Raw genomic sequence first — 110,499 nt, forward strand, 5'->3', positions numbered from 1 at the left:
GCCGGTCGACGCCCTCGCCCTCCTCTTCGGCGATGTCGCGCCCGATGCCGCCGCGGATCACGACGACGACCGGGGCACCCAGGCCGAGGCGGACGACGAGGATGAGGACGACCGCACGCGCGTCCTCCCCGCCGCGGGTCCCGCCGCCGGAGCCGCGGCCGCTGCTGCCACCGCCACCGCCGCGCGATCCGATCGCGACGCGCCGACGGCCGCCGTCCCGGCCGCCGCCCCGCGGCCCGAGCCGACCCCGCGGCCCGAGCCGACCCCGCGTCCCGCGTCGGTCCCGCCGCCGTACGCCGCTCCGCCGGCGCCGCCCGCTCCGCGCGGGCCCGTCTCCGGGATCGCCCGCACCCCCGCCCCTCCGGCCGCCGCATCTCCGCGCCCGCCGCGCGGCCCGCGCCGCACCGGCCTCTGGGTCGGCGGCGCGATCCTGCTGGTCCTGCTCCTCGTCGGCCTCTTCTACCTGGGCCAGCGGCTCGGATCCGGTGCCGCACCCGACGCGGCCCCCGTCGCCACCCCGACCGCCGAGGCGACGCCGACCCCGACGCCGACCCCCACGGATCCCGTGCAGGGCCCGGCCGCCGCAGGCGTCCAGGCGTGGGACGCGTTGCTCGGCGGCGAGTGCATCGAGCCGTACTCGACCCCGTGGGAGGAGGAGTTCACGGTCGTCGACTGCGGCACCGAGCACCGCGCGCAGATGGTCGCGCGCGTCGCCCTGCCGCAGACGGGCGACGAGTTCCCCGGCGAGGACGCCCTGCGCGACTCCGCTGACGAGCTCTGCATCGCCGACACCGTGATCGACTACGCGGCCGCCCGGGCCTACGACGACGTGCAGTACCAGTCGGCGTACCCGATCAGCCAGGACGAGTGGGCCGCGGGCGACCGCGACGCCTACTGCTTCGTCTCGCGCGCCGGCGGCGGCACGTTCACGGGCAGCATCGGCGTGCCGCAGCCGCCCGTGGTCCCCTAGCGCGACGAGCGGGCGGCCGAGGAGACCGCCGACCGGCCCGCCCGCTGATCAGAGCTCGGACTCGACCGGCTCCGGGTCCAGCAGCTCGGTGACGCCCGACAGCACCTCGTCCGGGCGGAACGGGTAGCGCTCGATCTCGGCGCGGTCGCTGATGCCCGTGAGCACGAGCACCGTGTGCAGGCCCGCCTCGATGCCCGCGATGATGTCGGTGTCCATGCGGTCGCCGATCATGCCGGTGCTCTCGGAGTGGGCGCCGATCTTGTTGAGGGCCGAGCGGAACATCATCGGGTTCGGCTTGCCGACGATGTACGGCTCCTTGCCCGTGGCCTTCGAGATGAGCGCGAGCACCGCGCCCGTCGCGGGCAGCACGCCCTCCGCGCTCGGGCCGGTCGCGTCCGGGTTCGTCGCGATGTAGCGCGCGCCGCCGTTGATGAGGCGGATCGCCCGCGTGATCGCCTCGAACGAGTAGTTGCGCGTCTCGCCGATGACCACGAAGTCGGGCTTCGTGTCGGTCATGATGAAGCCCGCCTCGTGCAGCGCCGTCGTGAGGCCGGCCTCGCCGATGACGAACGCGGATCCGCCCGGCATCTGCTGCTCGAGGAACGCGGCGGTCGCGAGCGCGGAGGTCCAGATGGACTCCTCGGGCACGTGCAGGCCGGACGCGCGGAGCCGGGCGGAGAGGTCGCGCGGCGTGAAGATGCTGTTGTTGGTGAGCACGAGGAAGGGCTTGCCCGTGTCCTGCCACTGCTGGATGAGGGCGGCGGCGCCCGGGAGCGCCTGGTTCTCGTGCACCAGCACGCCGTCCATGTCGGTGAGCCAGCAGTCCATCTCGTCGCGCGTCGCCATGGGGTTCCCTCTCGTCGTGGGACGAGGCTACCGCCGGGGGATGCGCGGCCGCCGGGCAGCCGAGCCCGGCTTCACCGGATGTCCGCCGGCAGGCCGCCGCGGTGTCGGTCCGCCGCCGTAGGGTCGGCGCATGCACGCACTGCCTCCCGGATCCCTCCGCCTCGTCCACCTCAGCGACACCCACCTGCTCCGCGACGGCGGACTCCACCAGGACGTCGTCGACACGGGAGCCGCGCTCGACCGCGTCCTCGTCGAGGCCGACCGCGTCCCGCACGTGCGGCTCCTCGTCGGCTCGGGCGACCTCTCGGAGGACGGCACCCCCGAGTCGTACGCGCTCCTGCGCGACCAGCTCGTGCCGTGGACGTCGTCGCGGGGCGCCGCGCTCGTGCTGACGCCCGGCAACCACGACGTGCGCTCCGGCTTCCGGCTCGTGCTCGGCGACGGGCACGGCGGCCCGGGCACGGACGACGGCCGGGATCCCGCGGCCGTGCCGCCCATCGACGGCGTGACGATCGTGGACGGCTGGCGCATCGTCACCCTCGACAGCTCCGTGCCCGGCAAGGGCTACGGCGCGCTCCGCGAGCAGCAGCTCGACGGGCTCCGCGAGCTGCTCGCGACCCCGGCCGAGCACGGGACGGTGCTCGTGCTGCACCACCCGCCGGTCCCCGCGCCCACGGCGCTGCACGAGTCGCTCGCGCTGCAGGGTCCGGAGCGGCTGGCGGAGATCGTCCGCGGCAGCGACGTGCGGGTGATCCTCTCGGGCCACTACCACCACCACATCGTCGGGTCGCTCGCGGGCGTGCCCGTGCTGGTGGCGCCCGGCGTCGCGAACGAGACGGACGTGGCGGCCGAGCCCGGCACGGAGCGCATCGTGCGCGGATCCGGGTTCCTCGTGGTCGACGTGCGGCCGGACGGCGGCGTCACGTCGGTCGTGGTGCGGGCGCACGCGGACGACGACGGCGACGAGGTCGCGGTGCTCGACGCGGAGCTGGTGCAGCGGATCATCCAGGCGTCCGGCGCACCCGACCTGCCGTGACGGCCGGGCCCTGACGCGTCCGGACATGAGGAGAGGCGGCGACCCGTGGGTCGCCGCCTCTCCTGGCGCTGCTGGTCCGGCTCTACTTGAAGACGTCCTTGACGTCCTCGCCGGCCTTCTTGGCGGACGCGGCGGTCTGGTCCTTCTGGCCCTCGGCCTTGAGGCTCTCGTCGCCCTTGTGGTCGCCGAGCGCCTCCTTGGCCTTGCCCGCGATGTCCTGAGCAGCGTTCTTGATCTTGTCGTCGAGACCCATGATCTCCTCCTCACTGAGGCCACCGGGTGCGGCCCTCGACTGGACCTTAGGACGGGCCGCTCCTGAAGACCTGACAGATGCGAGGTGGGTGTCCACTGAGCGAAGCGGAGGGCCGTCGACCCGCCGCGCGGCCCGTGCAAGTGCCTTCCGCGGGGTCCGGCATCGCCCCTATGCTCCGGGACCGTGATCCTCTTCGGGCTGCTCCCCCTCCTCGTGGCCGTGTGCGCGCTCGTCGACCTCATCACCCGCCCGGACGACCGGGTGAAGCACCTGCCGAAGCTCGTCTGGATCCTGCTCGTCGTGTTCCTGCCCCTCATCGGCAGCATCGTGTGGTTCTGCGTCGGCCACGACTGGAACGCCCGGCCCGTGCCCGTCGGCCCGCCGGACCGGAGCGCCGCCTACGAGCGGGCCGCGGTGGCGGTCGACCGGCGCGTGCGCAGCACGGAGCAGCAGCTCGCCGACCTGGAGGAGGAGGAGCGGCACTACGCCCGGATCGCGCGGATGCGGCAGCTCCAGGCCGAGCGCGCGGTGCAGGCGGCGCGTGCCGCGGGACCGGCGCGTGAGCCCCGGGCCATCGAGCCCGGATCCACCCCCGAGCGGTAGTCCCTCCCCAGGACGCGCGCCGCCGTCCCATCCCTCCGCCGCCTCGCCGTGGGCGCCGGGGTCGGAGGCGGATGGGAGCATGGCCGCATGCCCGACACCGCGATGCCGCCCTCCTCCGCCGCGACCTCCGACCTCCGGTCCGCCGCCCGGGAGCACCTCTCGCGGCTCGTCGGCGTCGCGGGCGCCGACTTCCACGACGGCCAGTTCGAGGCCATCGAGGCGCTCGTGCAGGACCGCTCCCGCGCTCTCGTCGTGCAGCGCACCGGATGGGGCAAGTCGGCCGTCTACTTCGTCGCCACCCTGCTCCTCCGCCAGCAGGGCCTCGGCCCCACGCTCCTCGTCTCGCCGCTCCTCGCGCTCATGCGCGACCAGGTCGCCGCGGCCCGCCGGGCCGGGGTCCGCGCCGTCGCCATGAACTCGAGCAACGCGCACGAGTGGGACGACCTCCTGCGCGCGCTCGACGCCGACGAGGTCGACCTCCTCCTCGTCTCGCCCGAGCGGCTCAACAACCCGCGCTTCCGCGACGAGCAGCTGCCCGCGCTCCGGGCCCGGCTCGGCCTCCTCGTGGTCGACGAGGCGCACTGCATCTCCGACTGGGGCCACGACTTCCGGCCCGACTACCGCCGCCTCCGCGACCTCATCTCCTCGGTCGACGAGCGCGTGCCCGTCCTCGCCACCACCGCCACCGCGAACTCGCGCGTGGTGGCCGACGTCGAGGAGCAGCTGAGCGTCGGATCCGCGGGCGCGGGCGTCGTCGAGACCGAGCGCGTGCCCGTGGTCACCATCCGCGGGCCGCTCGCGCGGCGCTCGCTCCGGCTCGGCGTGCTGCGGCTCGAGAACAGCCGCGACCGGCTCGGCTGGCTCCTCAGCCACCTCGACGAGCTGCCCGGCAGCGGCATCATCTACGCGCTCACGGTGTCGGCCGCGCAGGACACGGCGCGGCTGCTGCGCGACGCCGGCCACGCCGTCAAGGCGTACACGGGGCGCGACGACCCGGCCGACCGGGAGCAGGCCGAGGGCGAGCTCCAGCGCAACGAGGTCAAGGCGCTCGTCGCCACGAGCGCGCTCGGCATGGGCTTCGACAAGCCCGACCTCGGGTTCGTCGTGCACCTCGGGGCGCCGTCGTCGCCCGTCTCCTACTACCAGCAGGTCGGGCGCGCGGGGCGCGGATCCGCGGACGCGGACGTGCTGCTCCTGCCCGGACGGGAGGATCCGGACATCTGGCAGTACTTCGCCACCGCCTCCATGCCGGACGAGCAGCAGGCGGCGTCCGTCATCCAGGCGCTCGGCGAGAGCGACCGGCCGCTGTCCGTCCCCGCGCTCGAGTCGCGCGTGCAGCTCTCGCGCAGCCGCCTCGACCTCCTCCTCAAGGTGCTCGACGTCGACGGCGCCGTGCGTCGCGACACCGCGGGGTGGTCCGCCACGGGCGTCCCGTGGGTCTACGACCGCGCCCGCTACGAGCAGGTCGCCGCGGCGCGGGTGCGCGAGCAGCAGGCGATGCTCGACTACGAGACCACGCTCGGCTGCCGGATGGAGTTCCTCCAGCGCCAGCTCGACGACGACACCGCGGCGCCGTGCGGCCGTTGCGACCGGTGCGCGGGTGCGTGGTACCCGACGTCGCTGGATCAGCGGGCGTCGGCCACCGCGTCGCAGGCGCTCGACAAGGTGGGGCTGCCCATCGAGCCGCGGCTGCGCTGGCCCACGGGCGCGTCGAGCGTCGGAGTCCCGCTCAGCGGCGCCATCGTCGCGGACGAGCAGGTCGACGAGGGCCGCGCGCTCGCCCGCCTCACCGACCTCGGCTGGGGCGGGCGCCTCCGCACGGTCTTCGCGGCCGGCGCCGAGGACGCGCCCGTCGACGATGCCCTCGTCGCCGCCTGCGTGCGGGTGCTCGCTGAGTGGGGCTGGGCGGAGCGTCCGCGCGCGGTCGTGCACGTGCCGTCCGCGGGCCGGCCGCAGCTCGTCGGCAGCCTCGCCCAGCGCATCGCCGAGGTGGGGCGCCTGCCGTTCCTCGGGTCGCTCGACCTCGTGGATCCCGGTGCCCCCGGTGCTGCGCGCGGCAACAGCGTCTACCGGCTCGGGCGGGTGCACCCGCGGTTCCAGGTGCCGACGCACCTCGCGGACGACCTCGCCGCGGATCCGCGCACCGTGCTCCTCGTGGACGACCTGGTCGACACCCGCTGGACCCTCACGGTCGCCGGTCGGCTGCTGCGCAAGGCCGGGGCCACCCGCGTGCTGCCGTTCGCGCTCGCGCAGCAGGGGTAGTCGGGCGGCCGGGGCGGGTCAGCCGGCGGTCGGCGGCACGGGGACGCCCGGCTCGGGATCCGGCGACGCGAACACGGTGCCGCCGCCCGCGAGCCGGGCGCGCATCACCTCCAGGGCCTGCGGGTTCTCGTCCACCAATACGAAGCGGCGGCCGAGCTCGCGGGCCGCGGCGCCCGTGGTGCCGGATCCGGCGAAGAAGTCGAGCACCCAGTCGCCCGGCCCGCTCGACGCCTGCACGATGCGACGCAGCACGCCGAGCGGCTTCTGGGTCGCGTAGCCGGTCTTCTCGCGGCCCGTAGGGGAGACGATCGTGTGCCACCAGACGTCCGTCGGCAGCTTGCCGCGCTCGCGCTTCTCCGGGGTCACGAGGCCGGGCGCCATGTACGGCTCGCGGTCGACGCCCTCCGAGTCGAAGCGGTAGCGGAGCGGGTCCTTCACGTAGACGAGGATCGTGTCGTGCTTGGCCGGCCAGCGGCGGCGGGACTTCGCGCCGTAGTCGTACGCCCACACGATCTCGTTGAGGAACGAGCGGCGGCCGAAGAGCGCGTCGAGCACGACCTTCGCGTAGTGCACCTCGCGGTAGTCGAGGTGCAGGTAGAGGGTCCCGGTCGGGTGGAGGAGACGCCACGCCTCGATGAGCCGCGGCTCGAGGAAGTCCCAGTAGTCGGCGAACGAGTCGTCGAAGCCGTAGAGCATGCCCTTCACGGAGTCGTAGCTGCGGCCGTGGAAGCCGAGGCGCGCACCCGGCGGGCGGACCGGCTCGGGCGTCGCGGTGCTCGCGGGGGCGAGGGCGGGGGCAGCGGTCGCGGGGTCGGCGGCGGCGGTGTCGTCGGCGGCGCCGGCTTCGGGATCCGGGTCCGGGTCGGCGCTGCGCCTGACCGTGAGGTTCTGCCGCTCCTGCGTGCGGCCGGTGTTGAACGGCGGATCCAGGTAGATGAGCTGGAAGGCGCCGTCGGGGAGGGCGCGCACGGCCTCGAGGTTCTCCGCGTGGATCACGAGGTCGGGGCCGTCGGGGGTCCACGCGGGCAGGGGCACGCCCCGAGGTTAACGGAAGGCCCGAGGGGCGCCGGTCGCGCCCGGCCGCGGTCGTCGCGCGCTCCGGCTCGTAGGCTGCGGACGTGACACCCGACGCCCACGCCTCCCACCCGATCCCGTCGGCCGCCGAGCTCGACGCCCGCGACCCGCTGGCGCGCTTCCGCGACCTGTTCGTGCAGTCCGACGACGTGGTCGCCTACCTCGACGGCAACTCGCTCGGGCTGCCTACCCTCGCGAGCGTCGAGCGCATGGCATCGTTCGTGCGCGATCAGTGGGGCGGCCGCCTCATCCGCGGCTGGGACGAGGACTGGCTCGAGATGCCGACGCGCATCGGCGACGACCTCGGTCGCGTCGCGTACGGCGCGGCGGCCGGCCAGACGTTCGTCGGCGACTCCACCACCGTGATCCTCTACAAGCTCGTGCGCGCCGCCGTCCGCGCGCGGCCCGGCCGCGACGAGCTCGTGATCGACACCGACAACTTCCCGACCGACCGCTTCGTGCTCGAGGGCGTCGCCGAGGAGTGCGGCATGACGATCCGCTGGATCGAGGTGTCGCCCGACGCCGGGGTCACGCCGGAGCTCGTCGCGGAGGCGGTGGGGGAGCGGACCGCGCTCGTGGTGCTCAGCCAGGTCGCGTACCGGTCGGGGTTCCTGGCGGACGTGCCGGGGATCACGCGCATCGTGCACGACGCCGGCGCGCTCGTGCTGTGGGACACCTGCCACTCGGTCGGCGTGATCCCCACCGAGCTCGACGCGTGGGGTGTCGACCTCGCGGTCGGCTGCAGCTACAAGTACCTCGACGGCGGGCCGGGCGCGCCCGCGCACGGCTACGTGCGGAGCGACCTGCAGGGTGAGCTGCGGCAGCCGATCCAGGGCTGGATGGGCGCGCAGGACGTCTTCGCGATGGGGCCGGAGTACGTGCCGGCCGACGGGATCCGCCGCTTCCTCAGCGGCACTCCGCCCATCGTCGGGATGCTCGCGATGCAGGACATGATCGCGCTCATCGAGGAGGCGGGCATGCCCGCGATCCGCGCCAAGTCGCTCGCGCTCACCGGCTTCGCGCTGGATCTCGTCGACCGCGACCTCGTGCCGCTCGGCGCCCGCGTCGCGAGCCCGCGCGAGGAGGACCGGCGCGGCAGCCACGTGAGCGTCGACCACCCGCGGTTCCGCGACATCGTCGGCGCGCTGTGGGCGGAGGGCGTGATCCCCGACTTCCGCGCGCCGTCCGGCCTCCGCCTCGGGCTCAGCCCGCTGACCACCTCGTTCCGCGAGGTGGAGGTCGGCGTGGAGGCGATCCGGCGGCACCTGGCGGGCTGAGGCGCGCGACCGCCCACCCGGCCCGGCGCCCGCCTCGCCCTACGGCAGGATGGCGTCCACGTACCCGCCGTCGACCCGCAGCGCGCCGCCGGTCGTCGCCGACGCCTGCCGCGACGCCAGGTACACGCACATGTTCGCGATCTCCTCCGGCTCGATCAGCCGCTGGATGAGCGACTGCGGCCGGTGCTCCCGCATGAACTCCCGCTGCGCCTCGTCCCACGGCAGGTCGTCGCCCACGAGCTCGCGCGCGAAGGCCTCGACGCCGCCGGTGTGCGTGGGGCCGGCCATGACGCAGTTGACGGTGACGCCGGATCCGGCCGCCGCCTTGGCGAAGCCGCGCGAGACGCCGAGGAGCGCGGTCTTCGAGACGCCGTAGTGGATCATCTCGGCCGGCGTCGCGACGGCCGAGTCGCTCGCGATGTACTGCACGCGTCCCCAGCCGCGCGCCATCATGCCGGGCAGGTACGCGCGGGTGAGGCGCACGCCCGCGAGCACGTTGACCTCGAAGTAGCGGCGCCACTCGTCGTCGGAGATGTCGAAGGGGTCGGCCGAGGCGAAGATCCCGAGGTTGTTGACGAGCACGTCGACCTCGGGGAAGAGCTCGACCGCCCGGGCGGCGCCCTCCTCGGTCGCGACGTCGGCGGCGAGCACCTCGACGGGCGCGTCCGGATGCGCGGCGAGCAGCCGGTCGCGCGCCGCCGCCGTCCGCTCCTCGTCGCGGCCGTTGACGATCACGCGGGCGCCCGCGGCGAGCAGCCCCTCCGCGATCGCGTACCCGATGCCCTGCGTGGAGCCCGTGACGAGGGCGGTGGATCCCGTGAGGTCGATGCGCATGTCGTGCCTTCCGTGAGAGGAGGAGGGAGTGCGGGTCAGTCGGCCCAGGCGCGCCGCGTGCTCCGGACGGGCTCGCCGGTGGTCGCGGCCTCGTGCATGAGGAGCGCGAGGTGGTGGTCCTGCGACGCCTCCGCGAGCGAGTTGGTGGAGGGTCCGCCGGCCGCGTGCGCGTGCATCTCGACGAGGCACTGGGCGATGGCGATCTCGTCGTCCGCGAGCCGGCCCGGCGCGAACGGGTTCTCGTAGACCCACTCGGATCCGAGCAGCAGGCCGCGCAGGTGGTGGCCCTCGAGGTTCCCGCCCTGCCCGGTCTCGACGCGCGCGATGTCGGCCCACGTCGGCGTCGTCGCGTCGAGCAGCCAGCTCACGTGCTCGTCGACGATCTCGCCGCGCTCGCCGCGGACGAGGAGCCGGTTGCGGCGGATCCAGGAGAAGTACTGCCGGTCGGCGAAGTCGTAGACGCCCAGGCGGTCGCCGAAGTCGAAGCGCGCGGTGGTCTGCACGGCCGTGACGACCTCCTCGCGCACGGGGTCCCCGTCGCGGTCGGGCCCGGCGACGAGCGGCGAGGAGAAGCGCTGCGCGGTGATGGTCGCGTCCTCGAACCCGATGCCCAGCGCCCGGCGCATCACGCGGACGCCGTGGTAGTCGTGGCACTGCGCGACCGTGGCCTGGCTGATCCGCCCCAGCCTGCCGTCGGCGGCGATCGCGAGCTGCGCGGCGAGCAGCGGCGAGAGCGGGTACTGCTCGGCCACCTCGATCCTGGCGCCCTGCCTCACGAGCGCATCGAGCCGCTCGAGGTCCTCGACGGTCTCGCCGGGCGGGGTCTCGGTGAGCACGGCGACGCCGCGGTCGACGAGGTCGGCGATCACGTCGGGCGCGGCCGCCCGCGGCACGGACACGACCACGAACGACGGCGCCTCGGCGGCGAGCAGCTCGGCCGCGGTGCGGAAGGTGCGGATCCCCCACTCCTCCTCGAGCGCACGGCCCGTCTCGGCGCTGCGCGTCACGAGCCCGGTGACCGCGAAGCGCTCGGGGAGGGCGCGCGCGATGCGCAGGAAGAAGGCGCTGCGCCAGCCGCTCCCCACGATGCCGAAGCGGATCTGCGGGGCGGGCGTCGCGGGGCGGGGCATGGTCGCCAGCGTACGCGCGGGGTCGCGCGCGGCCCGGGCCCGCGTCATCTGGCCCGCGCGGCTGTGTTCTCGCAGCCGACTGCGGAATACTCGCGAGGGCTGCGAGGCTGTCCCGGGAGCGAACGCTCCCGCGTGAGGCGCCTCACGGCTCCGTCGCAGGAGCAGGCGACCCGAAGGGGGGCACGAGCATGGGGATCCAGACGAGCCTGGACCAGGTGGCGCAGGCCGCGCGCATCCTCGACGTCATGCAGGAGGCCGACGAGCTCACGGTGGCCGCCAGCCGCGACGGCGGCGGACGCGCGGTGCGCCTCCTCGCCCGCGCCGCCGCCGACCCGGCCGACCAGCTCACCGCCGTCGCCGCCATCCACGCGCTCGCGCAGGTCTTCGACGAGGCCGCCGACATCGCGCTCGTCGCGCTCCTCGACCACGACGTCCGGTGGATCCGCGAGCACGCGGCCTGGGCGTTCGGCACGCGCCTCCCGCGCTTCGACGCGGTCTCGGGCCTCGTCGCCATGGTCGTCGAGGGCGGATTCCCCGGCATGCTCGCGCAGCGCACCCTCCAGCAGTGGGCCGGCTCGACGCCCGACCACGTCGCGCTCGCGCTCGAGAACGCGCTGCTCGGCGTGCGGGGCGACGGCGCCCGGTCGCGCCTCGTCGAGACGATCGGCCTCGTGCCCGGGCGGATCCCCGAGCGCGTGCTCCTCCGCATCGCCCCCGACGGGTCCGAGGGCCCGCTCACCCGCTCCGCCGCCGTGGCCGCGCTCGGCGACCGGCCCGCGGGCGAGGCGATCCTGGCCCTGGTGTCCGACATCGCGCGCGGCGACGACGAGGTGGCCGCGGTCGCGCGCCTCGCCGTGCTCGACATCGCCCGCCAGCACGGCGACCACCCCGCCCCGCCCGCGCGCCCGGGCCTCACGGTGGTCCAGCTCTTCCTGCACGCCGACATCGACGCCGGGCTCACCCACGTGGGCGCGGGCGACAACGGCGGCATCGCGACGCTGCTCGTGCGGCTGGGCGACGCGCTCGTGGATCCGTCGGTCGCGTCGACCGCGTCCCGAGACGCGGAGGCCGCGACGGTCGTCGACCGTCCCGTCGACCGCGTCCTCACGCTGTCCCGCGGCACGCCCGACCAGGCGCTCGGCTCGCTCGCGCGCGTCGCCGCGGGCGACGACGGCCACGTCTTCGCGCACATCCCGATGCTCGGCGGCCCGCGCTCGCTGCCCGAGGCGTGGCCGCACCGCGTCGAGGCCGAGCGGGGGATCCGCCGCGTGCTGCGCGCCGCCGGCCGCGTCGACGCCGTGCACCTCCGCATGGCCGACGTGGGCACGCTCGCCGCCTCCACGGTCGCGCGCGAGCTCGGCATCCCCGTCGTCTTCACGGTCGCGCCGGATCCGCACGGCGTGGTCGACGCGCTCGACCGCTCCGGCGCCCTGACCCGCGACGGCTTCGGCGCCGTGGACGCGCGCGAGCACTACTGGTTCCGCGTGCGCCTCGTGCAGCGCCTGGCCGCCGACGCCGCGCACACCGTCCTCTTCCCCCGGCCCGAGCTCAAGCGCGACATGCGCCGCCTCGTCGGCATCGACGTGGACGCGCACCCCGAGCGCCACAGCGTCGTCGCCGAGGGCATCGACGTGGCCGCCATCGAGCGCTCGCGCGACGACGCCATGCTCGGCGCCGACGCGGACGGCGCGCCCGCCCGCGCGTTCGTCGAGCTCGACGACCTCCTCCGCGGCCTCCCCGAGGAGCGCCGCGACCTCCCGCTCGTGGTCTCCGTCGGCCGCCTCGCCCGCGTCAAGGGCATGGCCCAGCTCGCGCACGTCTGGGCGGCGGATCCCGCGCTCCGGTCCCGCGCCAACCTCCTCATCGTGGGCGGCGACCTCGACGCGCCCAGCGAGGAGGAGCGCGAGCAGCTGGCGCGCATCCTGGACGCGGTGCCCGACGCCGACGGATCCGCGGACGCCGCGCGACACGGCCTCCTCCTCGCCGGCCACCGCGGCAACGACACCGTCACGCGCTGGCTCGCCGCCGTGCGCTACGGCCGCCCGGGTCTCGCGGCGACCGGCGGCGCGTACGCGTGCGCGAGCATCAAGGAGGAGTTCGGCGTCGCGCTCCTCGAGGCGATGTCGATGGGGCTCCCCGTCGTCGCTCCCGCGTCCGGCGGCCCCGCGACCTACGTGGAGGACGGCGTGACGGGCCTCCTCGTCGACACCGCGGATCCCGCGGAGCTCGCCACCGGCATCGCCCGCGCCCTCGACATCGCGGCCGGCCCCGACGCCGACGCCGCCGCCGACCGGGCCCGCGACATGGTCGCGCGCACCTTCACCATCCAGGCCATGGCGGGCACCCTGTCCCGCGTCTACCGCGACGTCGCCGCAGCCGACGACCGAACCCTCTGGGAGCTCAGCGCCTCATGACCCTGCTCGTCATCAGCCCGGACTACGCGTCCCACCTCTTCCCCCTCATCACGCTCGCGTCGGCCTGGCAGCAGGCCGGCGAGCGCGTGGTCGTGGCGACCGGATCCGCCACCGCCGGCATCGTCGAGGCCTCCGGCTTCGAGCGCATCGACCTCCGCCTCGGCCGCGGATCCAACCCCGGCACCATCAAGGCCGAGGACCAGCCGACCGGCGAGGACGACGCCCTCCGCGGCTTCTTCGCCGCCACGCGCCGCGGCATGGTCGAGACGCTCCGCTTCCAGGCGGAGGCCCGGAGCGACGACCTGCTGTGGGAGCCGGTGGAGACCGCGCGCGCCGTGCAGCGGATCCTCGACGAGGTGCGTCCCGACCAGGTGATCGTCGACCACCTCGCCTTCAGCGCCCGCCTCGCGCTCCTCGCCTCGGGCACCCGGCACGCGGACGTCGTGCTCGGCCACCCGAGCGCGCTGCCCGTCGGCGACGAGGTCTACGGCTTCCCGCCCGCGTGGCCCGCCGCCTTCGAGCCCGAGGAGGAGGACCTCGACGAGCTGCACGCGCTCTGCGTCCGCGTGCGCGACCGCTTCACGGCGCAGTGGAACGACGCCCTCGCGATCCTCGCCCCGCACATGCCGCCCAGCCGCGACGCGTTCGCGGAGGCGGGCGACGTGCTCCTCCTCAACTACCCCGAGGAGCTGCACGACCTCGACCGCTCCGAGCTGCTGCCCCCGCACGCCTTCATCGGCTCGGCCGTGCGCCGCGAGGCCCCGGAGACGGAGGTGCAGGACTGGATCGACGCCGGCGGCGACCCGATCGTCTACGTGTCGCTCGGAAGCTTCCTCTCCGTGCGCGGCGACGTGCTGTCCCGCATCGCCGCGGCGCTGCGGGACCTCGACGTGCGCGTGGCGCTCGCGACCGGATCCACCGACAGGCAGGAGCTCGGCGACATCCCCGCCGACTGGCTCGTGCGCCCGTTCCTGCCGCAGGTGACGCTGCTCGGCCACGCCGACCTCGCCGTCACGCACGGCGGCAACAACTCCGTCACCGAGGCGGCGACCGCGGGCGTCCCGATGCTCGTGCTGCCGCTCTCGACCGACCAGTTCGCGGGCGCCGCGGCCCTGGAGGACGCGGGCCTCGGGATCGCGCTCGCGCCGAACGTCGCGACCGTCACCGAGCTGCGGCAGGCGGCCAAGGCCCTGCTCAACCCGTCCGGGATGCAGCGCGCCGGGCTCGACGCCATCGCCGCGTCGCTCAGCCGCTCGCCCGGCCCGCAGCGCGCGTACCAGGCGCTGGCCGGCGGGATCCGCCCGGAGCAGGCCGCGCGCTGATCCGGGCCGCTCCGACCGGCCGCTCCGACCGGGCCGCCGGTCGAGCCGCCCGGGCGACACCCGCCCCGCGATCTCGTAGACTCGTGAATGACCGCGTCACGCGCCCCGGCGCGGCGGTCGCCCCCAGTCTCGTCAACGGATCCAGGTGCCCTCGTGAACATCGTCGCTTTCATCATCGCGTTCGCCCTCTTCATGGCGGGCATGGCGCTGTTCGCGTTCGCGTTCTACATCGAGGGCTTCGAGCTGCTGAGCTTCTTCGCCGGCATCCTGCTCGTCTCGGCGTCGATCGCCATCCCCGCGCACGTCCTCAAGCGCACCGACGCCTGATCCGGAGCCTCCCCGGCGCCGCCCGGCGCCGGTAACACCCCCGACACACGCCCCGGCTACGCTCCGGGACATGGGTGATCTGTTCGAGGGATACGGCACGCTCGCGGCCGCACGCCGCGCCTCCGGGGGCGCGATGCCGTTCGACGAGATGTTCCGGGATCCGCCCGCCGACGGCGAGCCCGCCGTCACCCGGGCGGCCTACCGCGAGATCCACGCGGCCCTGTCGCGCATGACCAAGGACGAGCTGAAGGACCGCACCGACGCGCTCGCCACCAGCTACCTCGCGCAGGGCGTCACCTTCGACTTCGCGGGCGAGGAGCGGCCGTTCCCGCTCGACGCCGTGCCCCGCGTCATCGAGCAGGCCGAGTGGAGCCGGCTCGAGAAGGGCGTCGCGCAGCGGGTCCGCGCCCTCGAGGCGTTCCTCGCCGACGTGTACGGGCCGCAGCGCGCGATCCGCGACGGCGTGATCCCCGCGCGCCTTATCAGCTCGTCCAGCCACTTCCACCGCCAGGCCCAGGGGATCGACCCGGCCAACGGTGTCCGCATCCAGGTCTCCGGCATCGACCTGGTGCGCGACGAGGCCGGCGAGATGCGCGTGCTCGAGGACAACGTGCGCGTGCCCTCGGGGGTCAGCTACGTGATCTCCAACCGCCGCGTCATGGCGCAGACGCTGCCCGAGCTGTTCGTCTCCATGCGCGTGCGCCCGGTGGGGGACTACCCGAACAAGCTCCTGCAGGCCCTCCGCGCGAGCGCGCCCGACGGCGTCGAGGACCCGAACGTCGTCGTCCTCACGCCCGGCGTCTACAACAGCGCCTACTTCGAGCACACGCTGCTCGCGCGCCTCATGGGCGTCGAGCTCGTCGAGGGCCGGGACCTGTTCTGCTCCGGCGGCCGGGTCTGGATGCGCACCACGGGCGGCCCGATGCGCGTCGACGTCATCTACCGCCGCGTCGACGACGAGTTCCTGGATCCGCTGCAGTTCCGCGCCGACTCGATGCTCGGCTCGCCCGGCCTCATGCTCGCGGCCCGCCTCGGCAACGTGACCATCGCGAACGCGGTCGGCAACGGCGTCGCCGACGACAAGCTCGTCTACACGTACCTGCCCGACCTCATCCGCTACTACCTGGCCGAGGACGCGATCATCCCGAACGTCGACACCTGGCGCCTCGAGGAGCCCGACTCGCTCGAGGAGGTGCTCGACCGGCTGCCGGAGCTCGTGGTGAAGCCCGTCGACGGATCCGGCGGCAAGGGCCTCGTCGTCGGGCCCGCCGCCAGCGCGGGCGAGCTCGCCGAGCTGCGCGCGCGGCTCCTGAAGGACCCGCGCGGCTGGATCGCGCAGCCCGTGGTGCAGCTGTCCACCATCCCCACGCTCGTGGAGGACGGCATGCGCCCGCGCCACGCCGACCTCCGCCCGTTCGCCGTCAACGACGGCCGCGACATCTGGGTGCTGCCCGGCGGGCTCACGCGCGTGGCGCTCCCCGAGGGCCAGCTCGTGGTCAATAGCAGCCAGGGCGGCGGATCCAAGGACACCTGGGTCGTCGGCGACTCCGGCTTCCCCGCGGCCACGCGCGAGCGCAGCGTGCAGACGCTCGTCGCCGACCAGGCCGCGGTGACCACCTCGATCCCGATCGTCGCGAACGGCGAGAAGGCGCCCGACCAGTCGCCGCACGATCGGCCGCGCAACCGGGACCAGCACGAGCAGCAGCAGCAGGCCGCCGCCGCGCCCGCCGCCGGAGCCCGCACCACCACCGAGGGGGACCGCTGATGCCCATGCTGTCGCGCATCGCCGAGTCGCTGTTCTGGATCGGCCGCTACATCGAGCGGTCCGACGGCACCGCCCGCATCCTCGACGTGCACCTGCAGCTCCTGCTGGAGGATCCGTGGATCGACGAGGACACCGCCTGCCGGTCGCTGCTCAGCGTGATGGGCAGCGACGTCCCCTCCGACGAGGCGCTCGGCCGCGACGACGTGCTCGCGCTCCTCGCGGTGGACCGCACGCAGCCCGCCTCCATCGCGTACTCGCTCGGCGCCGCGCGGGAGAACGCCCGCCGGGCGCGCGAGATCGTCTCGAGCGAGCTGTGGGAGTGCCTCAACACGACGCGCGCCCGCATGCCGCGCAAGATCGCGAACGACCGCGTGCACGAGTTCTTCGGCTGGGTGCGCGAGCGCTCGGCCCTCGCGGTCGGGCTCGTCGAGTCGGGCACGAGCCGCGACGAGGCCTGGCAGTTCTTCACGCTCGGCCGGTCCATCGAGCGCGCCGACATGACCGCCCGCCTCCTCGCCACGCGCGCCCTCACCGAGGCGAGCGGCCCGTCGTGGACCACGATCCTCCGCTCCTGCGGCGCCTACGAGGCCTACCTGCGCACCTACCGCGGCGTGCCGAGCGCGCGCAACGCGGCCGAGTTCCTGCTGCTCGACCGGCTGTTCCCGCGGTCGATCACGCACTCCATCCGCCGCGCCGAGCAGTGCCTGCACGACATCGAGCCGCGCACCGACCGCCTCGGGGTGTCCGACCAGGCGCAGCGGCTGCTCGGGCAGATCCGCAGCGAGCTGGAGTACCGGCCCATAAGCGAGATCCTCGACGACCTCCCGCGCTTCATGGACGCCGTGCAGGAGGCGACCTCCGCCACCAGCGAGGCCGTCCGCCAGCGCTACTTCCCCACCAACGCGGCACCCAGCTGGGTCGGAGAGAACTCGTGAACCGCCTGCGCATCACCCACCGGACCGGCTTCCACTACGAGGGCGAGGTGACCGCGTCCTACAACGAGGCGCGCATGCTGCCCGTGTCGAGCGAGAACCAGTTCGTCCTGTACTCGAACCTCGACATCCAGCCGAAGCCGGGGCACCACACGTACGTCGACTACTTCGGCACGCGCGTCTCGTCGTTCGAGATCCTCAGCCCGCACCGCTCGCTGGAGCTCACGGCCACGAGCCTCGTCGAGGTGCGTCCGCGCACGCACGAGCCGCACCAGCTCGGCTGGGACGACCTCGCGGTCGACGTGCAGCGCGCCACCGAGCACGTGGAGCAGGTCGCGCAGACCGCGCGCACCGAGCCGCACGAGGAGGTCCGGGCGCTCGCGGAGGGGATCGCGGGCGGCGCCGGCACGCCGTGCGAGGCGGCCGCGGAGATCGCGCGCGCGATCGGCGAGAAGGTCGAGTACATGGCCGGCGTCACGAGCGTGCAGTCGACCGCGCGCGAGGCGTGGGAGCAGGGGCGCGGCGTCTGCCAGGACATCACGCACATCGTCATCGGGGCGCTGCGGCACGTCGGGATCCCCGCGCGCTACGTCAGCGGCTACCTGCACCCGAAGCCGAACGCCGCCGTCGGCGAGACCGTCACGGGCGAGTCGCACGCGTGGGTCGAGTGGTTCTGCGGCGAGTGGCGCGGCTGGGATCCGACGAACCTCATCGACATCGGCGACCGGCACGTGCTCGTCGGCCGCGGCCGCGACTACCGCGACGTGGCGCCGCTGCGCGGCATCTACGCGGGGCCGTTCCGGTCGAAGCTGTTCGTGCGGGTGGAGATCACGCGCGAGTCCTGATCCGGGCGGCGGGGCGGGCCCGCCCTAGTCTGGATCCATGCCCGACGACGAGCGCCCCACCGGCGGAGCCGACCACCGCACCCTCGTGGACGCGGAGGGCGTGACCCTCCACTACTACGTGTGGGAGGCCGAGTCCCCGCGGGCCGTGGTCCACATCGCGCACGGCGTCGGCGAGCACGCGCTCCGCTACGTCCGGCTCGCGCACGAGCTCAACGCTTTCGGGTTCACGGTCGCCGCCGACGACCACCGCGGGCACGGCGCCACCGGCCTCGGCCACCTCGGCATCGGCGTGCTGGGGCCGCGGCGGCACCTGGCGGCGCTCGACGGGATCCAGCTGGTGAGCGAGCAGCTGCGCCGGGAGCACCCCGACCTGCCGCTCGTGCTCCTCGGGCACAGCTGGGGCGCGCTCCTCGCGCAGCGGATCGTGGCGCGCGCGTCGCACCTCTACGCGGGGCTGGTGCTGAGCGGCGCGTCGCTGGCGATGCCCGGCGTGATCAACACGGGCGACCTCAACAGGCGCTGGCGGCACCCCGCGGCGTCCGGCTTCGAGTGGCTGTCGCGGGATCCGGAGGCACAGCGCGCGTTCGGCGCCGACGACCGCAACTTCGACGTCAACGCGCTGAAGCCGTACCGGATGCGCGACTCGGTGCAGATCATGGGCCGCCCGCCGCGGAAGCTCGCGACCGACCTGCCCGTGCTGATCCAGGGCGGCGAGGAGGACTCGCTCGGCGGTCGGCGCGGGATGCAGCTCCTCGCCCGCGACTACAGCAGGCGCTCGCGCCTGAGCGACGTGCTGCTCATCGTCTACCCGGGCGCCCGGCACGAGATCTACAACGAGACGAACCGCGACGAGGTGGTCGCGGATCTGCGGAGCTGGCTGGAGTCGCGCGTGGTCGCGGCGGCCGCGGCCGACGGAGCCGCGGACGGCGCGGCCGACGGAGCCGCGGACGGCGCCGCGGACGGAGCGGCGGGATGACGGGCGCGGGATCCGCCGGCGTGGCGCTCCGCCCGGCGCGCGCCGACGACCTGCCGTTCCTGGAGGACATGCTGCTGGCGTCGATGGACTGGCGCGACGACGGATCCATGACCCGCGAGCGCATGCTCGCCACCCCGGAGCTCGCGCACTACGTGTCCGGCTGGCCGCGCGCCGGCGACGTGGGCGTGGTCGCGGAGGCCGACGGGGATCCGGTCGGCGCCGCCTGGGCCCGCCTCTTCGCGGACGACGACCGCGGCTACGGCTTCGTCGCGTCCGACGTCCCCGAGCTCGGCATGGCGCTCGTCCCGTCGGCGCGCGGCCGGGGCGTCGGGCGGGCGCTGCTCGTCGCGCTCGTCGACGCGGTCCGGGCGTCGGGCGCCCCGGCCGTCAGCCTCAGCGTGGAGGACGGCAACGACCGGGCCCGCGCGCTCTACGCGTCGCTCGGGTTCGTGGCCGTGGGACGCGAGGGCGGATCCGACGTGCTGCTGCTCCGCTGGTGACGCCCGCCGCCCTCCGGGCCGCGGGATGCGGACGGAGGGCGGCGGTGGTGCGGTGCTGCGACCGGTCAGGCGCGCGTCGGCCCGGCCGCCCGCGCGTGTCCGGCCGCGCGACCGGGGAGGGATCAGTCGGCGCAGTGCGACTTCCACGTCTTGGGGAAGTCGAAGCAGTAGCCCTCGCCGCACGGCCCGTCCTTGATGTACTCGGCGCACCCCGCGACCAGGATGCCGAGGGCGACGCAGGACAGCTTCGAGAGGTCGAGCGTGATGCACACCGTGCCGAGGTACACGGCCGCGCCCACGGCGATGAGCGTCTTCATGTACTTGCTCGGGATGTAGTACTCGTGGCCGCTCCAGAACGCCTTCGACTCGGCGATGCCGCCGGGGTCGCCCTGCGCGATCACCTCCGCCTTCGTGACCGGCCGGCCGTCGGGCGAGGCGAGGGTCCGCTGGACCGCCTCGTTCTCCACCGCATGGGCGGTCGACGGGCCGGTGGCCTGGATCTCGGCGCGCACCTCGGCGGCGACCTGCGCGTGGCTCTCGCCCTTCGCGGCCCAGGCGTCGATGTGCTGGCCGCCGCCGACGACGCCCTCGGCGGCGACCGTGGCGACCTGGTCGGCGGTGATCCTCCCCGTCTCCAGGTCCTGCTCGAACGTGCCGCGCAGGAGGGAGGAGGCGAGGGCGGACTGCTCGAGGTGGGCGGGTGCCGCCTGGGCGGCGTCGCCGGCACCCAGGCCGAAGAGCATGACGGCCGAGGCGGTGGCCGTTCCGCGCACGACGACGCCGGCCGGCCCCCGGGGGACCGGCCGGCGTCGCCGCGCGACGTGCCGCGCTACTGCACGCGACCCGCGTACCGGTACCGGAAGCCGTCGGCGGCGGTGACCACCACGTCGTAGTAGCCCCACTCGTCCACCGGCCAGTCCACCGTCGTGCTGCGGCCGGGCTTCACGGTCTCGTGGCGCTCGCGCGTGATGAAGTCCTCGGCCGTCAGCGTGTAGCGCACCGAGGGCGTCCCGTCGTTCGCGAGCGTGAGGCGCAGCACGGGCTTGCGGCCCGGGACCGTCTCGGCCGAGACCCGGGGCACGGGGACGTCGTCCGTCCCCGCCGCGATCACGGTGCCGGCGAAGCGGCGCAGGAACCGGTCGGGCCCGTAGACGCTGAAGTCGTACGCGCCGGCGTGCGCCGAGCTCTCCCACGTGTAGGCCGCCTTCCCGTTGGCCGCCACCGTGAAGGGCGTCGACGCGAACGGCAGCGCGATGTTCGGGAAGACCTGGTGGGAGACGCCCTGCGCGCCGCGGTTGCGCATCGTCAGCGTGATGCGGCCGGATGCCCGGTCCACCTCCACGTCGGCGTCCTGCCGGTAGGGGAGCGGGCGGTGGCGCATCCGGCCCTCCTCCTGCGCGGGCATCCGCTGCGCGCCCACCGCGGGCTCCTGAACGGGCGGCTTCGCCATGTCGGCGTCGGCCGCCGCGACGAGCGCCTGCGTCGCGGTCAGCGGCAGCACCTCGCGGGCGGACGGGATCGAGAAGTCGGGGTGCGCGAAGTCGAAGCACGACGTGAGGTCGCCGGAGATCGTGCGGCGCCAGTCGGAGATGTTCGGCTCGCGGACGCCCGTCCAGGTCTCGAGGAACCGGATCACCGAGGTGTGGTCGAACACCTGCGAGTCGACCCAGCCCCCGCGGCTCCACGGCGACACCACCGTGAGCGGGACGCGCGTGCCGTAGCCGATGGGCAGGCCGTCGACGTACTCGTCGGGCGTGCCCGGCTCGGCCAGCGGCGGCAGCTGGTGGTCGAAGTAGCCGTCGTTCTCGTCGTAGTTGATGAGGAGCACCGTGCTCGCCCAGGTGTCCGGGTTGCTCATGAGCGCCTGGATCACGGCGTTCGTGTAGTGCGCGCCGTAGTCGGGGCTGGCCTTCGGGTGCTCGCTCCAGCCGTACGGCGCCACGACGTACGACACCTGCGGCAGCGTGTTCGCCGCGGCGTCCCTCCCGAACTCCTCGAGCAGGTGGGTGACGTCGAGGCCCTTGCCGGAGTCGGGCTTCCAGCCGTCGTGGAGCCCGCCGTCGAGCGCGAGCTGGCGCGTCGCGGGATCCGACGAGGCGAGCGCCTCGTGGTAGCGGTGGAACAGCCAGAGCGGGTTGTCGCCGTAGTCGCCGACGTAGGGGTGCGTGCCCTCGTCGCCGACCTCGTCGTTCGCGTAGGTCCTCCAGGTGATGCCCGCCTCGCGCAGCCGCTCGGGGTAGGTCGTCCAGCCGAAGACGGGCGCGTAGTCGTCGGGGTTGTCGATGGCGGGGCCGCCGGCCTTCCCTCGGGGGTCGATGGTCCCGGTCCACTGGTAGAGGCGGTTCGGCGTCGTCGGACCGATGAGCGAGCAGTGGTAGTGGTCCGCGATCGTGAACGCGGAGGCGAGGGCGTGGTGGAAGGGGAGGTCGTCCTTCGTGAAGTAGCCCATGGTCTGCTCGCTCTTCGCGACCACCCAGTTGTCCCAGGCCCCCTCGTTCCAGGCCTGGTGCCCGCCCTTCCAGGAGTGGTCGAGGCCGCCGGCGCCCTGCGCGTTGAAGCGCGACGAGTCGAGCGGGAAGGGCAGCATGCGCCCGCCGTCGGGGCGGCTCGCGTCGGGCTGCGCGAAGACGGTGCCGCCGCCCGGGAGCTCCACGGCCTGCTTGTCGCCGAAGCCGCGGACTCCCGGCAGCGTGCCGAAGTAGTGGTCGAACGAGCGGTTCTCCTGCATGAGGATCACGACGTGCTCGACGTCCCGGATGGAGCGGGTCAGGTCCCGGCGGGTGGCCGCGGTCGCCGCGCCGGGTGCGCCGGTCGCGGATCCGGCGGCGACGCCGGCCATGATCGCGGCGGCGCCGCCGAGCAGGACGGCGCGGCGGCTGACGCCCGGGCGGATCCCGGTGCGGTACGGGCGCGAGGGGTCGAGCGGGGGCGCGGCGTCGACGCCCGCTGCCGGGTCGATGCCCGCTGCGGGGTCGTTACCCGCCGCGGGGTCGGCGCCCGCTGTCGGGTCGATGCCCGCTCCGAGGTCGACGTCGGGGGCGTGCTCTTCGGGCTTGGAGGTGCTCACGGTGACGGTCCTTCTTCCTGGATCGTGCCGCACCCGGCGGGCGGGGGATCCCGCGGGGCGGCGACGTGGAGGGCGCGCGCCGTCGCGGGGTCCCGCACCGACGCGTGCTCGGCTCGACGCGGGGGATCCCGGCGGGTCGCGCCCGGGAGCGTCGATGCCAGGCGCGATCCTCCCCGCCCCAGGGGAACAGCGGGTCGCCCGACGCGACATCCGGCGGAATGCCTCCTGAACAGCGGGATCGTTCCCCATCCCGGCGGGCGTCGTCGGCGCGCCCCGCGGCGCCGCGTCGGAGGCTGCCCCTCAGGCGGGCCAGACCGGCCGGAACTGGATGCTGATCCGCGGCCCGACCGCCTTGGCCGTCTTGAGGATGGCGTGCTCGTGCGTGCGCTGCGCGCTGCCGCCCATGACGACGAGGTCGCCGTGCCCGAGCGGGAAGCGCCGCACCTCGCCGCCGCCCTTCGGCCGCAGCGACAGCGTGCGCGCGGCGCCCACAGAGACGATGGCGACCATGGTGTCGCGGTCGATGGCGCGGCCAACCCGGTCGCCGTGCCACGCGACGCTGTCGTCGCCCGTGCGGTAGAAGCACAGCCCCGCGGTCTCGAGCACCTGCCCGGGGGGCCGGCCGTAGTGGTCGTTCAACGCCGTGCGGGCCTCGTCGAGCACGGGTGCGGGCAGGGTCGCGCGGGGCCCGAACCACGACAGGAGCCGCGGCACCTCGACGGTGCGGCCGTGCATGAGCCGCGTGTCCGCCGTCCACTCCACGTCCTCCACGAGGCGCTCGAACAGCGCGTCGGAGTCGCTGACCCACCCGGGCCGGATGTCGAGCCACGCGCCCTGCCCGAGGTCGAGCCGCTCGACCTCCGCGCCGAGCGCGCCGAGGGACGGCTCCGCCTGGAGGTCGTCGAAGAGGGAGGCCTGGAACGCGATGCTCATGCCGCCACCATAGCCCGGATGTTCGAACGCATGTTCGAACGCCCGGGCGCTGGGGAGAGCCCGGTCAGGCTGCGGGGCAGCGGGATCCTCGGCGGCCGGCCCACGTGAGCGCGAGCGTCAGCGCGCAGATCATCGCCGCGATGACGACGACCCAGACCGCGACCGTGCCGTATCCGCCGCCGCCCGTCGCGGGATCCAGGAACGGGTACGGGTAGTAGGTCGCCGCCCCCGTGACCTCGTTGCCGGTGAACGGCCCGCGGGCGAGCGTGACCGCGACCCAGACCAGCGGGAAGATCACGACCCGGCCGACCGCGCCGAACCCCAGCGGCCGGCGGTCGGGCGCGAGCAGCCAGTCGGCGAGCACGAGCAGCGGCACGACCACGTGCAGCACCTCGTTCGACCAGGGGAGGTTGCCGCCGGGGATCGTCGGCAGGCCGCGCAGCAGCAGGTTGTAGACGATGCCGGTGGTGACCATGTACGTGGTCGCGGCCAGCCGGAGCGTCGTCCAGCCGCGTCCCGGCACGGGCGCCCGTCGCAGCAGCCGGACGGCGCCGACGCCCATGACCACGGCCGCGAGCAGGTTCGACTCGATCGTGAAGTACATGAGGAAGTCGATCGTCTTGCCCCAGATCCCCTCCACGCCGATGCTCCGCCAGTACGAGGAGCTGACGACGTACTGGCTCGTGACGGCGACCAGGACGGTCAGGGTGGTGAGGAGGCGGACGACGGCCCAGGTGATGCGCACGTCCCACCGTCGCACACCCGGGTGCCACCGGGGATCCCCCACCCGGGGACGCGTCGCCCCCGGGCCTAGGCTGGCGGGATGCATGGTGAGTACAAGGTCCCCGGCGGCAAGCTCGTCGTGGTCGACCTCGACGTGACCGACGGCCGCATCTCCGACTTCCGCCTGGCGGGCGACTTCTTCCTGGAGCCCGACGACGCGCTCGAGGCCATCGACGGGGCCGTCAACGGCCTCGCCGAGGACAGCGACGCCGCCGCGATCGCCGCCGCGATCCGCCGCGCGCTCCCGCCGCAGGCCGTGCTCCTCGGCTTCTCGCCCGAGGCCGTCGCCGTCGCGATCCGCCGCTCGCTCGCCCGCGCCACGAACTGGGGCGACTACGAGTGGGAGGTCATCCACGACCGCGCCTACCGGCCCGTCGAGCAGATGGCGCTCGACCAGGTGCTCGCCGAGGAGGTCGGCGCCGGTCGCCGCAACCCCACGCTCCGCATCTGGGAGTGGGACCAGCCGGCCGTCGTCATCGGCAGCTTCCAGTCGCTCCGCAACGAGGTCGACGCCGAGCAGGCCGCGGCCCACGGCTTCGACGTCGTGCGCCGGGTCTCCGGCGGCGGCGCCATGTACATGGAGGCGGGCGCCGTCATCACGTACTCGATCTACGCGCCCGTCGACCTCGTGCAGGGCATGACCTTCGCGGACTCCTACGCCTACCTCGACGAGTGGGTGATCACCGCCCTCCGGTCGCTCGGGATCGACGCGTCTTACCAGCCGCTCAACGACATCACGAGCCCCAGCGGCAAGATCGGCGGCGCCGCGCAGAAGCGCCTCGGCGCCGGCGCCGTGCTCCACCACGTCACCATGAGCTACGACATGGACGGCGAGAAGATGGTGCAGGTGCTCCGCATCGGCCGCGAGAAGATCAGCGACAAGGGCATCACGAGCGCCGCCAAGCGCGTGGATCCGCTCCGCAGCCAGACCGGCATGAGCCGCGCCGACATCATCGAGCGCATGAAGGACACGTTCACCGGCCTCTACGGCGGGAAGCCGGGTCAGGTCACGCCCGAGGAGTGGGCCAAGACGCGGCAGCTCGTGGAGGACAAGTTCCAGACGCCGGAGTGGCTCACGCGCGTCCCCTGATCGGAGACTGTCCGCCTGGCGAAGCGCCGCTGTCCGCTCGGCGTCCCGGCTGTCCACGAGGCGACGCGGCCACCGTGAGCGGGCGTCGGCGCGCATAGTGTCGCCACGTCGTCCTTCCGGCCCCGCGGGGCCGAGCGGCGACGGCGGTCCGATCGAACCTCGCGTCGAGGCTCCGTTCGCGACCGCGGGCGACGGGGCGACCCGTCGGGGGGGGAGCGGACTCGCGGGGCGCATGCGTGCGCCTCGCGAGCGGACCCGCTCAGCCCCGCTCGAGCAGCTCCCGGTAGTCGGGGTGCTCGTCGATCCACTCCGCGACGAACGGGCACGCGGCCACGACCGTACGGGATCCGCCGCGCACGTCATCGAGCGCGGCGCGCACCAGCTCGCCGCCCAGGCCGCCGCGCCGCTTCGCGGGGTCGATCTCGGTGTGCGTGAAGACGATGCGGTCGCCCTGGATCAGGTAGTCCGCGAAGCCCGCGCGCTCGCCGTCGAGCCACAGCGTGTAGCGCGAGCCGTCGGGGTCGTGGGTCACGTCGACGCTCATCCCGCCACCCTAGGCGCGGCGTCGCGCGGAGTCGATCCGCAGGGCGTCGGGTTACCCTGGACGAGCCCGGGACCCGGGTCCCCCCTACCTCCCGGAGCAGCACGTGATCGCCGACATCCGCCGCCGCAGCATCCTCGCCGCCGCGCTCGCGGTCCCCGTGACCGCGGTCCTCGCCGCCTGCACGCGCCAGGAGCCGGCGCCGCGCGCGACCGCCGGCGGAGCGGCCGACGGCGAGTCGTCCGCGACCTCGCCCGCCGTCTCCGCGGTCGAGCCCGCGACGCTCTCCGTGTCGGGCGGCCAGACCGTCACGCTCACGGGCGCCGGCCTCTCGTCCGCCACCGCCGTCATGTTCGCGGGCGTCGCGGGCACCGACCTCGAGGTGGACGGCGACGGATCCGTCACGGTCACGGCGCCCCGCTCCGCCGACTACGAGGACCGGTCCGCCGACGTCCAGGTCATGGCCGGGGACGCGCCCCTCACCACCGTGACCGCCGCGTACGCCGCCCAGACGCCGGTGGACGCGCAGCTCCAGTACGCGCTCGCCCACTGGGACGCCTACAACCTCGAGGAGTACGGGAACTTCAACCCGTCCGGCGGCGACTGCGTCAACTTCGTGAGCCAGACCCTCATCCAGCGCGGCTGGGAGATGACGACGGAGTGGCACAACCGCGGCGGCGGATCCGACTGGACCTACGCGTGGATCCACGTGCCCACGTTCGACAGGTGGCTCGCCGCGAACGCGTCTACGCTCGGCGTGACGCGCCTCGAGCTCGCGGACCGCGACCGGCTCAAGGTCGGCGACATCGTCATCTTCGACTGGAACCGCAACGCCTCGCCCGACCACACGCAGATCGTCTCCGCCATCGAGCCGAAGGACGGCGGGAACATCGTGAAGATGGTCGGCCACAACCTCGACAACGACTACCGCGACCTCGACGAGACCATCACCACGGAGCACCCGGGCGCCGAGGTCCACTTCTGGAGCGTCTCCTAGCCCACGTCGTCGAGCCCGCGGCCGACCCGCAGCAGGCGGTCGACGAGGAGCACGAGCAGCACGCCCGCCGCGTAGGCGGCGAGGTCGACGGGGTCGTACCCCGTGCCGAGCAGCAGGCGGCAGAGCGGCACGTGCAGCGCCCAGATCGCGGGCCACCCGGTGATCTGCAGCAGCTCGATCCCTGTGCACCACACCAGCACGGCCGCGCCGTGCACGACGGTGTCGACCCGCGGCATCACCGCGATGAGCGCGAGGTGGATCGCGGCGGCGTAGAAGACGTCCGGCCACAGCCCGCGGCCGTCCGAGTGCGTGACGACCATGCCGGCGATGACGACCGCGAGCAGCGACGCCAGCGCGACGATCCGCCGACGCGCGTGGCCGTCCGGCAGCCGCACCTGCCTGTCGACGACCGGCGCCGCCCCGGCGGGACCGTCGGCGGGGTGCATCGACGGCTCGTCCCAGACGAACGCGTCCACATCCCCGGAATGGCGCATGTCCCCAGCGTAGGCACCGCGGATGCGAACGCGCCCCGTGCCGCGTCCTCCCGTCAGGCCCCGAGGGCCGCGTCGACGATCCGCTTGGCCTCCGCCTGGACCGCGTGCAGGTGGTCGAGGCCGACGAAGGACTCCGCGTAGATCTTGTAGACGTCCTCGGTGCCGCTGGGGCGCGCGGCGAACCACGCGTTCTCCGTGACGACCTTGACCCCGCCGACCGCGGCGCCGTTGCCGGGCGCGGTGCTGAGCTTGGCGATGATGGCGTCGCCCGCGACCTCGGTGGCGGTGATCGCGTCGCCGTCGAGCTTGCCGAGCGTGGCCTTCTGGTCCTTGGTCGCGGCGGCGTCGACGCGCTCGTAGACCGGGTCGCCGAAGCGCTCCGTGAGCTCGCGGTAGATCACGCTCGGCGTCTTGCCCGTGACCGCGAGGATCTCGGCGGCGAGCAGCGCGAGCAGGATCCCGTCCTTGTCCGTGGTCCAGACGCTGCCGTCCATGCGGAGGAAGCTCGCGCCGGCGGACTCCTCGCCGCCGAAGCCCACGGATCCGTCGATGAGGCCGGGCACGAACCACTTGAAGCCGACCGGCACCTCCCAGAGGCGGCGGCCGAGCGACTCGGCGACCCGGTCGATCACGCTGGAGGAGACGAGCGTCTTGCCGACGCCTGCGTCCTCGCGCCAGTGCGGGCGGTGCGCGTAGAGGTAGTCGATCGCGACGGCCAGGTAGTGGTTCGGGTTCATGAGCCCGGCGTCGGGGGTGACGATGCCGTGCCGGTCGGCGTCGGCGTCGTTGCCGGTGAGGATGTCGAAGTCGTCCTTGCGCGCGAGCACGCTGGCCATCGCGGAGGAGGAGGACGGGTCCATGCGGATCTTGCCGTCCCAGTCGAGGGTCATGAACGACCACGCGGGGTCGACCTCGGGGTTCACCACCTCGAGGTCCAGGCCGTAGCGCTCGCCGATGGCCGCCCAGTACTCGACGGACGCGCCGCCGAGGGGATCCGCGCCGATGCGCACGCCCGCCTCCTTGATGGCCGCCATGTCGATGATCGAGCCGAGGTCGTCCACGTAGTGCCCGAGGAAGTCGTAGCCCTCGACCCGCGCGCGCGCCTCGTCCAGGGCGACGCGCTTCACGTCGACGAGGCCGCCCGCGATGATCGCGTTGGCGCGCGACGCGATCCAGCCGGTGGCGTCGGAGTCGGCCGGGCCGCCGTGCGGCGGGTTGTACTTGAAGCCGCCGTCGGCGGGCGGGTTGTGGCTGGGGGTCACGACGATGCCGTCGGCCACGTCGTCGTCGCCGTGCGCGTCGTCGCGGTTCCAGCGGAGGATCGCGTGCGACAGGGCGGGGGTGGGGCACCAGGAGTCGCGCGAGTCGGCGAGCACGCGCACGCCGTTGGCGACGAGCACCTCGAGCGCCGTGTCCTCGGCGGGCTTCGAGAGCCCGTGGGTGTCGCGGCCGATGAACAGCGGTCCGGTGATGCCCTGCTCGGCCCGGTACTCCACGATCGCCTGCGTGATGGCGAGGATGTGGTCCTCGTTGAACGCGGTCTTCAGCGAGCTGCCGCGGTGGCCGCTGGTGCCGAACGCCACCTTCTGCTCCGGATCCTCCACGTCGGGGTGGAGGTCGTGATAGGCCCGGATCAGCTCGTCGAGGTCGACGAGGTCGGACGGGAGGGCGGCGGTGCCTGCGCGGTCATGCATGGATCCATCCTGGCACCGGCCCCCGCCGATTCCCATCTAGGGTGCAGGCATGCCCGAGACCCCCCGACCCGACGAGACGTACAGCTACCTCGGCCCGTCCGGCACCTTCACGGAGGCCGCGCTCACGCAGGTCGAGGCCGCTCGCGGGCGCACCTGGCGCGCGGTGAACAACGCGTCCGAGGCGCTCGCCGACGTGGTGTCCGGCACGTCGGTCGCGGCCATGATCGCCATCGAGAACTCGGTCGAGGGCGGGGTGACGGCCACGCAGGACGCGCTCGCGAACATCCCCGGCCTCCGGATCCTCAGCGAGCACCTCGTGCCCGTCTCCTTCGACCTCGTCGTGCGACCCGGCACGGCGCTCGCCGACGTGCGCACGGTCGCCGCGCATCCCGTCGCCTACGGCCAGTGCCGTCGCTTCCTCGAGCGCGAGCTGCCGACCCACGGGCACGTGCCCGCGACGTCGAACGTCGCCGCGGCCATGTCGCTCCTGGACGGCGGGACCGCGGACGCGGCCATCGCGCCGCCGCGGATCACGGAGAGCCAGCCGCTCGAGGCCGTCGCCCGCGGCATCGGCGACAACCCGAACGCCGTCACGCGCTTCGTGCTCGTCGGCCGCGCCACCACGCTGCCCGCGCGCACCGGCGCGGACAAGACGAGCCTCATCGTCGAGCTGCCCGACGACCGGGCCGGATCCCTGCTCGACATGCTCGAGCAGTTCGCCACCCGCGGGGTGAACCTCACCCTCATCCAGTCGCGGCCCATCGGCGACGAGCTCGGCCGCTACCGCTTCGTCATCGACGCGGAGGGCCACGTGCACGACGAGCGCGTGGCCGACGCCCTGCTCGGGATCCGCCGCTTCAGCCCGCGCGTCACCTTCCTCGGCTCGTACCCGCGGGCCGACGGGGCGCGGAGCACCTACCGCGAGCGGTACGAGGACGACGTGTTCCTCGAGGCGCGCGACTGGCTGCGCGGCATCGTCTCGGCCGAGCCCGGCGCGGGCGCGGACGCCTGATCACGCCCGGTCGCGGTCCACGTCCTTCGAGCGCGCGCCGGTGGCCCGGCTGATCAGGTGCAGCACGACGCCGACGGCCACGAGGATCGCGCCGAACAGCCACACCTGACCGCTCTGCTGGGTGAGCAGCAGCACGCAGGAGAGCGTCCCGAGCACGGGGACCGCGGTCCAGACGCGGAAGTGCGCGTGCTCCACGCGGTCCTTCCGCAGCACCAGCACGGCGACGTTCGTGCTGATGAAGACGAACAGCAGCAGGAGCACCACGGTCTCGGCGAGCGTGCCCACGTCGCCGACCGAGGTCAGCGCGACGGCGACCAGGGTGGTGACGACGATGGCGACCCACGGCGTCCGCCGGTTCGGCAGGACCCTCCCGAGCACGCCGGGCAGGAGGCCCTGGTCGGCCATGCCGAAGGTCACGCGGCTCGCCATGATCATGGTGAGCAGCGCGCCGTTCGCCACGGCCACGAGCGCGATGAGGCTGAAGACCCACCCCGGGATGCCCACGCCGGTCGCCTGCACCACCGCGAGCAGCGGGCCGGTCGACTCCGCGAGCTCGTCGGGGGAGAGGGCGGCGGAGCTCGCGAGCGCCACCAGCACGTAGACGACTCCCGCGGTGGCGAGCGATCCGAACAGCGCCTTCGGGTAGACGCGGCTCGGATCCCGCACCTCCTCGGCCACGTTCGCGCTCGTCTCGAACCCGACGAACGAGTAGTAGGCGACGATCGCGGCCGACAGCGTCGCGAGCGCCGCGTCCGACCCCTCCGGGAACTCGGTCACGCGCGACACGTCGCCGCCCCCGCCGCCGAGCATCACGGCCACGACGACGATCACGATCACGAGGCCGCTCAGCTCGATCACGGTCATCACGACGTTGCCGCGCATGCTCTCCGTGATCCCGCGCGCGTTGAGCGCCGCGACCAGGAGCAGGAAGACGATGGCGGCGGGGATCCGCGGCACGTCCATCACGGGGGCCAGCAGGGTCGAGAGGTACTCGCCGGCGAACGCGAGCGACAGGCCGGCGGCGCTGACGACCCCGGCCGCGAGCATCGAGAAGCCCACCAGGAACGACACGATCGGGAGCCGGAAGGCGCGCTCGGCGAAGATCGCGGCGCCGCCCGCCTTCGGGTACTTGGTCACGAGCTCGGCGTAGGAGCCCGCGGTGAGCAGCGCGAGCAGCAGCGCGACCACCAGCGGCACCCAGAGCGCGCCGCCCACGTCCTCGGCGAGCGTGCCCATGAGCGCGTAGATCCCGGCGCCGAGCACGTCGCCGAGGATGAAGAGGAACAGCAGCGGGCCGGTGATCGCCTGCTTCAGCTTCGATCCGCCGGCGGGTGCGCCCGCGTCGGCCTCGGTCGTGGTCGCCATGTCCGTTCCTCTCCCCTCGGTCGCCGGGTCGGGTGCCCGGCGGGCGCGCTCGTGCGTCCCCTCCCGACCCTGGCCCGGTCGCGCGTCGGCGTCCGGGGGCTTGACGCCCGGCCGCCTCCGACCCGCTTCGTTAGAGTGACGGGGTGATCGATCCGCAGACCCTCCGCGACCATCCCGACCTCGTCATCGCCTCGCAGGAGCTGCGGGGTGCGTCCGTGGAGGTGGTCGACCAGGCGGTCGCCGCCGACTCCGAGCGCCGCCGGGCGATCACCGAGTTCGAGGGCCTGCGCGCCGAGCAGAACGCGCACGGCAAGCTCGTCGCGAAGGCGGACAAGGCCGACAAGCCGCGCCTCATCGCCGAGGTGCAGGAGCTGAAGGCCCGCGTCACCGCCGCGCAGGAGCGCGCGCAGGAGGCCGAGGCCGCGCTCGACGAGGCCATGCGCCGGATCCCGAACATCGTCGTCGACGGCGTCCCCGCGGGCGGCGAGGACGACTGGGCGCTCATCCGCGAGGTCGGCGAGAAGCCGACGTTCGACTTCGAGCCCCGCGACCACCTCGAGATCGGCGAGATCCTCGACGCCATCGACATGGGCCGCGGCGCCAAGGTGTCCGGCGCCCGCTTCCACTTCCTCAAGGGGATCGGCGCGCAGCTCGAGATCGCGCTCATGAACTTCGGCCTGGCCCGTGCGCTCGAGGCCGGCCTCGTGCCGCTCATCACGCCCACGCTCGTGAAGCCCGAGATCATGGCCGGCACCGGCTTCCTCGGGGCCCACGCCGACGAGGTCTACCGCCTCGACGACGACGACCTCTACCTCACGGGCACGAGCGAGGTGGCGCTCGCCGGGTACCACGCCGACGAGATCCTCGACCTGGCCGACGGCCCCGTCCGCTACGCCGGCTGGTCCACCTGCTATCGCAAGGAGGCGGGCTCCTACGGCAAGGACACCCGCGGCATCATCCGCGTGCACCAGTTCCAGAAGCTCGAGATGTTCTCCTACGTCGACCCCGCCGACGCGGAGGCCGAGCACGAGCGCCTCCTCGCCATGCAGGAGCGCATGATGCAGGACCTCGGCCTCTCCTACCGCGTCATCGACACGGCGGCGGGCGACCTCGGATCCAGCGCCGCCCGCAAGTACGACGTCGAGGCGTGGATCCCCACCCAGGACGCCTACCGCGAGCTCACCTCCACCTCGAACTGCACGACGTTCCAGGCCCGCCGCCTCGGCACGCGCTTCCGCGGCGAGGACGGCCGCACCTCGCCCGTCGCGACGCTCAACGGCACGCTCGCCACCACGCGGTGGATCGTCGCCATCCTCGAGACCCACCAGCAGGAGGACGGCTCGGTGCGCGTGCCCGAGGCGCTGCGCCCCTACCTCGGCGGCCTCGAGACGCTGACGCCCGCCACGGCGAAGGCCGCCCGATGACCCCGCGCGTGACCGACGCCGACCGCCTCCTCATCGCCCTCGACATCGACGGCACCCTCCTCGGCGAGGACGGCTCGCTCGACGAGTCCGTCATCCGCGAGGTGCGGCGGATGGAGGAGATCGGCCACCTGGTCATGCCCTCCACCGGCCGCTCGGTGGCCGACACCCTGCCGATCGTCGACCGCCTGGGCATCCACCCGCGGTACATGGTGTGCTCGAACGGCGCCATCGTCCTCGAGCGCGACGCGGACGCCCCCACCGGGTACAGCCGCCGCTTCGTCGAGACCTTCGACCCGGCCGACGTGCTGCAGAGGATCCGCCCGCACCTCGCGAGCGGCCGCTACGCCGTCGAGGACGAGGAGGGCGTGTACCTCTGCTCCGGTGGCGACTTCCCCGCGGGCGTGCTCGAGGCCAACGGCCGCCACGTCGAGTTCGAGGAGCTCCTGCACGTGCCCGCGACGCGCGTCGTCGTCATCTCGCCCGGCCACGACCTGGAGGACTTCCAGGACGTCGTCGAGCGCATGGGCCTGCACCGCGTGAGCTACTCCATCGGCTGGACGGCCTGGCTCGACATCGCGCCCGACGGCGTGAACAAGGCCACCGCGATGGAGCGCGTGCGCGAGCTGCACGGGATCCCCCGCACGCGCGTCATCGCCATGGGCGACGGCCGCAACGACATCGAGATGCTGGAGTGGGCCGGCGAGCACGGCCGCGGCATCGCGATGGGCCAGGCGCCCGCCGAGGTCATCGCGGTCGCCAGCGAGGTCACGGGTCCCATCACCGAGAACGGCGCGGCCGCGGTCCTCGCCCGCCTCTGACGCGCGCGAGGATGGAGGCATGACCCGTACCGGCCCCTCCGCGATCACCGCCCGCTACGCCGTCGTCGACGGCGACCGCTCCCTCGCCTTCCACGAGGAGGAGGTGGGGGAGCCCGCGCCCGACCAGGTCGTCGTCCGGATCCGCTACACCGGCGTGTGCGCCACCGACACCCACGCGTGGGCCGCGGCCGGCTTCGTCCCCGCCGCCGTGTTCGGGCACGAGTGGACCGGCACGGTCGTCCGCGCGGGCGCCGACGTGACCTCGGTCGCCGAGGGCGACCGCGTGGTCGCCGGCGTGGGCCCCGCCTGCGGCACCTGCGCCATGTGCCGCGCCGGCCACGGCGACACCTGCGACACGGCCTTCGCGGAGGCCAACGGGATCTCCGACGGCGCGCCCGCCCACGGCGCCTTCGCCACGCACGTCAGGGTCTCGGCGCGCCGCGTCGTGCGTGCCCTCGACGGCCTCACGGACGAGCAGCTCGGCCTCGTCGAGCCGACCGCCGTGACCTTCCACGCCGTCCGGCGCGCGGGCCAGGGCCTGGGCGACGTCGTCGTCGTGCAGGGCGCCGGGCCGATCGGGCTCCTCACCGCGCAGCACGCGCGCCACGCGGGCGCGGGCGTCGTCGTGGTCGTCGAGCCGTCCGACGCGCGCCGCCGGGCCGCGACGGAGCTCGGCTTCGCCGAGGTCCACGAGCCCGGGCAGGGGTTCCGCGACCGGCTCCTCGAGCTGACCGACGGCCTCGGCGCCGACGTGCTCTACGAGTGCACGGGCGCCGCCGCCCTTCTCCAGCCGAGCGCCGAGCTGGTCAGGCGCGGCGGCACGCTCGCGCTCCTCGGCTACCCGATGGCCGCGTCCGAGGTGTCGTACGGCGACTGGCAGAGCCGCGAGCTCACGGTCGTCGGATCCCTCGCGTACACGCACGGCGACTTCCTCGGCGCGATGCGCGCCCTCGCCGACGGCTCCGTCGACGTGGTGCCGCTCGTGACGGGGATCCTCTCCCTCGACGAGCTGCCGGCCCTCCTCGCCGAGCTCGACGGGGGCAGCACGCGGCACGCCAAGGCCCTCATCGAGCCCGGTCGCTGACACCGCGGGCTGCCCGCCTCTGACGCGCGGCGGCGACCGATTCCCCACCTGGGGAGAGTTCAGCCCGCTCTGATCCCCCGCGTGCGAGAGTGGCGCCTCCCGCGCGGTCACCCGGCCGCACCACCGCGGGCCGACCGGCCACCGGTAGGATCCTGATCGATCGCACGTCGCCCGCCACGCGGGAGCGCGCGCATCGGGAGGGCTGTCCGAGCGGCCGATGGAGCCAGTCTTGAAAACTGGTGGGCAGAGATGTCTCGTGGGTTCGAATCCCACGCCCTCCGCCCGGAGAGGATCCGCATGAGCGACGCGCCCCTGCGCCCCCGAGGAGCCGCGAAGGTCCCCGTCATCGCCCGCCACGGTCGGCTGCGCAAGGCGACGGCGACCCGGGCCCTGCTGAAGGGCACCGCGATGGCGCTCGCCGTGCTGGCGGTCAGCGGCTTCTCCGTCGTCACCATCGCCGCGTGGGACCTCAACAGGTCCGTCCAGGCGAACACCGTCGACATCAGCGACGGCACCGAGCAGACCACGGTCGGAGTCGGCGCGCTCGACGGCGGCTTCAACGTGCTGCTCGCCGGATCCGACACCCGCCAGGGGCAGGGTGACGGCTACGGCAAGACCGACGGCGCGCTCAACGACGTGAACATGGTGCTGCACGTCTCGGCCGACCACTCGCAGGCCACCGTCGTCAGCCTGCCGCGCGACATGGTCGTGCCCATCCCCGCCTGCGAGCGCAGCGACGGATCCGGCACCGCACCGGCCATGTCCGCGGCGCCGCTCAACTCGGCGCTCTCCGACGGCGGCCTGCCGTGCGTCGCGAAGACCGTGGCGCAGTTCACCGGCCTCGACATCCCGTACGCCGCGCTCATCGAGTTCAACGGCGTCATCGAGATGTCCAACGCCGTGGGCGGCGTGCCCGTGTGCCTCGCGAGCCCGCTCAAGGACAAGCGCACCGACCTCGACCTCCCGGCCGGCGAGAACACGCTGCAGGGCAAGGAGGCGCTCCAGTTCCTCCGCACGCGCCACGCGGTCGGCGACGGCAGCGACCTGGCCCGCATCAGCAACCAGCAGGTGTTCCTGTCGGCGCTCGTGCGCACCATGAAGCAGTCGAGCACGCTCTCGGATCCCACGCGCGTCTACGGCCTCGCGAAGGCCGCGGTCGACAACATGCAGCGCTCCACGTCGCTCGACTACCAGACCATGGCCTCCATGGCGCTGGCGCTGAAGGACATCCCGCTCGACCAGGTGCGGTTCCTGCAGTACCCCGGCACGACGGCGGGCACCGGCGTCTACGCCGGCAAGGTCCAGCCGCTGAAGGCCGACGGCGACCAGCTCATGCAGCTGCTGAAGGCCGACGCCCCGTTCGAGGTCAAGGCGGGCAACACGGGTCTCGGCGCGGTGGCGGAGCAGCCGGCTGCGCCGACCCCGGCCCCGTCGGCATCGCCCAGCGCCCCCGCGGCGGACGGCGGATCCCAGCCGGCGCCCTCGGCGCCCACGGTGCTTCCCGAGGCGATCACGGGCACGGACGCGGGCACGGTCACGTGCTCGAAGGCGTTCGGGTGATGCGCGGCACCGGATCCCGATGAGGGCGACGGGACCCCGCCGCACACCCTATGCAGCGGGGACCCGTCTATCTCGTTCAGCTTTCGACCCGAATCCTCCGCCGGACGAGAATCTCGTGTTCTCGCCCACGGGGGGCTCGCGACGTCGTCGCGTGCGTGAGGGTGAGCGGCGCCGGTTCGGGGGATCCGGGGCCGCGGCCACGTGGGCGAGCGGGACATCTCTGGGCTGACACAGCGACACGCGCGGGGTAAGCCGGTCGGGTCCGGCACACGCGTCGACACCGACACTACGTGTCCGTCGAATGGGGGACAACCGCGCCGCACCCCCCGTTCGGGCGCGTACCCCGGTGGGCGGGGATGTGAGCATGCCGCCGCGTCCGGTACAGTGGACGGGAACGTCTGGAGACGTCGCATAGTTCGGCCTAGTGCACCACCCTGCTAAGGTGGAGTACCCGTATGGGTACCGTGGGTTCAAATCCCACCGTCTCCGCCATCTCCTCCCGGTCCGTCACCGGTCCCCGCGCTCGCCGGCCATGGCCCAGGTGGGCGTCCCGGACCGATACGCTCCTCGGATGGATCGCCAGATGCTCGACCAGCTGTCGACGGGCCGTTCTCGGCGCGACGTGCAGGCCATCCGCGACACGCTCTCCGCGCTGTCGCCCGGGGGCGTGGTGAGCGTCGTCATCCGCTCGCCGCGCTACGGGCTGTACGCCGTAGACGGCGCGGTGCGGACGGGCGCGAACGGCCAGCTGTCGGTCGCGGACACCTCGCTCAGCGCCGCGGGCGAGATCCAGGGCCTCGCTCCGAGGGCCGCGGACGAGGGAGCGACCCCGACGGAGCTGCCCTCCTCGGTGGCGGGCCTCGCCCATGGCGTCGCGGTGCGCGTGACGTTCGACGAGCCCGCCTACGGCCCGTTCCACGTCACGGGTCCGCTCACCGCGGGCGACGACGCGTTCCTGCTGGTCGGCAACTGGATCGTCGTCGACGGCGACCGGTTCGCCCCGCGGGTCGTCGGCGTCGAGGTCGCCGACGATCTCGAGGTCCATCCCGCCAACGTCCCTCCGAAGCGGCCGTCGGCCGAGGACCCGGGCGCGCCGGTGCCCGGGCTCGCCGCCTAGCTCCGCGAGGGCCGCGAGGGCCGGGGCGTCGTCGCCGGGCTCGACCCGGCCTAGCATCACCCCCATGAGCGACACGTTTCCCGACGCGCCACGGCCGCCGGATCCCGACCACGGCTCGGGCACCACGCTCGGCCTCATCGCGCGCGAGGCGAACGTGTCGATCGGCACGGTCAGCAAGGTCCTCAACGGCCGCAAGGGCATCTCGCCCGCCACCCGCGCGCGCGTCGAGGAGCTGATGGAGCTCCACGGCTACAGCCGTCGCGGGGCCGAGCGGCCGCACGGCGCGCTGCTGGAGATCGTGCTCGAGGTCGTCGACACGGGCTTCTCCGTCGACCTGCTGCGCGGGGTGTCGGCCGTCGCGCGCGAGCACGCGCTGAGCGTCATCGTCACGGAGCACGGGCGCGACACCGCGCTCGACGGCGACTGGATGGCGGGCGTCATGCAGCGCCGGCCCATGGGCCTCGTCCTCGTCTTCTCCGACCTCGCGCCCGCGCAGAAGCGGCAGCTGCGCAGCCGCGGCATCCCGTTCGTGGTGGTGGATCCCGCGGGGTCGCCCGCCGCGGACGTGCCCGCCGTCGGATCCACCAACTGGGAGGGCGGCCACGCCGCGGGGGAGCACCTGCTGGGGCTCGGGCACACCCGCATCGGCGCGATCAGCGGCCCGCCGCACCGCCTCTACTCGCGCGCCCGCATGTCCGGGTTCCGCAGCGCGCTCGAGGCGGCGGGACCCGCGGTCTCGCTCGTCGAGGTCGAGGGCGACTTCGGCCGCACCGCCGGGTACCGCGCGGGCGGCGAGCTGCTCGACGCCGCCGAGCGCCCGACCGCGATCTTCGCCGGCAACGACGAGCAGGCGCTCGGGCTGTACGAGGCGGCGCGCGAGCGGGGGATCCGCATCCCCGACGACCTGTCCGTGCTCGGCTACGACGACCTCCCCTTCGCCCGCATCGTCTCGCCCGCGCTGAGCACGGTGCGCCAGCCGGTGCGCGAGATGGCGGAGGCGGCGGCGCGCATGGTGCTCAGGATCCGCGAGGGGCGCAGCGACGAGCCCACGCGCCTCGACCTCGCGACGGCGCTCGTGGTGCGCGCCAGCACCGCGCCGCCCGCCGACGCGGCGACGGGCACCGTGTCGTCGGCCGAGTGAAACGTTTCGGATCGCGCGCACCCTGCTTGCCCCGGCCGACCGGCGGTGCGTAGCGTTCGACGCGTGCCCGGCGGTCGTCCGGGCGCTCCCGACGAAGGAGTCGCACGTGACGCAGATCCCCCGCACGCCCGCCCGCCCGCACCGCGGTCGCCCGACCGGGACGGCGCTCGCGTGACCGCCGCCCGCCAGGCCCTCGTAGTCCGCGGCGGCTGGGACGGCCACATGCCCGTCGAGACCACGGGCCTGTTCATCCCGTTCCTCGAGGAGAACGGCTTCGAGGTCCGGGTCGAGGACGGTTCGGCCGTCTACGCCGACGCCGACGTCATGGCCGCGACCGACCTCATCGTGCAGGCCAACACCATGACGACCATCGAGCCGGAGGAGATGGCAGGCCTCCGCGCGGCCGTCATCGCCGGCACCGGCATGGCCGGCTGGCACGGCGGCATCGCCGACTCGTACCGGAACACGGCCGACTACCTGCACATGATCGGCGGCCAGTTCGCCCACCACGCCGGCAAGGACCCCGCCGAGCGCACCGGCGAGCAGTCCGACAACTACATCCCGTACACGGTCGAGATGACCGAGCTCGGGCGCACGCACGAGATCACGCAGGGGATCGCCGACTTCGACCTCGTGACCGAGCAGTACTGGGTCCTCAGCGACGAGTACAACGACGTCCTCGCGACCACGACGCAGACCGTGCGGCCGTGGGATCCGTGGCACCGCCCGGTCACCGCGCCCGCCATCTGGACCCGCCAGTGGGGCGAGGGCCGCATCTTCGTCTCCGCCCCCGGCCACCGCATCGAGGTCGTCGAGGACCCGAACGTCCGCACCATCATCGAGAGGGGCCTCCTGTGGGCAGCACGCTGAAGCACGACGACGACGCGATGACCCTCGGGATCATCGGCGTCGGGAAGATCAGCGAGCAGTACTTCGCCGCGTTCGAGACGCTGCCGGGCGTGCGGCTCGTGGCCGTCGCCGACCTCGACCTCGACCGCGCGCGCACGGTCGCCGAGGCCCAGGGCGTGGACGCGCTCAGCGTCGACGACCTGATCGCCGACCCGCGCATCGACGCGGTGCTCAACCTCACCATCCCCGCCGCGCACGCCGAGGTGGACCTCCGGGTGCTCGAGGCGGGCAAGCACGTCTACGGCGAGAAGCCGCTCGCGCTCAGCCCCGAGGAGGCCGAGCCGATCCTGCGGCTGGCGGAGGAGAAGGGTCTCCGCGTCGGATCCGCGCCCGACACCGTGCTCGGCACCGGGATCCAGACCGCGCGCGCCGTGCTCGACGCCGGCACGATCGGCCGACCGGTCGCCGCGAACGCCTTCTGGGGCGCGCCCGGCCACGAGCTCTGGCACCCGGCTCCCGCCTTCTACTACCAGCCGGGGGCCGGACCCCTCTTCGACATGGGTCCGTACTACCTGACGGCGCTCGTGACGCTGCTCGGCCCGATCACGCGCGTGCAGGGCGCCTCGCTGCGGTCCGACCGCGTGCGCTCCGCCGCCTCCGACCCGGAGGCCCGCGAGATCCCCGTCACCGTCGACACGCACGTGAGCGCCGTGCTCACGCACGCGTCGGGCGCGGTGTCCACCGTGACCATGAGCTTCGACATCTGGGCCACGCGGATCCCGAACATCGAGGTCTACGGCACGGCCGGCACGCTCTCCGTGCCGGACCCCAACCACTTCTCCGGGCAGGTGCAGGTCGCCACGTCCGAGAACCGGGAGTGGACCGACGTCGAGCCGAGCGCCGGCTTCGTCGACGCGGGCCGCGGCTGCGGGCTGGCGGAGATGGCCGACGCCATCCGTCGCGGCGTGCCGCACCGGGCGTCCGGCGAGCTCGCGTTCCACGTGCTCGAGGTCATGGACGCGATCCTCGACCCCGACGCGACGGGTGAGATCCGGAGCACCGTGGAGCGCCCGGAGGCCGTCACGCTGGGGCAGCCGGGACGCTCCGGGGACTGATCCCGAGGTCGTCCGCGATCAGGTAGTGGGCAGCCTTCCACAACCCCGGTCGACCGCCGTTCCCGAGGCCCCCGGCGGACTAGCCTGACGCCGTGACCCGCCACTTCTCGCAGTTCCTCTTCGCGCCGTACGGCGACGGAGAGGGACTGCGCGCGGTCGAGGAGGGCGAGGGAGACGAACGGTTCCTCGGCGTCGATGAGCCCGGGGAGCCGCAGGCGGACGCCACCGATCCCGCCTCCTGGCCCGCGCTCACGGCCGTCGAGTGGCCGCTCACGCACCGGCCGTTCGACGACGACGACGAGCCGGAGATCGCGGACGGCCACTTCGCGCCCGCGGACGAGGATCCGGACGCCGAGGCGCAGGAGGAGGCCGCGGCGCACGCCGCCCGCGCCGCGCTCCTCGCCGAGGTCTACGGCTGGCCCCACCGCGCCATCTGACGCGGGTGAGGCCGCGCTCCGGGCGCGCGGGCGCCCGCCGAGCGCCGCAAGCCGTGCCTACGCGCCGGCGAGCACCGCCCACGAGTGGCCGGGCACGCGGCCGTCGCCGCCCACGTCGCCCGCCTCGCGGCCGTCGGTCGACCCGGCGACCTCCACCGGCTCGTCCCCGAGGTTGAGCACGAGCCGCAGGGCCTCCGGCGATCCGGGCGCGACGCCGCCGGCCGCTCCCGTCCCCGAGGGGCGCAGCGTGATCGTGAGCGCGGTGTTGGTCAGGCCGGACGTCTCCAGGCGCGCGTCGACCAGCCAGGCGTGCCGGCGCCGGAGGCCCACGAGCTCCTGGTGGAGGCTGCGGATCCGCGCGGCCCCGTCGTCGTCGTGCAGCTCCTCGGGCGAGGCCGGGTACTCGGGGCGCACGGCGTCGTCGCCGCCCGCGCGGTCCTCCTTCACGCCCGTCAGGCCGCGCTCGTCGCCCGCGTAGATCGAGGGGATGCCGGGGAGGAGGAAGAGGAGGGCGGTCGCGTGGCCGAGGTGGCGGGGATCCACCGCGGAGGCGATGCGCGTCACGTCGTGGTTGCCCACGAACGTCTGCGGCGTGAACGACGGCAGCAGCTCGGCATGGCGCGTGAGCGTCCAGTCGAGCTCGAAGAGGTTGAGCTCCGCGATGGAGTTGCGGACCGACTTCCACAGCTCGTAGGCCGTGATCGAGTCGATGGTCGACTCGGCCCGGTAGCCGACGTAGTCGCCGTGGATCATCTCGCCGACGAACCACGCGTCGGGGTGGCGCTCGCGGACGCGGGGCAGCACGGTCGCCCAGAACGACGCGGGGACGGCGTAGGCGGCGTCGAGGCGCCAGCCGGAGACGCCGCGGTCGAGCCAGTGGATCATCACCTCGGCGACGTGCGCGCGCACCGCCTCGGAGTCGTGGTCGAGCGTGACGAGGGCGGCGTGGCCCTCGAAGCCGACGGGCTCGCCGGCCTCGTCCCAGCGGAACCAGGACGCCGCCTCGGATCCCGGCCCGTCGGCGAGCGCCCGCACGAACATGGGGTGGCTGCGGCCGACGTGGTTGAAGACGCCGTCGAGGAGCACGCGCACGCCGCGCGCGGAGGCGTCGGCCACCAGGGCGTCGAGGTCGGCGTCGTCGCCGAGCCGCGGATCCACGGTCAGGTGGTCGCGGGTGTCGTAGCCGTGCGTCTCGGAGTCGAAGACCGGGCCGAGGAGCAGGCCGTTGGCGCCGAGGTCGACGAGGTACGGGAGCCAGGCGCGGAGGCGGTCGAGGCGGTGCTCCGGCGCCGCGTCCGGGCTGGCGGAGGAGGAGCCGTCGGGCCCGGCGAGGTCCTCGCGGGTCTGCGGCGCGCCCGTGAAGCCGAGCGGGTAGACGTGCCACCAGACGACGTGATCGGTCCAGGATGCCAAGGGTCGCTCCTCGCGGTTCGGGTCGATCCAGCCTAATGAGCGGGGGTCGGGGCGGCCGGCAGCCGGGCTCCCTCGGACAGCGGCAGGGTCGCGGCGGGCGGTCCACGGCGCGGATTCGCGGGGCGGCCCCGCAGCATGTAGTCTGTCTCCCGGCCTGATCGCCGCTCGCGGAGATCATCGCCGCACGACTGCGCCCGTAGCTCAACGGATAGAGCATCTGACTACGGATCAGAAGGTTGGGGGTTCGAATCCCTCCGGGCGCACAGCATCCTCCGGATGCGCACCTCTGGTTGAGACAGAGTGAGACGGCCCGCCACTGGCGGGCCGTTCTCGTCTCCCGCGTGGCGTCCCCGTCAGCGCGTCGTCGCGAGCGGCTCCACCACGCCGTTCTCGTACGCCCAGATCGTCGCGTGCAGGCGGTCGCGCACGCCGAGCTTGTCGAGCGTGCGGCTCACGTGCGTCTTCACGGTCGTGGGCGCGAGGAACAGGCGGCCGGCGATCTCCGCGTTCGAGAGGCCGCGCGCCACGAGCACGAGGATCTCCCGCTCGCGCGCCGTCAGCCGCCCGAGCTCCGCGGCGACGCCGCCGGTGCCGCGGGTCGGGCGACCGTGGTCGAGGAGCGCGCTCACGGGGCCGGCTCCTCGGCGGGAGCGGGCGAGGGCGCGGACGTCTCGGCCGGCGGCGACGCATCCGGTGCGACGGGCGGCGACGGCGTCGGGGTCGTCCCGGGATCCGGGTCGAGCGGCAGGGCCTTCGCGAACGGCGGGCGCACCACCGTCTGGCTGCCGTCGATCGTCCCGGTCACGAGGGCGGCGTCCGCGCCGCCGAGGGGGAAGACGTTCCATGCTCCGTCGGCGGGGGTGACCGGCTCGCCCGTCGCGGGATCGATGGCCGCGCCTTCCGTCGCGTAGGAGCCGATGGTCGTCAGCGGCTCGCCGTCCTGGTCGAACAGCTGCACGCGATCGAGGAGGTCCCCCTCCGCGTCGTACGCGAAGAGGTTGGTGACCTGCTTGCCGTCGAGGAGGAGACCCGGCTGCTCGTAGCTCGTCCCGTACGAGGACTCGTCGACGTACCCGGCCTCGGTCCCGTTCGTGATGGCGAGGGGGATGAGCACCAGGAGCGCGAGGGCGGTGGCGGCGCTGACCACCGCTCGGGTCGTCCGCATGATCGGGTTCGGGGCCCACCGGCCGCGGCCCCACTGGATGCTGACGGCGGTGATGCCGATGAGCAGCAGCCACCCGATCGGACCGCCCGGGATCAGCTCGAAGCCGCCGGCGCTCCCGAACAGCACGGTGAGCGCGAGCACCGCGCACTGGTACCCCGCCCACGCCCGCAGCAGCCACCACACGGGGCGGAAGGTGAGGAGGAGATCCAGGATCGCGGAGAGCTCGCGGTTCGCGCGCACGGTGCTCAGCGTCTGGCGCCCGGTCTCCTCGATGCGCTGCCGCAGCAGGGCGACCGGCGAGGCGGTCGACGTCTCCGTGACGCGCTCCGGCAGCCCCGCCGAGCTGCGCAGCTCGTCCGCGTAGCGCGCGGGGTCGCCGAGCTCGAGGGCGCCGTTGTGATCCGCGGCCTCCTCCTGCAGGTCGGCCTCGAGCCCGCCCGTGAGGTCGTCGACGTCCTCCGGGTCGAGGTCGGCGAGCCGGGCGCGGACGGCGGCCGCGAAGGCCTGGATGCGGGTGTCGAGGGTGGGGTCTGCGGTGTTCACGGCTTTTCTCCGATCGTGCGGACGTTCACGGATGCGGGCACGGGGCCCTCGCCGGTGCCGCCGGCCTTCCGGGTGCGGGGGGTCGGCGCGGGAGACGGCTCGCCGAGGAGCCCGCTCATGGCCGTGGCGAAGGCGGCCCAGGTGGCGCGCTGCCCGGCGAGCAGCTCGCGGCCCTCGGGGTTGATGGCGTAGTACTTCCGGTGCGGTCCGCCCTCGGACGGCACCACGTAGCTCGAGAGCGCGCCGGCCGCGTAGAGGCGGCGGAGCGTGCCGTAGACGGAGGCGTCGCCCACGTCGCCGAGGCCGGCGTCGCGGAGGCGCCGGACGATGTCGTAGCCGTACCCGTCGTCGTGCTGCACCACGGCGAGCACCGCGGTGTCGAGCGCGCCCTTGAGCAGCTGCGTGGTGTCCATCAGTCGGCCTCTCTCATGCGTCGCACAGTATCACGCACTGCGCGGTAGCTCGGAGTGCCGGGCAGGGCGGCGTGTCCGGCGTCGGCGGCCCACGTGCTCGCGTGCGCCGCCCCCCGCCCTCGTGCGCGCGATGGGCCCGGTGCTACCGTCGGGCATGCCCATCGTCCTGGAGGCCCTCGGCCGCGTCCTCGCTCTGGTGGGCGACGTCGTGCTGGGCGGCGCGGGCGTCACTCCCGCGATCCTCCTCGCGGCCCTCCTCGGCGCCGCCTCCGTGGCCGCCGCGGTCGCGCTGGTGCGGATCGCCGTCGCGCGCGGCCTGGTCGGATCCGCCGCGCCGCCGCTCGGCCCGGACGAGGACGTCGACCTGCCGGTGCTCGTCTCCTCGAGCGATCCGGACGCGGACGGGCACGAGCGCTCCCGGGCGCCGGGTCGCCGGCTGCAGGTCGTCGTGCCTGCGCCGCTCCCGGCCGCCTGACCGCGGCCTGCAGGGGTCATCCGCCGCCACCGCGCGGCGTGGACCCGGCGTGCGCCCGCATGCGACGACCAGACGGACCCCCTCCGCTCTCGTCGCAAGGAACCCCGTGGACCCCACATCGATCGCCCCCGTCCGAGCCGTGCTCGACGGGCTGTCCCAGCTCGTCGTCGGCCTCGCCGACCTGATCCACCCGCTCGCCGGCGCCTCCGCGACCGGCGTGGCCGTCATCCTGCTGACCCTCGGCGTGCGGGCCCTGCTCGTGCCGGTCGGCGTCGCGCAGGTGCGCGCCGAGATCCAGCGCCGTCGCATCGCCCCCGCGCTCGCCGAGATCCGCCGCCGGCACGCCGGGAAGCCCGAGCGGCTGTCGCGCGCGACGCAGGAGCTCTACGCCCGGGAGGGCGCATCTCCGCTCGCCGGCTGCCTGCCGACGCTCGCCCAGGCGCCCGTGCTCGCGGCCGTCTACGCGCTGTTCGCGCACGCGCGCATCGGCGGCGAGGCCAACGTGCTGCTCGCCGCGCCGTTCGCCGGCATCCCGCTGGGGTCGAACGCGGTGGCGGCGGCCGGGATGGGCGTCGCGTCGCTCGTCGTCGCGGTCGTCGTGCTCGGGCTGCTCGCCGTGGTGATCGAGGTGCGCCGCCGTGCCGACCTGCGGTTCCAGGGCCCGCCCGCGCCGGCCGATCCGGCGCTCCCCGGGATGGTCGGCATGATGCGCGTGCTGCCGTTCGTCACGGTCGTCTTCGCCGCGATCGCGCCGCTCGCCGCGGCGCTGTACCTGCTCTCGAGCGCCGCGTGGACGCTCCTCGAGCGGGCGGTGCTGAGGCGGCTGCTCGGCTGCGGGGCCTCGCGTGGGCCGGCACCCGCGTGATCCGCCGGGCCTGCGCCGCGCACCCGGTCTGCGAGGATCGAGGCACACCGAGCCGGGAGCCGCCATGACCTCCACCCCCGCGGGCGCCGTCGCCCTGCCGCCCACGCGCGTGACCTACCCGGCGGGATCCGTCGCCTCCGAGGGCACGGTCCTCCGCGTCGACGACCTGGCCGACGGCACGCGCGCCGTCGTGCTCGACGCGACCGCGTGCCACCCCGTCGACGCGGCCTGGCCCGACCAGCCCGCCGACCGCGCCGTGCTGCGCGTGCGCGGCGCGGGCATCGAGGTGCTCGACTGCCTGGTCGGCGCGGCGTCGACGGATCCCGCGGGGGACGCCGCGCTCCACGTCGGCGCCGACGTCCCGGTCAAGAAGGGCGCGGACGGCTGGTCGTTCGTCGCCGTGCACGTCGTGCCCGGCGACGCCGACGTCCGCGCGGGCGACGCGGTCGAGGTCGCGGTGGATCCCGAGCACCGCCGCGCCCTGAGCGCCGGCCACACGGGCTGCCACCTCGCCTCGCTGGCCCTCGACCGCGCGCTCGCCTCCGCGTGGACCAAGGACGTGCCGGAGGACGCGCTCGGCGCCCCCGGCTTCGACGCCCTCGCCATCGGCACCTCGCGCATCGGCCCGTGGTCGTCGGTCGACACGTACCGCCTCGGGAAGTCGCTGCGGAAGAAGGGGTTCGTCCCCGCTGCGCTCCTCGACCGCCTCGACGATGTGCGCGCCGAGGTCGACGCCACGCTCGCCGGGTGGGTCGCGTCGGGCGCCGCCGCGCGGATCGAGCGCGAGGGCGACCTGCTCACGTCGCGCCGCTCCTGGGTGTGCGAGCTGCCGGACGGCACCGCGCGCATCCCCTGCGGCGGCACCCACCTCACGGGTCTCGGCGAGCTCGCGTCGGTCGCGGTGGACCTCGAGGTCGAGGAGGCCGACGGCGCCGTCGTGGTGCGGATGCGCACGACCTGCACGCCGGCCTGACGCGCCCGGTCCGGGGACGCCGGTATCCCCGCACCTCCCATGTCGGGTAGCGTTAAGGAGTGCCGTCCGGCCGACCGGCATCCTCGGTCCGGCGACGGCGCGGCGATGGAAAGTGGTATCGAACGTGGCAGCATCCCCCGCGACGAAGTGCTCGGTCTGCGGAAAGGCGAACCCCGTCGGCATGGCCACGGGCAACATCCTCGACCACGGTCGCAATCACGAGCGGTGCCCGGGATCCGGGAAGCCGCCGGCCGTGTCGACCAAGCCCGCCTCGGCGGCCGCCAAGTCGGGCACCGCCCCGTCGCGGAAGCCCGCGAGCGACGCCGCGAAGCGCGAGCCCAGCCGCAAGACCACCCCGGCCAAGGCCGCCGGCCCCACCCGCGGCGTCACCGTGCGCCGCGTCGAGGTCGACACCGAGCGCCTGCGCCTCCGCGAGGAGAAGCTCGAGCGGATCCGCGTCCAGCGCGAGGAGGCGGCCCGCCGTCGTCTCGGCGACTACATCGTGCCGCTCGACGCCGACGGCCAGGAGGCCCCGGAGGCCGACATCACGCTGGAGACCATGGACGACGAGGCGCAGGCCACGGTCGAGCCGGGAGCATCCACCGAGGCCGACGTCGCGCCCGCCGAGGACGCGAGCGTCGACGCCGAGAGCGGCCGCCCCTGACGCCCAGCGCGTAGCGTGGCGCTCATGACAGAGCAGTCCACGGACCAGCCCACCACCCACCTCGGACGCACCGGCGTGGAGGTCTCGCGCCTCTGCCTCGGCACCATGATGTTCGGCGCCTGGGGCGAGACCGACCACGAGAAGTCGATCCGGGTGATCCACCGCGCCATCGACGCGGGGATCACCTTCATCGACACCGCCGACATCTACGCGTACGGCGAGTCGGAGGAGATCGTCGGCAAGGCGATCGCGCAGTCCGGCCGCCGTGACGACCTCGTCCTCGCGACCAAGTTCTTCAACGGCATGAAGCCCGAGGCCAACTTCCGCGGCGGATCGCGACGCTGGATCATGCGCGCCGTCGAGGACTCGCTGCGCCGCCTCGGCACCGACTACATCGACCTGTACCAGATGCACCGGCCGGACGAGCACACGGACATCGAGGAGACCCTCGGCGCGCTGACCGACCTGGTCACGCAGGGCAAGGTGCGCTACATCGGGTCGTCGACGTTCCAGCCGAGCCAGGTGGTCGAGGCGCAGTGGGCCGCCCGCGAGCGCGGCACCGCCCGCTTCGTCACCGAGCAGCCGCCGTACTCGCTGCTCACCCGCGGCGTCGAAGCGGACCTCCTGCCCACCACCCAGCGGCACGGCATGGGCACGCTCGTCTGGAGCCCGCTCGCCGGCGGCTGGCTCTCGGGCAAGTACCGCAAGGGCCAGGACATCCCGAAGACGCACCGCAACGACCGCGACCCGTCGCGCTACGACCCGTCCGACCCGAAGTTCGAGGCCGCCGACCAGCTGGGCGCCCTCGCCGACGAGCTCGGCGTGCCGCTCGTGCACCTCGCGCTCGCGTTCGTGCTGCGGCACCCGGCGGTCTCCAGCGCGATCATCGGCCCGCGCACCATGGAGCAGCTCGAGTCGCAGCTCGACGCCGCGACCCTGGAGCTCGACGCCGCGACGCTCGACCGCATCGACGAGATCGTGCCGCCCGGCCTCAACGTGAACCCGGCCGACACGGGCTTCTCGAACTACTGGCTGGATCCCGCCCGCCGTCGGCGCTGACCCGCGCGCCGCCGGGAGCCGATCCCCTCCATCCGCGGAGGGCCGGCTCCCGGTCGGCGCCGATCCGGTCCCCGTAGGGTCGGGGCATGAACCGCCGCACCCGCGAGCCCGTGTACGGCACCGCCGTCACCCTGGGGCGCGCGCTCTTCGGATCCCTCCGCCTCCGCCTGGTCGCCGACGGACGGGACCGGATCCCCGACACCGGCGGCGCCGTCATCGCCATGACCCACTTCGGCTACCTCGAGTTCGCGCTGGTCGAGTGGGCGACGTGGCTGCACAACCGCAGGCGGATCCGCTTCATGGCGAAGAGGAGCGTGTTCCACAAGCCCGGCGTCGGCTGGGTGATGCGCCGCATGCGCCACATCAGCGTCGACATGACGGCGGGCGCCTCGGCCTACGCCGACGCCGTCGCCGCCCTGCGCGCCGGCGAGCTCATCGGCGTCTTCCCGGAGGCGGGCGTGAGCGCGTCGTTCCGCGTGCGCGAGCTGAAGACCGGCGCCGCGCGGCTCGCCGCCGAGGCCGGGGTGCCGATCGTGCCCGTCGCCGTGTGGGGCGGCCACCGGCTCCTGACGAAGAACCGCCGCATCCGCATGCGCGACCGCATCGGCGTGCCGGTGCACGTGCGCGTGGGGGAGCGGATCCCCGTGGCGCGGGATGCGGATCCGCGCGAGGTCACCGACGCCCTGCGCCTCGAGCTGCAGGAGCTGGTCGACGAGCTGCAGTCCACGTACCCGGTGGACGGCCGCGGCGCGTGGTGGCAGCCGCGGCACCGGGGCGGCACGGCGCCGACGCCCGAGGAGGCCGCGGCGGCCGACGCGGAGCGCGACGAGCGGCGGAGGCGGCGCGCCGAAGGACGGTGACCGGCGGACGGCCGGGGAGATGAGACCGGCCCGGGCCTTCGAGGCCCGGGCCGGACTGCGCACGTGAACGTCTGTTACCCGCAGACGAACCGGCTGGTGCGGTACCGCTCACCCGAAGAGCCGTACCGGATGCTTACACGGTAGCCGCGCACGCTGACGATCCCCCGACCTGCGCGGGAATGTACCCCGGACTGGGGGGAAGCGCCTGTGTCCGTCGTTTGGGGGACCCGCTACAGTTCCGGATCCTTGGAGGGCGGGTCAGACCGGCTCGGCCCGGGGGGAGCGCTCGAGGCCGGGGGCGGGCGGGGCGGTGGGATCGGCGTCCACCGCGTGGATGCGGTTCCCGGCGTCCACGTGCACGACGCGCGGCTCGAGCGCGCGGGCCTCCTCGGTGGTCATCTGGCCGTACGCGATGAGGATCACCACGTCGCCGACGTCCACGAGGTGCGCGGCCGCCCCGTTGATCCCGAGCACGCCGCTGCCGCGCTCGCCCGCGATCGTGTAGGTGTCGAGCCGCTGGCCGTTGGTCACGTCGACGATGCTGACGCGCTCGCCCACGAGGATGTCCGCCGCGTCGAGCAGGTCGCGGTCGACCGTGACCGAGCCGACGTAGTGCAGGTCGGCGTGCGTCACCGTGGCGCGGTGGATCTTCGCGGTCATCATGGTGCGCAGCATGCGTGGTCCTCTGCTCTGGCGGCGTCCGTGCAGGCCGGGGCGGAGCACGGTGATCGCTCGGGCGATCAGGGAGGGGAACGCGCGCGAGCGGTCGGATGTTCCGGCGGGCGCCGGATCCGCGGCCGCGCGAGGCCCTCGGCGAGTGTACGAGACGCGCTCCCGCCCCACCGCACGCGCGTGCTGGCAGGCGTCCCGGGTCGGCGCGGCCTAGGCGCGCCGCCGCGCACGGGCCACTCTGGGGGAGGGGATCCGACCCGAGCACACCACGGAGGCACCAGTGGCACGACGAGACACGGCCGGCACCATCCAGGATCGGCCCGACGAGGAGGACGCGCGCAAGCCCGACTCCCCGACGGAGATCGAGAAGCCGTCCTGGAAGTACGTGCTCCGCAAGACCATGCGCGAGTTCGGCTCCGACCAGTGCACCGACATCGCGGCGTCGCTCACCTACTACGCGGTGCTGTCGCTGTTCCCGGCGCTCATCGCGATCATCTCCCTGCTCGGCGTGTTCGGGCAGGGCGGGTCGACCGTGGACGCCGTGATGGACGTCGTCCGGCCCATCGCGCCGGACGCGGTCGAGCTGCTGGGGCCGGTGATCCAGGGCTTCGTCGAATCGCCCGCGGCCGGCTTCGCCCTCGTCTCCGGCGTCGTCCTCTCGATCTGGTCCGCGTCCGGCTACGTCGGCGCCTTCAGCCGCGCGATGAACCGCATCTACGAGATCCCCGAGGGCCGCCCGTTCCTCAAGCTCAAGCCCATGCAGCTCGCCGTCACGGTCATCGGCATCGTGATCCTGCTGATCTGCGCGCTCATCATCGCGATCTCCGGACCCGTCACCGACGCCATCGGCAGCGCGCTCGGCCTCGGCCCGACCGTGCAGATCGTCTGGTCCATCGCGAAGTGGCCGGTGCTCGCCTTCGCGATCGTCCTGCTCATCGCGATCCTCTACTACGCGACCCCGAACGCGAAGCAGCCGAAGTTCCGCTGGATGAGCATGGGCGCCGCGATCGCGCTCCTCGTGCTGGTCGTCGCGAGCGTCGCCTTCGCCTTCTACGTGACCAACTTCTCCAGCTACGCGAAGAACTACGGCGCGCTCGCCGGTGTCGTGGTGTTCCTGCTCTGGCTCTGGATCGCGAACCTCGCGCTCCTGTTCGGCGCCGAGTTCGACGCGGAGCTCGAGCGCGGCCGCCAGCTGCAGGCGGGGATCGCCGCGGAGGAGACGCTCCAGCTGCCGCCGCGCGACACGAAGGTGAGCGACAAGAAGGCCGCGGCGGAGCGCGAGGACGTGAAGCGCGGCCGCGGGATCCGCGAGCGCCATGACCGCGCGGAGCGCCTCGGCGGCGGGGGCGACCAGGGCGACGGCGCCTGATCCGACCGGCTCGGGGCCCGCGCGGATCACGCGCAGGGCCCCCCGGGGTCAGCGGTCCTTGACCACGTCGTACGCCGCGAGCGCCCGCTGCCGCGACTCCTTGAGATCGACGATCGGCGCCGGATACGCCGCCAGCCCGCCGTCGGCCGCGTCGTCGGCGTCGTCCTCGGCGCTCGCGACCAGGTCGCCCATCGACTTCCACGGCTCATGCACGACGTCGCGCGGCGCATGCGCGAGCTCGGGCACGTAGGAGCGGATGTACTCGCCCGACGGGTCGAACTTCTGCCCCTGCAGCACGGGGTTGAAGACGCGGAAGTAGGGGGCGGCGTCGGCGCCGGATCCCGCGACCCACTGCCAGCTCGCCGCGTTGTTCGCCGCGTCCGCGTCGACCAGCGTGTCCCAGAACCACTGCTCGCCGTGGCGCCAGTCGATCAGCAGGTTCTTGATGAGGAACGACGCGACGACCATCCGCACCCGGTTGTGCAGGTGCCCGTCCTTCCACAGCGCGCGCATGCCGGCGTCCACGAGCGGCACGCCGGTCTCGCCACGCTGCCAGGCGCCGAGCGTCTCGTCGCGCGGCTCCTCCCACGGGAACCCGTCGAAGCGGGGCGTGAAGTTCCGGGTCGCGAGGTCGGGGTGGTGGTACAGCAGGTGGTAGCTGAACTCGCGCCAGCCCAGCTCGGAGAGGAACTTGGTGGCGTTGACCTCGTCGCCGCCCACCTTCTTCCCGCGCGTGCGCTGGATCCGGTGCCACACCTGGAAGGGGCTCACCTCGCCCCAGCGCAGGTACGCCGACAGCCGCGAGGTCGTCATCGCCGCGGGCTCGTCGCGCTGGGCCGCGTAGTCCTCGAGCTCGTGGTGGACGAAGTCCTCGAGGCGCTGCAGGCCGGCCGCCTCGCCGGGATCGCACGCCTCGCGGAGACCGGCTGCCCAGTCCGGCGTCGTGGGCAGGAGCCCCCAGCCGTCGAGGTCGTCGGAGCGCGGCGGCTTCCGCGGCGCGTCGAGCTCGCGCGGCGCGGGCAGCGGCCTCCGCGGCTCCTCCCGCTCCTGCGCGGTCTTCCAGAACGGCGTGTAGACGCGGAACGGCTCGCCCTGCTTGTTCGCCACCGTCCACGGCTCGACGAGCAGCGACCCCTGGAAGCTGCGGACGTCGAGGCCGCGGTCGCCGAGGTCCTTCTTGATCGCCGTGTCGACGGCGATCTCCGCGCCGCCGTAGCGTCGGTTCCAGAGCACGGCGCCCGCGCCGACCTCCTGCACCAGGTCGTCGATCACGTCCGCGGCCTTCCCGCGGCGCAGCACCAGCGGCGAGCCGAGATCCCGGAGCGACTCGCCGAGCCGCGAGAGGCTCATGTGCAGCCACCAGCGGGCGGCGCCGCCGAGCGGGCGGATCCCCTCGCTCTCCTCGTCGAGCACGTACAGCACCGCGATCGGCTCGCCCCGCTCGACGGCCGCGTGCAGGGCCGGGTTGTCGGCCACGCGGAGGTCGTCACGGAGCCACACGATGGTCGGGCCGTGCGCCTCGGCGGCACCCTCCCGGTCGGCGGATCCGCGGTCGGGGGCGTCGTCGTCGCTCATGCATCGAGCCTAGGACGGCGCCTCGCGGGCGACCGGGCCGTGGTCGCTGCGCGCACGGAGCCGGGCGGCACGTAATATCGCACATGGCAGTGCGCGTCCGTCCGGGTCCGACCGCCGTTCGTGACCCGCCGTCGTCGAGAGGCCCATGCGCAACGAGAGCACGCCCCTGCCCCCGTCCGAGGACCCCGGTCGGACCCCGCGCGACGCCGTCTCGGTCGTCGTCGTGGCGGGCGACGCCGGATCCACCATCGCGCGCACGCTGTCGTCGATCCTCGGTCAGACCCGCCCGCCGGAGCGCGTCGTCGTCGTGGTCGCCGGGAGCCGCGACGACACCTTCGCCGTGGCCCGGACCTTCAACGGGCGTCACGCGCACGCGGATCCCGGCGCCGGTCCCGCCAGCACGGCCGTCACGGTCATCGACCGCGGCCCGCGCGAGAGCTCGCTCCGGTCGGCCTACGGCTTCGCCCTCCGGTTGGTCGGCGACGAGGGCCGCGTGCTGCTCGTCTCGCCCGACGCGGAGCTGGAGCCCCGCGTCCTCGAGCTCCTGTGCGACGCGCTCGAGCGGGACCCCGATGCCCGCTCGGTGTCGGCCGGCCTGGATCCGCGACCGAGCGGCTCCCGCGGCCCCCTCGCGGGCGCGCTCCGGCTCCTGCAGCGCCACTGGGCCATGGGCGCCGTGGAGACCGGGGCCGACCTCGGCCTGACCGGCCCGGTGCCGTTGGCTCCCGCCACGCTCCTCCGCTTCCCCGCGCGCGACCCGGCCTCCCCGTCGGCCGCTCCCTCGGAGGGCGTGCTCGCCGCCCTCCTGGCCGGCGACGACCGTTCCGCCCTCGTCCCCGGAGCGCGCGCACGCGTCGACACCTCCGTGACGTGGGGCGCGATGCGCGAGCGCCGCGACCGATGGGGTGCCCACGTCGCCCGGTTGACGCGGGGCGGGTCGGCCGCCGACGTCGGCGACCGGCGTCGCGCGCGCCTGGCCTCCCTCCGCATCGGCGTCGGCCCGGTCCTCCGGTTCGTCGCCTACGCGCTCGTCGCGGTGTACCTGGTGGCCGCGGGCATCCAGGGCATGCTGGAGCCCGCGTGGTGGTGGGCCCTGCCCGTGGTCGTGCGGCTGCCGCTGCACATCCGCACCCTGCGGCGGATCCGCGAGCGCACCGCGGCGGACGTGGTCTTCGGCGCGACGTTCCTCCCGCTCGAGGCGGCGGAGGCGGCGTACGGCGTCTCCCGGATCCGCGACGGCCTGCACCGGGTGGCCCCTCGCAGCCGCCGACGTGGTCCCGCCGCGGCCGAGACGGTGCCGCCGTTCTCGGCGGTGGACGCCGTCGCCGCGTCGGTCGCGGGCGTGGTGGTCGTCGCCGTCCTCGTCGCGGCCGAGCTCGGCGGTCCCGCCGCAGCCGCACTCACGACGGCGGTCGGCTGGGCGGCGTGCATCGTGACCGCGGCCGACCTGGTCATGTCGCTCCTGCGCCTGCTGGTCGCCCGCGGCGGCCCGTTCGCCCGCCCGATCGCGGCGGAGGGATCCGGGGCCTAGGCCTCGGCGACGCTCCCGCGCAGCTTGTCGGTGAGGGTGCGCAGCGTGTTCAGCTCCTCGAGGGTGAGCGCCCCTCCCACGGTCGAGGCGATGGACTCCATGTGCACCCGGGCGACCGCGCGGAAGGCCGCGTCGCCGGCGTCCGTGAGCCGGACGATGGTGGCCCTCCCGTCGCTCTCGTCGCCGCACTTCACGACGAGGCCGCGCGTCACCAGCCGGTCGATGAGGCGGCTCACGCTCGGCTGGGTGAGGAGCACGTGCTGGTTGAGGTCGCGGAGGCGGAGGCGCCCTTCCGGCTGGCGGGAGATGTTGAACAGCACGTCGTACTCGTTGAACGAGAGCTCGCGGCTGGGGAACTCGGCGCTGAGGCGTCGCATGACGCTGACCTGCGCCCGGAACAGCGACTCCCAGGCCCGCACGGCGTCCGCTGTCTCGCCCACCAGGTCTCCTCGTCCGGTGCGCATCGCGATGGGGATCGGGCGCACGCTGTCGAGGGGAAGTCTACTGAGCGTCACCGGGGAGCATCCGGAGGGGCCTGCGCCGGACATGCCGGAGGGGCCTGCGCCGGACATGACTGAGGGCCGACCCCAGAGGCATGGGGCCGGCCCTCTCCCTTGCACCAGGAGTGTCCTGCAATCACATTCCGTCTCCACCGCCACAGCAAACGGTGGGGACGAGAAGACTGTATAACGATCCCGTAACGCCCCGCTACCTGGAATCGACCCGATGTGCTGGGAGATCGCCCACAGCTCCGCAAGGGCAGGCTGAGCGCCCGAGCCGAGCTCAGAACAGGTCGGGCGACTGCGTGCTGGCGTGGTTCACGGCGACGTCCGCGTGCCGGTCGAACCGGTAGCCGGCGCCTCGCACGGTGCGGACGATCTCCTCGTAGCGGCCGAGCTTCGAGCGCAGGCGGCGGATGTGCACGTCGATGGTGCGCTCGTTCGGCACGTCGTCCTCGTCCGCCGCGGACCACAGGGAGGCGATGAGCTCGGAGCGCTCGATCGTGCGGCCCTCGCGGAGCACCAGGTACTGGAGGAGCTCGAACTCCTTGTAGGTCAGCGGGGCCGCCTCGCCGTCGAGCACGACGCGCTTGCGGGAGAGGTCGACCGTCACGCCGCTGTCCGTGCGGTCCTCGTCCTCGGGCTGCTCGCGGTGCTGGGCCACGGCAGCCGGATCCTGCAGGGCGAGGCGCACCACGTCGATGTCGCGGCCGCCCGCTCCCTCGGGAGCGAGGGCGACGGCGGCGTGGGTCTCGACGCCCGGGGCCAGCTCGGCCGCCAGGCGCTTGAGCGCGGCGACGACGGTGCCGAGGTCCGTGCCGGCGGATGCGGCCTTGAGCTCGTCGAGGCCGACGTAGATGGCGAAGCCGCGTGCCTCGGTGCCCTCGGGCACGGCGCGCAGCCGTGCCGGGCGAGCGGGGGCGGTGGTCGGCTCGGCGACGGCTGCGGTGGTGGCGGGGGAGGGAGCGGCCTGCGCCCTGCGGAGCGGCGCGGCCGCACGGAGCACGGGGGCGGCGGGAGCGGAACGGAGGGGGGTGCGGGCGGGATCGATGGTCGCGAGCGACATGGCGGGAGTCCTTGTGATGATGCGGGTGCGGCGCAGCTGGAGTGCGCGGGACCTCGGGGGAGTGCGAGACGCCTCAGGGGGCGGATGCGCCGGTGACGGCGAGGAGGGTCGGCGACGGACGCGTCGCGGGACCGCTCGGGCGAAGGCGGCGGGTCAGGCCGACATTCGACAGGACATCGCGACACGGCCGGGCATCATCATGCCGGCGACTCCCGAGGCCTCGGAGGAGGTCAGGACGTGCGCGTTCAGAGTCATGGTGAGAGCTTGCACGGATCCGTGCGCCCGTGTCAACAGGAGGAGCCGGAAACGTGCGGGACGCGCAGGAATCGTGCGCGAGCGCACATCGGCGCCCGTCCCCGAGGGGAGCGGGCGCCGGAGAGGAAGAGCGCGCGGGTCAGTGCGCGGCGGTGCCGTACAGGCGGTCGCCCGCGTCGCCGAGGCCCGGGATGATGTAGCCGACCTCGTCCAGCTTCTCGTCGAGCGCGCCGAGCACGATGGTGACCTCGCGGCCTGCGGTCGCCTCCTCGACGGCCTTCAGGCCCTCGGGCGCGGCGATGAGGCAGATGCACGTGACGTCGACGGCACCGCGGTCGAAGAGGTACTCGATGGCGGCGATGAGGGATCCGCCCGTCGCGAGCATGGGGTCGACCACGAAGCACTGGCGGTTGGAGAGGTCCGTGGGGAGGCGCTCGGCGTAGATGTCCGGCTGCAGCGTCTCCTCGTTGCGCACCATGCCGAGGAAGCCGACCTCGGCGCTGGGCATGAGGCGCATCAGGCCGTCGAGCATGCCGAGGCCGGCACGGAGGATGGGGACGACGAGCGGCTTGGGGTCGCTGAGCGTCAGGCCCTCGGCGGGCGCCACCGGCGTCTGCACCGTGATGGTCTCGACGCGCACGTCGCGCGTGGCCTCGTAGGCCAGCAGCGTGACCAGCTCGTCGGCCAGGCTGCGGAAGACGGGGGAGGGGGTGGTGCGGTCCCGCAGCGCCGTCAGCTTGTGCGTGATGAGCGGGTGGTCGGCTACGTGGACTCGCATAGGCTCCATTCAATCAGCAAGGGGGAACGCGATTGGACCTGCGCGTGCCCGGCGACTTCGATCGCTGGATGGCCGTGGCGCTCGACGAGGCCCGGGCCTGCGGGGCCACCGGCGACGTGCCCGTGGGCGCCATCGTGGTGGATGCGTCGGGCGCCGTCATCGGGCGCGGGCGCAACCTCCGGGAGGCGCGCCAGGATCCCACCGCGCACGCCGAGGTCGAGGCCCTGCGCGAGGCCGCGGCGACGACCGGTGACCGGCATCTCGTGGGCACGACGCTCGTCGTCACGCTCGAGCCGTGCGTGATGTGCGCCGGGGCGATCCTCGCGGCGCGGGTGCCGCGGGTCGTGTTCGGCGCGTGGGACGAGAAGGCGGGCGCCGCGGGATCCCTCTACGACGTGCTGCGCGATCGTCGGCTGCCGCATCGCGCGGAGGTGTTCGCGGGCGTCGCCGCGGACGAGTGCGCCGCGCTGCTCGACGCGTTCTTCGCGGAGCGTCGCGCCGGCGCCTGATCCGCCGTCCCCGAGGTCAGCCCGGGCAGCCGCGGCACTCGCGTCCCCGATGCGGCGGCTGCGGGTTCCGGCCTCCGCTGTGTCGGTTCCCCGTGCTGGTGCGCCGGCGCTCCTGCGACGCGGCGTCCGGGCGGGAGCCGGCCGGGGCGATCCTCGCCGTGGCGCTGGCGCTGGCGCTGGCGCTGGCGGGAGCAGGTCGGGCCTCGGAATGCGCGGCCCCGGTGGCGGTGAGGATCAGCCCCAGGGCGAGGGCTGCCGCTGCTGCGGCCTTCGTCGCGTGCGTCATCGGCGCTCTCCTCAAGCGGTCGGGCATCGAGCGGAGCGCTCGAGCATCGGACGCGGGCGGAGCGCTGGGCCCCGTCCGCCCGCGATGGTCGCAGGGCGGGACGGAGCGGAGCGCGCGCAGTGCACACCGCGAAGCTGCGGCTCGTCGCGGGCTGCGCCGGGTCAGCGCGTGGCGACCCGCACGTCGGGCTCGAGGTAGATGACGCGGGCGACCGGGACGGCCTCGCGCACGCGGCGCTCGATCGCGTCGATCCCGGCGGCCACGTCGCCCAGCGAGCTCGTGGCGGGCATCGCGATCTTCGCGGCGACGAGCAGCTCGTCCGGGCCGAGGTACAGCGTCTTCATGTGGATGATCGACTCGGCCTCGTGGCCGGAGGTGATGGCCGCGCGGATGGCCGCGAGGTCCGGCTTCGAGGCGCCCTCGCCGATGAGGAGGCTGCTCATCTCCACCCCCAGGATCACGGCGACCACCACGAGGAGCACGCCGATGAGCAGGGTCCCGATGCCGTCGTAGATGCCGTCCCCGGTGATGATCGAGGCCGTCACCCCGAGCAGGGCGAACACGAGGCCGGAGAGCGCGGCCGTGTCCTCGAGCAGCAGGACGGGGAGCTCGGGGCTCTTCGCGCGGCGCACGAACTGCGTCCACGTCTGCGTCCCGCGCAGCGGGTTCGACTCCTTGATCGCGGTGCGCAGCGAGAACGACTCGAGGGCGATGGCGATGAGCAGCACCACGATGGGCAGCCACGGCACGTCGAGCGGCTCGGGGTGCTCGATCTTGTGGATCCCCTCGTACAGGGAGTACACGCCGCCGACCGAGAACAGGATGATCGAGACGATGAAGGCGTAGACGTAGCGCACGCGGCCGTAGCCGAAGGGGTGCTCCTCGTCCGCGAGGCGCTTCGCGCGCTTGCCGCCGATGAGCAGCAGGATCTGGTTGCCGGAGTCGGCGAGCGAGTGCACGCCCTCCGCGAGCATCGAGGAGGACCCCGAGAAGAAGGCGGCGACGAACTTCGTGATCGCGATGCCGACGTTGGCGATGAGCGCGGCGAATATCGCCTTGCTGCCGTGGGATTCGCTCAAGGCGGGACCTCCTCGACCGGCGTGGACGGCTCGGGCCGCCCGGGCGCGCATGCCCCGGTCGACTCAGCCTAGCCACGCGCGAGGGGCCGCCGACGGCCCCGTCCGGGCGACGCCCGGTCCCTAGGATCGAGCCATGCCCGACGACTCCCGCCCCGCCCCGTCCGCTCCCGATCCCGCCGTCGTCCGCCTGCCGTCGCTCGCGATGCTCGGCACCGGATCCATGAACGGCGCCATCCTCGGCGGCCTGCTGCAGCCGGGCGTCGAGGTCGACGGCGACGTGCGCGTCACGACCCGGTCGGCCGCCAGCGCGGCGGCGCTCGGGCAGCGGGACGGCGTGCAGGCGTCCAGCGTCGAGGAGGACGCCGACGCGAACCGGCGCGCGGTCCGCGGGGCGCGCATCGTGATCGTGGGCGTGAAGCCGCACATGGTGCCCGACCTGCTGCGCGAGATCGCGGGCGACCTGGATCCCGGCGCGCTCGTGATCAGCGTCGCCGCCGGCGTCACGATCGCCACCTTCGAGTCGCTGCTGCCCGCGCACGTGTCCGTCGTGCGCTCCATGCCGAACACCCCGTCGCTCGTCGGCCGCGGGGTCGCGGGCCTCGCCGCGGGCACGCGCTCCAGCCCGGAGGACCTGGCGGTCGCCCGCGCGGTGTTCGCGACGGTCGGCGACGTCGTCGAGGTTCCCGAGGAGCGCATCGACGCGCTCAGCACGATCTCCGGATCCGGTCCCGCCTACGTCTTCCTGCTCATCGAGGAGCTCACCCGCACGGCGGAGTCGAAGGGGTTCACGCCGGACGAGGCCCGCGTCCTCGTGCAGGGGACCTTCCGCGGCGCCGTCGAGCTGCTCGCCGCGTCCGACGACGAGCCCGCGGAGCTCCGTCGCCGGGTCACGAGCCCGAAGGGCACGACCGAGCGGGCCGTCGAGGTGCTCCAGGCGGCGGACCTCTCCGCGCTCTTCGACCGCGCGACCGACGCCGCGCTCGCCCGGGCACGCGAGCTCGCGGCCGGCTGAGCGCGCGCGCGGCGCGCGGCGGGGACGGGCCGGTCAGGAGAGCGAGGCGAACCTCTCGATGTCGGCCGACGTGCCCGACACGATGATGAGGTCGTGGTTCGACACCAGCGTCTCCGAGGTGGCGTAGGTGAACGGCTTGCCCGGCGTCTTCACGCCGACCACGGTGATCCGGTAGCGCCGCCGGACGGACGACTCCTGCAGCGTCATGCCCCGGATCGGCTTCGGCGGGTACATCTTGGCGAGCACGAAGTCGTCGTCGAACTCGATGAAGTCGAGCATCCGGCCGGAGACGAGGTGGGCGACGCGCTCGCCGGCCTCCGCCTCCGGGTAGATGACGTGGTTCGCGCCGATGCGCTCGAGGATCTTGCCGTGCGACTGGCTGATGGCCTTGGCCCAGATCTGCGGGATCTTGAGGTCCACCAGGTTGGCCGTGATGAGCACGCTCGCCTCGATGGACGAGCCCACCGCGACGACCGCGATCGAGAAGTCCTTGGCGCCGAGCTGCTGCAGCGCCTCGATGTTGCGCGCGTCGGCCTGCACCGCGTGGGTCACGCGGTCCGACCACTTCTGCACGAGGCCCTCGCTCGCGTCGATCGCGAGCACCTCGCGGTCCAGCCGGGCGAGCTGCCCGGCGGTCGCGGCGCCGAAGCGGCCGAGCCCGATGACGAGCACGGGGGCGTTGTGGGGGATGCGTTCGCCCATGGGGGGCCTCTCTGATCCGGTCGTCCGGGGTGGGTGGTGGATGGGGCGCCGGCTCAGCCGACGATCGGCCGCTCCTCGGAGCGCTGGAAGAGCTGGCGGCGCGTGCTCGCGGCGAGGGCCGCCGCGAGGGTCACGGTGCCGACGCGCCCCAGGAACATGGTGGCAGCGAGCACGTACTTCGCGGGATCCGTGGCCTCGGCCGTGAACCCGGTGCTGAGGCCCGAGGTGGCGAACGCGCTGATCGCGTCGAAGAGCACGTAGTCGAGGCGCTCGCCGGATATCTGGAGGAGGACGATGCTGCTGAGCGCCACGGTCGTCGCGCCCCAGAGCACGATGCTGACCGCGAGGCGGAGCACGTCGCTCGGGATGCGGCGCTCGAACACCTCCATCGACTCGCTGCCGCGGGCCTCGGCGAACGCCGCGAGGAACAGGATCGCGAGGGTGGTGACCTTGATGCCGCCGGCCGTGGACGCGGATCCGCCGCCGATGAACATGAGCATGTCGGTGACCAGCAGGCTCGCGTTCCCGAAGTCGGCCATGTCGAGCGTGGAGAAGCCGCCGGAGCGCGTCATCACCGAGAGGAACAGCGCCTGGAAGCCGTGCTGCACGGGATCCATGAGCGCGAACGTCTTCCTGTTGTCCCACTCGAGCACGACGTACGCGAGCGTGCCCAGCACGATGAGGATGAGCGAGGTCCAGAGCGTGAGCTTCACGTGCACGGAGAAGCGCCGCGGCTTCCGCCACCCGCGGTACACGGCGTAGATGACGGGGAAGCCGATGCTGCCGAGGAAGACGCCGATCATGAGCAGGCTGAGGAACCAGTAGTCCTGGTGGTACAGCTCGAAGCCGGCCTCGCTGAAGACGAAGCCCGTGTTCGTGAACGCCATGAGCGAGTAGTAGAAGGAGTCGAGCGCCGCCTGGCCGACCGGGATGCCCTCCAGCAGGATCCGCGGGAAGAGCAGCGCCGCGATGGACAGCTCGATGACGAGGGCGCTGATCGCGACCGTGAGCAGCAGCGTGCCGATCTCGCCGAGCTTCACGGCCTGGCCCTCGGCGACCGGACCGTGGTGGATCCGCAGCGGGTTGCTGTCGCTCGCCGCCATGAGCCGCGCCTTGAGCCCGAGCCGGCGCGACACGATGAGCCCCATGATCGACGCGAGCGTGAGCACGCCGATGCCGCCGATCTGCACGCCCAACGCGATGAACGCGTGGCCGAGCGGGGTCCAGTAGGTCGCCATGTCGACGGTCGCGAGGCCCGTGACGCAGATGGCGGACACGGCCGTGAAGAGCGCGTCGGCGAAGGGCGCGTGGTCGCCCGTGGAGGTCATGCCGGGGAGCATGAGGATCGTCGTGAGCGTGAGGACCAGCGTCGCGAAGATGAGGATCGCGAATCGGGCGGGCGTGGAATGCGCGAAGTAGTCGAGGAAGTCGCGGATGCGCCCGAGGAGGGGACGCCCGTGATCCGGCCTGACGCGCATGGTCCCCTGTCCGCTTCCGGAGCCGTGCGCCCCGGATCGTCATGGTACTGCGAGCACGGGACGGAATAGCCTTCGGGGATGGCTGACATCTTCGACGTCGTGGCGGATCCCACCCGGCGCGACCTCCTCCGCGTGCTGCTCGACCGACGCGCGGTGCCCGAGGCGCCCACGGGGGAGATCAGCGTCTCGGAGCTCGTGCAGACGCTCGGGATCAGCCAGCCGACCGTGTCGAAGCACCTGCGCGTGCTGCGCGACATCGGCCTGGTCTCCGTGCGGGAGGAGGGGCAGCACCGCTACTACCGCCTCGAGCCCGCGCCGCTGGAGGCGCTGGACGCCTGGGTCGCGCCCTTCGTCGGCGACGGCGACGGTGGTGTCGACGACGGGCACGCGGATCCCGACACGGGACTGCTCGGCGGCGGCCTGTCGGCGGACCCCGACGGGGACGACGACGGCGACCCGGCCGGCTACCCGTTCGCCGCGTCCCTCGGCCGGATCTGGGCCGACACCCGCTACCAGGCGGCCGCCGCGGTGCACGACGCCACGCGCGTCGCGGGCAGCGCGGGGCAGGCCGGGCTCGGCCGTCTGCGCGGCCGGAAGCAGGGGAACGCGCGGGACGCGTGATGCGGGATGTGACACGATGGACAGGCGTCCATCCGCACCCCTAGACTCGCGCACCAGCGCCCGCATCGCGGGGGCAAGAGGTCCGTGAGCCGGTCACGCAGAACGAGGAGTCGATCCGCCCATGTCGCGTGACCTGTCCGACGTCCGATTCCTCACGGTGGCCGAGGTGGCCGAGATGATGCGCGTCTCCAAGATGACCGTCTACCGCCTCGTGCACTCGGGCGACCTGCCCGCCATCCGCTTCGGCCGCTCCTTCCGCGTGCCCGAGTCCGCCGTGCTCGCCGCCATCGACCCGTCGAACGCGCTGCCCGGCCAGCCCGGCGAGGCGTCGCGTCACTCCGGCATCTCGGATGTCGGCTAGACTCCTCTGAGGCTATTTTCCGCGGGTCCTCAGCACCCGCGTGTTCCGTCCGGCAACAGATGAGGTGCCCCTATGGGTTCAGTGATCAAGAAGCGTCGCAAGCGCATGGCGAAGAAGAAGCACCGCAAGCTGCTTCGCAAGACGCGCCACCAGCGTCGCAACAAGAAGTAGAGCGGACGCGCCCACGAGGGCGCAGGACGTGATGGAGAGGACGCCGACCCGGCGACGGGGCGGCGTCCTCTCCGTGCGTCCGGGGGTGCGCGCTGCTCGACCAGCGGCGTCGGGGATCCGCGGGCGTCAGCGCCCGGTGGATCCGCCCGCCCGGGCGGCCTCGCGGCGCACCCGCCTCCTCGCCTCCCGGATGCTCGCGCGTCGCAGCCGCATGGACGGCCAGCCGGATCCGCGCGCATGGGCGGCCAGCGCCTGATCCGGGTTCACGACCACCGGGTGCCCGACGAGCGTGAGCAGCGGGATGTCGTGCCGGGAGTCGGAGTACGCCCAGCACTCGCGGGCGTCCGCGCCCGTGCGCGCGAGGAGGCCGCGGGCGGCGGCGGCCTTGTGCGCGCCGTGCAGGAACTCGCCCTCGAGGCGGCCCGTGTAGGCGCCGTCGCTCACCTCGAGCGCGCTGCCGAGCGCGCCCGTGAGGCCGAGGCGACGCGCGATCACGTCGGCCAGGAACGACGGCGACGCCGTGACGAGCCAGACCTGGTGGCCCTTGGCGAGGTGCTCCTGCGCGAGGCCGAGCGTCTCCGGCCACACGGCGTGCGCGGTGTGCCGCTCGTATATGTCGTCCGCGAGGCGGGCCATGTCGGCGACGGTGACGCCCGTGACGACTTCGAGGCCGCGGGCGCGCGCCGACGCGAGGTGCCGGTCGTTCTCGCCGCGCGCCTTGAAGCGCGCGTGCTTCCATCCGGCGCCCGCGATGTCGCGCACGGTGAGGAGGCCGGCCGCGCGCAGGCCGCGCACGAGGTGGAACACGCTCGCGCCGTGGATCAGCGTGTTGTCCACGTCGAAGAACGCGAGGATCGGGGTGCTCGCCTGGTCGGCCATGATCGCCTCAGCGTAGGCGACGCTCCTGCGCGCGGGGCCCGGGCTGCACCGCTCCTGCCCTCGCCTACGCTGGGCGGATGAGCGCAACGGTCCTCACCCTCGTCGGCAAGCCCGGCTGCCACCTCTGCGACGACGCGCGCGAGGTCGTGTCCCAGGTGCTCGGCGGCCTCGACGCAACGCGCGCCGCCGAGGTGACGCTGGAGGAGCGGAGCATCCTCGACGACCGGGCCCTCGCCGACCGCTTCGCCGAGGAGATCCCGGTGCTCCTCATCGACGGGCGCGTGCACAACTACTGGCGCATCGACGCCGACAGGCTCCGGCGGGCGCTCGACGCGCGCTGAGCCCGGCGCCGCCGCCCGCGGATAGGGTCGTCGCATGACCCTCCGCCATGTCGTCTCCTGGAAGCTCGCCGACCGCGATCCCGCCGCCCTCGATCGGGACGCCACGCGCATCCGCGAGGCGCTCGAGACGCTGCCCGACCTGGTGCCCGGGATCCGCTCGTTCCAGGTGGGACGCGACGTGATCGGATCCGCGCGCAGCCACGATCTCGTGCTCATCGCCGACTTCGACGACCGGGCCGCGCTCGACGCGTACGACGTCCACCCCGAGCACCAGCGCGTCGCCGCGTTCGTGCGGAGCCTGGTGGGATCCGCGGCCTCGGTCGACTTCGAGGTCTGACCGGACGGCCGGTCCCCTCGACGGCTCCCGCCGCCCTCGGCGCATGCGGGAGGATGTGCGGATGGGGGACGCGGTCGAGGTCGAGCGGGTGTCGGTGGTCGTCGACGGGGTCCCGCTGCTGCGGCCGACGGACCTCGCCGTCGCATCCGGCGAGGCCGTCGCGGTCACCGGCCCGAACGGCGCGGGGAAGACCACGCTGCTGCGGGTGGTCGCCGGGCTGACGCGGCCGAGCGCGGGAACGGTCCGCGTCGCCGGCCGGGCGGTCGACGAGCGCGACCCGGCCTTCCGGCGCGCGGTGTCCGGATCCATCGGCCACCCGCCCGTGGCGCGCGACCTGACCCTCGCCGAGCACCTCGCCGTCATCGCCGCGTCCTGGGGGATGGACGCGCAGGCCGCCCGCGACCGCGCGGCGGCGCACCTCGAGCGGTGGCGGCTCGCACCTCTCGCCCGGCGCTTCCCGCACGAGCTGTCCAGCGGCCAGTCCCAGCTGGCGGCGCTCGCGATGGCGACCGTGCGGCCCCACGACGTCCTGCTCCTCGACGAGCCCGAGCAGCGGCTCGACCCCGACCGGCTGCAGCTGGTGATCGGGATCCTCCGCGCCGAGCTCGACGACGGCCGCACGCTCGTGCTCGCGACGCACAGCCCGGTGCTCCGCGAGGCCGTGGCGCACCGGTCGATCGCGCTCGTCGGCGACGCCGCGTGAGCACGAGGCGCGTCCTCCGCACGGTCAGGGCCCTCCGGCTCGAGCGCGGCGGGGCCTCGCCGACGGACCTCGCCTACACCGTGTACGCGGTCGCGCTCACGGTGCTCATCGTCGGGATCCCGGTGCTGCGCGCCATCGTGCTGGAGCTCGCGGAGCCGGTCGCGGCGGCGGCGCTCCGCGCCCACGGGCCGACCGCGGCCGCGGCGGTCGCGGGCCTCGCCGCCACGGCGCTCCTCGTCGCCGGCGGCGCACGCGGCCCGGCCCTGCTGTCCCCGTTCCTCACCGCGACGCTCGCGGGCAGCGGGTTGCCGCGCGCGGCCGTGCTGGGCCGCCCGTTCGCCCGCGCCGTCGCAGGATCCGCCGCGCTCGCCGCGCTCGTGGCGCTGCTGCCCGGCCTCGCCCTGCTCGTCGCGGGCGATGCGGATCCGGGGCCGTTCGCCGCGTGGACCGCGGGCGGCGCGCTCCTCGGGGTGATCCTCGCGGGCTGCTGGCTCGCGGGCCAGCGGCTGGGCGCGGGCGGCCGGGCCGTCGGGGGAGCGGCGCTCCTCGGATCCACCGCCGTCGCCGTGCTCGTGCCGAACGCGATCGTGCCGTGGACCGCCGTCCGCGCGCTCTTCCCGGGCCCCGGCGCGTGGCCGCCGTCCGCGGGAGCGGGGACGGCGCTCGGGACGCTGGCCGCGCTCGCCCTCGCCGTGCTCGCGGCCGCGCCGGCGATCCTCGGCGGTCTGCGCGGACCCGAGCTGCTCGCGCAGTCCCGGCGCTGGCAGACGGCGACGACCCTCGCGACCACGGGCGACCTCGCGATGGCCGCGGGCGGGTTCCGGCCCGTGCCGCGGATCGGGCGCGGCTGGGGCGCCGTGCGCGGCCGGTCGACGGCCGCCCTCGTCGTGTGGCGCGATGTCGTCGGCTCGCTCCGCACCCCCGTCCGCGCGGCGGCCGCGTGCCTCGGGGTCACGGCGTCCGGCGGCCTCCTGGCGGTGTCGCTGGGCGGCGCGGGCACCGGGCTCGTGATCCCCGCGGTCGGCGCGGCGCTCGTCGGGTTCCTCGCGCTCGGCGTGTGGGCGGACGGCTTCCGGCACGTCGTCGACGTCTCGTCCGCGCCGCCGCTCTACGGGATCCCGACCGGGCGCCTGCTCCTCCTCCACGCCGCGCTCCCCGCGACCGCCGGGGTCGTGTGCGCGCTCGCGGGAGCCGGGATCGCCGCAGCAGGCGGGGCCGCCGTGGCCGGCGGGGCGGGGGTCGGCGCGCTCGTCTGCGCTCCCGCCGTCGCGCTGCTGCTCGTCGCCGTCCGCGCGTTCGACGTGGCGAAGGGACCGCTGCCGCTCGAGGTGATGGCGCCCGTGGTCACCCCGGCCGGCGACGCGTCCGCGCTCGTGATCGCAGCCTGGCAGGCCGACGCGCTCCTGGTGGCATGCGGATCCGTGCTCGCGGTCGTGTCCGCGGTCCAGGCGGTCGGACCGGCGGGAGCCGCGCTCGCGCTGCCGGTGGGCGCCGGCGTCGCCCTGCGGACGCGGCACCGGGTCCGGGCGGGTCGGGCCTAGCCGCGCGGTCGGGCCGCGTCGAGGATCCGCACGGCCTCGTCGGCCGGGACCGTCCAGGTGATCGTCGCGGTCACGCGCGCGACGCCGTCGTCGGAGACGTCCGTGCCGGCGAAGTCGACCTGCACGTCGCGCACCTCACGGCTGATGGCGGCGGCGGACTCCGTGGCGGCGAGGATCGCCTCGTCGTCGTAGGGGAGGTTCGTGAGGGCCATGGTCGTCCTTGGGGTGCGGGGTGCGGGGTGTGCGTGGTCGGGATGGCGGCGCGTCACTCCGGGGGCGGCTCGGCGCGCGAGGTCGATCCGGGCGGCGGCTCGGGCAGCAGGTGCAGCCCGGATCCGGTGTTCGCGCTGTCCATGAGCAGATCCACCCACGCGGGGTTGATCGCGGGAGGGCGGCTGCCCGAGAACCGGAAGTGCAGCGGCAGCTCGGGCGCGACCCACACGGTGCTGCGCCCGTCGCCCTCGGAGGCCGGGTACTTCCAGGAGAACGCGAAGCTCTCCTTCCGGCGGAGCTTGTTGAGCATCACGATCTGCAGGTGCGCGAGCGCGCGGTCGTCGATGGTGGTGCGGGTGGTGCTGTCGAAGATCAGCTGGCCCATGCCGGCGCTCCTCCGTGTCCCGTCCTGGTGCCCGTCGAGGGCGGGGATCCCGGGGATCCCGCGGCTTCCACGGCTCGGCGACCCGCGGGTGAGGGCATCGAGTGGTGGTGCAGATATTACGGCACCGGAGGAATAACAGGCCCTCCGGAGGGTGCTCCCGTCACCCGACGCCATCCCGGCGGCTGCCCGCGTCGAGCACGGCGAGGACGGCGACGGCCACCTGCCGCGGGGTGCGTCTGTCGGTCGCGATCTCCGTCTCGTCGAGGTCCGCCGCGCGCAGCCGCGCGGCCAGGTCGGCATGGCGGGCCAGGTGCCAGTCCCGCGCGGCCCCGCGGTCGGCGTCGTAGCGGGACCGCAGCCGCGCCTCGACGGTCGCGGGCGATGCGCTGAGGCGCACGCACCGCACGTCGATCCCCAGCGCGTCGCGGTACCGCTCGAGGTCGGCGCGCTCCGCCACCACCCCGCTGATCACGAGCTGCCGGGGCCCCGCCTCCTGGAAGAGCGCCCACGCGGCGGCCATGGCCCGCGCCTCCACGACGACGTTCTCCGGATCCCACGACGCGGGCGGCCACGACCGGTGGAACCCGTCCACGTCCATCAGGCTGAAGGGCCGCCCGGCCTCGGCGAGCAGGTCGCCGACGTGGTCGAGCACGGCGCTCTTGCCGACGCCGTAGGTGCCGTTGAGGAGGAGGGCGGGTGGGCTCGCGTCAGCCATTCGAGCAGGTCTCCTCCGATGCCGTCTGGCCCGTCACGCCCTCGGGGAGCACGGCCGGGGCCGACGCATCCGCGGAGGGCTGCGCGCCCGCGCCCGCGTCGGGTGTCGGCGTGGTCGGCGCCGGGGCGGGGGCCTCGGGGGCCGCGACACCATCGCCGGTGCTCCCCGGCGCAAGGGTGAAGTCGGCGTCGGCCGCGATGAGGCGGATCATCTCGTCGCCCTTCGCGACGTCCTGCGCCACCCGCCCGCTCTCCAGCCGGGTGCTCGGGTACTGCACGAACGTGAACCGGTCGAGGGGGATGTCCTTGACCGTGAGGGCCAGCGACGCGATCGCGGCCGGGCTGTCGAGCGAGGTCGACAGCACCATGTTGTCGATCGCGGCGCGCGCGATCCCGTAGACCTTGGCCGGATTCGTCAGCGTGTCCGTCGATGTGATGGTGCGGAGCAGGGCGCTGAGGAACACCTGCTGGTTGCTGATCCGGTCGATGTCGCTGCCGTCGCCCACGCCGTAGCGGGTGCGGAGGAACTGGACGGCCTCGCGCCCCTGGAGCGGGTGGATCCCGGGCTGCAGGTCGAGGTCCGTCTTGGGGTCGTGGAGCCGCTTCGCGATGCACACGGGCACCCCGCCGACCGCGTTCGACATGGCGACGACCCCGTTGAACTGGATGACGCCGCCGTAGGGGACCTCGAGGCCCGTGATCGCCTCGACGGCCCGCACGACGCAGGGCAGCCCGCCGCGCTTGAGGGCCACGTTGATCTGCACGCCCGAGGACGCGGGCTCCTCCGAGCCGTCCGGACGGGCGCAGGCCGGCATGTCGACGAGCATGTCGCGTGGGAAGGAGACGACGGTCGCGCGCGTGTGGTCCTCGCTGATGTGGAGGAGCATCGTGACGTCGTTGAGGTTGCCGGTCTGGACGTCCTCGCCGGTGCCGTAGCCGTCGCCCTGGCCCTCGCGGGTGTCGCCGCCCACCAGCAGGATGTTCGCACCCCCGTCGATCCCGCCGATGGACGGCGGAGGCGCCTGCCCGTCCCCGATGTCGACCGCGTTGGCCTGGACGGTGCGCGCCAGATCCCACGCGGCGAAGGCGGCGACGGATCCGGTGCTCACGACCGCGACGGCGGCCACCGCCGCGGCGGCGAGGACCGCGGTGCGCACCCCGCTCGGCTTCCGCAGCCGACCGTGCCGGGCGATGCCGGACGCGGTGCGCCGGTCGTGACGCGTCTCCTGGGACATGCGGGCTCCTCGGTGCGGCGGGCAGGCGGACGCCCACCTGGACGACCCGGTGACCGCCACGCTACGGACCTCCGCGCGGCGGCGGTTCCCCCGAGCGATGTACATCGCGCCCGGTGCGGACCGCGCACGCGGAACGGCCCGACCCCCTGCTGAGGGGATCGGGCCGTCCGATGGAGCGGGACCTACGGGGCGAGCCGGTTCGGACCGCGGAAGAGGTACGTGACCTCGCGCAGGTTCGACTGGTGCAGCAGCAGCATCAGCACGCGGTTGAGGCCCATGCCGAAGCCGCCGTGCGGGGGCACGCCGTAGCGGAAGAAGTCGAGGTACGAGCCGAGCTCCTCGGGGTCGAGGCCCTTCTCGCGCGCCTGCGCCTCGAGCACGTCGACGCGGTGCTCGCGCTGCGCGCCCGTGGTGATCTCGACGCCGTTCCAGATGAGGTCGTAGCTGTTCGTGATCGTCGGGTCCTCGGCGTTGCGCATGTGGTAGAACGGCCGGATCGTCGACGGGTAGTCGGTGAGGAACACGAACTCGTGGCCGAACTCCTCCATCACGTGCGCGGCGATCTGGCGCTCGCCCTCGGGGTCGAGGTCGTCGTCGGCGCGGTCGATGACGTGGCCGCGCTTCGCGACGATGTCCTTGGCCTCGAGCAGCGGGATCCGGGGGAACGGGATGCTCGGCACGGTCACCTCCACGTCGAACAGCTCGCGGATCTCGTCGCCGTGCTTCTCCTTCACCGCGGTGAGCGCGGCGACGATGAGCTCCTCCTGGAGCCGCGCGACGTCCTCGTGGCTCTCGATCCAGCTGATCTCCGCGTCCACCGACGTGAACTCGGTCGCGTGGCGCGAGGTGAAGGAGGGGTCGGCGCGGAACGCCGGGCCGACCTCGAACATCTTGCCGAAGCCGGCGGACTGCGCCATCTGCTTGAAGAACTGCGGGCTCTGCGCGAGGTACGCGACGCCGTCGAAGTAGTCGACCTTGAACAGCTCGGCGTTCGACTCGGAGGGCGTGGCCATGAGCTTCGGGGAGAAGACCTCGATGAAGTCGTGCTCGACCCAGTAGGTGCGCAGCGCGTGGACGAGCGTGGTCTGCACGCGGAAGATGAGCGAGTTGCGGGGCGCGCGCAGGTCGATGAAGCGCCAGTCGAGGCGCTTGTCGATGGAGGAGTCGGCCGCGATGGGCGTCTCCGGGATGGCCGCGGCCGCGACCTCGATGCCGGACAGGCCGATCTCCAGCCCGCCGAGCTTCACGCGCTCGTCGTGCTTGAGCGTGCCGGTGGCGGTGAGGAACGTGCCGGCCGCGAGACCCGAGATGGTGTCGGCGGTCTGGTCCTCGTCGCCCTGGCGCTTGTAGGTGAGCTGCACAGCGCCAGACTCGTCGCGGAGGATCACGAACTGGATCTTCTTCTGATCCCGGACGGTCTCGACCCAGCCGGAGACGGCCACGTCCCCGTCGTCGAGGGCGGCCAGGTTCTTGATGAGGGTGCGGGTAGTCACGGTCGTCGAGTCTATCCGCGGCCCCCGGCACCCCGCGCGCCCGGCGGCCGCCTAGCCTGGTGGCACGGCCACGCGACGGGCGGGCCCCGGCGCCCGACGCGGCGCGACCAGCGCAGGGGAGACGCCATGCAGATCGACCTCAACAGCGACCTGGCGGAGTCCTTCGGCCGCTGGACCCTCGGCGACGACGACGCGATGCTCGACGTCGTCTCGAGCGCCAACGTGGCCTGCGGGTTCCACGCGGGGGATCCGGTCGTCATGCTGCACGCGCTCGAGCGCGCGGCCCGGAACGGCGTGGCCGTGGGCGCGCACGTGGCGTACCGCGACCTCGCGGGCTTCGGCCGCCGCGACCTCGACGCGTCGCCCGCCGAGCTCACGGGCGACGTGCTCTACCAGCTGGCCGCGATCTCGGGGATGGCCCGGACGGTCGGCGCGCGCGTCTCGTACATCAAGCCGCACGGCGCCCTCTACAACCGCATCGCGCACGATCCCGTGCAGGCGCAGGCCGTGGTGGACGCGGTCGTGGCGCTGGACCCGACGCTGCCCGTGCTGGGCCTCCCCGGCTCCGAGATCCTGCGTCTCGCCGAGGCCGCCGGCCTGCCGACGCGCGTCGAGGCGTTCACCGACCGCGCGTACACGCCCGAGGGCGCGCTCGTGTCGAGGCGCCAGGGAGGATCCGTGATCCACGACCCGGCCGAGGTCGCGGCGCGCTCGGTGCGCATGGCGACGGAGGGCACGGTCGTGGCGATCGACGGATCCGTGGTGCGGCTCGACCCCGACTCCCTCTGCCTGCACAGCGACACCCCCGGCGCCGTGGGGCTGGCCCGCGCGGTGCGCGACGCGCTCGAGGCGGCGGGCGTGGCGATCCGGCCGGTGCCGGACGCGGGCGCGGGCGACGCCGCCGACGTTCCCGCCGCCGACCACCGCGCCCTCCCCGCCCGCGACCGGCGCGCCCTGTGACCCTCCGGCTCCTGCCGTGCGGCGACGCCGCCGTCATGCTCGACCTCGACTCGCTCGACGAGGTGCTCCGCCTCCAGCCCGTGCTCGACGCCACGCGGCCCCGCGGCGTCGTCGACATCGTGCCGGGCGCGCGCAGCATCCTCGTCACGGTGGATCCGCACGTGCTGCCGCTCGCCGCCGCCCGCTCCTGGGCGCTCGCCGCCCGACCCGCGGACGAGGCGGGCGCCCGCGGCGGCGACGCGATCGAGATCGACGTGCTCTACGACGGCGAGGACCTGTCCGACGTGGCCGCGCTCCTCGGCATCGGCGAGCGCGAGGTCGTCGAGCGGCACACCTCGGGCGTCTGGACGGTCGCCTTCGGCGGCTTCGCGCCCGGCTTCGGCTACCTCGCGGGCGTCCCCGGCCTCGAGGTGCCGCGCCGCACGTCGCCGCGGCCGCGGGTCCCCGCCGGCGCCGTCGCGCTCGCGGGCGAGTTCAGCGGGATCTACCCGCGCGTCTCGCCCGGCGGCTGGCAGCTCATCGGCACCACGCGCGCGGTGCTGTGGGATCCGGAGCGCGAGCAGGCGGCGCTGCTGCAGCCCGGATCCGCCGTGCGCTTCCGCGAGGTGACGGCGTGAGCGGCGAGGCGGTCCCCCGCCGCGGCCGCCGCGCGACCGTCGGCGCCGCGGCCGGTCTCGTGGTCGAGCGCACCGGTCCGCTCATGCTCGTGCAGGACGCCGGCCGACCCGGGCACGGCGGCATCGGCGTCTCGCCGTCCGGGGCCCTGGATCCGCGCGCCCTCGCCGACGCCAACCTCCTCGTCGGCAACGACGCCGGCACCGCGGGCCTCGAGATCCTGCTCGGGGGCGCGGTGCTCCGCGCGACGGCGGCCGTGTGGGTCGCGGTGACGGGCGCGGTCGGCCCGCTCGTCCGCACGGCGGGGCGCGCGTCGCGACCGGCGCCCTACGCCGCGGCCGTGCTCCTCGACGCCGGCGACACCCTGGAGATCGGTGCGGCGGTCGCGGGGATCCGCTGGTACCTGGCCGTGCGCGGCGGCGTCGACGTCGCGCCCGTCCTCGGCTCGCGCGCCACCGACCTGCTCTCGCGGGTGGGGCCCGCGCCCGTCGCGGTGGGCGACGTGCTGCTCGCCGGGCCCGCGCCCGCCCGGCCCGTGCCCCCGGTCGACTCGCTCGCCGTGTCCGCGCCCGCCGACGGCGAGGTGGTGCTCCGCGCGACCCCCGGCCCGCGCCTCGACTGGTTCGCCGACGGATCCTGGGCCGCGCTCCTCGACGGCGCGTGGGAGGTGACGGCGGAGGCCGACCGCGTGGGCGTCCGCCTCGACGGCGAGCCGCTCGAGCGGCGGATCCCGGGCGAGCTCCCCAGCGAGGGCGTCGTCACGGGCGCGCTCCAGGTGCCGCCGTCGGGCCGGCCGATCCTGTTCCTCGCCGACCACCCGATGACGGGCGGCTACCCGGTGATCGGCGTGGTCGCCCGCGACGACGTCCGCCTCGCCGCGCAGCTGCGCCCCGGCCAGCGCATCCGCTTCGCGTGAGCGGACGCGCCGACCGGGGCGCGGCGAGTGCGGCGGGCGGGCCGCCCGTGGATCAGAAGCGGCCGGGGCCGTACATCTGCATCGTCGAGGTGAAGGCCTCCACGAACTTGACGATGGAGATGAAGGCGACGATCACGTTGAGCCCGGCCCAGACCCAGATCGGCGACAGCGCGTTCGCGGGCGCGCCCTCGATGCGGCGCCGGACGACGATGGAGCGGCCGATCAGGTAGACGCCGCCGACGACGGGGATGAACGCCCACGCCCAGTGGAAGGGGCGCACGATGCCGCGGCGCGTGAGGTCGCGCCAGTCGACGTACGCGAGGGCGACGGATCCGCCCCACACGAGGAGCTGGACGAGGCTGCTGACCGCCTGGGCGACCAGGGCATCGGGCCGCGGACCACGCGGGTCCATGTCGAGGGCTCCTCGGTAGTCGACGTTCAGCGCGAGCACGAGGGAGACGACCGGCAGGGCAGCCAGCACCCAGATGGCCCAGGTGGACGGCGACGTGGACGCCGGCACCTTCGGCGGCGGGGTGGCGGCGTACGGCTGCTGCGCGTACCCGGCCTGCGCGTACGGCTGCTGCGCGTACCCGGCCTGCGCGTACGGCTGCTGCGGAGCCTGCTGGCCGTAGGCGGGCGGCGCGGCGGCCGGGGCCTCCGGGGGCACGTGGCCGCCGGCGGGAGCGGAGGCGGGCGACGGCGCGGTCCCGGCCGGGAAGGCCGCGGCGGTGGCTGCCGGCGCGTCCGCGAGGTGGTCGGTCCAGCGCGTGCCGTCCCACCAGCGCAGGCGGTCGGATCCCGCGGGGTCCGCGTACCAGCCCGCGGGCGTGGAGGGTGTTCCGGTCGAGTCAGTCACGAGGTGCTCCTAGGAGAGGTGCGGGATGGCGTCGAGGGCGTCGGACGCGCCGGGGCGCGGACGCTGGACGTCAGACTACCCACGTCGCGCGGGAGCCGCGCCGTCCCGCGGGGCACCCCTCACGAGGCGTCGAGGCGCCGCGCGAGGTACGGCGCCGTGCGGCTCCCGGGGGTGTCCGCGACCTCCCGCGGCGTCCCCTGCGCGACGATCCGCCCGCCCTGTTCGCCGCCGGAGGGCCCGAGGTCGATCACCCGGTCGGCGTCCGCCACCACGTCCATCTCGTGCTCCACCACGACGACGGTGTTGCCCGCGTCCACGAGCCCCTGCAGCTGGCGGAGGAGGAGCACCACGTCGGCCGGGTGCAGGCCCGTCGTCGGCTCGTCGAGCAGGTAGAGGGTGTGCCCCCGCGGCGCGCGCTGCAGCTCGGTGGCCAGCTTGATCCGCTGCGCCTCGCCGCCCGACAGCTCCGTCGCGGGCTGGCCGAGCCGCAGGTAGCCGAGCCCCACGTCGCGGAGGGTCGCGAGGGCGCGCGCGGCGAGCGGCACGTCGGCGAGGAAGCCGTGCGCCTCGTCGACCGTCATGCCGAGCACGTCCGCGATCGACCTGCCGCGGTACTCGACCTCGAGCGTCCCGGGCTCGTACCTGGCGCCGTGGCACGTGGGGCACGGCCCGTAGGAGCCGGGCAGGAAGAGGAGCTCGACGGTCACGGATCCCTCGCCCTGGCAGGTCTCGCAGCGCCCGCCCGCGACGTTGAAGGAGAACCGGCCGGCGCCGTAGCCGCGGGCGCGCGCCTCGTCGGTGGCGGCGTAGGTGCGGCGCACCGCGTCGAACAGCCCGGTGTAGGTGGCGAGGGTCGAGCGCGGCGTGCGGCCGATGGGGCGCTGGTCCACGGACACGAGGCGGTCCACCGCGTCCGCGCCCTCCACGCGCGCGATGCGCGCGGGGCCCGACGCGTCGTCGCCGTCGTCCGCGTCGTCGGAGGCCTCGACCACCACGCGGTCCGGTGCGAGGGAGGCCCGCAGCAGGTCGGGCAGCACGCGGCTCACGAGGGTCGACTTGCCGGATCCGGAGACGCCCGTCACCGCCACCATCACCCCCAGCGGGATCTCCACGTCGAGGTCCACGAGGTTGTGCAGCGTCACGCCGGTCGCGCGGATGCTCCCGGTCGGCGTCCGCGGCGTCCGCTCGACCCGCGGCGGCGCGAGGTCGGGGAAGAGGTGCGGACGCGTCGCGGAGTCCACGGCGTCGCGCAGTCCCTCGACGGGACCGCTGTAGACGATGGATCCGCCCGCCTGCCCCGCGCCCGGGCCGACGTCGACGATCCAGTCGGCCCGCCGCACCACGTCCATGTCGTGCTCGACGACGAAGACCGAGTTCCCGGAGTCGCGCAGCTGCTCCAGCACCTCGAGCAGCGGCTCGGCGTCGGCCGGATGCAGCCCCGCCGACGGCTCGTCGAGCACGTAGACCACGCCGAACAGGCCCGACCGCAGCTGCGTCGCGAGCCGGAGCCGCTGCATCTCGCCGGGGGAGAGCGTGGTGGTGACGCGGCCGAGGCTCAGGTAGCCGAGGCCGAGGTCCACGAGCACGGCGAGGCGCGCGACGAGATCCGTCGTGATGGTCACGGCCACGTCGCCCATGCGGTCCGTCGGCGCGATGGCCTGCGCGAGGTCGGCGAGCGTGAGCGCGTTGAGCTCCTGGATGCTGCGGCCCGCGAAGGCCACCGCGAGCGCCGCGGGCGTGAGGCCGCTGCCGCCGCACCGCTCGCACGTGCCGGAGACCATGCGCGCGAGCGCGCCCTCGCGGAGGCGCGGGCTCGGCGAGTCCGCGAGCGTGTGCAGCACGTAGGAGCGCGCGCTCCAGAAGCGGCCCTTGTAGGGCTTCGCCACGCGGTCGCGCTGCGGCGTGATCTGCACCACGGGCTGCTCCTCCGTGAAGAGGATCCAGTCCCGGGACTCCTGAGGGAGCTCCCGCCACGGCACGTCCACGTCGTAGCCGAGCGCGATCGTGATGTCACGCAGGTTCTTGCCCTGCCAGGCGCCGGGCCAGGCGGCGATGGCGCCGTCGCGGATCGAGAGCGACGGATCCGGCACGAGCGACGCCTCGGTCACGGTGTGCGCGACCCCGAGGCCGTGGCACACGGGGCACGCGCCCGCGGCGGTGTTGGGCGAGAAGGCGTCGGAGTCGAGGCGTCCCTGGCCGGCGGGGTACGCGCCCGCGCGGGACATGAGCATCCGCAGCGAGTTGGAGAGCGTGGTCACGGTGCCGACGGTCGAGCGCGTGCTCGGCGCCCCGCGGCGCTGCTGCAGGGCGACCGCGGGCGGCAGCCCGGTGATGCTCTCGACGTGCGGCGTCTGCTCCTGCCGGATCAGCCGGCGCGCGTAGGGCGCCACCGACTCGAAGAACCGGCGCTGGGCCTCGGCGTACACGGTGCCGAACGCGAGCGACGACTTCCCGGATCCGGAGACGCCCGTGAAGGCGACGATCCGGTCCCGCGGGATGTCGACGTCGACCTCGCGCAGCGTGTTCTCGGACGCACCTCGCACACGGACGAAGCCGTCGGAGCGGTCGTCGGGCGATGCGGCGGGCGGGTGGATCTCGGAGGAGGGCACCTGCTCGACCCTATGCCCGCTCGCGCGCCGCCGTCGGGGCGGGGCAGCCGCCTCCCGGAGGTGCTATCGATGCCCGCGCGCTCCGGAAGCGCCGCCGGGAAGCGCCGCCGGACCGCGTCGTCGATCAGCCGAGCGCGCCGCGCGCCTCCTGGAGCGTGGGGAAGTCGCCCACGTCGCGGCCGAGGCGGTCGGTGACGTGGAAGCCCACGCCCCAGCGCTCCTCGGAGAGCCCCGCGAACTCGTCGCCGCGTCGGGCGACCCAGAGCCCCGCGGCGACGGGGGACCAGCTGATGCGGGGGACGTCGGTCGGACCGGGTGCGGTCTGCGTGAGAGCCATGGCTCCTCCTTCTCCGCGGCTCGTCGTCGAGTCCGCGCTGTGTCGTCGGCGACGGGGGATGCGCGTCGCGACGCCCCTATGGGGTGGACCTTGACTGTATGCGCACTAACGACTAGTGGGCTCTCTTCCGGGCGGATCCGGAGCTTCGCGGTGCGCGGGCGGACATCGGACCGCCCGTGCACGACGGAGGGCCGCCCGCGCGATGCGGACGGCCCTCTGGTGACGCGGCGTGATCAGCCGCGGATGTACGTCTCCAGCTCCGGGATGCGGAGCTTCGCGAGCACCTTCTTCTCGATCTGGCGCACGCGCTCGCGCGTCACGCCGAGCTGCTGGCTCACGAAGGCGAGCGAGCGGGGCTCCAGGCCGGCCAGGCCGAAGCGCATCCGCACGACCTCGGCGTCGCGCTCCGCGAGCCCGTCGATGAGGCGCGTGACGTGCGCGGCCATGAGCTGCTGCGTCACCACGTCGATCGGCTGGGTGACGTCCGCGTCCTCGATGAGGTCCGCCATCTCCGTGTCGCCGTCGCCGCCGCTGCCGCCCACGAGGACCTGCAGGGACATGGGCTCCTGCGCGCGGTCGAGCAGGTAGCGCACCTTGGTGACGGGCGTGTCCGACTCGCGGGCGATCTCCTCCATGGAGGGGTCGCGCCCGAGCTCCACCGCGAGCTCGCGCTGCACGGCGTTGATGCGGTTGATGTGCTCCACGGTGTGCACCGGGATCCGGATGGTGCGGCTCGTGTCGGCCATGCCCCGGGTGATGGACTGCTTGATCCACCAGGACGCGTAGGTCGAGAACTTGAAGCCGGCCTGGTAGTCGAACTTCTCGACCGCCCGGACGAGGCCCATGTTGCCCTCCTGGATGAGATCCAGGAACGGCAGGCCGCGGCCCGTGTAGCGCTTGGCGATGCTGACGACGAGGCGCAGGTTGGCGTTCACGAGGTGCTGCTTGGCGCGCATCCCGTCGGAGGCGAGCGTCTGGTACTCGCGGCGCTCGGACGGGGAGAGGTCGGTGCGGGTGTCGAGCACCTCCTGCGAGAGCACGCCCACCTCGATGCGGCGGGCGACGGTGACCTCCTGCTCGGCGGTGAGCAGCGGCACGCGGCCGATCTGGCGGAGGTAGTCCTTGACGGCGTCGGTGCTCGCGCCGGGGGTCACGAGCGAGGGCTCGGGGAGGTCGGAGTCCGCGTACGGATCGACGGGACGAACGGACTCGACCTGGTCGAGCTCGGTGTCGGTGCTGGTCTCGGCGGCCGTGGGCCTGGTCGGTGTCATCGTCATGGTGCCCGTTCCTTCCGTGCCGTCGCGGACGGCATCGTCATGCGGGCCCGCGTCCGTTCGACGGGGGTCTCTGCGAGGTCCCGTGGTCCACGGGGCTCTCGCCAGAGGCCGGATCACGACCTCGAGCACCTAACTTAGCGTGCGATTCCTTTGGGGCCCAAACGTTTGTATACACACGTAACATCCGGTCAGAACCGGTCTCGAGAGGCCGGCCCCCACCGGTGCGCACAATCGTATTGGGGGCGAATGATTAGCGCAGGGGGTTGCGTCGGATCCTCGGCGGTTGTACATCTGCCCGCCACCTACACTTGACGCGTGGTCGCCTCACGAATCCATCTCGTCCGCCATGGCGAGGTGCACAACCCGCACGGAGTCCTCTACGGACGGATCCCGGGATACGGCCTCTCCGAGCTCGGCCACCGCATGGCGGACGCCGCCGCTCGCGCGCTCGAGGAGGAGGGCGCCCCCGTCAACCGCGTCATCGCCTCGCCGCTCCAGCGCGCGCAGGAGTCCGCGGCGCCGTGGGCCGAGCGCTTCGCCCTCCAGGTCGCGACCGACGAGCGCGTCATCGAGCCCACCAACCGCTTCGAGGGATCCCGCTTCCCCTCGCCCGCGCGCCTCGCGCGCTCGCCGCGCCTCTGGCCGCTCGTCGTCGACCCGGTCAAGCCGAGCTGGGGCGAGCCCTACCGCTCCATCGCGGCGCGCATGGCGGAGGCGGTCAAGGCCGCGTACCGCTCCGTGCCCGACGGCGACGTCGTCATCGTCAGCCACCAGCTCCCCATCTGGATGGTGCACCTGTCCCTCGCGGGCGAGCGCCTCTTCCACGACCCGCGCCAGCGCCGCTGCGCGCTGTCGAGCATCACCACGGTCGAGCGCGTGGGCGACCGCTTCGTCGAGACCGGCTACATCGACGCCGCGGCTGGGCTGTCCGATCTCGCCGTCGACCAGGGAGCGGTGTGATGCCCGGCATCCGCCGTCGCACCGTCCTCGCCGCCGTCGGGTCCGCGCTCGCCGCGGTCGCGCTGACCGGCTGCACGCAGGATCCCCTCGCCGCCGAGTTCCGCGCCGGCGACAACAAGAGGTACATCGCGGGCGACGGCACCTTCACCGAGGTGCCGCTCGGCGAGCGCGCCGCTCCCGTCGACTTCTCCGGCACGCTGTCGGACGGCACCGAGATCACCTCCGCCGACTACCGCGGATCCGTCACGGTCCTCAACTTCTGGTACGCCGAGTGCCCGCCCTGCCGCCTGGAGGCGAAGGACCTGCAGGCCGCGAGCGAGGAGCACGCGCCCGACGGCGTCAGGTTCCTCGGCGTCAACACCCGCGACCAGCGGCCGAACGTCGACTCGTTCGACAAGACGTACGGCATCACCTACCCGTCCGTCCTCGACGTCGAGGACACCTCCATGCAGCTCGCGTTCGCGGGCACCATCGCGCCCAACGCCGTGCCCGCCACCCTCGTGCTCGACCGCCAGGGGCGCGTCGCCTCGCGCGTGCTCGGGCAGATCGACCCCGGGGTGCTCCGCACGCTCGTCTCCGACGCCGTCGCGGAGCCGGCCGGCTAGGTGGACCAGATCCAGAGCGCCCTCTCCGGCCAGCTCCTCGTCGCGGTGCCGCTGGCCCTGCTCGCGGGCCTGGTCTCGTTCGCGTCGCCCTGCGTGCTGCCGCTCGTGCCCGGCTACCTCGGGTACATCGGCGGCATGGCCGAGGCGAAGGGCGGATCCGCGACCCGTCGCCGCCTGCTCCTCGGCACCGCGCTGTTCGTGCTCGGCTTCTCCGCCGTCTTCATCGTCACGACCCTCGTCTCGGCGACGGCCGGCTTCTGGCTCATGCGCTGGCAGGACGTCATCACGCGGATCCTCGGCGTCGTCCTCATCGTGATGGGCCTCGTCTTCACCGGCCGTCTCGGGTTCCTCCAGCGGCAGGTGAAGAGCTCGTGGCGTCCGGCGACCGGTCTCGCGGGCGCGCCGCTGCTCGGCGTCGTGTTCGGCATCGGCTGGGCGCCGTGCATCGGCCCGACCCTCGCCGTCGTCATCTCCATGAGCCTCACCTCGGCCGACGCGGGCCGCGGCGTGCTGCTCGGCGTCGCCTACTGCATCGGGCTCGGGGTGCCGTTCCTCCTCGTGGCGCTCGGCCTCGGCTGGATGACGCGTACCGTCGGGTTCCTCCGCCGCCACATCCGCACCGTCAACCTCGTCGGGGGAGCGCTGCTGATCCTCGTCGGCGTGCTCATGGTCTCCGGCCTCTGGTCGGCGTGGATGCTCCAGCTCCAGGGGGTGATCGCCTCGTATGTCCCGGCCATCTGACCACGTCGACTCCCCGCGGCATGCGCCGCGCGAGGGGGCGCCCATCGCGCAGCCCAAGCTCGGCCTCCTCGGCACGCTGCGCTGGTTCTGGCGGCAGCTCACGAGCATGCGCACGGCGCTGTTCCTGCTGCTGCTGCTCGCGTTCGCGGCGATCCCCGGATCCCTCGTGCCGCAGCGCAGCTCCGATCCGAACGGCGTCACGCAGTTCCGCGCGGACAACCCGGACCTCTACCCCGTGCTCGACAAGCTGCAGGTGTTCGACACCTACAGCTCCGTGTGGTTCTCCTCCATCTACCTGCTGCTGTTCATCAGCCTCATCGGCTGCGTCGTGCCGCGCGCCAAGCACCACTTCGACGCGCTCCGCCAGGCGCCGCCCAAGACGCCCGCGCGCCTCTCGCGCCTCGCCGGGTACACGACGCGCACGACCACGGCGGATCCCGTCGACGCGATCCGCCAGGCGCGCGCGCTGCTCAAGCGCCAGCGGTACCGCACGGTCCTCGTCGACGACGCGTCGGCCGCGGGCGGCGTGCTGTCCGTCTCCGCGGAGCGCGGCTACCTGCGGGAGACCGGCAACCTGGTGTTCCACTCGGCGCTCGTCGGGATCCTCGTGACGGTCGGCATCGGCGGCGGCTTCGGCTACTCCGGGCAGAAGGTGCTCGTGGAGGGCCAGTCCTTCGTCAACACGCTCTCGACCTTCGACTCGTTCAACCCGGGCCGGTTCTTCGACGACTCGGCGCTCACGCCGTACCGGGTCAAGCTCGACGCGCTGCACGTGGAGTACGAGCAGGAGAACCCGAACGCCATCGGCCAGCCGCTCGACTTCACGGCCGACGTGACCGCCGACGTGCCGGGCGGCCAGCCGCAGGAGCGCGAGGTCAAGGTCAACGACCCCCTGGCCATCGGCGGGACCGACATGTACCTGCTCGGCAACGGCTACGCGCCGCACGTGACGGTGCGGGATCCCGAGGGCACGGTCGTCTACAGCGCCGACGTGCCGTTCCTGCCGCAGGACGCGAAGCTCACCTCGCTCGGCGTCGTCAAGGTGCCGGACGGGCTGCGCGAGCAGGTCGGCATGCTCGGCTTCTTCTACCCGACGCAGGGCGCGGAGAAGGCGCCGTTCTTCTCCTCCTACCCCGACCTCGACAACCCGCTGCTGACGCTCAACGTCTACACGGGCGACCTCGGGATCGACGGCGGCGTGCCCACGTCGGTCTACACGCTCGACACGGGGGACCTCACGCAGCTCACCGGCGGCACGACGGGCGTCCAGTCCCTCCAGCTCGCTCCCGGCCAGACGATGGACCTCCCGGACGGGCTCGGCAGCGTGAGCCTCGACTCCGTGCCGCGGTTCGTCTCCTTCGACGTGCACCACGATCCGACGCAGCGCTGGGTGCTGCTGTTCGCGATCCTCGTGCTCGGCGGCCTGCTCACCTCCCTCTTCGTGCCGCGTCGGCGCGTGTGGGTGAAGGCGGTGCCGCAGGCCGACGGATCCACGACCCTCGAGTACGCCGGGCTCGCCCGCGGCGAGGACCCCACGCTAGAGGCCGCGGTCGCGGCCCTGGCCGACAAGCACACGGCGGGCCTCTCGCCTGCCGCGGTGTCAGATGCGGAAGTTAGGCTCCACTCGTGAACACGGCCATGCTCGACGACGTCTCCCTCATCGCGCTCCTCGTCGCGATGGGGCTCTATGCGGCCGCGTTCATCGCGTTCGCCCTCGACCTGGCGCGGCGCTCCGGGCTCGTGGCGGACGCGGCCACCGCCGCGGCCCGCCAGCCCTCCGCCGTGGGCGCCACCGCCGCCCGCCGCGGCGGCACCGCCACCATCGAGCGCGAGCCCGCGTCGTCGGGCCGCGACCGCGCCGCGACCGGGCCGGACGCGCCCGTCGCCGCCGGCCGCTCCCTCAGCCTCAACGTGGCCATGGTGCTGCTCGTCGTCGGCTTCGTCGCGCACGCCGTCGCCACCGTGCTCCGCGGCCTCGCCGCCTCGCGCGTGCCGTGGGCCAACATGTACGAGTTCGCCATGACGGGCACGCTGCTCATCCTCAGCGTCTACCTCATCGTCCTCACGCGCCGCGACCTGCGCTTCCTCGGCACCTTCGTCACGGGGCTCGTGCTCATCCTGCTGGGCGTCGCCGTGGTGCAGTACCGCGTCGAGGTGGCGCCGCTGCCGCCGTCGCTGCAGTCGTACTGGCTCGTGATCCACGTGTTCGTCGCCGCGCTCGGCACGGGCTTCTTCGCGCTGGCGTTCGCGCTCTCGGGCGTGCAGCTGCTGCAGTTCCGGCGCGAGTCGCTCGCCGCCGGCGCGCAGGCGGCCAAGCTGCGCTTCCTCGCCACGCTGCCCGACTCCGTCACGCTCGAGTCGATGGCCTACCGCCTCAACATCGTGGGCTTCATCTTCTGGACCTTCACGCTCATGGCCGGCGCCATCTGGGCCGAGCGCGCCTGGGGCCGCTACTGGGGCTGGGACACCAAGGAGGTCTGGACCTTCATCATCTGGGTGCTCTACGCCGGGTACATCCACGCGCGCGCCACGCGCGGCTGGCGCGGGTCGCGCTCGGCGTGGCTCGCCATCATCGGGTTCTCCGCCGTCATGTTCAACTTCGGCGTCGTGAACGTGTTCTTCAAGGGCCTGCACACCTACAGCGGGCTGTAGGCGCCGCGCTCGCGCGGTCTCCCGGCCGCCGTCTCAGGCGCGGGCGAGCACGGCGTGCGTGCGGCGGATCCGGTCGAGCCACCACGCGCGGCGGTCCGCATCGGCCGCGTGGGCGTCGAGGAGGCGACGATCCGGCGTCACGCGGCGCACGGGGATCCGGCCGTCCACGGGTACCAGCGGCTCGGCCGTCACGTCCTCGACGAAGAGCGAGACCGTCCCGAGGCCGCAGTCGTAGGGCAGCTCGGGGATCGCGGCGGCCAGGTGCGCGGCCATCGCGATCCCGACGCTCGTGTCGAGCGCGCTGGAGACCACCACCGGCAGTCCCGCCTCCTCCGTGATCCGCAGCGCCCGGTGGATCCCGCCGAGCGGCTGCGCCTTGATGACCAGCAGGTCGGCGGCGCCGGCCCGGGCGACCCGCAGCGGGTCCTCGGCCTTCCGCACGCTCTCGTCGGCGGCCACCGGCACGCCCAGGTGGCGGATCCGCTCGCGCAGCTCGGCGAGCTCCTCCACCGACGCGCACGGCTGCTCTGCGTACTCGAGATCGTGCTCGGCGAGGGCGTGGATCGCGTGCTCGGCCTCGTCGACGTTCCAGGCCGCGTTGGCGTCGATCCGCACGCGACCCTCGGGCCCCAGCAGGCGGCGGACCTCGGCCACGCGCGCCACGTCGTCCGCGAGCACGGTGCCGCGCTCGGCGACCTTGACCTTCGCGGTGCGGCAGCCGGGGAAGCGCGCCAGCACCTCGGCGACGCGCGACGCTTCCACGGCGGGGATGGTCGCGTTCACGAGCACGTGGTCGCGTGAGCGAGCGGGCGGCGCGGTCCAGCCGAAGTCGATGGCGGCGGCGAGCCAGGCGGCGGACTCCGCGTCGTCGTACTCGACGAACGGCGAGAACTCCGTCCAGCCGAGCGGGCCCTCGAGGAGCACGGCCTCGCGCACGTCGAGTCCTCGGAAGCGCGTGCGGAGGGGGAGGGCGACGACGCGGGCGGTGGCGAGGAGGTCGTCCAGGTCGGGGAGCATGGATCCAGCCTCGCACCCGCGGCCGGTCGCCGGGGCGCCGCCTAGGCTGGACGCATGGTGAAGCAGGTCTCCGACATCCACGATCCCACCCGCTGGCGCGACGTGCCCCTCGCGGAGGGCTTCACCGACATCACCTACCACCACGACCTCACGGGCCGCATCGCGCGCATCGCGTTCGACCGCCCCGAGGTGCGGAACGCCTTCCGGCCTCGCACCGTCGACGAGCTGTACCAGGCGCTCGACGACGCCCGCCAGGATCCGCGCATCGGCGTGGTGCTGCTCACCGGCAACGGGCCCAGCCCGAAGGACGGCGGCTGGGCGTTCTGCAGCGGCGGCGACCAGCGGATCCGAGGCCGCGACGGCTACAAGTACGGCGAGGGCGAGACCGCGGCGGGCGTCGACCCGGCCCGGGCCGGGCGCCTGCACATCCTCGAGGTGCAGCGCCTCATCCGCTTCATGCCGAAGGTCGTCATCGCGGTCGTGCCGGGTTGGGCCGCGGGCGGCGGGCACTCGCTGCACGTCGTCTGCGACCTCACGCTCGCCTCCGCCGAGCACGGCCGCTTCAAGCAGACCGACGCCGACGTCGGCTCGTTCGACGGCGGGTACGGATCCGCGTACTTCGCCCGCCAGGTCGGCCAGAAGGCCGCGCGCGAGGTGTTCTTCCTCGCCGAGGAGCACAGCGCCCAGCGCATGCACGAGATGGGCGCCGTCAACCGCGTCGTGCCGCACGCCGAGCTCGAGGCGACCGCGCTGGAGTGGGCCGAGACGATCCTCGGGAAGTCGCCCACCGCGATCCGCATGCTCAAGTACGCCTTCAACGCGGTGGACGACGGCATGGTCGGCCAGCAGGTGTTCGCGGGCGAGGCCACGCGCCTCGCCTACGGCACCGACGAGGCCGTCGAGGGGCGCGACTCCTTCCTCGAGAAGCGCGCGCCCGACTGGTCGCCGTACCCGTGGCAGTTCTGATCCGCGCGGCCCGGGTCCGCGCGGCCCGCGTCCCGTGAGGCCGCTCGAGCGCCTGACCGCGACGGGCGCCGACGTCGTGCCGCACCTCCGCGCCGCGCTCGCGGGCGACGGCCCGGCCCTGCTCGCCCGGCCGCTCGACGCCGTCGTCGCGGCCGGGGACCCGCCGCCGCCGGCCGAGGTCGAGCGCCGCGTCGCGCTCGTCGTCGAGACGTCCGGCACCACCTCGCGGCCCAAGCGCGTGGCGCTGTCCTCGGACGCCCTGCTGGCGAGCGCCGCGGCGTCGCAGACCGCGCTCGGGGCGCCCGGGCGGTGGATCCTCGCCCTCCCCACCCACTACATCGCGGGCCTCCAGGTGCTCGTGCGCTCGATCGCGGCCGGCACCGCGCCGCTCGTCCTCGGGCCCGGGAGCTTCGACCCGCGCGCCTTCGCCGAGCTCGCCGCGTCGGTGGACGCCCGCGTCGCCGGCTACACGTCGCTGGTGCCGACGCAGCTGCACCGGCTGGTCGAGGCGGCCGAGGGCGGGGAGCGCGACGACGCCCGGCTCGTCCGGGACGCCGTCCGGCGCCTCGACGCGATCCTCGTCGGCGGCCAGGCCACCCCGCCGCACCTGGTCGACCGCGCGGCCGAGCTGGGGTGGCGCGTGGTGCGCACCTACGGATCCAGCGAGACGGCCGGCGGCTGCGTCTACGACGGCGTCCCGGTCGGGACGGCCGAGGTCGCCGTGGTCGACGGCCAGGTGGAGCTCGCCGGCCCGATGCTCGCGGAGGGCTACCTCGGCGACCCGGCCGCGACCGCCGCCGCGTTCGGCGAGCACGACGGCCGCCGGTGGTACCGCACGGGCGACGGCGGCGAGCTCGTCGGCGGCGTGCTGCGCGTCACCGGACGGCTCGACGACGTGGTCATCTCCGGCGGCGAGAAGCTGCGGCTGGCGGCGGTGGAGGAGGCCGTGCGCTCGCTCGCCGGCTGGGATCCCCGGCTGGGCGAGGCCGTCGCCGTGCCCGGCGAGCACGCGGGCTGGGGGCAGCGGCCGGTCGTGTTCGTGCCGGGGCCGGTGGATCCGGGGCTCGCCGACCGCGTGCGCGGCGAGCTCTCACGGCGCCTGGGGCGCGTAGCGGGGTCGACCCGCGTCCGCGGCATCGAGGGGATCCCCGTGCTCCCCTCCGGCAAGCCCGACCGGCGCGCGCTGCGCACCGCGGCGGACGCCGACGCCGACGCCTGAGCCGCATCCGGACATGACGAGGGGCCGGATGCTCGGCACCCGGCCCCTCGCCTCTCGTGAGGATCGCTCCGCGAGAGCTCCTGTCGGAGCTACTTCTTGAAGACGTCCTTGATGTTCTCGCCGGCCTGCTTGGCGCTGGCTCCGGACTGCTGCGTCTCGCCCTCGGCGACCTTGCTGTCGTCGCCGGTGGCCTTGCCGAAGGCCTCCTTGGCCTTCCCCGCGAGCTTCTCGCCGGTGTTCTGGGCCTTGTCGTCTGCACTCATTCGCACTCCTTCGTTCGGTGGCTGGGACGAGTCCGACGCTACGCCCGCCCGCGCCCATCGTCACCCCGCTCCCACCGGACGCACGGGCGGGCGGCCCGCGGGATCCCGCGCCCGCCGTGGGAGGATGGGTCCATGGCCACCCGCACCCCCGACGCCCGCGCGAAGGCCCTCCTCTCGTGGCTGATCCTCGCCGTCGGCGTCGTCATCGCGGCCTTCACCGTCGCGATCCTCGTCGCCGCCGTGCAGGCGGACGGCGTGGGCGAGGTGACCGGCACGCTCGTCGCGGGAGGCGTCGCGACCCTGGTGGCCGCGATCGCGTTCGTCGACCAGCGCCGCAAGGTGCGCGCGACGCGGACGACCGAGCTGTCCGCGGGACCCCGCACGGACGCCGGGGCCGGGGACGCGGCCGCCGAGGACGACGCCGTCAGTCGATGAGCCGGAGCGCCACGAGGCGCTCCAGCGCCTCCTGGCCGGCGGGCGGGCAGCGGTCCGCGTCCTTCGATCCCACGAGCTCGACCTCGGCCACCTCGCCCGACGCCACCGGCTCCTGCCGGGTCCCCTCCCGCGGCTCCGCGCGGTAGACGGTCATGCTGACGAGACGCCCTTCGTGCGCGCCGTGCGCGTCGGCCAGGACGGTGAAGAGGTCCTCGATGCTGGCGGGATCGATGTCGAGGCCCACCTCCTCGGCGGCCTCCCGGACGAGCGCCTGCCGCGCGCCCTCGCCGGGCTCGATCTTGCCGCCGGGCAGGTAGAGCACGTCCTGCCCCGCGACGCGCACCATCAGGACGCGGCGGTCGCGGATGAGGGCGAGCGCCGCCACGCGCAGCGGACGCTGGTCGGGGGTGCGGCGTCGCGCGGCGGCGCCGTCGGGGCCGTCGGCGCCGAGCTCGTCCAGCTCGTCGAGGTCGTCGAGGTCGTCGTCATCGTCGTCGTCGAGGACGGGGACGACGGGGCGTCCCGCGGGGCCGGGGGTCGATGTCACGCGGTCCTCCTACAGTCCGTCGAGGCTCGTGCGAGCCGCCCACTCGACGTCGAGCAACGCCACGACCACGGTATCGGCCCAGGCTCCCCGCACCCACCGGTCGTGCACGAGGAGCGCCTCCCGCCGCATGCCGAGCCGCTCGGCCAGCCCGAGCGCCGTGGCGTCCGCCGCGTCGACCCGGCACGCGACGCGATGCACGCCCGCCTCGGCGAACGCGAGCTCGAGGATCCGGTCGGCCGCCTCCGCCGCGAGGCCCGCGCCCCGCACGTCCTCGTGCAGGACCACGCCGAGCTCGGCCTGCCGGGCGCCGGGATCGCGCAGCAGCAGGTGCACCTCGCCGACCACGCGCGCCCAGCGCTGGCCCTGCGCGGGCAGCTCGATCGCGAGGGCGAGCCGGTCGCCGACCTCGGCCAGCCGGGTCCAGCCGAGGCGGTCGGCGAGCATGCGGCCGGGATCCGCCGCGGATCCGGCGAGGTGGGGCCGTGCTCCGGGGGAGGACGCGTAGGCGTCGAGCTCGACCACGTCGTCGGGCGTGAACGGGCGCAGCACGAGCCGGGCCGTGCGCACGGGACCGCGCACCTCGAACGGGTCGAGCGCGGGCAGGCCGCCGTCCACCGGGATCCCCCGGATCAGGCCGTCGCGGGCGGCGTGGCCGCCCACTCGTCGGCCAGCACGGCGTAGTAGAGGCTGTCGACCCACTCGCCCTTCACGAGGTGCTCCTCCAGGAAGTGCCCCTCGCGGCGCATGCCGAGGCGCTCGGCCATGCGCGCGGACGAGGTGTTGCGGGCGTCGAGCTGCGCGAGGACACGGTGGGCGCCCGCGCGCTGGAAGGCGATGTCGAGCATCGCGCGACTGGCCTCGGTGGCGTAGCCCCGGCCGGCGAAGTCCGGGTTCATGACCCACCCGACCTCGAGCTGTCGCGAGGCCGCGTTGCGGAGCAGGAGCGAGACGTCGCCGACGACCCGGCCGGATCCCGCGCGCGGGTTGAGGCTCGGCTCGTCCGGCAGCTCGACGGCGAGCCCGAGGAAGTCGTTCGACTGCTCGAGCCGCGTCTTCCGACGGCGGGCGGCGAGGTGGCGCTTCGAGGCCTCGCGATCGCGGAGCGGCCAGAACATGTACTCGACCACGTCGGGCCGGCGCTGGATGTCGGCGTAGTCGTCGAGGTCGTCGGCCGTGTACGGGCGGAGCACCAGGCGCTCGGTGCGCACCGGCTCCGTCATCCTGAGCGGCGCGTCGAGGCGCGGTCCGCGGAGGATGCGCGGCCTCACGACGCCTGGCCCGCCTCGGCCGCGCGCGGCAGCGCGACGGCGACGGGGGAGGACACCGCGGCGGGCATCTCCACGTCGAGGCCGAAGAGCGCCTGCACGGCGTCGACGACGCGCGCCCCCTCGCCCTGGCGCGCGAGCTCTCGCGCGCGGACGGACGGCTGGTGCACGAGGACGCTCACCAGGTGCCGGAGCGCCTTCTCGGTGGCCTCGGAGGAGTCGCCGCGCTTGCGGACCCGCTCGAGCTCGCCCTCGAGGACGTCGAAGATGTGGGTGCGCAGCGCCACGACCGCGGGGGCCACCTCGTCCTCGGCGCTCGCGGCGCGGAACTCGGCGGCGGCCGTGCTGACGATCTCGCGTGCGTCGTCCGTGGCGGTGAGGTCGCGCAGCGGCGCGTGCAAGCTGATGGTCTCGAGGTCGAGGAGCTCGACGCCCTCGACGGTGACGACGTCCGGATCCACGTTCCGGGGGAGCCCCAGGTCGATGACGAGGCGGCGGCGCCCGTCGCCCGACACGGCGGCGGCGCCCTGCATGTGGTGCGCGGCCAGGACGGCCGTGGGTGCGGTGCTGCAGGTGACGACCATGTCGGACGCGGCGAGGGCGCGGAGCAGGTCGCGGCCCTCGACCGCGGGGATCCCGTGCGGGCCGGCGAACTTCTGCGCCCGGCCGGAGGGGGAGTAGACGTGCACGTCGACGACGCCGCGGTCGCGGAGCGCGGCGAGGCTGGCGCCGGCGTAGGCGCCCGTGCCGACGAGGAGGACGCGCGTGGCCGACCAGTCGGCGATGCGGCTCTCGGCGAGGTCCAGCGCCAGGCGGACCATGGACCGGCCGGCGCTCTGCAGGCCCGTGCGGGTCTTGACGCCGCGCGACGTGTTCGACGCGGTCTGGAAGAGGCGCTCGAGGCCCGTGCTCGTGGTGCCCCCGGTGCGGGCGCCCTCGAGGGCCCGGCGCACCTGGCCCGCGATCTCGCCCTCGCCGACGACGACGGACTCGAGGCCGGAGGAGACGGCGAAGAGGTGCTCGGCCACCGCGTCGCCGCACTTCACGTCGACGCTGCCGCGGACGTCGTCCCGGTCGATGCCGCTGGCGCCGCTGACCACGTCGACCGTGGCCTCGACGGCGAGGGCGCGGGCCGCGGTGAGGGGCTCCTCCACGTCGAGGTAGGCCTCGAACCGGTTGCAGGTGGCGAGGACGACGGCCCCCGCGATGAAGTCGTTCTGCTTCATGAGCGTGCCGGCGACGGAGGGTGCGGCCACGGACAGCTTCTCGAGGACCTCGAAGCTGGCGTTGTGATGACTCGCCGTCAGACATATGAGCACGCTCCATGGTAAACCTCCCCGCCGTGTGCTCGGGGCCGGTGAGGGTGCCCTGCCCAGCGACCCGCGGGAGCGCGTCGCCGTCCGCGCGCCTCCCCAGCCGAGCGGGCGCGCAGGCGGGGGATGCGATGATCTTCCCCGTGATCACGCCCAGCTCCTCCGCCGCCTCCGCGCCCTCGTCCGCCGCCGTCCCGCTCCCCGCGGAGCACCCGCTCAACACGCGCACCGCGTCGTCCCTCCTCGTCGAGGCGTACCGCGGCCGTCGCGGCGAGCGCGCGCCGGTGTGGTTCATGCGCCAGGCCGGCCGGTCGCTCCCCGAGTACCGCGAGCTGCGCGTGGGCACGCGCATGCTCGACGCGTGCCTCGACCCGGAGATGGCCAGCGAGATCACGCTGCAGCCGGTGCGCCGCCACCACGTGGACGCGGGCATCTTCTTCAGCGACATCGTGATCCCGCTCAAGCTCGCGGGCGTCGGCGTCGACATCGTCGCGGGTCGCGGCCCGGTGCTCGAGAAGCCCGTGCGCACCGCGGCCGACGTCGCGGCGCTGCCGTCGCTGGATCCCGCCGCCCTCGAGCCCATCCGCCAGGCCGTCGCCCGCACGGTCGCCGAGCTGGGCGACACCCCGCTCATCGGCTTCGCGGGCGCCCCGTTCACGCTCGCCGCCTACCTGGTGGAGGGCGGGCCGAGCAAGGACCACATCGCGGCCCGCGGCCTCATGCACGCGGATCCCGACGCCTGGGACGCCCTCATGCGCTGGTGCGCCGAGATCACGGGCGTCTTCCTGCACGCGCAGGTCATGGCCGGCGCCTCCGCCGCGCAGCTCTTCGACTCGTGGGCCGGCGGCCTCTCGCTCGCCGACTACACGCAGCGCGTCGCCCCGGCGTCCGCCCTCGCGCTCGACCACGTGCGCACGATCACCGCCGCGGACGGCCGCACCGTCCCCCTCGTCCACTTCGGCGTCGGCACCGGCGAGCTCCTCGGCGCGATGCACGACGTGGGCGTCGACGCGGTCGGCGTCGACTGGCGCATCCCGCTCGACGAGGCGTCGCGCCGGCTCGGCGGATCCGTGCCCGTGCAGGGCAACGTCGACCCGGCGCTGCTCGCCGCGCCGTGGCCGATCCTGGAGGCGCACGTCCGCGACGTGCTCGAGCGCGGGAAGGCGGCGCCGGCCCACATCCTCAACCTCGGCCACGGCGTGCCGCCGGAGACCGACCCGACCGTGCTCACCCGCGTCGTGGACCTCGTCCGTGAGTAGCGACCCGCGGCAGGCAGCGGGCGAGGTCGACCCGACCGACGTCGTGGTGATCGGCGGCGGCGTGGGCGGCCTCATCGCCGCCCGGACGTGCGCCCTCGCCGGCAAGCGCGTGATCCTCGTGGAGGCGTCGCCCGCGCTCGGCGGCACCGTCGGATCCCACGTGGTCGACGGCCTCCGCCTCGACAGCGGCGCCGAGAGCTTCGCCACCCGTCGCGGCACCGTCGCCGCCTTCCTCGGGGAGCTCGGCCTCGCCGACCGCATCGTGCAGCCGAACCCGGACGGCGCGTGGGTGCAGCTCGCCGAGCGCGCCATCCAGCTGCCGCGCACGGGCCTGCTCGGGATCCCCGCGCACCCCTTCGACCCCACCATCGTCACCGCCATCGGGCGGGCGGGCGTCGCCCGCGCCAAGGCCGACCTCGTGCTCCCCGCCGCCGTCGGCGCGAAGGAGCGCACGCTCGGCGGCCTGGTGCGCGCCCGCATGGGCGACCGCGTCGTCGACCGCCTCGTCGCCCCCATCGTCTCCGGCGTGCACAGCGCCCACCCCGACGAGGTCGACGCCGACGCCGTCGCACCAGGGCTCCGCGCCGGCCTCGCCGAGCAGGGATCGCTGGGGCGGGCCGTCGCGTCCATGCGCGCGGCGTCGCCCGCGGGATCCGCCGTCAGCGGCGTCGTCGGCGGCGTGCACCTGCTCGTCGACGCGCTGGTCGCCGACCTCGCGCGCCTCGGCGTCGACGTCCGCACGTCGCTCGCCGTGGACTCCGTGCACCGGCACCGCTCCCACGAGGGCGCGGCCGCGTCCGACGACTGGCACGTCGAGCTCGCGGACGGCCGCGGCATCGACGCGGCCGGCGTGGTCGTCGCGATCCCGGCGGCCGGGCTCATCCACCTCTTCACGGGCCTCGCGCCCCGCGCCGTCACGGAGGGCTGGCCCGAGCCGTCGTCCGTCGAGCTGGTGACGCTCGTCGTCCGCGCGCCCGAGCTCGACGCCGCGCCCCGCGGCACGGGCGTGCTCGTCGCGGCCGACGCCCCGGGCATCCGCGCCAAGGCCCTCACGCACGCCACCGCCAAGTGGCCGTGGCTGAAGGACCTCGCGGGCGACCGCCACGTCCTCCGCCTCTCCTACGGGCGGGCCGGTGGTGACGACGACACCGCAGGGCTCCCCGACGACGAGCTCATGGGCGTCGCGGTGCGCGACGCGTCCGCGCTCCTCGGCGTCGACCTGGCCGGCCGCGTCACCGGATCCGCCCGCGTGCGCTGGACCAACGCGCTCCCGTTCGCCGCCTCCGGGCACCGCGAGCGCGTGCAGGCGGTGCGCGACGAGGCGGCCGAGCACCCGGGCCTCGAGATCACGGGATCCGCCGTCGCGGGCACCGGGCTCGCCTCCGTCGTGGCCGACGCCCGGGCCGCAGCGGCGCGCGTCCTGGCCCGCTGATGCGCCGCCGTCGCTCCGCCTGGCCGGGCACCGCCGGCCCCGCCGCCCCCGACCACGCGCGTGCGCCGGAGGGATACGCTGAACGGGCGTGTGCTGCACGTGCCCCCTCAACGATCGGAGATCTCCCATGAAAGGCAAGCTTCTCTTCGTCGCCGGAGCCGGTGTCGGCTACGTCCTCGGCGCCCGCGCCGGACGCAAGCGCTACGAGCAGATCCGCACGAACGCCAAGAAGGTCTGGGACGACCCGAAGGTCCAGCGCCAGGTCGACAACGCGGCCGGCTTCGTGAAGGACCACACCCCCGACGTCGCGCACGCGGTCGTCGGCGGCGCCAAGAAGGTCGTCGGCACGGTCACCGGCGGCAAGAAGGACTCCTCGAGCGGATCCGCTCCCTCGAGCGCGTCCAGCAGCTCGTACCCGACCATGGACCCCGCGTCGCCCGAGCCGAACGGCTCCGGCACCTCCCGCTGACCCGCAAGCCCATCCCCAGGAGGGAAACCCGCATGACGGATCAGGATCTCAATCCGAAGAGCAAGCGCTCGCTCGTCCGGCTCGTCGCCGACCTGCCGACGCTCATCGTCCAGCTGATCAAGGACGAGATCGAGTCGTTCAAGAACGAGCTCGTCTCCAAGCTCAAGCACGCGGGGATCGGTGCCGGCTTCCTCGTCGTGGCCCTGTTCTTCGCGTTCATCGCGTTCCTGGTGCTCGTCGCCGCCGCGATCCTCGGTCTCTCCGAGGCGTTCTCGCCGTGGCTGTCCGCGCTGATCGTCGCGGGCGTGTTCCTCCTCATCACGGTGGTGCTGGCGCTGCTCGGCATCCGCTGGCTCAAGAAGGGCGTCCCGCCGACGCCCGAGGAGACGGTCGACAGCCTCAAGGAGGACGTCGACGCGGTGAAGGGGACCGGCAAGTATGACCACTGACCGCCCCCGCCCCACGGGACCCCGCTCCCGTACCGAGCTGAAGCTCGACATCCAGCACACGCGCGAGGAGATCTCCGCGACGCTCGACGCGCTCGAGTCCAAGCTGAACGTCCGCCGCCGGGCGGAGGACGGCATCGCCGACCTCCGCCGCCGCATCCGCCGCACGGCCGACGAGGATCCGCTGCTCCTCGTGGCCGTCGGGGTGGGCGCGGTCGTGGTCGTCGGTGGCCTCGTCTGGGCCGTGGCCCGCGCCGCGCGTCGCTGACCCGGCCGTTCGAGCGTCCGTCGTGGCACAGGGGGAGCCCGCGCGTCCGGGCCGCCGAGAGGGACGTGATCCGGAGGCGCTCGGCGCCCACCCGCTGATGCTGCCGGGGCTCGTCGGGCTCGGCGGCTCGCTGCTGCTCCTCGTCGCCTCGTTCGTCGTCGGCCACGCCCCGGCCGAGTCGGGGCTCTCGCGCACGGCCGTCATCGGCGCCCTCCGGGTGTCGCCCCTCGCGACGAGCGTCGGGTCGCTCGCCGTCGTCGTGGGCGGCCTCCTGCTCACCTCCGGATGGCTCCTCCTCGGCGCGCTGCTGCCGCGCCTCGGCGCCTCGGGGCTGCGCGCCACCCTGCGGCTCGCGGTCCTCTGGACGGTGCCGCTCCTCTTCAGCGTGCCGCTGTTCAGCCGCGACATCTACTCGTACATCGCCCAGGGCCGCGTCCTCGGCGCCGGCCTCTCGCCGTACGAGCACGGGCCCGCCGTGCTGCCCGACTGGCGGAGCACGGGCGTGGATCCGCTGTGGGCGCACAACCCCGCGCCCTACGGCCCCCTGTTCCTCGCGATCGAGCGCGTCATCGGGGAGATCGACGAGGCCCTCGGCGTGGAGGTCGCGGTGCTCGCGGCGCGCGGGGTCGCCGTCGTGGGGGTCGTCCTGATGGTCGCATGCGGTCTCCGGATCGCCCGGCGCCGGCGCATCGACCCCGTGCGGACGGCGTGGTTCCTCGCCGCGAGCCCGCTCGTCCTCTTCAACTTCGTGGTGGCCGCCCACAACGACGCGCTCATGATGGGCCTGCTGGTCGCCGGCCTCCTCGCCGCCATCGACTCCCGCCCCGTGCTCGGCGTGCTGCTCGTGACGGGCGCCGTGGCGGTCAAGCCCATCGCGCTCCTCGCCCTGCCGATCGTCGCCATCGTGCACGCCGAGATGCGGGCGCGCCGCGTCGACGACCGGGCGCCGGAGGGCGTCGCCGTCGACGGATCCGCGGGCGGCGTCGTCGGCCTCCGCCCGCCCACGCGCGACCCGCGCGTCTGGGCGGCCTGGATCGCGTCCGGGATCGCCGCCATGGCCCTCCTCGCGCTCGGCGGCGAGCTGCTCGGCGTCGGCCTCGGCTGGATCTCCGCCCTCTCGAGCCCGGTCTCCGTCGTCTCGTGGTTCATGCCGTTCGGCGTGGCCGCGGGCGCGTTCGGCCCGCTGGTCGACGCGCTCGGCGGTCCGGGCGGGGCGGTCGAGGGCGGGATCAAGACCGCCGGCATCCTGCTCGGGTTCGCGGGCGCCGCGTGGTGCATCCTCACGAGGCGCACGCTCTCGGGGGAGGCGCGCCTGGCGCTCGCGTTCGCGTGCGTCGTCGCGATGTCGCCCGTCGTGTACCCCTGGTACGGCCTGTGGGTGCTCGTGATCCTCGCCGTCGTCGGCATCGCGGACGGCGCGGCCATGTCGCTGGCCGTCTCGGCGACGGTGTTCCTCATCGGCGTCAACCTCCTGGAGCCCATGGCCGTCGTCCACACCGTCGCCTCCGGCTGGCCGCGCCTGCTGGTGGTCGTGGTGGCGGTCGTCGGGATCCTCGGGGTGCTCGCGCCGGGGCTGCAGGGGCTCGCGGGCACGGATCCGTTCCGGGCCCTGCGGGCGCCGCGCCACCACTTCTCCGCCACCCGGCAGCCCCCGGCCTGACACGCGCCGCACCGCGACGTCGCTCCGCACCGTCGCGCGACGAGGGCTCGGGAATGCGCGCGACCGCCGCGGACGTTCCCCCGGGACACCACCGACGGGAGCTCGACCATGGACACCGACCTCGACTGGCACGACCTGATCCGTCGCGCCCACAGCGGCTTCGCCGACCGCCTCGGCGCGGTCACCGACTGGACGGCCCCGACGCCCGACGTCGAGTGGGACGTCCGCGAGCTCGTGGCGCACGTCGTCGAGGAGCAGCAGTGGGTGCCGCTCCTCCTCGCCGGCCACACCGCCGAGACCGGGAAGCCGCTCATCCGCGCGCTCGACGACGACCTCGTGGCCGAGTGGGGCCGTTACTCCCGCGAGGCGCTCCAGGCGTGGGAGGGCGTGGATCCCGAGCGGCCCGTCGTGCTGTCGACCGACCGCGTGCCCGCCCGCGAGTACCTGCGCGAGCAGCTGTCCGACGTCGTGATCCACGGCTGGGACCTCGCGCGCGCCACCGGTGCCGACGAGCGCATCGACGACGAGCTCGTGCGCGCCACGTGGACCGTGTTCGCCCCGCAGAAGGACACGCTCGAGGCAAGCGGCCTGTTCGCGTCGCCCGTGCCGGTCGCCGAGGACGCCCCGCTGCAGGTGCGGCTGCTCGCGCTGACGGGCCGCGACGCCCGGTAGCCCGGGAATGATCTGACGGGCCCCCGCCCGATGCGAGGGCGGGTCTCCACGAGACGTACCATGGGGATCATGAGCATCCCGGCTGCCGAGTCGGCGGCATCTCAGGTCCCCCCGATCGAGTCCCCCGGAGAGGCCCGTCCTGACGACGGGTCGACCCCCGAGGCATCCCCCAGCGGATACGCCCTCTGGGCCGTCCTCCGCCGCGATCCGCAGCGCCCCGACGACCTCGACGGCCGCGAGGTCCCCGGTGCCGTCGACGAGCTCGACGGCATCGTGGCCATCGTCGAGGCGGAGGGCGTCACCGTCCGCGGCTTCTACGACGTCTCCGGCATGCGCGCCGACGCCGACCTCATGGTCTGGATCCACGGCCCCCAGATGGAGACCCTGCAGTGGGCCTTCCGCGAGATCCGCCGCGCGCGCCTCGTCCGCGCGCTCATCCCGTCGTGGAGCGCCGCCGGCGTCCACCGCGACGCCGAGTTCAACCGGGCCCACGTCCCCGGCTTCCTCCGGGGCGAGGAGCCGCGCGACTGGCTCTGCGTCTACCCCTTCGTCCGCTCCTACGAGTGGTACCTGCTGCCTCCCGAGGAGCGCGGGCGCATGCTCGCCCAGCACGGCCGCCAGGGCGCGGCCTTCCGCAGCGTCATCGCCAACACGGTCTCGTCGTTCGGCCTCGGCGACTACGAGTGGATCCTCCCGCTCGAGTCGAACGAGCTCGTCGACCTGGTCGACATGATGCGCGACCTGCGCAACACCGACGCGCGCCGTCACGTGCGCGAGGAGGTCCCGTTCTACACGGGCCGCCGCATCACCACCGCCGAGCTCGTGGAGGTCCTCCAGTAATGGCCGCAGTCAACCTGGGTCGCAAGCCCGCCCCCGCCACCGACGCCCCCCGCGCGCCCGGCGCCCTCGTCTCCGCCGCGAGCGAGGCCGCGAAGATGGGCCCGGCGCACGTCGAGGAGCCCGTCGCGTACGACGCGATCCTGCTGGCCTCGTTCGGCGGCCCCGAGGGTCAGGACGACGTCATCCCGTTCCTCCGCAACGTCACCGCGGGCCGGGGGATCCCGGAGGAGCGCCTCGAGGAGGTCGCCCACCACTACCGCGCGTTCGGCGGCATCAGCCCCATCAACGAGCAGAACCGCGAGCTGAAGGCCGCCCTCGAGGCGCGCCTCGCCGAGCGCGGCATCGACCTGCCCGTGCTGTGGGGCAACCGCAACTGGGGCCCGTACCTAAACGACGCGCTGCGCGAGGCCGAGGAGAAGGGCTACCGCCAGCTCATCGCCGTCGCCACGAGCGCGTACAGCTCGTACTCCTCCTGCCGCCAGTACCGCGAGGACTTCGCGGACGCGCTCGAGGACACGCAGCTGCAGGGCGTCGTCCGCATCGACAAGGTGCGCCAGTTCTTCGACCACCCGGGCTTCGTCACGCCGTTCATCGAGGGCACGCGCGACGGGATCCGCGACGTCGTCGCCCACTTCGAGGCCGAGGGCGGCGAGCCCGTCGACCTGTCGAAGGACGTCGAGATCCTCTTCTCCACGCACTCCATCCCGTCGTCGGACGCCTCGAAGTCCGGCCCGGCCGAGCGCGGCTTCGACGAGGACGGCGCCTACGCCGCGCAGCACCTCGCCGTCGCCGAGGTCGTGATGCACGAGGTGAAGCGGGAGCTCGGCATCGACCAGGACGTCCCGTGGCAGCTCGTCTACCAGTCGCGCTCCGGCCCGCCCTCGATGCCGTGGCTCGAGCCCGACGTGAACGACGCCATCGGCGAGCTGCCCGCGCAGGGCCGCCGCGCCGTCGTGATCGTGCCCCTCGGCTTCGTGAGCGACCACATGGAGGTCAAGTGGGACCTCGACAACGAGGCCACCGAGTCCGCCCAGGAGAACGGCCTCTACTCGGTGCGCGTGCCCACCCCGGGCGTGCACGCCGCGTACGTCGACGGCCTCATCGACCTCGTGCTGGAGCGCCGTGACGGCATGAAGGCGGCCGACCGCCCCCACATGACCGACCTCGGACCCTGGTACGACGTGTGCCGTCCGGGCTGCTGCGAGAACGTGCGGCTGGGCTTCAAGCCCGCCGTCTCCGGGCTGGCACCGTGACGGACGGTCCCACGACGTCGGCTCCGACGACGACGCTCCGCATCGGGACCCGGGGGAGCGCTCTCGCCCTGGCCCAGACGCGGGCGATCGCCGCGGAGATCACCGACGCGTCGGGACTCGAGGTCGAGCTCGTGCCCGTGACCACGCACGGCGACACGTCGCGCGAGTCGCTGTCGAGCCTCGGCGGCACGGGCGTGTTCGCGAGCGCGCTCCGGGAGTCGCTCCTCCGCGGCGAGTGCGACCTCGTGGTCCACTCGCTCAAGGACCTGCCGACCGCGCCGTACGCCGGCCTCACCGTGGCGTCCGTGCCGGTCCGCGAGGATCCGCGCGACGTGCTCTGCGCGCGCGACGGCCTCACGCTGGCGACCCTGCCCCGGGGCGCCCGCATCGGCACCGGATCCCCGCGCCGCCGCGCGCAGATCCTCGCCGAGCGCCCCGACCTCGAGGTGGTCGACATCCGCGGCAACATCGACACCCGCCTCTCCCGCGTGACCGCGGGCGACCTCGACGCCGTCGTCCTCGCGGCCGCCGGCCTCGAGCGCATCGGCCGGATCGACGCGGCCACCGAGCACCTCGACCTCGACCGCTGGCCCACCGCCCCCGGGCAGGGCGCGCTCGCGCTCGAGATCCGCGCGGAGGACGCCGAGACGCACTCGGTGGTCGGTCGCGCCGTCGAGGCCGTCGACGACCCCTTCACCCACGCCGCGGTGCTCGCGGAGCGCGGCGTGCTCGCCGCCCTCGAGGCCGGCTGCGCGGCGCCCATCGGCGCCTGGGCCACCGTCACGAGCGCCCGCCTCGCCCTCACCGCCGTGGTCTACCGACCCGACGGCACGCAGCGCATGGCCGCGAGCCACGAGCTCGACACAGCGGGGCTCGACCTCGCGCAGCTGGGCGCTTCCGCCTCCGCGCTCTCGGGGCCCGTGTCCCGCGAGCTCCTCGACGCCGGAGCGGCCGATCTCGCGCCGCTGGGAGGGACCCGATGACCTCGACAGACCAGAAGCCCCTGAAGGGCTGGCGCGTCCTCGTGCCCCGCGGCGGCCCATGGGGCGACGGGGTCGCCTACGACCTCCGCGCGCAGGGCGCCACGCCCGTCGTCGCGCCCATGATCAACTTCGCGGCCACGCAGGACGGGCAGGCGCTCGAGTCGGCCCTCGCCGACCTCGCCGCCGGATCCTTCGACTGGCTCACCGTCACGAGCGCGACCACGGTCGACGTGCTCTCGTCGCACCGCGCGGTCGTGCCCGAGGGCACGCGCATCGCCGCCGTCGGGGAGACCACCGCCGCCGCGCTCGTCGCCGCCGGCTACACCGTCGACTTCGTCCCGTCCATCGACTCGTCGGCCACGGCGCTCCTCGAGGAGTGGACCGAGATGGCCGCCGGGTCCCCGCGCCGCCGCGTGCTCACCCTCCGCTCCGAGATCGCGAAGCCCACGCTCACCGACGGCCTCATCGCGCGCGGGCACGACGTCCGCTCGGTCGTCGCGTACCGCACCGTGGGCGTGCCCGTCAGCGACCGGATCCGCGAGGACGTCGCCTCCGGCCGCGTCCGCGCGATCCTCGTCACCTCGGGCAGCGTCGCCGAGCAGGTGCACCAGCAGCTGGGCGAGGTGCCCGACGGGGTGCTCATCGCCTGCATCGGGCCGCGCACCGCGAAGGACGCCCGCCGCTCGGGCGTGCGCGTGGACGTCGTCGCGTCGGAGCGGTCCGCGGCGTCGCTCATCCAGTCCCTGGTCGAGATCGCCCGCCACGAGGAGCCGCGACCCGACACCGCGGGGAGCCCCGCCCTCGCCGACCTGCTCGATCGGAGCTCCACCGAATGACCTCCCCCTACTACCGCCCGCGCCGCCTCCGGACCTCCCCGGCCATGCGCCGGCTCACGGCCGAGACGCGCCTGCACGCCGCCGACCTCGTGCTCCCGATGTTCGTGCGCGAGGGCCTCACGGAGGCGTCGCCCATCACGTCGATGCCGGGCGTCTCCCAGCACTCGCTCGACAGCCTGCGGCGCGCGCTCGTCGAGGCCGCGGAGGCCGGCATCGGCGGCGTGATGCTGTTCGGCGTGCCCTCCGTGCGCGACGCCGAGGGCTCCGGCGCGAGCGACCCCGACGGGATCCTCAACGTCGCCACGCGCGTGGCCGTCGAGGAGGTCGGCGACGCGCTCGTCGTGCAGACCGACCTGTGCCTCGACGAGTTCACCGACCACGGGCACTGCGGCGTGCTCGACGCGGACGGCGTGGTCGACAACGACCGCACGCTCGACCGCTACCGCGCGATGGGCCTCGCCCAGGCGGAGGCGGGATCCCACCTGCTCGGCCTCAGCGGCATGATGGACGGCCAGGTCGGCGCCGTGCGCGAGGCCCTCGACGACGCCGGTCACCATGACGTCGCGATCCTCGCCTACGCGGCCAAGTACGCGTCCGCCTTCTACGGCCCCTTCCGCGAGGCCGTCGACTCCCAGCTCGTCGGCGACCGCCGCACCTACCAGATGGACAACGGCAACCGCCGCGAGGCCCTGCGCGAGGTGGAGCTCGACATCGAGGAGGGCGCCGACGTCGTCATGGTGAAGCCCGCCATGAGCTACCTCGACATCCTCGCCGACGTCGCCGCCACGAGCAGCGTGCCGGTGTGGGCGTACCAGATCTCCGGCGAGTACGCGATGCTCGAGGCCGCCGCGCAGAACGGCTGGATCGACCGCGAGCGCGCCATCGAGGAGAGCGTCCTCGGCATCAAGCGGGCCGGCGCCGACGCGATCCTCACCTACTGGGCCGTCGAGCTGGCCGAGCGCCTCGCCCGGCGCTGAGCCAGCCCCCGCACACCTCTCCCGGCGCGGATCCGCCACCGGATCCGCCGCCCGAACCGAGCGCGACACCGCCGCGCACCGAAGGACTCACCGTGACCCACTCCCAGGACCTCTTCGACCGCGCACGCGACGTCATCCCCGGTGGCGTGAACTCGCCCGTCCGGGCCTTCGGCTCCGTCGGCGGCACGCCCCGCATGATGGTGAAGGCCTCCGGGCCCTACGTCGTCGACGCCGACGGCGTGGAGTACGTCGACCTCGTCAACTCGTGGGGCCCCGCGATCCTCGGCCACGCCCGCCCCGAGGTCGTGCGGGCCGTGCAGGACGCCGCCGCCCTCGGCCTCGGCTTCGGCGCGACCACGCCCGCGGAGACGGAGCTCGCCGAGCTCGTCACCGAGCGCGTGCGCGTCGCGGGCGTCGACGGATCCCCGGACCGTCGCCCCATCGAGAAGCTGCGCCTCGTGTCCACCGGCACCGAGGCCACCATGACGGCGATCCGCCTCGCCCGCGGCTTCACCGGCCGCGACCTGCTCGTGAAGTTCGCCGGCCACTACCACGGCCACTCCGACAGCCTCCTCGCCGAGGCCGGCTCGGGCGTCGCGACGCTCGCCCTGCCCGGCTCCGCGGGGATCCCCGAGGCCATCGCCGCGCAGACCATCGTGGTGCCCTACAACGACCTCGGCGCCGTGCGCGAGGTCCTCGCCGAGCACGGTCCGCGCATCGCGGCCGTGATCACGGAGGCCGCCGCCGCGAACATGGGCGTCGTGCCGCCGCTCCCCGGCTTCACCGCGGAGCTCGCGCGCCTCACCCACGACAACGGATCCCTCCTCATCTCCGACGAGGTGCTCACCGGCTTCCGCGTGCACCCGGCCGGCTACTGGGGCCTCGACAACGCAGGCCTCGCCGCCGACCACCCCGACGCGTGGACGCCTGACCTCGTCACCTACGGCAAGGTCATCGGCGGCGGCCTCCCCGTCGCCGCGCTCGGCGGCCGGGCCGACGTGATGGACCACCTCGCGCCCCTCGGCCCCGTCTACCAGGCGGGCACGCTCTCCGGGAACCCGGTGGCGGTCGCCGCGGGCCTCACGACGCTCCGCCTCGCCGACGCCGACGTGTACCGCGCGCTCGACATCGCGGCCGACATCCTCATCTACGCCGTGGAGCTCGCCTTCGACCGCGCCGGCCTCGCCTACTCGGTGCAGCGCGCGGGGAGCCTCTTCAGCTTCACGTTCGGCACGCCGCCCGAGCACGGGATCACCGACTACGCCACCGTGCAGGCGCAGGAGACGTGGCGCTACCCCGCGTTCTTCCACTCCATGCTCGATCAGGGTGTGAGCCTGCCGCCGTCGGTCTTCGAGGCGTGGTTCGTCTCGGCCGCGATGGACGAGGCCTCGCTCGACCGCGTGATCCGCGCGCTCCCCGCCGCCGCCCGCGCGGCCGCCGCGGCCACTCCGCCGGCCTAGCCCGACCCCGCGCACGACGGGAGGCCCGGCCGAGCGGCCGGGACTCCCGTCGTGTCGGCGGGCGTCCGCCGTCGCGCCTGCGTCAGAGCGTGATCGCCGCGAACCGCTCCAGCTCGACCCAGCCGTCGCGGCCGTCCGCGGGCGTGCCCGGTCGGGCCGTCGCGGGCACGCCGAGGCGGTCGGCCGCCGCGAGCTGCGCCACGTCGTAGCCGGTGAGCGCGCCGATCTCCGCGACCGCCACCTGGTAGGTGCGGTACGGCCCGAGCTCCGGCGCGTCCGCGGTGGCCGGCCGCCGGTCGAGGTCGCCGAGCTCCGGCGCCTGGTCGAGCAGGTAGGCGGTGGCGGCGAGCTCGTCGCCCGAGGCCCAGGCCGCGATCTTCCAGAACATCAGCGGGATCCGCACGCCGCGGTACACGGGGTCGTCGTCGGAGAAGACGGGTCCGGTGAAGACGGTCATGAGCCGGTCGCCGAGGTCGGCGTTGCCGAGCACGTAGTCCTCGAGGCCGAGCCACAGCTCCTTCGACTGGTTGAAGTCCGCGGCCTGCGGCGCCGCGTTCGTGTAGACGAAGGTGTCCGCGCTCGCGCGCGCCGCCTCCGCGATGTCGCCCCACACCGGATCCCGCCGCCGCACCAGGTGCCCGCGGTCGATGTCGTTGCGCGCGTACAGCTCCGGGCCGCACTGCTGGTCCTCCGGGAGCCGCGGATCCAGGTGCCAGTCGTCGGTGCGCTCCACGTCGACGAGGCGCGCGCCGTCGATGTTCACGGCCGTGAGCGCGGCGAGCCGGCGATCCGTGTCCATGAGCACCGTGAAGTGCAGGTAGTCGAGCCGCACGGGCCGCGCGTCGGCCGGGGCCTCGGGCAGCGGGAGCGGGATGGGCAGGAAGTCGAGGTCGTAGCCGTCCATGACCGGAGCCTATTCCCGGCCCCGGACGCCCGACCGGGCCGCCGGGTGGACGCCCAGGGGACGACGGCCGACCAGCCGGGGCGGGCGCGCGTGCGGAGGGACGGGCCCGCGGCGGGCGGGGATCAGGCCCGGCGCAGGGGAGCGGTGGCGCGTCCGCGCGCGAGCTCCGCGAACACGTCGGTGGTGAGCCGGTACGCGTTCTCGACCTCCGCGACGACACGGGCGCGCTCGTCGTCGTCCCACGGGACCTGGTCGAGCGCCTCGCGGTAGGTGCTGCAGAACCGGCGGGGCTCCGCGATCTCCGCGAAGAGGTACAGGCCGACGCCGTTCGTGTCGAAGCCGAACTGGCGCTGCAGGAGCGAGCGGAGGAGCCGGCCGCCGGAGAGGTCGCCGAGGTAGCGCGTGTAGTGGTGCGCGATGAAGCCGCCGACCCAGACGGACGCGACCTGCTCGATCCGCTCGACGTACGCCGCGGTGCTGGCGAGCGGCCGCACCACATCGCGCCAGTCCGGCCCGACGAGGAAGTCGAGGTCGGCCTCGATCGCGGGGAGGCGCGTGAGGCGGGGGCTGATGAAGCGCGCGGCCACGGGATTCGCCGCCATGCGCCCGGTCGCCGCCTCGATGGCGCGGTAGACGAAGTAGTGCTGGGCGACGAGGGCGACGTAGTCGTCGCGGCAGCCGCGGCCGGTGACCAGCGCCGTCATGAACTCGTCCGCGTCCTGCGCCTCGGCGCGCGGTCGTGCGCGGTCGCGGAGGGCCTCGGTGAGGGAGACGACGGTCATGATGTAGGTGAGCCTAACCTCATCCGCTGCCCCTGCGGAAGAGCGCGACAACCGGGCCGGGTGAGCGGCCGGCGGGATCTCAGGAGGCCGCGGCGAAGAAGACGAGGCCTAGCAGTGGCGGCACGCCCTGGATGAGCGCGGGGACGAGGTACTTCTTGCCGGTGCTCGCGATGATGATCGACGCCAGCACCATGCACGCGGTCGTGAACAGCACGAGCGTGAGGCCGGCGGGGACGTTGCCGACGAAGTAGAGGATCAGCCCGAGCCCGGCGCCCAGCGCGAGGAAGAGGTTGTAGAAGCCCTGGTTGTAGGCCCACGGCTTGATGACGAGCGCCTTCTCCTGATCGGCGACGCCGAAGCGCTTCCAGGCGAACGGCTTCTCGAACCAGACGCTCTCGAGGAGGAAGAAGAACACGTGAAGCAGGGCCGCGAGCCCGACGAAGATGGTGCCGGTGGCGGCGACTGCGGTCATGATCCCTCACTCCGGCGGCATCGTGCCGCATCGCGCCCAGGGTAGCGCGGGCGGACGCCGCGGCGGCGCCCGGTCGGGCCCGGCGGGCGCGTGCCGTGGGGTCAGGCGCGGACGTCCACCACGACGCGTCCGCTCGAGGCGCCCGCGAGGATCCGCTCGCCCGCGGCGATGGCGCCGTCCAGCGGGACGGTCGTCGTGATGGAGTCGAGGAGGGCGGGGTCGAGGTCGGTCGCGAGCCGGCTCCACGCCGCGCGGCGGAGCGCGGGCGGCGCCTCGACAGAGTTGATGCCCGCGAGCGTGACGGCGCGGAGGATGAAGGGGAGGACGGTGCCCGGCAGGTCCGGGCCCTGCGCGAGTCCCGCCGCCGTGACGACGCCGCCCCATCGGGTCTGCGCGAGGACGTTCACGAGCGTCGCGCTGCCGACGCTGTCGACGGCCCCGGCCCAGCGGATCCGCTGCAGCGGCTTCCCCGCGTCGCCGAGCTCGGAGCGGTCGATCACGTCCGCGGCGCCGAGCGCGCGCAGCCGGTCGCCGAGCTCGTCGACTCGGCCGGTGCTGGCGACCACGCGGTGGCCGAGGCGCGCGAGGAGCGCGACCGCGACGGATCCGACCCCGCCGCCCGCGCCCGTGACGAGCACGTCGCCGGATCCGGGCTCCACGCCGCCGCGCTCCAGCGCGAGCACCGAGAGCATGGCCGTGAACCCGGCCGTGCCGATCGCGGCGGCGCGCGACGCGGACATGCCCGCGGGCACGCGCACCAGCGCCTCAGCCGGGACGCGGACTCGCTCGGCCAGCCCGCCGTCGCGGCTCTCGCCCAGGCCGGCGCCGTTCAGGACGACGAGGTCGCCGGGGGAGAAGGCGTCGGATCCGCTCGCCTGGACCGTGCCGACCGCGTCGATGCCCGCCACGAGCGGGCTCGTGCGCGCGATGCCGGGCCGGCCGCCGAGGAGCATGCCGTCCTTGTAGTTGACGCTGGAGAAGAGGACGTCGAGCGCGACCTCGCCGTCGCCGGGCCCGTCGGCACCGCCCGTCGCCTGCTCGTCGGGGAGGTCGCGCAACGCGACCCCGATGCCCTTCGTGCCGTCGTCGGCGACGGTCTGCTCAGCTACGAGCGCGCGGTACGTCATGCCGTCACGCTACGCCCGGGCGCGGCGGCGCCGCGAGCGACGGCGTCGGACCCGGATCAGCCGAAGAGGATCGCGGCCTCGTCGTAGCGGTGCTGCGGCACGGTCTTCAGGCGGCCGAGCGCCTCCTCGAAGCCCACGTGCACGATGTCGGTGCCGCGCAGCGCGACCATGCGGCCCCAGTGGCCGTCGCGCACGCTGTCGACCGCGGCGAGGCCGAGGCGGGTCGCGAGGACGCGGTCGTAGGACGACGGGGTCCCGCCGCGCTGGATGTGGCCGAGGGTCGTGGCGCGGGTCTCGATGCCGGTGCGCTCCTCGATGATCGGGGCGAGCTGCTCGCCGATCCCGCCGAGGCGCGGGCGCCCGAAGGCGTCGAGGCCGCGCTCGCCGTGCGCGTCCGACGCGTGCTCGGGCACGAAGCCCTCCGCGACGACCACCAGCGGCGCGCGCCCGCGGTCGTACGCGGAGCGGACCCACGCGATGATCTCGTCCATGGACGTCTTCTGCTCGGGGATGAGGATCGCGTGCGCGCCGGCGGCCATGCCGGAGTGCAGCGCGATCCAGCCGACGTGGCGGCCCATGACCTCGGCCACCATGCAGCGGCTGTGCGAGTCGCCCGTGGTGCGGAGGCGGTCCATGGCGTCGGTCGCGATCTGCACCGCGGTGTCGAAGCCGAACGTGTAGTCGGTGGCGTCGAGGTCGTTGTCGACGGTCTTGGGGACGCCGACGATCTTGAGGCCCGCGTCCGTGAGGCGCTTCGCGGCCGCGAGCGTGCCCTCGCCGCCGATGGCGAGGATCGCGTCGATGCCGAGGCGGTCGAGGTTCTCCTGGATCCGCTCCACGCCGCCGTCGCCCTCGAACGGGTTGGTGCGGCTGGTGCCGAGGATCGTGCCGCCCTGCTTGCCGATGCCCTGGATGTCGCGGCGCGCGAGCGGCATGACGTCGCCGTCGACGACGCCCCGCCAGCCGTCGCGGAAGCCCACGAACTCCTGCTTGTGGATGGTCGTTCCCTTGAGCACCGCCCCGCGGATCACCGCGTTGAGTCCGGGGCAGTCTCCGCCTGAGGTGAGGATTCCGATGCGCACACGTCCATCATGGGGCACGGCCCGCTGCTCCGGCCGAGGCGGGCGGACCGGTATCACGCCTCCGCCTCCTCGAGCCGCACTGGGGAGGGGACGCGGTCGAGGCGCTCGCGGCTGAACACTTGGTCCGCCGTCGTCAGCGCGAGGCCCATGATCCCGGCGCGGTCGCCGAGGTCGGACGTGCGGATCACCAGCTCCCGGGTCGCGAGCGGGTGCGTCCGCAGGTACACGCGCTCCCGGAGGCCGGACATGAGCACCTCGCCGCACTCGCCGAGCTGGCCGGAGATCACGATCATGCGCGGATTGAGGATGTTGACGAGGTCGGCCACGGCCTCGCCGAGGATCCGGCCCGCCTGGCGCACGGCCTGCGTCGCGCGCATGTCACCGCGGAGGACTCCCGCGGTCACGTCGGCCACGTGGCGGATGGACGGGTCCGCCTCGGACAGGTCCCGTACGAGCGCCCAGCCGCCCGCGTACGCCTCGACGCAGCCCGAGTTGCCGCAGCGGCAGGGGAGCGGGGACGTGTCGACGCCGTCCGCGACCGCCCGCGTGTGCCCGACGTCGCCCGCCGCGCCGACCGCGCCGCGGATCGTCTGCCCGTTGAAGACGAGGCCGGAGCCGATGCCCGTGCCGAGCTTGAGGCTGATGAGGTCGTCCGCGCCATGGTGGTGGGCCTCGGCCCGGGCCCGCGCGTTCGCGTCGTTCTCGATGACCACGGGCGCGTCGGGGAAGGACCCCTGGAGGAAGCCGGCGATGTCGAAGCCGTCCCACCCGGTCATGATCGGCGGGTTGCGCACGCGACCGGCGGCGAACTCGACCGGCCCGGGCACGCCGATCCCGATGCCGACGACGCGGCCGTCCGACACGAGGCGCTCGAAGGCCGCGACGACGAGGGAGAGCACGGCCGCCGGGCCGTCCCAGACGTCGACCTCGATCGTCTCGCGACGCAGCGGCGTGCCGCGCAGGTCGCACGCGGCGGCGATGAGGCCGCTCGCCCCGATGTCGGCGGTGAGGAGGACAGGGCCGTCGAGGTTGACGGCGAAGACGGTGGAGGGGCGCCCGCCCGTGGACGCGCCGCCGGACGTGGGCACCAGCAGCCCGCGCTCGACGAGCGTCGCCAGGCGCTGGTTCACCGTCGACCTGCTGAGGCCCGTTCGCTCCATGACCGCGGTTCGCGACAGCTCGCCGTGCTCGCGGAAGAGGGCGAGGACGTCGGCCAGGTGCGCCGCCTGCTCGGTCTGCTTCATCGGATCCCCCGCTCATCGCCCCGCTCGTCGTACCGATCGTAGCCTTTCCAGTGTCCGCGTCACGCTGGGGACGAACTTTTGTGTTGCACTAATACGAAAGGCTCGCTAGTTTGCATCTAGCGGCACGCAGTGGTGCCCCATATCTCCGAGGATGAAGATGACCCACACCAAGTCGGCGCGTCGGGCGCTCACGCTCCTGGTCCCGGTGACGGCCGTCGCGCTGTCCCTCGCCGCCTGCTCCGGCGGCTCGACCGGCGAGGCCGGCGCCGCGGGCGGCAGCTCCAGCACCAAGGTCGCCGCCGTGATCAAGGGGCTCGACAATCCCTTCTTCCAGGCGATGGAGGACGGGATCCAGGACACGGCCGACGCGGAGGGCGTCGACGTCTCCATCCAGGCCGCCGCCGACATCGGCGACACCACCGGCCAGGCCGACAAGCTCACCGCCCTCGCGGGACAGGACCTCGGCTGCCTCATCGTCAATCCGATCAGCGGCACCAACCTCGTGCAGGCGCTCGCCGCGGCCTCGGGGAAGACCATCGTCAACATCGACAGCCCGCTCGACCCGGACGCCGTGTCCGCTGCGAGCCTCGACGTCGCGACGTACATCGGCACCGACAACGAGGCCGCGGGCGGCAAGGCCGGCGACTTCCTCAAGGGGTCGCTGCCGGCCGGCGCGAAGGTCGCCGTCATCGGCGGGATCTCCGGCGACGTGACGAGCGCCGCCCGCGTCGACGGCTTCACGGCCGCGATCGGATCCGACCTCGACGTCGTGCAGGAGGCCGCGGCCGACTGGAAGCGCGAGGTCGCGCTCACCAAGGCGACCGACATCATCGCGGCGGAGCCCGACGTCGCCGCCTTCTTCGCGGCGAACGACGACATGGGCCTCGGCATCGTCAAGGCGGTGGAGAACGCCGGGCGCACCGGCCAGATCCAGGTCGTGAGCGTCGACGGCAACAAGGACGCCCTCGAGAGCGTCGAGGCCGGCGGCCTCACCGCGACGGTCGCCCAGTACCCGTTCGCCATCGGCCAGCTCGGCCTGCAGGCCTGCGAGGTCGCGACCTCCGGCGGCACCCTGCCCGCCGACGTGGAGTCGCCCACCGCGCTCGTGACGACGGACAAGGCCGCGGACGCCATCGCCGCGTTCCCGCAGCCGTTCGAGGAGTTCGACAACCCCCTCACGGAGCTCCTCCCCGCGAAGTGACCCGGTGCGGCGCTCCACGGGAGCGCCGCACCCTCCCTCCCGCCACCCGCCCGCTCCGGCGCGGTGGCCCCTTCCGGCGCGCCGCGCCGCGCCCGCACCGCCGAGCCCCACGGAGATCCGCATGACCATCGCCCCCACCCGCGCCCCGCGCAGCGACACCGCCCCAGCGGCCCGGCTCCCGCAGCTGCGCCAGCTCTCCTTCTGGGCGGAGAACGCCGCCCCCATCGGCCTCGTCGCCCTCGTGATCGTGTTCTCGATCCTCACGCCGACGTTCCTCAGCCTCGGCAACGTCAAGGCGATGCTCGTCGCCGCGGCGATCCTCGTGATCCTGTCCGTCGGGCAGTCGTTCGTCATCACGACGGGCGGCATCGACCTCTCGATCTCTGCGACCATGACGGTCGGCGCCGTCGGCTTCGGCATCGGCTGGGGCGCGGGCTGGGGCTTCTGGCCCTCGGC

At 74.1% G+C, this 110,499-nt stretch carries 115 protein-coding genes and 3 tRNA genes (2 of these 118 cut by a window edge); 71 read left to right on the forward strand and 47 right to left on the reverse strand.

Features of this window, described 5'->3' with window-relative positions; translation table 11 throughout:
• Positions 1-970, forward strand: the end of a protein-coding gene (locus tag BFL37_RS14825; RefSeq protein WP_086515152.1) for a septum formation family protein. Its footprint begins 1,337 nt before the window's first position; only the last 970 of its 2,307 coding nucleotides appear in the window; the start codon falls outside the window, past its left edge; it ends in the stop codon at positions 968-970.
• A gap of 48 nt (positions 971-1,018) precedes the next feature.
• Here the strand turns inward: BFL37_RS14825 and BFL37_RS11035 are convergent, their stop codons facing one another.
• Positions 1,019-1,816 carry an HAD-IIA family hydrolase gene (locus tag BFL37_RS11035; protein ID WP_086515153.1) on the reverse strand — a complete coding sequence of 266 codons (798 nt, stop codon included), beginning with the start codon at positions 1,814-1,816 and terminating at the stop codon, positions 1,019-1,021.
• Positions 1,817-1,946: 130 nt separating this feature from the next.
• Between BFL37_RS11035 and BFL37_RS11040 the strand changes: the two genes are divergently transcribed.
• On the forward strand, positions 1,947-2,852 hold the full coding sequence (locus tag BFL37_RS11040; RefSeq protein ID WP_086515154.1) for a metallophosphoesterase: 906 nt from the start codon (positions 1,947-1,949) through the stop codon (positions 2,850-2,852).
• 82 nt (positions 2,853-2,934) lie between these two features.
• Here BFL37_RS11040 and BFL37_RS11045 read toward each other — a convergent pair whose 3' ends face one another.
• The gene (locus BFL37_RS11045; protein ID WP_086515155.1) at positions 2,935-3,105 is read right to left on the reverse strand and encodes a CsbD family protein; all 171 of its coding nucleotides are present in this window, start codon (positions 3,103-3,105) and stop codon (positions 2,935-2,937) included.
• Positions 3,106-3,288: 183 nt separating this feature from the next.
• Between BFL37_RS11045 and BFL37_RS11050 the strand changes: the two genes are divergently transcribed.
• Positions 3,289-3,708, forward strand: coding sequence for a PLD nuclease N-terminal domain-containing protein (locus BFL37_RS11050; RefSeq protein WP_086515156.1), 420 nt, complete (start codon positions 3,289-3,291; stop codon positions 3,706-3,708).
• Positions 3,709-3,795: 87 nt separating this feature from the next.
• Positions 3,796-5,970: a RecQ family ATP-dependent DNA helicase gene (locus BFL37_RS11055; protein WP_086515157.1), complete on the forward strand. Its 2,175-nt coding sequence runs from the start codon at positions 3,796-3,798 to the stop codon at positions 5,968-5,970.
• Between the two features lie 18 nt (positions 5,971-5,988).
• Here the strand turns inward: BFL37_RS11055 and BFL37_RS11060 are convergent, their stop codons facing one another.
• Positions 5,989-7,005 (reverse strand): DNA-methyltransferase, encoded by a 1,017-nt coding sequence (locus BFL37_RS11060; protein WP_241533992.1) that lies wholly within the window; start codon positions 7,003-7,005, stop codon positions 5,989-5,991.
• 83 nt (positions 7,006-7,088) lie between these two features.
• On the opposite strand from BFL37_RS11060, the gene BFL37_RS11065 reads away from it, so the two are divergent.
• The gene (locus BFL37_RS11065; RefSeq protein ID WP_086515158.1) at positions 7,089-8,321 is read left to right on the forward strand and encodes a kynureninase; all 1,233 of its coding nucleotides are present in this window, start codon (positions 7,089-7,091) and stop codon (positions 8,319-8,321) included.
• Between the two features lie 39 nt (positions 8,322-8,360).
• Here the strand turns inward: BFL37_RS11065 and BFL37_RS11070 are convergent, their stop codons facing one another.
• Positions 8,361-9,155 carry an SDR family NAD(P)-dependent oxidoreductase gene (locus tag BFL37_RS11070; protein ID WP_086515159.1) on the reverse strand — a complete coding sequence of 265 codons (795 nt, stop codon included), beginning with the start codon at positions 9,153-9,155 and terminating at the stop codon, positions 8,361-8,363.
• Positions 9,156-9,190: 35 nt separating this feature from the next.
• Entirely contained in the window at positions 9,191-10,285 is a 1,095-nt protein-coding gene (locus BFL37_RS11075) for a Gfo/Idh/MocA family oxidoreductase (protein ID WP_086515328.1), read from the reverse strand.
• 188 nt (positions 10,286-10,473) lie between these two features.
• On the opposite strand from BFL37_RS11075, the gene BFL37_RS11080 reads away from it, so the two are divergent.
• The 8 genes from BFL37_RS11080 (at position 10,474) to BFL37_RS11110 (ending at position 19,366) form a co-directional block, all read left to right on the forward strand.
• On the forward strand, positions 10,474-12,699 hold the full coding sequence (locus BFL37_RS11080; protein ID WP_086515160.1) for a glycosyltransferase: 2,226 nt from the start codon (positions 10,474-10,476) through the stop codon (positions 12,697-12,699).
• Positions 12,696-14,021, forward strand: a complete 1,326-nt coding sequence (locus BFL37_RS11085) for a nucleotide disphospho-sugar-binding domain-containing protein (protein WP_086515161.1) — start codon at positions 12,696-12,698, stop codon at positions 14,019-14,021. Before BFL37_RS11080 ends, BFL37_RS11085 begins: the two co-directional genes overlap by 4 nt.
• Positions 14,022-14,174: 153 nt before the next feature.
• Entirely contained in the window at positions 14,175-14,348 is a 174-nt protein-coding gene (locus BFL37_RS14610) for a hypothetical protein (RefSeq protein WP_172403802.1), read from the forward strand.
• 70 nt (positions 14,349-14,418) lie between these two features.
• A complete protein-coding gene (locus BFL37_RS11090; protein WP_086515162.1) occupies positions 14,419-16,113 on the forward strand; it encodes a circularly permuted type 2 ATP-grasp protein in 1,695 nt (564 codons plus the stop codon).
• Positions 16,114-16,118: 5 nt separating this feature from the next.
• A complete protein-coding gene (locus BFL37_RS11095) occupies positions 16,119-17,048 on the forward strand; it encodes an alpha-E domain-containing protein (protein ID WP_086515329.1) in 930 nt (309 codons plus the stop codon).
• Positions 17,045-17,890 (forward strand): transglutaminase family protein, encoded by an 846-nt coding sequence (locus BFL37_RS11100; protein ID WP_086515163.1) that lies wholly within the window; start codon positions 17,045-17,047, stop codon positions 17,888-17,890. The genes BFL37_RS11095 and BFL37_RS11100 overlap by 4 nt, the downstream gene beginning before the upstream one ends.
• Positions 17,891-17,927: 37 nt before the next feature.
• Positions 17,928-18,866, forward strand: a complete 939-nt coding sequence (locus BFL37_RS11105) for an alpha/beta fold hydrolase (protein ID WP_086515164.1) — start codon at positions 17,928-17,930, stop codon at positions 18,864-18,866.
• Positions 18,863-19,366, forward strand: coding sequence for a GNAT family N-acetyltransferase (locus BFL37_RS11110; protein ID WP_086515165.1), 504 nt, complete (start codon positions 18,863-18,865; stop codon positions 19,364-19,366). The genes BFL37_RS11105 and BFL37_RS11110 overlap by 4 nt, the downstream gene beginning before the upstream one ends.
• Before the next feature lie 122 nt (positions 19,367-19,488).
• Here the strand turns inward: BFL37_RS11110 and BFL37_RS11115 are convergent, their stop codons facing one another.
• The 4 genes from BFL37_RS11115 to BFL37_RS11130 all read right to left on the reverse strand — a co-directional run bounded on the left by BFL37_RS11115 (position 19,489) and on the right by BFL37_RS11130 (position 24,111).
• Positions 19,489-20,109, reverse strand: coding sequence for a hypothetical protein (locus BFL37_RS11115; protein WP_086515166.1), 621 nt, complete (start codon positions 20,107-20,109; stop codon positions 19,489-19,491).
• A gap of 86 nt (positions 20,110-20,195) precedes the next feature.
• Positions 20,196-22,433, reverse strand: coding sequence for a phosphocholine-specific phospholipase C (locus BFL37_RS11120; protein ID WP_172403803.1), 2,238 nt, complete (start codon positions 22,431-22,433; stop codon positions 20,196-20,198).
• 300 nt (positions 22,434-22,733) lie between these two features.
• Entirely contained in the window at positions 22,734-23,366 is a 633-nt protein-coding gene (locus tag BFL37_RS11125) for an alpha-ketoglutarate-dependent dioxygenase AlkB (RefSeq protein ID WP_086515167.1), read from the reverse strand.
• 64 nt (positions 23,367-23,430) lie between these two features.
• Positions 23,431-24,111 (reverse strand): Pr6Pr family membrane protein, encoded by a 681-nt coding sequence (locus tag BFL37_RS11130; protein WP_086515168.1) that lies wholly within the window; start codon positions 24,109-24,111, stop codon positions 23,431-23,433.
• A 78-nt stretch (positions 24,112-24,189) separates the two neighbouring features.
• Here BFL37_RS11130 and BFL37_RS11135 point away from each other — a divergent pair, with 78 nt between their 5' ends.
• The gene (locus tag BFL37_RS11135; RefSeq protein ID WP_086515169.1) at positions 24,190-25,239 is read left to right on the forward strand and encodes a lipoate--protein ligase family protein; all 1,050 of its coding nucleotides are present in this window, start codon (positions 24,190-24,192) and stop codon (positions 25,237-25,239) included.
• Positions 25,240-25,498: 259 nt separating this feature from the next.
• On the opposite strand, the gene BFL37_RS11140 is transcribed toward BFL37_RS11135, so the two are convergent.
• Positions 25,499-25,783 carry a GNAT family N-acetyltransferase gene (locus tag BFL37_RS11140; protein ID WP_063072487.1) on the reverse strand — a complete coding sequence of 95 codons (285 nt, stop codon included), beginning with the start codon at positions 25,781-25,783 and terminating at the stop codon, positions 25,499-25,501.
• Positions 25,784-25,886: 103 nt separating this feature from the next.
• Between BFL37_RS11140 and BFL37_RS11145 the strand changes: the two genes are divergently transcribed.
• Entirely contained in the window at positions 25,887-26,777 is an 891-nt protein-coding gene (locus BFL37_RS11145) for an amidase domain-containing protein (RefSeq protein ID WP_086515170.1), read from the forward strand.
• On the opposite strand, the gene BFL37_RS11150 is transcribed toward BFL37_RS11145, so the two are convergent.
• Both BFL37_RS11150 and pgm read right to left on the reverse strand, forming a co-directional pair.
• Positions 26,774-27,271, reverse strand: coding sequence for a DUF2809 domain-containing protein (locus tag BFL37_RS11150; protein ID WP_086515171.1), 498 nt, complete (start codon positions 27,269-27,271; stop codon positions 26,774-26,776). The two genes, BFL37_RS11145 and BFL37_RS11150, sit on opposite strands and share 4 nt — an antisense overlap.
• A 53-nt stretch (positions 27,272-27,324) precedes the next feature.
• A complete protein-coding gene (gene pgm, locus BFL37_RS11155; protein ID WP_086515172.1) occupies positions 27,325-28,965 on the reverse strand; it encodes a phosphoglucomutase (alpha-D-glucose-1,6-bisphosphate-dependent) in 1,641 nt (546 codons plus the stop codon).
• A 49-nt stretch (positions 28,966-29,014) separates the two neighbouring features.
• Between pgm and pheA the strand changes: the two genes are divergently transcribed.
• Positions 29,015-29,977, forward strand: a complete 963-nt coding sequence (pheA, locus tag BFL37_RS11160; RefSeq protein ID WP_086515173.1) for a prephenate dehydratase — start codon at positions 29,015-29,017, stop codon at positions 29,975-29,977.
• On the opposite strand, the gene BFL37_RS11165 is transcribed toward pheA, so the two are convergent.
• Positions 29,978-31,342: an APC family permease gene (locus BFL37_RS11165; protein WP_086515174.1), complete on the reverse strand. Its 1,365-nt coding sequence runs from the start codon at positions 31,340-31,342 to the stop codon at positions 29,978-29,980.
• Positions 31,343-31,485: 143 nt separating this feature from the next.
• Between BFL37_RS11165 and serS the strand changes: the two genes are divergently transcribed.
• The 11 genes from serS (at position 31,486) to BFL37_RS11220 (ending at position 40,887) form a co-directional block, all read left to right on the forward strand.
• Positions 31,486-32,766, forward strand: coding sequence for a serine--tRNA ligase (serS, locus tag BFL37_RS11170; RefSeq protein WP_086515175.1), 1,281 nt, complete (start codon positions 31,486-31,488; stop codon positions 32,764-32,766).
• Positions 32,763-33,584: an HAD family hydrolase gene (locus BFL37_RS11175; protein ID WP_086515176.1), complete on the forward strand. Its 822-nt coding sequence runs from the start codon at positions 32,763-32,765 to the stop codon at positions 33,582-33,584. Before serS ends, BFL37_RS11175 begins: the two co-directional genes overlap by 4 nt.
• Positions 33,585-33,603: 19 nt before the next feature.
• Positions 33,604-34,668, forward strand: a complete 1,065-nt coding sequence (locus BFL37_RS11180) for a zinc-dependent alcohol dehydrogenase (RefSeq protein WP_086515177.1) — start codon at positions 33,604-33,606, stop codon at positions 34,666-34,668.
• 196 nt (positions 34,669-34,864) lie between these two features.
• Positions 34,865-34,949 (forward strand) — tRNA-Ser (locus BFL37_RS11185).
• A 16-nt stretch (positions 34,950-34,965) separates the two neighbouring features.
• Positions 34,966-36,228, forward strand: coding sequence for an LCP family protein (locus BFL37_RS11190; RefSeq protein ID WP_086515178.1), 1,263 nt, complete (start codon positions 34,966-34,968; stop codon positions 36,226-36,228).
• Positions 36,229-36,628: 400 nt separating this feature from the next.
• A tRNA-Ser gene (locus BFL37_RS11195) sits at positions 36,629-36,720 on the forward strand.
• Positions 36,721-36,799: 79 nt separating this feature from the next.
• On the forward strand, positions 36,800-37,345 hold the full coding sequence (locus tag BFL37_RS11200; protein ID WP_241533995.1) for a hypothetical protein: 546 nt from the start codon (positions 36,800-36,802) through the stop codon (positions 37,343-37,345).
• 64 nt (positions 37,346-37,409) lie between these two features.
• The gene (locus BFL37_RS11205) at positions 37,410-38,486 is read left to right on the forward strand and encodes a LacI family DNA-binding transcriptional regulator (protein WP_086515180.1); all 1,077 of its coding nucleotides are present in this window, start codon (positions 37,410-37,412) and stop codon (positions 38,484-38,486) included.
• Positions 38,487-38,657: 171 nt separating this feature from the next.
• Complete coding sequence (locus BFL37_RS11210; protein ID WP_086515181.1) at positions 38,658-39,356, forward strand: ThuA domain-containing protein; 699 nt, start codon at positions 38,658-38,660, stop codon at positions 39,354-39,356.
• A gap of 17 nt (positions 39,357-39,373) precedes the next feature.
• Positions 39,374-40,450 carry a Gfo/Idh/MocA family protein gene (locus tag BFL37_RS11215; RefSeq protein WP_086515331.1) on the forward strand — a complete coding sequence of 359 codons (1,077 nt, stop codon included), beginning with the start codon at positions 39,374-39,376 and terminating at the stop codon, positions 40,448-40,450.
• 92 nt (positions 40,451-40,542) lie between these two features.
• The gene (locus BFL37_RS11220) at positions 40,543-40,887 is read left to right on the forward strand and encodes a hypothetical protein (RefSeq protein ID WP_086515182.1); all 345 of its coding nucleotides are present in this window, start codon (positions 40,543-40,545) and stop codon (positions 40,885-40,887) included.
• 57 nt (positions 40,888-40,944) lie between these two features.
• Here the strand turns inward: BFL37_RS11220 and BFL37_RS11225 are convergent, their stop codons facing one another.
• The gene (locus BFL37_RS11225; protein ID WP_086515183.1) at positions 40,945-42,300 is read right to left on the reverse strand and encodes an alpha-amylase family protein; all 1,356 of its coding nucleotides are present in this window, start codon (positions 42,298-42,300) and stop codon (positions 40,945-40,947) included.
• A gap of 190 nt (positions 42,301-42,490) precedes the next feature.
• On the opposite strand from BFL37_RS11225, the gene BFL37_RS11230 reads away from it, so the two are divergent.
• Positions 42,491-42,563: transfer RNA gene (locus BFL37_RS11230), tRNA-Arg, on the forward strand.
• A gap of 90 nt (positions 42,564-42,653) precedes the next feature.
• Here BFL37_RS11230 and BFL37_RS14630 read toward each other — a convergent pair.
• From BFL37_RS14630 to BFL37_RS11240, 3 genes are read right to left on the reverse strand one after another with little or no spacing between them, the layout of a single operon-like run.
• Positions 42,654-42,929 carry a response regulator transcription factor gene (locus tag BFL37_RS14630; protein ID WP_193791027.1) on the reverse strand — a complete coding sequence of 92 codons (276 nt, stop codon included), beginning with the start codon at positions 42,927-42,929 and terminating at the stop codon, positions 42,654-42,656.
• Entirely contained in the window at positions 42,926-44,008 is a 1,083-nt protein-coding gene (locus BFL37_RS14635; RefSeq protein WP_193791028.1) for a hypothetical protein, read from the reverse strand. Before BFL37_RS14635 ends, BFL37_RS14630 begins: the two co-directional genes overlap by 4 nt.
• Positions 44,005-44,421 (reverse strand): PadR family transcriptional regulator, encoded by a 417-nt coding sequence (locus BFL37_RS11240; protein ID WP_086515185.1) that lies wholly within the window; start codon positions 44,419-44,421, stop codon positions 44,005-44,007. The genes BFL37_RS14635 and BFL37_RS11240 overlap by 4 nt, the downstream gene beginning before the upstream one ends.
• A gap of 154 nt (positions 44,422-44,575) precedes the next feature.
• Here BFL37_RS11240 and BFL37_RS11245 point away from each other — a divergent pair, with 154 nt between their 5' ends.
• From BFL37_RS11245 to BFL37_RS11270, 6 genes are all read left to right on the forward strand, one after another.
• A complete protein-coding gene (locus tag BFL37_RS11245; RefSeq protein WP_241534006.1) occupies positions 44,576-44,896 on the forward strand; it encodes a DUF6412 domain-containing protein in 321 nt (106 codons plus the stop codon).
• Between the two features lie 106 nt (positions 44,897-45,002).
• Complete coding sequence (locus BFL37_RS11250) at positions 45,003-45,761, forward strand: YidC/Oxa1 family membrane protein insertase (protein WP_086515187.1); 759 nt, start codon at positions 45,003-45,005, stop codon at positions 45,759-45,761.
• 64 nt (positions 45,762-45,825) lie between these two features.
• On the forward strand, positions 45,826-46,734 hold the full coding sequence (locus BFL37_RS11255) for a metal-dependent hydrolase (protein ID WP_086515188.1): 909 nt from the start codon (positions 45,826-45,828) through the stop codon (positions 46,732-46,734).
• 124 nt (positions 46,735-46,858) lie between these two features.
• Positions 46,859-47,398 carry a hydophilic protein gene (locus BFL37_RS11260; protein WP_241534009.1) on the forward strand — a complete coding sequence of 180 codons (540 nt, stop codon included), beginning with the start codon at positions 46,859-46,861 and terminating at the stop codon, positions 47,396-47,398.
• A gap of 24 nt (positions 47,399-47,422) precedes the next feature.
• On the forward strand, positions 47,423-48,457 hold the full coding sequence (locus BFL37_RS11265; protein ID WP_086515332.1) for an aldo/keto reductase: 1,035 nt from the start codon (positions 47,423-47,425) through the stop codon (positions 48,455-48,457).
• Positions 48,458-48,543: 86 nt separating this feature from the next.
• Positions 48,544-49,317, forward strand: a complete 774-nt coding sequence (locus BFL37_RS11270) for a lysophospholipid acyltransferase family protein (protein ID WP_086515190.1) — start codon at positions 48,544-48,546, stop codon at positions 49,315-49,317.
• Between the two features lie 258 nt (positions 49,318-49,575).
• Here the strand turns inward: BFL37_RS11270 and panD are convergent, their stop codons facing one another.
• Positions 49,576-49,992: an aspartate 1-decarboxylase gene (gene panD, locus BFL37_RS11275; protein ID WP_086515191.1), complete on the reverse strand. Its 417-nt coding sequence runs from the start codon at positions 49,990-49,992 to the stop codon at positions 49,576-49,578.
• 277 nt (positions 49,993-50,269) lie between these two features.
• Here panD and BFL37_RS11280 point away from each other — a divergent pair, with 277 nt between their 5' ends.
• Positions 50,270-51,358, forward strand: a complete 1,089-nt coding sequence (locus tag BFL37_RS11280; protein ID WP_086515192.1) for a YihY/virulence factor BrkB family protein — start codon at positions 50,270-50,272, stop codon at positions 51,356-51,358.
• A gap of 48 nt (positions 51,359-51,406) precedes the next feature.
• Here the strand turns inward: BFL37_RS11280 and BFL37_RS11285 are convergent, their stop codons facing one another.
• Positions 51,407-52,933 carry a cryptochrome/photolyase family protein gene (locus BFL37_RS11285; RefSeq protein WP_086515193.1) on the reverse strand — a complete coding sequence of 509 codons (1,527 nt, stop codon included), beginning with the start codon at positions 52,931-52,933 and terminating at the stop codon, positions 51,407-51,409.
• 145 nt (positions 52,934-53,078) lie between these two features.
• On the opposite strand from BFL37_RS11285, the gene BFL37_RS11290 reads away from it, so the two are divergent.
• The gene (locus tag BFL37_RS11290) at positions 53,079-54,464 is read left to right on the forward strand and encodes a glycosyltransferase family A protein (protein ID WP_086515194.1); all 1,386 of its coding nucleotides are present in this window, start codon (positions 53,079-53,081) and stop codon (positions 54,462-54,464) included.
• Here BFL37_RS11290 and BFL37_RS11295 read toward each other — a convergent pair.
• The 3 genes from BFL37_RS11295 to upp form a co-directional block, all read right to left on the reverse strand.
• The gene (locus tag BFL37_RS11295) at positions 54,461-54,928 is read right to left on the reverse strand and encodes a MarR family winged helix-turn-helix transcriptional regulator (RefSeq protein ID WP_086515333.1); all 468 of its coding nucleotides are present in this window, start codon (positions 54,926-54,928) and stop codon (positions 54,461-54,463) included. The genes BFL37_RS11290 and BFL37_RS11295 overlap by 4 nt on opposite strands.
• Before the next feature lie 319 nt (positions 54,929-55,247).
• The gene (locus BFL37_RS11300; protein ID WP_172403804.1) at positions 55,248-56,030 is read right to left on the reverse strand and encodes a winged helix-turn-helix domain-containing protein; all 783 of its coding nucleotides are present in this window, start codon (positions 56,028-56,030) and stop codon (positions 55,248-55,250) included.
• 394 nt (positions 56,031-56,424) lie between these two features.
• On the reverse strand, positions 56,425-57,063 hold the full coding sequence (gene upp / locus BFL37_RS11305) for a uracil phosphoribosyltransferase (RefSeq protein ID WP_041464689.1): 639 nt from the start codon (positions 57,061-57,063) through the stop codon (positions 56,425-56,427).
• 68 nt (positions 57,064-57,131) lie between these two features.
• Between upp and tadA the strand changes: the two genes are divergently transcribed.
• A complete protein-coding gene (gene tadA / locus BFL37_RS11310; protein ID WP_172403810.1) occupies positions 57,132-57,572 on the forward strand; it encodes a tRNA adenosine(34) deaminase TadA in 441 nt (146 codons plus the stop codon).
• 447 nt (positions 57,573-58,019) lie between these two features.
• Here the strand turns inward: tadA and BFL37_RS11315 are convergent, their stop codons facing one another.
• Positions 58,020-58,937 (reverse strand): cation diffusion facilitator family transporter, encoded by a 918-nt coding sequence (locus tag BFL37_RS11315; RefSeq protein WP_086515196.1) that lies wholly within the window; start codon positions 58,935-58,937, stop codon positions 58,020-58,022.
• A gap of 133 nt (positions 58,938-59,070) precedes the next feature.
• Here BFL37_RS11315 and proC point away from each other — a divergent pair, with 133 nt between their 5' ends.
• Positions 59,071-59,949, forward strand: coding sequence for a pyrroline-5-carboxylate reductase (proC, locus tag BFL37_RS11320; RefSeq protein WP_086515197.1), 879 nt, complete (start codon positions 59,071-59,073; stop codon positions 59,947-59,949).
• 33 nt (positions 59,950-59,982) lie between these two features.
• On the opposite strand, the gene BFL37_RS11325 is transcribed toward proC, so the two are convergent.
• Positions 59,983-60,651 carry a potassium channel family protein gene (locus BFL37_RS11325; RefSeq protein ID WP_086515198.1) on the reverse strand — a complete coding sequence of 223 codons (669 nt, stop codon included), beginning with the start codon at positions 60,649-60,651 and terminating at the stop codon, positions 59,983-59,985.
• A gap of 53 nt (positions 60,652-60,704) precedes the next feature.
• Complete coding sequence (locus BFL37_RS11330) at positions 60,705-62,129, reverse strand: TrkH family potassium uptake protein (RefSeq protein WP_086515199.1); 1,425 nt, start codon at positions 62,127-62,129, stop codon at positions 60,705-60,707.
• A 78-nt stretch (positions 62,130-62,207) separates the two neighbouring features.
• On the opposite strand from BFL37_RS11330, the gene BFL37_RS11335 reads away from it, so the two are divergent.
• The 3 genes from BFL37_RS11335 (at position 62,208) to BFL37_RS11345 (ending at position 63,282) form a co-directional block, all read left to right on the forward strand.
• Positions 62,208-62,750 carry an ArsR/SmtB family transcription factor gene (locus tag BFL37_RS11335; RefSeq protein WP_086515200.1) on the forward strand — a complete coding sequence of 181 codons (543 nt, stop codon included), beginning with the start codon at positions 62,208-62,210 and terminating at the stop codon, positions 62,748-62,750.
• Between the two features lie 121 nt (positions 62,751-62,871).
• Positions 62,872-63,111, forward strand: coding sequence for a helix-turn-helix domain-containing protein (locus tag BFL37_RS11340; RefSeq protein ID WP_086515201.1), 240 nt, complete (start codon positions 62,872-62,874; stop codon positions 63,109-63,111).
• A gap of 72 nt (positions 63,112-63,183) precedes the next feature.
• Positions 63,184-63,282, forward strand: a complete 99-nt coding sequence (locus tag BFL37_RS11345) for a 30S ribosomal protein bS22 (protein ID WP_003792170.1) — start codon at positions 63,184-63,186, stop codon at positions 63,280-63,282.
• A gap of 126 nt (positions 63,283-63,408) precedes the next feature.
• On the opposite strand, the gene BFL37_RS11350 is transcribed toward BFL37_RS11345, so the two are convergent.
• On the reverse strand, positions 63,409-64,161 hold the full coding sequence (locus tag BFL37_RS11350) for an HAD family hydrolase (RefSeq protein ID WP_086515202.1): 753 nt from the start codon (positions 64,159-64,161) through the stop codon (positions 63,409-63,411).
• Between the two features lie 77 nt (positions 64,162-64,238).
• Here BFL37_RS11350 and BFL37_RS11355 point away from each other — a divergent pair, with 77 nt between their 5' ends.
• From BFL37_RS11355 to BFL37_RS11370, 4 genes are all read left to right on the forward strand, one after another.
• Complete coding sequence (locus BFL37_RS11355) at positions 64,239-64,502, forward strand: glutaredoxin family protein (protein ID WP_086515203.1); 264 nt, start codon at positions 64,239-64,241, stop codon at positions 64,500-64,502.
• A 34-nt stretch (positions 64,503-64,536) separates the two neighbouring features.
• On the forward strand, positions 64,537-64,839 hold the full coding sequence (locus tag BFL37_RS11360; protein WP_086515204.1) for a Dabb family protein: 303 nt from the start codon (positions 64,537-64,539) through the stop codon (positions 64,837-64,839).
• 61 nt (positions 64,840-64,900) lie between these two features.
• Positions 64,901-65,542: an ABC transporter ATP-binding protein gene (locus tag BFL37_RS11365; protein WP_086515205.1), complete on the forward strand. Its 642-nt coding sequence runs from the start codon at positions 64,901-64,903 to the stop codon at positions 65,540-65,542.
• Positions 65,539-67,083: a hypothetical protein gene (locus BFL37_RS11370; protein ID WP_086515206.1), complete on the forward strand. Its 1,545-nt coding sequence runs from the start codon at positions 65,539-65,541 to the stop codon at positions 67,081-67,083. The genes BFL37_RS11365 and BFL37_RS11370 overlap by 4 nt, the downstream gene beginning before the upstream one ends.
• Here the strand turns inward: BFL37_RS11370 and BFL37_RS11375 are convergent.
• From BFL37_RS11375 to aspS, 5 genes are all read right to left on the reverse strand, one after another.
• On the reverse strand, positions 67,080-67,295 hold the full coding sequence (locus BFL37_RS11375; RefSeq protein WP_086515207.1) for a hypothetical protein: 216 nt from the start codon (positions 67,293-67,295) through the stop codon (positions 67,080-67,082). The genes BFL37_RS11370 and BFL37_RS11375 overlap by 4 nt on opposite strands.
• A gap of 53 nt (positions 67,296-67,348) precedes the next feature.
• Positions 67,349-67,681, reverse strand: a complete 333-nt coding sequence (locus tag BFL37_RS11380; RefSeq protein ID WP_086515208.1) for an ATP-dependent DNA ligase — start codon at positions 67,679-67,681, stop codon at positions 67,349-67,351.
• A 160-nt stretch (positions 67,682-67,841) separates the two neighbouring features.
• Positions 67,842-68,396, reverse strand: a complete 555-nt coding sequence (locus BFL37_RS11385; protein WP_086515209.1) for a hypothetical protein — start codon at positions 68,394-68,396, stop codon at positions 67,842-67,844.
• The gene (locus BFL37_RS11390) at positions 68,389-69,630 is read right to left on the reverse strand and encodes an LCP family protein (RefSeq protein WP_086515210.1); all 1,242 of its coding nucleotides are present in this window, start codon (positions 69,628-69,630) and stop codon (positions 68,389-68,391) included. The genes BFL37_RS11385 and BFL37_RS11390 overlap by 8 nt, the downstream gene beginning before the upstream one ends.
• A gap of 182 nt (positions 69,631-69,812) precedes the next feature.
• Entirely contained in the window at positions 69,813-71,123 is a 1,311-nt protein-coding gene (gene aspS / locus BFL37_RS11395; RefSeq protein ID WP_086515211.1) for an aspartate--tRNA(Asn) ligase, read from the reverse strand.
• Positions 71,124-71,249: 126 nt separating this feature from the next.
• Here aspS and BFL37_RS11400 point away from each other — a divergent pair, with 126 nt between their 5' ends.
• The 3 genes from BFL37_RS11400 to BFL37_RS11410 are packed head-to-tail and all read left to right on the forward strand — an operon-like array spanning position 71,250 to position 73,614.
• The gene (locus BFL37_RS11400) at positions 71,250-72,083 is read left to right on the forward strand and encodes a LamB/YcsF family protein (protein ID WP_086515212.1); all 834 of its coding nucleotides are present in this window, start codon (positions 71,250-71,252) and stop codon (positions 72,081-72,083) included.
• Positions 72,080-72,700, forward strand: coding sequence for a 5-oxoprolinase subunit B family protein (locus tag BFL37_RS11405; RefSeq protein WP_086515213.1), 621 nt, complete (start codon positions 72,080-72,082; stop codon positions 72,698-72,700). Before BFL37_RS11400 ends, BFL37_RS11405 begins: the two co-directional genes overlap by 4 nt.
• The gene (locus BFL37_RS11410; protein ID WP_086515214.1) at positions 72,697-73,614 is read left to right on the forward strand and encodes a biotin-dependent carboxyltransferase family protein; all 918 of its coding nucleotides are present in this window, start codon (positions 72,697-72,699) and stop codon (positions 73,612-73,614) included. The genes BFL37_RS11405 and BFL37_RS11410 overlap by 4 nt, the downstream gene beginning before the upstream one ends.
• Before the next feature lie 52 nt (positions 73,615-73,666).
• Here the strand turns inward: BFL37_RS11410 and BFL37_RS11415 are convergent, their stop codons facing one another.
• The 4 genes from BFL37_RS11415 to BFL37_RS11430 form a co-directional block, all read right to left on the reverse strand.
• Entirely contained in the window at positions 73,667-74,470 is an 804-nt protein-coding gene (locus tag BFL37_RS11415) for a DUF2510 domain-containing protein (RefSeq protein WP_086515215.1), read from the reverse strand.
• A gap of 119 nt (positions 74,471-74,589) precedes the next feature.
• Positions 74,590-77,079 carry an excinuclease ABC subunit UvrA gene (locus BFL37_RS11420; protein WP_086515216.1) on the reverse strand — a complete coding sequence of 830 codons (2,490 nt, stop codon included), beginning with the start codon at positions 77,077-77,079 and terminating at the stop codon, positions 74,590-74,592.
• Between the two features lie 124 nt (positions 77,080-77,203).
• Entirely contained in the window at positions 77,204-77,416 is a 213-nt protein-coding gene (locus BFL37_RS11425; protein WP_086515217.1) for a hypothetical protein, read from the reverse strand.
• A 233-nt stretch (positions 77,417-77,649) separates the two neighbouring features.
• The gene (locus BFL37_RS11430; RefSeq protein WP_086515218.1) at positions 77,650-78,693 is read right to left on the reverse strand and encodes a sigma-70 family RNA polymerase sigma factor; all 1,044 of its coding nucleotides are present in this window, start codon (positions 78,691-78,693) and stop codon (positions 77,650-77,652) included.
• A 315-nt stretch (positions 78,694-79,008) separates the two neighbouring features.
• Between BFL37_RS11430 and BFL37_RS11435 the strand changes: the two genes are divergently transcribed.
• The 5 genes from BFL37_RS11435 to ccsB are packed head-to-tail and all read left to right on the forward strand — an operon-like array spanning position 79,009 to position 83,651.
• Positions 79,009-79,653, forward strand: a complete 645-nt coding sequence (locus BFL37_RS11435) for a histidine phosphatase family protein (RefSeq protein WP_086515219.1) — start codon at positions 79,009-79,011, stop codon at positions 79,651-79,653.
• Complete coding sequence (locus BFL37_RS11440) at positions 79,653-80,258, forward strand: TlpA family protein disulfide reductase (RefSeq protein WP_086515220.1); 606 nt, start codon at positions 79,653-79,655, stop codon at positions 80,256-80,258. Before BFL37_RS11435 ends, BFL37_RS11440 begins: the two co-directional genes overlap by 1 nt.
• Positions 80,259-80,999, forward strand: coding sequence for a cytochrome c biogenesis CcdA family protein (locus tag BFL37_RS11445; RefSeq protein ID WP_086515221.1), 741 nt, complete (start codon positions 80,259-80,261; stop codon positions 80,997-80,999).
• Positions 80,983-82,629: a cytochrome c biogenesis protein ResB gene (gene resB / locus BFL37_RS11450; protein WP_086515222.1), complete on the forward strand. Its 1,647-nt coding sequence runs from the start codon at positions 80,983-80,985 to the stop codon at positions 82,627-82,629. The genes BFL37_RS11445 and resB overlap by 17 nt, the downstream gene beginning before the upstream one ends.
• Positions 82,626-83,651 carry a c-type cytochrome biogenesis protein CcsB gene (ccsB, locus tag BFL37_RS11455; protein ID WP_086515223.1) on the forward strand — a complete coding sequence of 342 codons (1,026 nt, stop codon included), beginning with the start codon at positions 82,626-82,628 and terminating at the stop codon, positions 83,649-83,651. The genes resB and ccsB overlap by 4 nt, the downstream gene beginning before the upstream one ends.
• 33 nt (positions 83,652-83,684) lie before the next feature.
• On the opposite strand, the gene BFL37_RS11460 is transcribed toward ccsB, so the two are convergent.
• Positions 83,685-84,668 carry an o-succinylbenzoate synthase gene (locus BFL37_RS11460; protein ID WP_086515224.1) on the reverse strand — a complete coding sequence of 328 codons (984 nt, stop codon included), beginning with the start codon at positions 84,666-84,668 and terminating at the stop codon, positions 83,685-83,687.
• Positions 84,669-84,722: 54 nt separating this feature from the next.
• On the opposite strand from BFL37_RS11460, the gene BFL37_RS11465 reads away from it, so the two are divergent.
• Together BFL37_RS11465 and BFL37_RS11470 are read left to right on the forward strand one after the other, a co-directional pair.
• Positions 84,723-85,634, forward strand: coding sequence for a 1,4-dihydroxy-2-naphthoyl-CoA synthase (locus tag BFL37_RS11465; RefSeq protein ID WP_086515225.1), 912 nt, complete (start codon positions 84,723-84,725; stop codon positions 85,632-85,634).
• A gap of 34 nt (positions 85,635-85,668) precedes the next feature.
• Positions 85,669-86,853 carry an AMP-binding protein gene (locus BFL37_RS11470; RefSeq protein ID WP_086515226.1) on the forward strand — a complete coding sequence of 395 codons (1,185 nt, stop codon included), beginning with the start codon at positions 85,669-85,671 and terminating at the stop codon, positions 86,851-86,853.
• 89 nt (positions 86,854-86,942) lie between these two features.
• Here BFL37_RS11470 and BFL37_RS11475 read toward each other — a convergent pair whose 3' ends face one another.
• On the reverse strand, positions 86,943-87,116 hold the full coding sequence (locus BFL37_RS11475) for a CsbD family protein (RefSeq protein WP_086515227.1): 174 nt from the start codon (positions 87,114-87,116) through the stop codon (positions 86,943-86,945).
• Positions 87,117-87,248: 132 nt separating this feature from the next.
• On the opposite strand from BFL37_RS11475, the gene BFL37_RS11480 reads away from it, so the two are divergent.
• The gene (locus tag BFL37_RS11480; protein ID WP_086515228.1) at positions 87,249-87,551 is read left to right on the forward strand and encodes a hypothetical protein; all 303 of its coding nucleotides are present in this window, start codon (positions 87,249-87,251) and stop codon (positions 87,549-87,551) included.
• Here BFL37_RS11480 and BFL37_RS11485 read toward each other — a convergent pair.
• From BFL37_RS11485 to BFL37_RS11500, 4 genes are read right to left on the reverse strand one after another with little or no spacing between them, the layout of a single operon-like run.
• Complete coding sequence (locus BFL37_RS11485) at positions 87,541-88,098, reverse strand: NUDIX hydrolase (RefSeq protein WP_086515229.1); 558 nt, start codon at positions 88,096-88,098, stop codon at positions 87,541-87,543. The genes BFL37_RS11480 and BFL37_RS11485 overlap by 11 nt on opposite strands.
• Before the next feature lie 9 nt (positions 88,099-88,107).
• Positions 88,108-88,758: a GNAT family N-acetyltransferase gene (locus BFL37_RS11490; protein WP_241534012.1), complete on the reverse strand. Its 651-nt coding sequence runs from the start codon at positions 88,756-88,758 to the stop codon at positions 88,108-88,110.
• On the reverse strand, positions 88,728-89,306 hold the full coding sequence (locus BFL37_RS11495) for a GNAT family N-acetyltransferase (RefSeq protein ID WP_241534015.1): 579 nt from the start codon (positions 89,304-89,306) through the stop codon (positions 88,728-88,730). Before BFL37_RS11495 ends, BFL37_RS11490 begins: the two co-directional genes overlap by 31 nt.
• 56 nt (positions 89,307-89,362) lie before the next feature.
• A complete protein-coding gene (locus tag BFL37_RS11500; protein WP_086515230.1) occupies positions 89,363-90,682 on the reverse strand; it encodes a glutamyl-tRNA reductase in 1,320 nt (439 codons plus the stop codon).
• Between the two features lie 125 nt (positions 90,683-90,807).
• Between BFL37_RS11500 and hemE the strand changes: the two genes are divergently transcribed.
• The 13 genes from hemE to hemL all read left to right on the forward strand — a co-directional run bounded on the left by hemE (position 90,808) and on the right by hemL (position 103,231).
• Positions 90,808-91,935 (forward strand): uroporphyrinogen decarboxylase, encoded by a 1,128-nt coding sequence (hemE, locus tag BFL37_RS11505; RefSeq protein ID WP_086515231.1) that lies wholly within the window; start codon positions 90,808-90,810, stop codon positions 91,933-91,935.
• Complete coding sequence (gene hemG / locus BFL37_RS11510; RefSeq protein WP_086515232.1) at positions 91,928-93,367, forward strand: protoporphyrinogen oxidase; 1,440 nt, start codon at positions 91,928-91,930, stop codon at positions 93,365-93,367. Before hemE ends, hemG begins: the two co-directional genes overlap by 8 nt.
• Positions 93,368-93,494: 127 nt before the next feature.
• On the forward strand, positions 93,495-93,836 hold the full coding sequence (locus tag BFL37_RS11515) for a hypothetical protein (RefSeq protein WP_086515233.1): 342 nt from the start codon (positions 93,495-93,497) through the stop codon (positions 93,834-93,836).
• A gap of 32 nt (positions 93,837-93,868) precedes the next feature.
• Entirely contained in the window at positions 93,869-94,285 is a 417-nt protein-coding gene (locus BFL37_RS11520) for a phage holin family protein (protein ID WP_086515234.1), read from the forward strand.
• Positions 94,275-94,550, forward strand: a complete 276-nt coding sequence (locus BFL37_RS11525) for a DUF3618 domain-containing protein (RefSeq protein WP_086515235.1) — start codon at positions 94,275-94,277, stop codon at positions 94,548-94,550. The genes BFL37_RS11520 and BFL37_RS11525 overlap by 11 nt, the downstream gene beginning before the upstream one ends.
• Positions 94,551-94,572: 22 nt before the next feature.
• Positions 94,573-96,210 carry a polyprenol phosphomannose-dependent alpha 1,6 mannosyltransferase MptB gene (mptB, locus tag BFL37_RS11530; RefSeq protein ID WP_086515236.1) on the forward strand — a complete coding sequence of 546 codons (1,638 nt, stop codon included), beginning with the start codon at positions 94,573-94,575 and terminating at the stop codon, positions 96,208-96,210.
• A 108-nt stretch (positions 96,211-96,318) separates the two neighbouring features.
• Entirely contained in the window at positions 96,319-96,882 is a 564-nt protein-coding gene (locus BFL37_RS11535) for a TIGR03086 family metal-binding protein (protein ID WP_086515237.1), read from the forward strand.
• Between the two features lie 69 nt (positions 96,883-96,951).
• A complete protein-coding gene (gene hemQ / locus BFL37_RS11540; RefSeq protein WP_241534018.1) occupies positions 96,952-97,722 on the forward strand; it encodes a hydrogen peroxide-dependent heme synthase in 771 nt (256 codons plus the stop codon).
• A complete protein-coding gene (locus BFL37_RS11545) occupies positions 97,722-98,975 on the forward strand; it encodes a ferrochelatase (protein ID WP_086515238.1) in 1,254 nt (417 codons plus the stop codon). The genes hemQ and BFL37_RS11545 overlap by 1 nt, the downstream gene beginning before the upstream one ends.
• A complete protein-coding gene (gene hemC, locus BFL37_RS11550) occupies positions 98,972-99,958 on the forward strand; it encodes a hydroxymethylbilane synthase (RefSeq protein ID WP_086515239.1) in 987 nt (328 codons plus the stop codon). The genes BFL37_RS11545 and hemC overlap by 4 nt, the downstream gene beginning before the upstream one ends.
• Complete coding sequence (locus BFL37_RS11555; RefSeq protein WP_086515240.1) at positions 99,955-100,794, forward strand: uroporphyrinogen-III synthase; 840 nt, start codon at positions 99,955-99,957, stop codon at positions 100,792-100,794. The genes hemC and BFL37_RS11555 overlap by 4 nt, the downstream gene beginning before the upstream one ends.
• Positions 100,791-101,771 (forward strand): porphobilinogen synthase, encoded by a 981-nt coding sequence (hemB, locus tag BFL37_RS11560; protein WP_086515241.1) that lies wholly within the window; start codon positions 100,791-100,793, stop codon positions 101,769-101,771. The genes BFL37_RS11555 and hemB overlap by 4 nt, the downstream gene beginning before the upstream one ends.
• 92 nt (positions 101,772-101,863) lie before the next feature.
• The gene (gene hemL / locus BFL37_RS11565; protein WP_086515242.1) at positions 101,864-103,231 is read left to right on the forward strand and encodes a glutamate-1-semialdehyde 2,1-aminomutase; all 1,368 of its coding nucleotides are present in this window, start codon (positions 101,864-101,866) and stop codon (positions 103,229-103,231) included.
• An 82-nt stretch (positions 103,232-103,313) separates the two neighbouring features.
• On the opposite strand, the gene BFL37_RS11570 is transcribed toward hemL, so the two are convergent.
• The 6 genes from BFL37_RS11570 to BFL37_RS11595 form a co-directional block, all read right to left on the reverse strand.
• Positions 103,314-104,135, reverse strand: coding sequence for a DNA/RNA non-specific endonuclease (locus BFL37_RS11570; protein ID WP_086515243.1), 822 nt, complete (start codon positions 104,133-104,135; stop codon positions 103,314-103,316).
• A gap of 122 nt (positions 104,136-104,257) precedes the next feature.
• Positions 104,258-104,917, reverse strand: a complete 660-nt coding sequence (locus tag BFL37_RS11575; RefSeq protein WP_086515244.1) for a heme oxygenase (biliverdin-producing) — start codon at positions 104,915-104,917, stop codon at positions 104,258-104,260.
• A 79-nt stretch (positions 104,918-104,996) separates the two neighbouring features.
• Positions 104,997-105,389, reverse strand: a complete 393-nt coding sequence (locus BFL37_RS11580) for a DUF1304 domain-containing protein (RefSeq protein WP_086515245.1) — start codon at positions 105,387-105,389, stop codon at positions 104,997-104,999.
• A 101-nt stretch (positions 105,390-105,490) separates the two neighbouring features.
• Positions 105,491-106,516 (reverse strand): MDR family oxidoreductase, encoded by a 1,026-nt coding sequence (locus tag BFL37_RS11585; protein WP_086515246.1) that lies wholly within the window; start codon positions 106,514-106,516, stop codon positions 105,491-105,493.
• Between the two features lie 56 nt (positions 106,517-106,572).
• The gene (locus BFL37_RS11590) at positions 106,573-107,598 is read right to left on the reverse strand and encodes a 6-phosphofructokinase (RefSeq protein WP_043585234.1); all 1,026 of its coding nucleotides are present in this window, start codon (positions 107,596-107,598) and stop codon (positions 106,573-106,575) included.
• Positions 107,599-107,651: 53 nt separating this feature from the next.
• Positions 107,652-108,842, reverse strand: a complete 1,191-nt coding sequence (locus BFL37_RS11595) for an ROK family transcriptional regulator (RefSeq protein WP_086515247.1) — start codon at positions 108,840-108,842, stop codon at positions 107,652-107,654.
• A 157-nt stretch (positions 108,843-108,999) separates the two neighbouring features.
• Between BFL37_RS11595 and BFL37_RS11600 the strand changes: the two genes are divergently transcribed.
• Both BFL37_RS11600 and BFL37_RS11605 read left to right on the forward strand, forming a co-directional pair.
• Positions 109,000-110,043, forward strand: coding sequence for a substrate-binding domain-containing protein (locus BFL37_RS11600; RefSeq protein WP_086515248.1), 1,044 nt, complete (start codon positions 109,000-109,002; stop codon positions 110,041-110,043).
• Positions 110,044-110,164: 121 nt separating this feature from the next.
• Positions 110,165-110,499, forward strand: partial view of an ABC transporter permease gene (locus BFL37_RS11605; RefSeq protein ID WP_086515249.1) — the start only. Its footprint extends 655 nt past the window's final position; 335 of the gene's 990 nt are visible here — the first part of the coding sequence; the start codon lies at positions 110,165-110,167; the stop codon falls past the right edge of the window.

The organism is Clavibacter michiganensis (genome assembly GCF_002151125.1).
GTDB classification, from domain to species: domain Bacteria; phylum Actinomycetota; class Actinomycetes; order Actinomycetales; family Microbacteriaceae; genus Clavibacter; species Clavibacter michiganensis_C.

Excerpts from the sequence above, each read along its gene's own strand:
- BFL37_RS11035 (WP_086515153.1), bottom strand. The coding sequence starts at position 1,816 with ATGGCGACGCGCGACGAGATGGACTGCTGGCTCACCGACATGGACGGC.
- BFL37_RS11040 (WP_086515154.1), top strand. The coding sequence starts at position 1,947 with ATGCACGCACTGCCTCCCGGATCCCTCCGCCTCGTCCACCTCAGCGAC.
- BFL37_RS11045 (WP_086515155.1), bottom strand. The coding sequence starts at position 3,105 with ATGGGTCTCGACGACAAGATCAAGAACGCTGCTCAGGACATCGCGGGC.
- BFL37_RS11055 (WP_086515157.1), top strand. The coding sequence starts at position 3,796 with ATGCCCGACACCGCGATGCCGCCCTCCTCCGCCGCGACCTCCGACCTC.
- BFL37_RS11070 (WP_086515159.1), bottom strand. The coding sequence starts at position 9,155 with ATGCGCATCGACCTCACGGGATCCACCGCCCTCGTCACGGGCTCCACG.
- BFL37_RS11075 (WP_086515328.1), bottom strand. The coding sequence starts at position 10,285 with ATGCCCCGCCCCGCGACGCCCGCCCCGCAGATCCGCTTCGGCATCGTG.
- BFL37_RS11080 (WP_086515160.1), top strand. The coding sequence starts at position 10,474 with ATGGGGATCCAGACGAGCCTGGACCAGGTGGCGCAGGCCGCGCGCATC.
- BFL37_RS11085 (WP_086515161.1), top strand. The coding sequence starts at position 12,696 with ATGACCCTGCTCGTCATCAGCCCGGACTACGCGTCCCACCTCTTCCCC.
- BFL37_RS11090 (WP_086515162.1), top strand. The coding sequence starts at position 14,419 with ATGGGTGATCTGTTCGAGGGATACGGCACGCTCGCGGCCGCACGCCGC.
- BFL37_RS11095 (WP_086515329.1), top strand. The coding sequence starts at position 16,119 with ATGCTGTCGCGCATCGCCGAGTCGCTGTTCTGGATCGGCCGCTACATC.
- BFL37_RS11105 (WP_086515164.1), top strand. The coding sequence starts at position 17,928 with ATGCCCGACGACGAGCGCCCCACCGGCGGAGCCGACCACCGCACCCTC.
- BFL37_RS11110 (WP_086515165.1), top strand. The coding sequence starts at position 18,863 with ATGACGGGCGCGGGATCCGCCGGCGTGGCGCTCCGCCCGGCGCGCGCC.
- BFL37_RS11115 (WP_086515166.1), bottom strand. The coding sequence starts at position 20,109 with ATGCTCTTCGGCCTGGGTGCCGGCGACGCCGCCCAGGCGGCACCCGCC.
- BFL37_RS11125 (WP_086515167.1), bottom strand. The coding sequence starts at position 23,366 with ATGAGCATCGCGTTCCAGGCCTCCCTCTTCGACGACCTCCAGGCGGAG.
- BFL37_RS11135 (WP_086515169.1), top strand. The coding sequence starts at position 24,190 with ATGCATGGTGAGTACAAGGTCCCCGGCGGCAAGCTCGTCGTGGTCGAC.
- BFL37_RS11140 (WP_063072487.1), bottom strand. The coding sequence starts at position 25,783 with ATGAGCGTCGACGTGACCCACGACCCCGACGGCTCGCGCTACACGCTG.
- BFL37_RS11150 (WP_086515171.1), bottom strand. The coding sequence starts at position 27,271 with ATGCGCCATTCCGGGGATGTGGACGCGTTCGTCTGGGACGAGCCGTCG.
- pgm (WP_086515172.1), bottom strand. The coding sequence starts at position 28,965 with ATGCATGACCGCGCAGGCACCGCCGCCCTCCCGTCCGACCTCGTCGAC.
- pheA (WP_086515173.1), top strand. The coding sequence starts at position 29,015 with ATGCCCGAGACCCCCCGACCCGACGAGACGTACAGCTACCTCGGCCCG.
- BFL37_RS11165 (WP_086515174.1), bottom strand. The coding sequence starts at position 31,342 with ATGGCGACCACGACCGAGGCCGACGCGGGCGCACCCGCCGGCGGATCG.
- BFL37_RS11175 (WP_086515176.1), top strand. The coding sequence starts at position 32,763 with ATGACCCCGCGCGTGACCGACGCCGACCGCCTCCTCATCGCCCTCGAC.
- BFL37_RS11180 (WP_086515177.1), top strand. The coding sequence starts at position 33,604 with ATGACCCGTACCGGCCCCTCCGCGATCACCGCCCGCTACGCCGTCGTC.
- BFL37_RS11190 (WP_086515178.1), top strand. The coding sequence starts at position 34,966 with ATGAGCGACGCGCCCCTGCGCCCCCGAGGAGCCGCGAAGGTCCCCGTC.
- BFL37_RS11200 (WP_241533995.1), top strand. The coding sequence starts at position 36,800 with ATGGATCGCCAGATGCTCGACCAGCTGTCGACGGGCCGTTCTCGGCGC.
- BFL37_RS11205 (WP_086515180.1), top strand. The coding sequence starts at position 37,410 with ATGAGCGACACGTTTCCCGACGCGCCACGGCCGCCGGATCCCGACCAC.
- BFL37_RS11215 (WP_086515331.1), top strand. The coding sequence starts at position 39,374 with ATGACCCTCGGGATCATCGGCGTCGGGAAGATCAGCGAGCAGTACTTC.
- BFL37_RS11240 (WP_086515185.1), bottom strand. The coding sequence starts at position 44,421 with ATGGACACCACGCAGCTGCTCAAGGGCGCGCTCGACACCGCGGTGCTC.
- BFL37_RS11245 (WP_241534006.1), top strand. The coding sequence starts at position 44,576 with ATGCCCATCGTCCTGGAGGCCCTCGGCCGCGTCCTCGCTCTGGTGGGC.
- BFL37_RS11255 (WP_086515188.1), top strand. The coding sequence starts at position 45,826 with ATGACCTCCACCCCCGCGGGCGCCGTCGCCCTGCCGCCCACGCGCGTG.
- BFL37_RS11265 (WP_086515332.1), top strand. The coding sequence starts at position 47,423 with ATGACAGAGCAGTCCACGGACCAGCCCACCACCCACCTCGGACGCACC.
- BFL37_RS11270 (WP_086515190.1), top strand. The coding sequence starts at position 48,544 with ATGAACCGCCGCACCCGCGAGCCCGTGTACGGCACCGCCGTCACCCTG.
- panD (WP_086515191.1), bottom strand. The coding sequence starts at position 49,992 with ATGCTGCGCACCATGATGACCGCGAAGATCCACCGCGCCACGGTGACG.
- BFL37_RS11285 (WP_086515193.1), bottom strand. The coding sequence starts at position 52,933 with ATGAGCGACGACGACGCCCCCGACCGCGGATCCGCCGACCGGGAGGGT.
- BFL37_RS11290 (WP_086515194.1), top strand. The coding sequence starts at position 53,079 with ATGCGCAACGAGAGCACGCCCCTGCCCCCGTCCGAGGACCCCGGTCGG.
- BFL37_RS11295 (WP_086515333.1), bottom strand. The coding sequence starts at position 54,928 with ATGCGCACCGGACGAGGAGACCTGGTGGGCGAGACAGCGGACGCCGTG.
- BFL37_RS11300 (WP_172403804.1), bottom strand. The coding sequence starts at position 56,030 with ATGTCGCTCGCGACCATCGATCCCGCCCGCACCCCCCTCCGTTCCGCT.
- upp (WP_041464689.1), bottom strand. The coding sequence starts at position 57,063 with ATGCGAGTCCACGTAGCCGACCACCCGCTCATCACGCACAAGCTGACG.
- tadA (WP_172403810.1), top strand. The coding sequence starts at position 57,132 with ATGGCCGTGGCGCTCGACGAGGCCCGGGCCTGCGGGGCCACCGGCGAC.
- proC (WP_086515197.1), top strand. The coding sequence starts at position 59,071 with ATGCCCGACGACTCCCGCCCCGCCCCGTCCGCTCCCGATCCCGCCGTC.
- BFL37_RS11325 (WP_086515198.1), bottom strand. The coding sequence starts at position 60,651 with ATGGGCGAACGCATCCCCCACAACGCCCCCGTGCTCGTCATCGGGCTC.
- BFL37_RS11330 (WP_086515199.1), bottom strand. The coding sequence starts at position 62,129 with ATGCGCGTCAGGCCGGATCACGGGCGTCCCCTCCTCGGGCGCATCCGC.
- BFL37_RS11335 (WP_086515200.1), top strand. The coding sequence starts at position 62,208 with ATGGCTGACATCTTCGACGTCGTGGCGGATCCCACCCGGCGCGACCTC.
- BFL37_RS11340 (WP_086515201.1), top strand. The coding sequence starts at position 62,872 with ATGTCGCGTGACCTGTCCGACGTCCGATTCCTCACGGTGGCCGAGGTG.
- BFL37_RS11345 (WP_003792170.1), top strand. The coding sequence starts at position 63,184 with ATGGGTTCAGTGATCAAGAAGCGTCGCAAGCGCATGGCGAAGAAGAAG.
- BFL37_RS11350 (WP_086515202.1), bottom strand. The coding sequence starts at position 64,161 with ATGGCCGACCAGGCGAGCACCCCGATCCTCGCGTTCTTCGACGTGGAC.
- BFL37_RS11355 (WP_086515203.1), top strand. The coding sequence starts at position 64,239 with ATGAGCGCAACGGTCCTCACCCTCGTCGGCAAGCCCGGCTGCCACCTC.
- BFL37_RS11360 (WP_086515204.1), top strand. The coding sequence starts at position 64,537 with ATGACCCTCCGCCATGTCGTCTCCTGGAAGCTCGCCGACCGCGATCCC.
- BFL37_RS11365 (WP_086515205.1), top strand. The coding sequence starts at position 64,901 with ATGGGGGACGCGGTCGAGGTCGAGCGGGTGTCGGTGGTCGTCGACGGG.
- BFL37_RS11375 (WP_086515207.1), bottom strand. The coding sequence starts at position 67,295 with ATGGCCCTCACGAACCTCCCCTACGACGACGAGGCGATCCTCGCCGCC.
- BFL37_RS11380 (WP_086515208.1), bottom strand. The coding sequence starts at position 67,681 with ATGGGCCAGCTGATCTTCGACAGCACCACCCGCACCACCATCGACGAC.
- BFL37_RS11385 (WP_086515209.1), bottom strand. The coding sequence starts at position 68,396 with ATGGCTGACGCGAGCCCACCCGCCCTCCTCCTCAACGGCACCTACGGC.
- BFL37_RS11390 (WP_086515210.1), bottom strand. The coding sequence starts at position 69,630 with ATGTCCCAGGAGACGCGTCACGACCGGCGCACCGCGTCCGGCATCGCC.
- BFL37_RS11400 (WP_086515212.1), top strand. The coding sequence starts at position 71,250 with ATGCAGATCGACCTCAACAGCGACCTGGCGGAGTCCTTCGGCCGCTGG.
- BFL37_RS11425 (WP_086515217.1), bottom strand. The coding sequence starts at position 77,416 with ATGGCTCTCACGCAGACCGCACCCGGTCCGACCGACGTCCCCCGCATC.
- BFL37_RS11430 (WP_086515218.1), bottom strand. The coding sequence starts at position 78,693 with ATGACGATGACACCGACCAGGCCCACGGCCGCCGAGACCAGCACCGAC.
- BFL37_RS11440 (WP_086515220.1), top strand. The coding sequence starts at position 79,653 with ATGCCCGGCATCCGCCGTCGCACCGTCCTCGCCGCCGTCGGGTCCGCG.
- resB (WP_086515222.1), top strand. The coding sequence starts at position 80,983 with ATGTCCCGGCCATCTGACCACGTCGACTCCCCGCGGCATGCGCCGCGC.
- BFL37_RS11460 (WP_086515224.1), bottom strand. The coding sequence starts at position 84,668 with ATGCTCCCCGACCTGGACGACCTCCTCGCCACCGCCCGCGTCGTCGCC.
- BFL37_RS11465 (WP_086515225.1), top strand. The coding sequence starts at position 84,723 with ATGGTGAAGCAGGTCTCCGACATCCACGATCCCACCCGCTGGCGCGAC.
- BFL37_RS11475 (WP_086515227.1), bottom strand. The coding sequence starts at position 87,116 with ATGAGTGCAGACGACAAGGCCCAGAACACCGGCGAGAAGCTCGCGGGG.
- BFL37_RS11480 (WP_086515228.1), top strand. The coding sequence starts at position 87,249 with ATGGCCACCCGCACCCCCGACGCCCGCGCGAAGGCCCTCCTCTCGTGG.
- hemE (WP_086515231.1), top strand. The coding sequence starts at position 90,808 with ATGATCTTCCCCGTGATCACGCCCAGCTCCTCCGCCGCCTCCGCGCCC.
- BFL37_RS11515 (WP_086515233.1), top strand. The coding sequence starts at position 93,495 with ATGAAAGGCAAGCTTCTCTTCGTCGCCGGAGCCGGTGTCGGCTACGTC.
- BFL37_RS11520 (WP_086515234.1), top strand. The coding sequence starts at position 93,869 with ATGACGGATCAGGATCTCAATCCGAAGAGCAAGCGCTCGCTCGTCCGG.
- BFL37_RS11525 (WP_086515235.1), top strand. The coding sequence starts at position 94,275 with ATGACCACTGACCGCCCCCGCCCCACGGGACCCCGCTCCCGTACCGAG.
- BFL37_RS11535 (WP_086515237.1), top strand. The coding sequence starts at position 96,319 with ATGGACACCGACCTCGACTGGCACGACCTGATCCGTCGCGCCCACAGC.
- hemQ (WP_241534018.1), top strand. The coding sequence starts at position 96,952 with ATGAGCATCCCGGCTGCCGAGTCGGCGGCATCTCAGGTCCCCCCGATC.
- BFL37_RS11545 (WP_086515238.1), top strand. The coding sequence starts at position 97,722 with ATGGCCGCAGTCAACCTGGGTCGCAAGCCCGCCCCCGCCACCGACGCC.
- BFL37_RS11555 (WP_086515240.1), top strand. The coding sequence starts at position 99,955 with ATGACCTCGACAGACCAGAAGCCCCTGAAGGGCTGGCGCGTCCTCGTG.
- hemB (WP_086515241.1), top strand. The coding sequence starts at position 100,791 with ATGACCTCCCCCTACTACCGCCCGCGCCGCCTCCGGACCTCCCCGGCC.
- BFL37_RS11570 (WP_086515243.1), bottom strand. The coding sequence starts at position 104,135 with ATGGACGGCTACGACCTCGACTTCCTGCCCATCCCGCTCCCGCTGCCC.
- BFL37_RS11575 (WP_086515244.1), bottom strand. The coding sequence starts at position 104,917 with ATGACCGTCGTCTCCCTCACCGAGGCCCTCCGCGACCGCGCACGACCG.
- BFL37_RS11580 (WP_086515245.1), bottom strand. The coding sequence starts at position 105,389 with ATGACCGCAGTCGCCGCCACCGGCACCATCTTCGTCGGGCTCGCGGCC.
- BFL37_RS11585 (WP_086515246.1), bottom strand. The coding sequence starts at position 106,516 with ATGACGTACCGCGCGCTCGTAGCTGAGCAGACCGTCGCCGACGACGGC.
- BFL37_RS11595 (WP_086515247.1), bottom strand. The coding sequence starts at position 108,842 with ATGAAGCAGACCGAGCAGGCGGCGCACCTGGCCGACGTCCTCGCCCTC.
- BFL37_RS11600 (WP_086515248.1), top strand. The coding sequence starts at position 109,000 with ATGACCCACACCAAGTCGGCGCGTCGGGCGCTCACGCTCCTGGTCCCG.